General features: G+C 42.1%; 104 protein-coding genes, 1 tRNA gene and 4 pseudogenes (1 of these 109 running past the window's edge). 55 read left to right on the forward strand and 54 right to left on the reverse strand.

Translation table 11 applies throughout. The annotated features are described in order from the left end of the window. Nucleotides 1-532 (forward strand): annotated as a pseudogene (locus CSQ79_RS27630) (G5 domain-containing protein); the annotation flags it as partial. Between the two features lie 114 nt (nt 533-646). On the opposite strand, the gene CSQ79_RS27635 reads toward CSQ79_RS27630, so the two are convergent. Together CSQ79_RS27635 and CSQ79_RS27640 are read right to left on the reverse strand one after the other, a co-directional pair. After that, nucleotides 647-2191 (reverse strand): protein kinase domain-containing protein, encoded by a 1545-nt coding sequence (locus CSQ79_RS27635; RefSeq protein WP_289501054.1) that lies wholly within the window; start codon nt 2189-2191, stop codon nt 647-649. Beyond that, nucleotides 2170-3048, reverse strand: a complete 879-nt coding sequence (locus CSQ79_RS27640) for a CHASE2 domain-containing protein (RefSeq protein WP_289501002.1) — start codon at nt 3046-3048, stop codon at nt 2170-2172. Before CSQ79_RS27640 ends, CSQ79_RS27635 begins: the two co-directional genes overlap by 22 nt. 959 nt (nt 3049-4007) lie before the next feature. On the opposite strand from CSQ79_RS27640, the gene labA reads away from it, so the two are divergent. From labA to CSQ79_RS09940, 3 genes are all read left to right on the forward strand, one after another. Continuing rightward, a complete protein-coding gene (gene labA, locus CSQ79_RS09930; protein ID WP_015187313.1) occupies nt 4008-4529 on the forward strand; it encodes a low amplitude/bright protein LabA in 522 nt (173 codons plus the stop codon). Between the two features lie 156 nt (nt 4530-4685). Further along, nucleotides 4686-6275, forward strand: a complete 1590-nt coding sequence (locus CSQ79_RS09935; RefSeq protein WP_099701034.1) for a 2-isopropylmalate synthase — start codon at nt 4686-4688, stop codon at nt 6273-6275. Between the two features lie 51 nt (nt 6276-6326). Then, nucleotides 6327-7127, forward strand: coding sequence for a class I SAM-dependent methyltransferase (locus CSQ79_RS09940; protein ID WP_099701035.1), 801 nt, complete (start codon nt 6327-6329; stop codon nt 7125-7127). Between the two features lie 105 nt (nt 7128-7232). Here CSQ79_RS09940 and CSQ79_RS09945 read toward each other — a convergent pair whose 3' ends face one another. Continuing rightward, nucleotides 7233-8678 (reverse strand): cation:proton antiporter, encoded by a 1446-nt coding sequence (locus tag CSQ79_RS09945; protein WP_289501003.1) that lies wholly within the window; start codon nt 8676-8678, stop codon nt 7233-7235. A gap of 315 nt (nt 8679-8993) precedes the next feature. On the opposite strand from CSQ79_RS09945, the gene CSQ79_RS09950 reads away from it, so the two are divergent. Continuing rightward, entirely contained in the window at nt 8994-9710 is a 717-nt protein-coding gene (locus CSQ79_RS09950; protein WP_099701341.1) for an SIMPL domain-containing protein, read from the forward strand. 156 nt (nt 9711-9866) lie between these two features. On the opposite strand, the gene CSQ79_RS09955 is transcribed toward CSQ79_RS09950, so the two are convergent. After that, complete coding sequence (locus CSQ79_RS09955; RefSeq protein WP_099701036.1) at nt 9867-10226, reverse strand: single-stranded DNA-binding protein; 360 nt, start codon at nt 10224-10226, stop codon at nt 9867-9869. A 210-nt stretch (nt 10227-10436) separates the two neighbouring features. Here CSQ79_RS09955 and ldpA point away from each other — a divergent pair, with 210 nt between their 5' ends. The 5 genes from ldpA (at nt 10437) to CSQ79_RS09980 (ending at nt 15237) form a co-directional block, all read left to right on the forward strand. Next, on the forward strand, nt 10437-11615 hold the full coding sequence (gene ldpA, locus CSQ79_RS09960; protein ID WP_099701037.1) for a circadian clock protein LdpA: 1179 nt from the start codon (nt 10437-10439) through the stop codon (nt 11613-11615). Between the two features lie 58 nt (nt 11616-11673). Then, nucleotides 11674-13416 (forward strand): R3H domain-containing nucleic acid-binding protein, encoded by a 1743-nt coding sequence (locus CSQ79_RS09965; protein ID WP_099701038.1) that lies wholly within the window; start codon nt 11674-11676, stop codon nt 13414-13416. A 183-nt stretch (nt 13417-13599) separates the two neighbouring features. Continuing rightward, nucleotides 13600-13671, forward strand: a tRNA-Gln gene (locus tag CSQ79_RS09970). 182 nt (nt 13672-13853) lie between these two features. Beyond that, nucleotides 13854-14636, forward strand: a complete 783-nt coding sequence (locus CSQ79_RS09975) for an HAD family hydrolase (protein WP_099701039.1) — start codon at nt 13854-13856, stop codon at nt 14634-14636. Between the two features lie 274 nt (nt 14637-14910). After that, a complete protein-coding gene (locus CSQ79_RS09980; RefSeq protein WP_099701040.1) occupies nt 14911-15237 on the forward strand; it encodes a hypothetical protein in 327 nt (108 codons plus the stop codon). 129 nt (nt 15238-15366) lie between these two features. Here CSQ79_RS09980 and CSQ79_RS09985 read toward each other — a convergent pair whose 3' ends face one another. Together CSQ79_RS09985 and CSQ79_RS09990 are read right to left on the reverse strand one after the other, a co-directional pair. Further along, entirely contained in the window at nt 15367-15834 is a 468-nt protein-coding gene (locus tag CSQ79_RS09985; protein WP_099701041.1) for an RES family NAD+ phosphorylase, read from the reverse strand. Further along, nucleotides 15834-16172, reverse strand: a pseudogene (locus tag CSQ79_RS09990) (Xre family toxin-antitoxin system antitoxin); the annotation flags it as partial. The pseudogene CSQ79_RS09990 and the gene CSQ79_RS09985, both read right to left, overlap by 1 nt. Nucleotides 16173-16408: 236 nt before the next feature. Here CSQ79_RS09990 and CSQ79_RS09995 point away from each other — a divergent pair. Continuing rightward, nucleotides 16409-17611: a DNA double-strand break repair nuclease NurA gene (locus CSQ79_RS09995; protein WP_099701043.1), complete on the forward strand. Its 1203-nt coding sequence runs from the start codon at nt 16409-16411 to the stop codon at nt 17609-17611. Between the two features lie 85 nt (nt 17612-17696). Here the strand turns inward: CSQ79_RS09995 and xseB are convergent, their stop codons facing one another. Together xseB and xseA are read right to left on the reverse strand one after the other, a co-directional pair. Continuing rightward, nucleotides 17697-17951: an exodeoxyribonuclease VII small subunit gene (gene xseB, locus CSQ79_RS10000; RefSeq protein ID WP_099701044.1), complete on the reverse strand. Its 255-nt coding sequence runs from the start codon at nt 17949-17951 to the stop codon at nt 17697-17699. Between the two features lie 96 nt (nt 17952-18047). Next, a complete protein-coding gene (xseA, locus tag CSQ79_RS10005; protein ID WP_099701045.1) occupies nt 18048-19277 on the reverse strand; it encodes an exodeoxyribonuclease VII large subunit in 1230 nt (409 codons plus the stop codon). 273 nt (nt 19278-19550) lie between these two features. Here xseA and recA point away from each other — a divergent pair, with 273 nt between their 5' ends. Beyond that, nucleotides 19551-20618: a recombinase RecA gene (gene recA, locus CSQ79_RS10010; RefSeq protein WP_099701046.1), complete on the forward strand. Its 1068-nt coding sequence runs from the start codon at nt 19551-19553 to the stop codon at nt 20616-20618. Between the two features lie 195 nt (nt 20619-20813). Here the strand turns inward: recA and CSQ79_RS10015 are convergent, their stop codons facing one another. From CSQ79_RS10015 to CSQ79_RS10030, 4 genes are all read right to left on the reverse strand, one after another. Continuing rightward, a complete protein-coding gene (locus tag CSQ79_RS10015) occupies nt 20814-21158 on the reverse strand; it encodes a DUF1815 family protein (RefSeq protein WP_099701047.1) in 345 nt (114 codons plus the stop codon). Nucleotides 21159-21500: 342 nt separating this feature from the next. Then, on the reverse strand, nt 21501-21713 hold the full coding sequence (locus CSQ79_RS10020; RefSeq protein WP_099701048.1) for a DUF2839 domain-containing protein: 213 nt from the start codon (nt 21711-21713) through the stop codon (nt 21501-21503). Between the two features lie 276 nt (nt 21714-21989). Next, nucleotides 21990-23561, reverse strand: coding sequence for a helicase C-terminal domain-containing protein (locus CSQ79_RS10025; RefSeq protein WP_099701049.1), 1572 nt, complete (start codon nt 23559-23561; stop codon nt 21990-21992). A gap of 297 nt (nt 23562-23858) precedes the next feature. Beyond that, the gene (locus CSQ79_RS10030; protein WP_099701050.1) at nt 23859-25208 is read right to left on the reverse strand and encodes a cytochrome P450; all 1350 of its coding nucleotides are present in this window, start codon (nt 25206-25208) and stop codon (nt 23859-23861) included. Nucleotides 25209-25636: 428 nt separating this feature from the next. Here CSQ79_RS10030 and lysS point away from each other — a divergent pair, with 428 nt between their 5' ends. Together lysS and CSQ79_RS10040 are read left to right on the forward strand one after the other, a co-directional pair. Further along, the gene (lysS, locus tag CSQ79_RS10035; protein WP_099701051.1) at nt 25637-27367 is read left to right on the forward strand and encodes a lysine--tRNA ligase; all 1731 of its coding nucleotides are present in this window, start codon (nt 25637-25639) and stop codon (nt 27365-27367) included. 121 nt (nt 27368-27488) lie between these two features. Further along, nucleotides 27489-27959, forward strand: a complete 471-nt coding sequence (locus CSQ79_RS10040) for a GNAT family N-acetyltransferase (protein ID WP_289501006.1) — start codon at nt 27489-27491, stop codon at nt 27957-27959. Nucleotides 27960-28051: 92 nt separating this feature from the next. Here the strand turns inward: CSQ79_RS10040 and CSQ79_RS10045 are convergent, their stop codons facing one another. The 6 genes from CSQ79_RS10045 to CSQ79_RS10070 all read right to left on the reverse strand — a co-directional run bounded on the left by CSQ79_RS10045 (nt 28052) and on the right by CSQ79_RS10070 (nt 33807). After that, the gene (locus tag CSQ79_RS10045; RefSeq protein WP_099701342.1) at nt 28052-28639 is read right to left on the reverse strand and encodes a glyoxalase-like domain protein; all 588 of its coding nucleotides are present in this window, start codon (nt 28637-28639) and stop codon (nt 28052-28054) included. Nucleotides 28640-28964: 325 nt separating this feature from the next. After that, nucleotides 28965-29609, reverse strand: a complete 645-nt coding sequence (locus CSQ79_RS10050) for a hypothetical protein (RefSeq protein WP_099701053.1) — start codon at nt 29607-29609, stop codon at nt 28965-28967. Between the two features lie 263 nt (nt 29610-29872). Further along, nucleotides 29873-30769 (reverse strand): DUF2267 domain-containing protein, encoded by an 897-nt coding sequence (locus CSQ79_RS10055; RefSeq protein ID WP_099701054.1) that lies wholly within the window; start codon nt 30767-30769, stop codon nt 29873-29875. Nucleotides 30770-31120: 351 nt separating this feature from the next. Further along, nucleotides 31121-32521 (reverse strand): sensor histidine kinase, encoded by a 1401-nt coding sequence (locus tag CSQ79_RS10060; protein ID WP_099701055.1) that lies wholly within the window; start codon nt 32519-32521, stop codon nt 31121-31123. A 140-nt stretch (nt 32522-32661) separates the two neighbouring features. Then, entirely contained in the window at nt 32662-33150 is a 489-nt protein-coding gene (locus tag CSQ79_RS10065) for an anthrone oxygenase family protein (RefSeq protein ID WP_099701056.1), read from the reverse strand. A gap of 27 nt (nt 33151-33177) precedes the next feature. Continuing rightward, nucleotides 33178-33807: an FMN-dependent NADH-azoreductase gene (locus CSQ79_RS10070; protein ID WP_099701057.1), complete on the reverse strand. Its 630-nt coding sequence runs from the start codon at nt 33805-33807 to the stop codon at nt 33178-33180. Between the two features lie 158 nt (nt 33808-33965). On the opposite strand from CSQ79_RS10070, the gene CSQ79_RS10075 reads away from it, so the two are divergent. Both CSQ79_RS10075 and CSQ79_RS10080 read left to right on the forward strand, forming a co-directional pair. Further along, complete coding sequence (locus CSQ79_RS10075; protein ID WP_099701058.1) at nt 33966-34838, forward strand: helix-turn-helix domain-containing protein; 873 nt, start codon at nt 33966-33968, stop codon at nt 34836-34838. Nucleotides 34839-34967: 129 nt separating this feature from the next. Next, the gene (locus CSQ79_RS10080) at nt 34968-35708 is read left to right on the forward strand and encodes a WecB/TagA/CpsF family glycosyltransferase (RefSeq protein ID WP_099701059.1); all 741 of its coding nucleotides are present in this window, start codon (nt 34968-34970) and stop codon (nt 35706-35708) included. A gap of 291 nt (nt 35709-35999) precedes the next feature. On the opposite strand, the gene CSQ79_RS10085 is transcribed toward CSQ79_RS10080, so the two are convergent. After that, on the reverse strand, nt 36000-36866 hold the full coding sequence (locus tag CSQ79_RS10085; RefSeq protein WP_099701060.1) for a phytanoyl-CoA dioxygenase family protein: 867 nt from the start codon (nt 36864-36866) through the stop codon (nt 36000-36002). 961 nt (nt 36867-37827) lie between these two features. On the opposite strand from CSQ79_RS10085, the gene dxs reads away from it, so the two are divergent. The 3 genes from dxs to CSQ79_RS10100 all read left to right on the forward strand — a co-directional run bounded on the left by dxs (nt 37828) and on the right by CSQ79_RS10100 (nt 41380). After that, complete coding sequence (gene dxs, locus CSQ79_RS10090) at nt 37828-39735, forward strand: 1-deoxy-D-xylulose-5-phosphate synthase (protein WP_099701061.1); 1908 nt, start codon at nt 37828-37830, stop codon at nt 39733-39735. Between the two features lie 92 nt (nt 39736-39827). Next, a complete protein-coding gene (gene mtnA, locus CSQ79_RS10095) occupies nt 39828-40892 on the forward strand; it encodes an S-methyl-5-thioribose-1-phosphate isomerase (RefSeq protein ID WP_099701062.1) in 1065 nt (354 codons plus the stop codon). Nucleotides 40893-40915: 23 nt separating this feature from the next. Further along, nucleotides 40916-41380, forward strand: coding sequence for a GNAT family N-acetyltransferase (locus tag CSQ79_RS10100; protein ID WP_099701063.1), 465 nt, complete (start codon nt 40916-40918; stop codon nt 41378-41380). Nucleotides 41381-41519: 139 nt separating this feature from the next. Here the strand turns inward: CSQ79_RS10100 and CSQ79_RS10105 are convergent, their stop codons facing one another. Beyond that, nucleotides 41520-42614: an ABC transporter ATP-binding protein gene (locus CSQ79_RS10105; protein WP_099701064.1), complete on the reverse strand. Its 1095-nt coding sequence runs from the start codon at nt 42612-42614 to the stop codon at nt 41520-41522. Nucleotides 42615-43502: 888 nt separating this feature from the next. Here CSQ79_RS10105 and hepA point away from each other — a divergent pair. The 6 genes from hepA (at nt 43503) to CSQ79_RS10135 (ending at nt 51013) form a co-directional block, all read left to right on the forward strand. Next, the gene (gene hepA, locus CSQ79_RS10110) at nt 43503-45353 is read left to right on the forward strand and encodes a heterocyst formation ABC transporter subunit HepA (protein WP_099701065.1); all 1851 of its coding nucleotides are present in this window, start codon (nt 43503-43505) and stop codon (nt 45351-45353) included. 79 nt (nt 45354-45432) lie between these two features. Next, nucleotides 45433-46515: a glycosyltransferase family 2 protein gene (locus CSQ79_RS10115; protein WP_099701066.1), complete on the forward strand. Its 1083-nt coding sequence runs from the start codon at nt 45433-45435 to the stop codon at nt 46513-46515. A 227-nt stretch (nt 46516-46742) separates the two neighbouring features. Continuing rightward, nucleotides 46743-47957 (forward strand): glycosyltransferase family 4 protein, encoded by a 1215-nt coding sequence (locus CSQ79_RS10120; protein WP_099701067.1) that lies wholly within the window; start codon nt 46743-46745, stop codon nt 47955-47957. Beyond that, entirely contained in the window at nt 47954-49183 is a 1230-nt protein-coding gene (locus CSQ79_RS10125) for a glycosyltransferase family 4 protein (protein ID WP_099701068.1), read from the forward strand. Before CSQ79_RS10120 ends, CSQ79_RS10125 begins: the two co-directional genes overlap by 4 nt. A gap of 15 nt (nt 49184-49198) precedes the next feature. Then, on the forward strand, nt 49199-50113 hold the full coding sequence (locus CSQ79_RS10130) for a sulfotransferase domain-containing protein (RefSeq protein ID WP_099701069.1): 915 nt from the start codon (nt 49199-49201) through the stop codon (nt 50111-50113). Between the two features lie 327 nt (nt 50114-50440). Continuing rightward, on the forward strand, nt 50441-51013 hold the full coding sequence (locus CSQ79_RS10135; protein ID WP_099701070.1) for a hypothetical protein: 573 nt from the start codon (nt 50441-50443) through the stop codon (nt 51011-51013). Between the two features lie 23 nt (nt 51014-51036). Here CSQ79_RS10135 and cobO read toward each other — a convergent pair whose 3' ends face one another. Continuing rightward, nucleotides 51037-51714, reverse strand: coding sequence for a cob(I)yrinic acid a,c-diamide adenosyltransferase (cobO, locus tag CSQ79_RS10140; protein WP_099701071.1), 678 nt, complete (start codon nt 51712-51714; stop codon nt 51037-51039). A 120-nt stretch (nt 51715-51834) separates the two neighbouring features. Between cobO and CSQ79_RS28860 the strand changes: the two are divergent. The 3 genes and pseudogenes from CSQ79_RS28860 to CSQ79_RS10150 all read left to right on the forward strand — a co-directional run. Then, a pseudogene (locus CSQ79_RS28860) lies at nt 51835-52203 on the forward strand (DUF6508 domain-containing protein); the annotation flags it as partial. 6 nt (nt 52204-52209) lie between these two features. Then, nucleotides 52210-52758 carry an O-acetyl-ADP-ribose deacetylase gene (locus CSQ79_RS28865; protein ID WP_502693923.1) on the forward strand — a complete coding sequence of 183 codons (549 nt, stop codon included), beginning with the start codon at nt 52210-52212 and terminating at the stop codon, nt 52756-52758. 40 nt (nt 52759-52798) lie between these two features. Continuing rightward, entirely contained in the window at nt 52799-53908 is a 1110-nt protein-coding gene (locus CSQ79_RS10150) for a homospermidine biosynthesis protein (RefSeq protein ID WP_099701072.1), read from the forward strand. A gap of 169 nt (nt 53909-54077) precedes the next feature. Here the strand turns inward: CSQ79_RS10150 and ruvA are convergent, their stop codons facing one another. Next, the gene (gene ruvA / locus CSQ79_RS10155) at nt 54078-54704 is read right to left on the reverse strand and encodes a Holliday junction branch migration protein RuvA (protein ID WP_099701073.1); all 627 of its coding nucleotides are present in this window, start codon (nt 54702-54704) and stop codon (nt 54078-54080) included. Then, a complete protein-coding gene (locus CSQ79_RS10160) occupies nt 54701-55450 on the reverse strand; it encodes a sucrose-phosphate phosphatase (protein ID WP_099701344.1) in 750 nt (249 codons plus the stop codon). Before CSQ79_RS10160 ends, ruvA begins: the two co-directional genes overlap by 4 nt. A 48-nt stretch (nt 55451-55498) precedes the next feature. Here CSQ79_RS10160 and CSQ79_RS28870 point away from each other — a divergent pair. Together CSQ79_RS28870 and CSQ79_RS10170 are read left to right on the forward strand one after the other, a co-directional pair. Continuing rightward, a pseudogene (locus CSQ79_RS28870) lies at nt 55499-55827 on the forward strand (hypothetical protein); the annotation flags it as partial. A 243-nt stretch (nt 55828-56070) separates the two neighbouring features. Next, nucleotides 56071-57342: an MDR family MFS transporter gene (locus CSQ79_RS10170; RefSeq protein ID WP_099701074.1), complete on the forward strand. Its 1272-nt coding sequence runs from the start codon at nt 56071-56073 to the stop codon at nt 57340-57342. Between the two features lie 148 nt (nt 57343-57490). Here CSQ79_RS10170 and hisIE read toward each other — a convergent pair whose 3' ends face one another. Together hisIE and CSQ79_RS10180 are read right to left on the reverse strand one after the other, a co-directional pair. Continuing rightward, nucleotides 57491-58138, reverse strand: a complete 648-nt coding sequence (gene hisIE / locus CSQ79_RS10175) for a bifunctional phosphoribosyl-AMP cyclohydrolase/phosphoribosyl-ATP diphosphatase HisIE (RefSeq protein ID WP_099701075.1) — start codon at nt 58136-58138, stop codon at nt 57491-57493. Between the two features lie 124 nt (nt 58139-58262). After that, nucleotides 58263-58451 (reverse strand): ChaB family protein, encoded by a 189-nt coding sequence (locus CSQ79_RS10180; protein WP_099701076.1) that lies wholly within the window; start codon nt 58449-58451, stop codon nt 58263-58265. Between the two features lie 111 nt (nt 58452-58562). Here CSQ79_RS10180 and hemL point away from each other — a divergent pair, with 111 nt between their 5' ends. Further along, complete coding sequence (gene hemL, locus CSQ79_RS10185; RefSeq protein WP_099701077.1) at nt 58563-59861, forward strand: glutamate-1-semialdehyde 2,1-aminomutase; 1299 nt, start codon at nt 58563-58565, stop codon at nt 59859-59861. A 71-nt stretch (nt 59862-59932) separates the two neighbouring features. Here the strand turns inward: hemL and CSQ79_RS10190 are convergent, their stop codons facing one another. The 3 genes from CSQ79_RS10190 to CSQ79_RS10200 all read right to left on the reverse strand — a co-directional run bounded on the left by CSQ79_RS10190 (nt 59933) and on the right by CSQ79_RS10200 (nt 62545). Next, the gene (locus CSQ79_RS10190) at nt 59933-60904 is read right to left on the reverse strand and encodes a DUF1517 domain-containing protein (RefSeq protein ID WP_099701078.1); all 972 of its coding nucleotides are present in this window, start codon (nt 60902-60904) and stop codon (nt 59933-59935) included. A 296-nt stretch (nt 60905-61200) separates the two neighbouring features. After that, nucleotides 61201-61422 carry a sulfur carrier protein ThiS gene (gene thiS / locus CSQ79_RS10195; protein ID WP_099701079.1) on the reverse strand — a complete coding sequence of 74 codons (222 nt, stop codon included), beginning with the start codon at nt 61420-61422 and terminating at the stop codon, nt 61201-61203. Next, a complete protein-coding gene (locus CSQ79_RS10200) occupies nt 61415-62545 on the reverse strand; it encodes a thiamine phosphate synthase (RefSeq protein ID WP_099701080.1) in 1131 nt (376 codons plus the stop codon). Before CSQ79_RS10200 ends, thiS begins: the two co-directional genes overlap by 8 nt. A 165-nt stretch (nt 62546-62710) precedes the next feature. Between CSQ79_RS10200 and CSQ79_RS10205 the strand changes: the two genes are divergently transcribed. Next, on the forward strand, nt 62711-64432 hold the full coding sequence (locus CSQ79_RS10205) for a DUF1565 domain-containing protein (protein ID WP_099701081.1): 1722 nt from the start codon (nt 62711-62713) through the stop codon (nt 64430-64432). A 205-nt stretch (nt 64433-64637) separates the two neighbouring features. On the opposite strand, the gene CSQ79_RS10210 is transcribed toward CSQ79_RS10205, so the two are convergent. From CSQ79_RS10210 to CSQ79_RS10240, 7 genes are all read right to left on the reverse strand, one after another. Then, the gene (locus CSQ79_RS10210) at nt 64638-65303 is read right to left on the reverse strand and encodes a response regulator transcription factor (RefSeq protein ID WP_099701082.1); all 666 of its coding nucleotides are present in this window, start codon (nt 65301-65303) and stop codon (nt 64638-64640) included. 12 nt (nt 65304-65315) lie between these two features. Continuing rightward, entirely contained in the window at nt 65316-66605 is a 1290-nt protein-coding gene (locus CSQ79_RS10215; RefSeq protein WP_143755449.1) for a PAS domain-containing sensor histidine kinase, read from the reverse strand. A 42-nt stretch (nt 66606-66647) separates the two neighbouring features. Continuing rightward, the gene (locus tag CSQ79_RS10220) at nt 66648-67502 is read right to left on the reverse strand and encodes a GAF domain-containing protein (protein ID WP_099701083.1); all 855 of its coding nucleotides are present in this window, start codon (nt 67500-67502) and stop codon (nt 66648-66650) included. Nucleotides 67503-67956: 454 nt separating this feature from the next. Further along, nucleotides 67957-69531 carry a photosynthetic/respiratory NAD(P)H-quinone oxidoreductase subunit D1 gene (gene ndhD1 / locus CSQ79_RS10225; protein WP_099701084.1) on the reverse strand — a complete coding sequence of 525 codons (1575 nt, stop codon included), beginning with the start codon at nt 69529-69531 and terminating at the stop codon, nt 67957-67959. A gap of 94 nt (nt 69532-69625) precedes the next feature. Then, complete coding sequence (locus CSQ79_RS10230) at nt 69626-71710, reverse strand: NAD(P)H-quinone oxidoreductase subunit 5 (RefSeq protein WP_099701085.1); 2085 nt, start codon at nt 71708-71710, stop codon at nt 69626-69628. Nucleotides 71711-71986: 276 nt separating this feature from the next. Beyond that, the gene (locus CSQ79_RS10235) at nt 71987-72382 is read right to left on the reverse strand and encodes a thioredoxin family protein (RefSeq protein ID WP_099701086.1); all 396 of its coding nucleotides are present in this window, start codon (nt 72380-72382) and stop codon (nt 71987-71989) included. 326 nt (nt 72383-72708) lie between these two features. Then, nucleotides 72709-73422: an NnrU family protein gene (locus CSQ79_RS10240; protein ID WP_099701087.1), complete on the reverse strand. Its 714-nt coding sequence runs from the start codon at nt 73420-73422 to the stop codon at nt 72709-72711. Nucleotides 73423-73626: 204 nt separating this feature from the next. On the opposite strand from CSQ79_RS10240, the gene CSQ79_RS10245 reads away from it, so the two are divergent. The 3 genes from CSQ79_RS10245 to CSQ79_RS10255 all read left to right on the forward strand — a co-directional run bounded on the left by CSQ79_RS10245 (nt 73627) and on the right by CSQ79_RS10255 (nt 77335). Beyond that, nucleotides 73627-74637 carry a LysR family transcriptional regulator gene (locus CSQ79_RS10245; protein ID WP_099701346.1) on the forward strand — a complete coding sequence of 337 codons (1011 nt, stop codon included), beginning with the start codon at nt 73627-73629 and terminating at the stop codon, nt 74635-74637. Between the two features lie 52 nt (nt 74638-74689). Continuing rightward, nucleotides 74690-76072, forward strand: a complete 1383-nt coding sequence (locus CSQ79_RS10250; RefSeq protein ID WP_099701088.1) for a serine/threonine-protein kinase — start codon at nt 74690-74692, stop codon at nt 76070-76072. A gap of 216 nt (nt 76073-76288) precedes the next feature. Further along, nucleotides 76289-77335 (forward strand): PstS family phosphate ABC transporter substrate-binding protein, encoded by a 1047-nt coding sequence (locus CSQ79_RS10255; RefSeq protein WP_099701089.1) that lies wholly within the window; start codon nt 76289-76291, stop codon nt 77333-77335. A gap of 38 nt (nt 77336-77373) precedes the next feature. On the opposite strand, the gene CSQ79_RS10260 is transcribed toward CSQ79_RS10255, so the two are convergent. After that, complete coding sequence (locus CSQ79_RS10260) at nt 77374-78093, reverse strand: Crp/Fnr family transcriptional regulator (protein ID WP_099701090.1); 720 nt, start codon at nt 78091-78093, stop codon at nt 77374-77376. Nucleotides 78094-78644: 551 nt separating this feature from the next. Here CSQ79_RS10260 and CSQ79_RS10265 point away from each other — a divergent pair. After that, nucleotides 78645-79535, forward strand: coding sequence for a DALR anticodon-binding domain-containing protein (locus CSQ79_RS10265; RefSeq protein ID WP_099701091.1), 891 nt, complete (start codon nt 78645-78647; stop codon nt 79533-79535). A gap of 261 nt (nt 79536-79796) precedes the next feature. Here CSQ79_RS10265 and CSQ79_RS10270 read toward each other — a convergent pair whose 3' ends face one another. Beyond that, nucleotides 79797-80663 (reverse strand): Cof-type HAD-IIB family hydrolase, encoded by an 867-nt coding sequence (locus CSQ79_RS10270; RefSeq protein WP_099701092.1) that lies wholly within the window; start codon nt 80661-80663, stop codon nt 79797-79799. Nucleotides 80664-80960: 297 nt separating this feature from the next. Between CSQ79_RS10270 and CSQ79_RS10275 the strand changes: the two genes are divergently transcribed. Then, the gene (locus tag CSQ79_RS10275; protein ID WP_099701093.1) at nt 80961-82250 is read left to right on the forward strand and encodes a glycosyltransferase family 2 protein; all 1290 of its coding nucleotides are present in this window, start codon (nt 80961-80963) and stop codon (nt 82248-82250) included. Here the strand turns inward: CSQ79_RS10275 and CSQ79_RS10280 are convergent. The 4 genes from CSQ79_RS10280 to CSQ79_RS10295 all read right to left on the reverse strand — a co-directional run bounded on the left by CSQ79_RS10280 (nt 82173) and on the right by CSQ79_RS10295 (nt 85598). After that, the gene (locus CSQ79_RS10280) at nt 82173-82769 is read right to left on the reverse strand and encodes a class I SAM-dependent DNA methyltransferase (RefSeq protein ID WP_099701094.1); all 597 of its coding nucleotides are present in this window, start codon (nt 82767-82769) and stop codon (nt 82173-82175) included. The genes CSQ79_RS10275 and CSQ79_RS10280 overlap by 78 nt on opposite strands. Then, entirely contained in the window at nt 82766-83518 is a 753-nt protein-coding gene (locus tag CSQ79_RS10285; protein WP_099701095.1) for a PIG-L deacetylase family protein, read from the reverse strand. Before CSQ79_RS10285 ends, CSQ79_RS10280 begins: the two co-directional genes overlap by 4 nt. Further along, complete coding sequence (locus CSQ79_RS10290; RefSeq protein ID WP_099701096.1) at nt 83515-84732, reverse strand: acyl-CoA dehydrogenase family protein; 1218 nt, start codon at nt 84730-84732, stop codon at nt 83515-83517. The genes CSQ79_RS10285 and CSQ79_RS10290 overlap by 4 nt, the downstream gene beginning before the upstream one ends. Before the next feature lie 263 nt (nt 84733-84995). Continuing rightward, complete coding sequence (locus tag CSQ79_RS10295) at nt 84996-85598, reverse strand: hypothetical protein (protein WP_099701097.1); 603 nt, start codon at nt 85596-85598, stop codon at nt 84996-84998. A 174-nt stretch (nt 85599-85772) separates the two neighbouring features. On the opposite strand from CSQ79_RS10295, the gene rpsD reads away from it, so the two are divergent. Continuing rightward, a complete protein-coding gene (rpsD, locus tag CSQ79_RS10300; protein ID WP_099701098.1) occupies nt 85773-86381 on the forward strand; it encodes a 30S ribosomal protein S4 in 609 nt (202 codons plus the stop codon). A gap of 157 nt (nt 86382-86538) precedes the next feature. Here the strand turns inward: rpsD and moaA are convergent, their stop codons facing one another. Then, nucleotides 86539-87525, reverse strand: coding sequence for a GTP 3',8-cyclase MoaA (gene moaA / locus CSQ79_RS10305; protein ID WP_099701099.1), 987 nt, complete (start codon nt 87523-87525; stop codon nt 86539-86541). 239 nt (nt 87526-87764) lie between these two features. After that, nucleotides 87765-89228 (reverse strand): MFS transporter, encoded by a 1464-nt coding sequence (locus CSQ79_RS10310; protein ID WP_099701100.1) that lies wholly within the window; start codon nt 89226-89228, stop codon nt 87765-87767. Nucleotides 89229-89469: 241 nt separating this feature from the next. On the opposite strand from CSQ79_RS10310, the gene cbiD reads away from it, so the two are divergent. From cbiD to CSQ79_RS10350, 8 genes are all read left to right on the forward strand, one after another. Then, nucleotides 89470-90567 carry a cobalt-precorrin-5B (C(1))-methyltransferase CbiD gene (cbiD, locus tag CSQ79_RS10315; protein ID WP_099701101.1) on the forward strand — a complete coding sequence of 366 codons (1098 nt, stop codon included), beginning with the start codon at nt 89470-89472 and terminating at the stop codon, nt 90565-90567. A gap of 140 nt (nt 90568-90707) precedes the next feature. Further along, a complete protein-coding gene (gene guaA, locus CSQ79_RS10320; RefSeq protein WP_099701102.1) occupies nt 90708-92312 on the forward strand; it encodes a glutamine-hydrolyzing GMP synthase in 1605 nt (534 codons plus the stop codon). 46 nt (nt 92313-92358) lie between these two features. Then, nucleotides 92359-93108, forward strand: a complete 750-nt coding sequence (locus CSQ79_RS10325) for a class I SAM-dependent methyltransferase (protein ID WP_099701103.1) — start codon at nt 92359-92361, stop codon at nt 93106-93108. Between the two features lie 455 nt (nt 93109-93563). Further along, a complete protein-coding gene (locus CSQ79_RS10330; RefSeq protein ID WP_289501008.1) occupies nt 93564-93875 on the forward strand; it encodes a DUF3303 domain-containing protein in 312 nt (103 codons plus the stop codon). A gap of 72 nt (nt 93876-93947) precedes the next feature. Beyond that, the gene (locus tag CSQ79_RS10335) at nt 93948-94172 is read left to right on the forward strand and encodes a DUF433 domain-containing protein (RefSeq protein WP_099701104.1); all 225 of its coding nucleotides are present in this window, start codon (nt 93948-93950) and stop codon (nt 94170-94172) included. Further along, nucleotides 94169-94501, forward strand: coding sequence for a DUF5615 family PIN-like protein (locus CSQ79_RS10340; protein WP_099701105.1), 333 nt, complete (start codon nt 94169-94171; stop codon nt 94499-94501). Before CSQ79_RS10335 ends, CSQ79_RS10340 begins: the two co-directional genes overlap by 4 nt. Nucleotides 94502-94735: 234 nt before the next feature. Next, nucleotides 94736-95314 carry a Crp/Fnr family transcriptional regulator gene (locus tag CSQ79_RS10345; protein ID WP_099701106.1) on the forward strand — a complete coding sequence of 193 codons (579 nt, stop codon included), beginning with the start codon at nt 94736-94738 and terminating at the stop codon, nt 95312-95314. 44 nt (nt 95315-95358) lie between these two features. Beyond that, nucleotides 95359-95814 carry an ester cyclase gene (locus CSQ79_RS10350; RefSeq protein ID WP_289501009.1) on the forward strand — a complete coding sequence of 152 codons (456 nt, stop codon included), beginning with the start codon at nt 95359-95361 and terminating at the stop codon, nt 95812-95814. 71 nt (nt 95815-95885) lie between these two features. On the opposite strand, the gene cdf31 is transcribed toward CSQ79_RS10350, so the two are convergent. Next, the gene (cdf31, locus tag CSQ79_RS10355) at nt 95886-96806 is read right to left on the reverse strand and encodes a CDF family zinc efflux transporter Cdf31 (protein ID WP_099701107.1); all 921 of its coding nucleotides are present in this window, start codon (nt 96804-96806) and stop codon (nt 95886-95888) included. Nucleotides 96807-97011: 205 nt separating this feature from the next. On the opposite strand from cdf31, the gene CSQ79_RS10360 reads away from it, so the two are divergent. Then, complete coding sequence (locus CSQ79_RS10360; RefSeq protein ID WP_099701108.1) at nt 97012-97359, forward strand: hypothetical protein; 348 nt, start codon at nt 97012-97014, stop codon at nt 97357-97359. Between the two features lie 327 nt (nt 97360-97686). On the opposite strand, the gene CSQ79_RS10365 is transcribed toward CSQ79_RS10360, so the two are convergent. The 4 genes from CSQ79_RS10365 to CSQ79_RS10380 all read right to left on the reverse strand — a co-directional run bounded on the left by CSQ79_RS10365 (nt 97687) and on the right by CSQ79_RS10380 (nt 100516). Next, a complete protein-coding gene (locus CSQ79_RS10365) occupies nt 97687-97920 on the reverse strand; it encodes a DUF4327 family protein (protein WP_015187198.1) in 234 nt (77 codons plus the stop codon). Nucleotides 97921-98240: 320 nt separating this feature from the next. Continuing rightward, complete coding sequence (locus tag CSQ79_RS10370; protein ID WP_099701109.1) at nt 98241-99797, reverse strand: glycoside hydrolase family 3 protein; 1557 nt, start codon at nt 99795-99797, stop codon at nt 98241-98243. 34 nt (nt 99798-99831) lie between these two features. Next, nucleotides 99832-100254, reverse strand: a complete 423-nt coding sequence (rbfA, locus tag CSQ79_RS10375; protein ID WP_099701110.1) for a 30S ribosome-binding factor RbfA — start codon at nt 100252-100254, stop codon at nt 99832-99834. 55 nt (nt 100255-100309) lie between these two features. Further along, on the reverse strand, nt 100310-100516 hold the full coding sequence (locus tag CSQ79_RS10380; RefSeq protein ID WP_099701111.1) for a DUF751 family protein: 207 nt from the start codon (nt 100514-100516) through the stop codon (nt 100310-100312). A 246-nt stretch (nt 100517-100762) separates the two neighbouring features. Here CSQ79_RS10380 and CSQ79_RS10385 point away from each other — a divergent pair, with 246 nt between their 5' ends. Then, on the forward strand, nt 100763-101593 hold the full coding sequence (locus CSQ79_RS10385; protein WP_099701112.1) for a DNA adenine methylase: 831 nt from the start codon (nt 100763-100765) through the stop codon (nt 101591-101593). Between the two features lie 32 nt (nt 101594-101625). On the opposite strand, the gene CSQ79_RS10390 is transcribed toward CSQ79_RS10385, so the two are convergent. Next, on the reverse strand, nt 101626-102528 hold the full coding sequence (locus CSQ79_RS10390; protein WP_099701113.1) for a metallophosphoesterase: 903 nt from the start codon (nt 102526-102528) through the stop codon (nt 101626-101628). A 110-nt stretch (nt 102529-102638) separates the two neighbouring features. Here CSQ79_RS10390 and CSQ79_RS10395 point away from each other — a divergent pair, with 110 nt between their 5' ends. Continuing rightward, nucleotides 102639-103553 (forward strand): hypothetical protein, encoded by a 915-nt coding sequence (locus tag CSQ79_RS10395; RefSeq protein ID WP_099701114.1) that lies wholly within the window; start codon nt 102639-102641, stop codon nt 103551-103553. An 86-nt stretch (nt 103554-103639) separates the two neighbouring features. Here CSQ79_RS10395 and CSQ79_RS10400 read toward each other — a convergent pair whose 3' ends face one another. Next, complete coding sequence (locus CSQ79_RS10400) at nt 103640-104329, reverse strand: N-acetylmannosamine-6-phosphate 2-epimerase (RefSeq protein WP_099701115.1); 690 nt, start codon at nt 104327-104329, stop codon at nt 103640-103642. 32 nt (nt 104330-104361) lie between these two features. Continuing rightward, the gene (locus tag CSQ79_RS10405) at nt 104362-106329 is read right to left on the reverse strand and encodes a sensor histidine kinase (RefSeq protein WP_099701116.1); all 1968 of its coding nucleotides are present in this window, start codon (nt 106327-106329) and stop codon (nt 104362-104364) included. A 215-nt stretch (nt 106330-106544) separates the two neighbouring features. Here CSQ79_RS10405 and cobN point away from each other — a divergent pair, with 215 nt between their 5' ends. After that, nucleotides 106545-110294 (forward strand): cobaltochelatase subunit CobN, encoded by a 3750-nt coding sequence (gene cobN, locus CSQ79_RS10410; RefSeq protein WP_099701117.1) that lies wholly within the window; start codon nt 106545-106547, stop codon nt 110292-110294. Here the strand turns inward: cobN and CSQ79_RS10415 are convergent. After that, nucleotides 110286-110852 carry a Uma2 family endonuclease gene (locus tag CSQ79_RS10415; protein ID WP_099701118.1) on the reverse strand — a complete coding sequence of 189 codons (567 nt, stop codon included), beginning with the start codon at nt 110850-110852 and terminating at the stop codon, nt 110286-110288. The genes cobN and CSQ79_RS10415 overlap by 9 nt on opposite strands. Nucleotides 110853-110953: 101 nt before the next feature. Next, a complete protein-coding gene (locus CSQ79_RS10420) occupies nt 110954-111484 on the reverse strand; it encodes a GrpB family protein (protein ID WP_099701119.1) in 531 nt (176 codons plus the stop codon). A gap of 181 nt (nt 111485-111665) precedes the next feature. Between CSQ79_RS10420 and CSQ79_RS10425 the strand changes: the two genes are divergently transcribed. The 5 genes from CSQ79_RS10425 (at nt 111666) to CSQ79_RS10445 (ending at nt 114370) form a co-directional block, all read left to right on the forward strand. Beyond that, complete coding sequence (locus CSQ79_RS10425; RefSeq protein ID WP_099701120.1) at nt 111666-112181, forward strand: photosystem I assembly protein Ycf3; 516 nt, start codon at nt 111666-111668, stop codon at nt 112179-112181. A gap of 148 nt (nt 112182-112329) precedes the next feature. Next, the gene (gene gatC / locus CSQ79_RS10430; RefSeq protein ID WP_099701121.1) at nt 112330-112623 is read left to right on the forward strand and encodes an Asp-tRNA(Asn)/Glu-tRNA(Gln) amidotransferase subunit GatC; all 294 of its coding nucleotides are present in this window, start codon (nt 112330-112332) and stop codon (nt 112621-112623) included. 106 nt (nt 112624-112729) lie between these two features. Beyond that, nucleotides 112730-113713 carry a glutathione S-transferase family protein gene (locus CSQ79_RS10435; RefSeq protein ID WP_099701122.1) on the forward strand — a complete coding sequence of 328 codons (984 nt, stop codon included), beginning with the start codon at nt 112730-112732 and terminating at the stop codon, nt 113711-113713. 215 nt (nt 113714-113928) lie between these two features. Beyond that, nucleotides 113929-114174: an AbrB/MazE/SpoVT family DNA-binding domain-containing protein gene (locus CSQ79_RS10440; RefSeq protein ID WP_099701123.1), complete on the forward strand. Its 246-nt coding sequence runs from the start codon at nt 113929-113931 to the stop codon at nt 114172-114174. Continuing rightward, on the forward strand, nt 114161-114370 hold the full coding sequence (locus tag CSQ79_RS10445; RefSeq protein WP_289501011.1) for a type II toxin-antitoxin system VapC family toxin: 210 nt from the start codon (nt 114161-114163) through the stop codon (nt 114368-114370). The genes CSQ79_RS10440 and CSQ79_RS10445 overlap by 14 nt, the downstream gene beginning before the upstream one ends. On the opposite strand, the gene aroA is transcribed toward CSQ79_RS10445, so the two are convergent. Further along, a protein-coding gene (gene aroA / locus CSQ79_RS10450) for a 3-phosphoshikimate 1-carboxyvinyltransferase (RefSeq protein WP_502693924.1) crosses the window boundary here: on the reverse strand, nt 114319-115343 show its 3' portion. It continues 331 nt past the right edge of the window; 1025 of the gene's 1356 nt are visible here — the last part of the coding sequence; its start codon lies off the right edge, out of view; the stop codon is at nt 114319-114321. The two genes, CSQ79_RS10445 and aroA, sit on opposite strands and share 52 nt — an antisense overlap.

Here is a 115343-nt window from a genome sequence, read left to right on the forward strand (position 1 = left end):
TACGCCAACTGAGCCTGTTGATAACACGCCAACTGAACCAACTGAGCCTGTTGATAATACGCCGATAGAACCACCAGTTGACAACACGCCAACTGAACCAACTGAGCCTGTTGACAATACGCCGATAGAACCACCAGTTGATAACACCCCAACTGAGCCTGTTGACAATACGCCGATAGAACCACCAGTTGATAACACCCCAACTGAGCCAACTGAGCCTATCGATAACACGCCAACTGAGCCTGTTGATAACACGCCAATAGAACCACCAGTTGACAATACGCCAACTGAGCCTATCGATAACACCCCAACTGAACCAACTGAGCCTATTGACAATACGCCGATAGAACCACCAGTTGATAACACCCCAACTGAGCCTATTGACAATACGCCGATAGAACCACCAGTTGATAACACCCCAACTGAGCCTATCGACAATACGCCAACTGAGCCTGTTGATAACACGCCAATAGAACCACCAGTTGACAATACGCCATCTCCGATTGAAGAGTCTACACCAGTGGAGCTATAACAAGAGCTATAAAATTGTAATTAGCTGTTTTTTCACATTGCTGGCAAAGCTTCCTACTGCGGTAGCACAACAAATACCGCCACAGATAAAGCAGTATATCTGTACTACAATTAACTACTGTGGCGGCAAAACAATAGTAGAATTTGGATCAGCAATTTCGGTAGTTGCAATACCCCAAGGTGTTGTAGGAGAATCGTAGTCATCTGTAGGTAAGTTATCGTCTATTTTTAAAGAGCTAGTATGCAAATTTACTAGTTGCTCAAAGTCAGATAAAGCTTCTAACGCAGATTGATAGCGCTTGGTAAAATCATGACGCACCATTTTACACAAAAATGTAGCAAACTCATGACTAACTTGAGCTTTGTCCATCCAGAGTGTTTCTCCCGTGTTTACATCTAGCTGCAACTCATGAGGAGATAATCCAGTTAAAGCTCTAATTCCTGTCATGCCCAATGCATAAATGTCACTACTATATCTAACACGACCTGCACATTGTTCACTGGGAGCATAGCCTTGAGTACCAATTCCGATAGTAAAGCTACTTTGCCCTTCTTGATCTAATAATTGGTTACTTACTTCTTTGACTGCACCAAAGTCAATTAGCACAAGCTTATTGTCGGAGTGTCGCCGAATGATATTACTCGGTTTGATGTCTCGATGAATGACTCCATGACTGTGAACAAATTCTAAAGTTTGTAGAAGCTCGTGTATTATTGTGACAACTGTAGATTCTGGCATTGGTCTACCTGGAGGAATTTCCTGACTGAGAGGATGACCAATAACCAACTCTTGCACAAGATAAAATTCTTCACCTTCATCAAAGTACGCCAGCAGTTGAGGAATTTGGTCATGGGTTCCCAACTTTTCTAGGGTTTCTGCCTCTAATTGAAACAAACGTCTAGCAAGTTGGAAGTGTTTGGGATTGTTACTCGCAAGTTTAAGTTGTTTAACAACACATAGTGGACTACCTGGGCGTTGTCTGTCCTCTGCTACATAGGTTTCACTAAAGCCACCAGCACCTAATACTCTGACAATTTTATAACGCCCGCCAAGGAGCTTTCCAATCGTTGCTAGCTCACGTTGCTCAAGTAGGTATTGTAGGTCATCTTGTTGACTAATAATTTCTTGCACAATTGGAGACGATGCATAGCGTTCTAAGCTACGGTGTAAACTCCTTTTTCTCAATCTTTCACTTGCTACACCTGTACCCAAGTAGGAAAAGCTGGCAAGAGAGATCGCAACCAAAGGAACAGCAACAGGAAAATACAAACCACCATATATGAAACTGAAATAACTCAGACTGACCCAGAAAATCATAATTCCTGCGGTCGATGCACATTGAATAGCAGTGCGCTTAGATCTTCTAATTAAAAATGCACTTCCACCAACTAAAAGTAGTACAAACAAGCTACATGTATTGGTGTTAGGAATTCCTTGTGCGATCGCACGATTATTTAGTAAAGTTGCGATCGCATTCGCTTGAATTTCTACTCCTGACATTTGCTGTGGATACAACCAACTTCCAGCAAATGGCGCTCCATGAAAATCTTGTAGTGAAGCTGCTGTTGCCCCGACTATAACAATTTTATCTTTGAAATACCTTCCTTGCTGTAAATAGCTATTCCAGTTTTCAGGATCTAATACATGCCAAAAAGAAATCTGCTCAAATGTCCAGCTGGACCATAAAAATTAATATACTCTGCTTGAGGTCTGACAAACGCAGGGTTAGCGGCTTTAGCCACTGCCTCTTCAAATGAAGGGAAATCTTTCAATTCTTCCAGTGTATCTTTTGGGTATTCTTCTTGTTGCGACAATAACTCTGGGAAAGTACTTGCAAACCGATGAACTTTCCCATCAGCTTCTAGCGGAAAATTAATTGTGCCAATTGAATGCGGTTTTGTCCAAAATAAGCGTTCGGGCTGGATTAATTGAATTAATCTACCTTGATAAATTTCTGCTTCTGCATACTCGGCAGCCAATGCTACTTTACCTGGATAGCGCTGCAATACTTGAGCTAATTGTTGATCGTCAGCGGAACCGTAGCTACTAGGGTTGGTAAATAAAATATCTAAAGCAACGACTTTTGCACCTGCTGCCATCAACTGATCGATTACTTGTGCATACGCAGCACGTTGCCATGCCCAAGCTTTCAGTGGTTCCAAATAAGCATATTTTTGTGGATCTGCTTCCAACAATTGCTTGGGTATTGATAATGATGGCTCATCAATCGCCAAAATGACAATATCTTCTGGTGGCGCTACTGGACCACGGAGTTCAAAAAACATTGTCTGGACATGAGATTCCCACAGCTGAACTAATCGCCAATTTCCGCCTATTGCGATCGCAGCTGCGATTGCCCAAGCTATTGTAAGAATGTGTCCGATCCAGGCAAGACGTAACGATTGACGTACCGTCAATATTGCAGTGATTTTTGTCGTTGCTTTATGCACTTTAAGCGATCGCTTACCAGCTGAGTCTTTTTTCTGGAGCTTGGATGCTGTATCGTCTTGTGTCATATCTTGCCTGGAAGCTTGTTTTCCCTACAACAACCTGATTTTGTCTTTTCTAAGTTAATCTCTCAAAACTTCAATATCAACCGAATTTAGCTATGATATGCATATATTACTCGCAATAGCATTTATACTTAGGCAGTAAAAATCTCTGGTACTATGTACCCTATCAACAATTTTATTCGACAATGGAAAATCTCCAAAATTAAAGAGTTGTCTCGTGCTGTCTATTTTAAGCAAAACTACTTGCTGTCATCGGCACTAGTAGGTGCCTAAGAAGTAGCGTTAGCATTAATACTATAGACTGTGCCTGTGATTATAAATTTCTCAGAGTGTAGAGACTGTTATAATTCAGCCGACAAGCGTAAAACGACAACTCAGATTTATATTTGTGACTAAACTTATTATGTCTTATTATCAGTTTACACGCTATTTAGGAGGTATTACAAAGCTACATTAAAGCCTAAAATTAGTGACAGTAGCAGTAATTTAAACAATTTTAGCCAAATATACTGTGTGTTTTAGTAAGTACTGAAAGCAACAAGCTAGGAAAAAATTGGTAGGAGTTATTGCAAAAAAAGCATTAAACCTCAAAAAATGTTTAGATGCTCTAGGTGACAGTAGGGTAGAAACAAAAGACAATTGTGTATTATCTGAAATAGTAAACTGAACAAAGGATTTTCTAAAAAATGCGGCATATTTTGCGGCTTCGGAAAAATATATTTTATTCAATTATTTTAAGTAATATAGTACTTTTAAATGATTTGTGAATTTGATAACGTACTAGAAGAGTGGCTAATGGCTAATGAAAGAGAAGCTAGTATGCTGCTCAAACAGTAAAAAAGTGACTCTTGAATAATTAGCAGCCCCAAGGAGATGTTCATAAATCAAATAGAAACGCTATATAAGTTGCAATACAAATTAAAGGAAAACTAACTATTTCTAAGCTTTTAGGTTTAACTTTTATGGCATGCTTAATAAACCGCACGTCTATTTTTGTAGACGGCAATAATATGTTCTATGCGCAACAAAAAAATGGTTGGTTTTTCGATCCAAGAAGAGTATTGGAATACTTTAAAACAGAGCAACCAGAGACGATATTAATCAATGCCTTTTGGTATACCGGCTTAAAAGATCCACAAGATCAGCGTGGTTTTAGAGATGCATTGATCAGCTTAGGATATACAGTACGGCATAAAATTCTTAAAGAATATTACGACGATACCTCTGGACGTTATTCGCAAAAAGCGAACCTAGACATTGAAATTGTCGTAGATATGTTTAATACTGTAGAGCAATATAATCATGTTATTTTATTTAGTGGAGATGGAGATTTTGAACGAGCAATTGAGCTATTGCGCTCAAAAGATACTCACATTACTGTAGTGTCCACAGAAGGAATGATTGCACGAGAATTACGGAATGCTACTGATAGATATATTGATTTAAATGATATTAGAGAATACATAGAGAAAGTAGATTATTAATAATTTAGTTGAAATATAGTTGATATTTTAGACTTAAATACAAAGAACAAACGGCACATACAAAGCAATAGCATGAACGTGTTTACATATAATTTACGATCGCTGTAGTAGAAATCAAGAATAAGTTGACATAAACAACATCAAATAAGGAGTACTATGCACGCACAACAAGATCGCATCATTATCTTTGATACAACATTGCGGGATGGAGAACAATGTCCTGGTGCCACATTAAATGTAGAAGAGAAGGTGATGATTGCTCGCCAACTGTCACGGTTGGGTGTAGATATCATCGAAGCTGGATTTGCATTTGCCAGTCCAGGAGACTTTAATGCAGTACAGCAAATTGCCGAAACTGTAGGTACTGAAGACGGTCCTGTAATTTGTAGTTTGGCAAGAGCAATCAAGGATGATATTAAAGCAGCAGCAGAGGCATTAAAGCCAGCTGCTAAAGCAAGAATTCATACATTTATTTCCACGTCAGATATTCATCTAGAGTACCAGTTGAAAAAATCCCGTTCTGAGGTGTTAGCGATCGCTGAAGAAATGGTCGCCTATGCTAAATCTTTCATGGATGATGTGGAATTTTCTCCTATGGATGCGGTACGCACTGATCCAGAATACTTGTATCAAGTGCTAGAACGCGCGATCGCTGCTGGCGCAAAAACAATCAATATTCCTGATACCGTAGGTTACACTACTCCTAGTGAATTTGGAGCGCTGATTCGCGGTATAAAAGAGAATGTTTCAAATATTGACCAAGCAATTATTTCGGTTCACGGTCACAATGATTTGGGTTTAGCTGTTGCTAACTTCTTAGAAGCTGTCAAAAATGGAGCGCGACAACTCGAATGTACGATTAACGGTATTGGGGAACGCGCTGGCAATGCGGCACTAGAAGAATTAGTCATGGCGCTACACGTCAGACGGCAATACTATAACCCTTATTTAGGTCGCCCAGTTGATTCTGAAGCACCTTTGACAAATATTGATACGCATCAAATTTATAAAACTTCCCGACTCGTTTCTAATTTAACAGGGATGCTGGTGCAGCCGAATAAGGCGATTGTTGGTGCAAATGCTTTTGCCCACGAATCTGGAATTCACCAAGATGGCGTGTTGAAAAATAAGCTGACCTATGAAATTATGGATGCCCAATCCATCGGCTTAACTGATAATCAAATCGTCTTGGGCAAACATTCGGGACGCAATGCCTTCCGCACTCGTTTAAAGGAATTGGGATTTGAACTGTCGGAAACAGATTTAAATAAAGCATTTTTGCGGTTTAAAGACTTAGCAGATAAGAAAAAAGAGATTTCTGATTGGGATTTAGAAGCAATCGTCAACGATGAAATTCAACAAACACCAGAACTATTTCGTTTAGAGTTTGTGCAGGTTTCCTGCGGCGATCGCGCGTGTCCCACTGCTACTGTGTCGATTCGTACTCCTGAAGGTGAAGAATTAACCGATGCGGCAATTGGTACCGGACCCGTTGATGCTGTCTATAAAGCCATTAACCGCGTGGTGAATGTCCCCAATCAACTGATTGAGTTTTCTGTTCAGTCAGTGACTGCGGGGATTGATGCGATCGGTGAAGTCACAATTCGCCTACGTTATGAAGACCGCGTGTATTCTGGTCATGCAGCTAACACAGATATTATCGTTGCCTCAGCCCAAGCGTACGTTAACGCCCTGAATCGTTTGTATGCCGCCATCCAGAATAAGCAGCAACAATTAACAGTGTAAAACATGATAGGGTGGGCAATGCCCACCTTTTTTATTTGCAGCCAGGTCATCATGCGCGATGATGTATTTGCCAAAGAACAACGATTCCATGATGAATGGGCTTCTACAATTGACGTCGAAGGAATTCAAGTCCGAGATTACTTTGAAGCTTGTACTGCCCCCGAAAATCGCTTCATTCTGAATCATTTAGGAGATCTTAGAGGCAAGTTGTTATTAGATTTAGGTTGTGGCGCGGGTGAAAACAGCGTCTACTTTGCGAAAAAAGGGGCAAGATGTGTTGCAGCAGATTATTCGCCAGGAATGGTGGAGGTTGCATTGAAACTTGCTGAGGCAAATGGGGTAAAAGTTCAAGGACGCACAATGAATGCGATCGCACTTGATTGTCCTGATAACACCTTTGATATAGTTTATGCCTCAAATCTTTTGCATCACATTCCCAACCCCCGCGCCGCAATTCGCGAAATGCATCGCGTTCTTAAGCCTGGTGGAAAAGCTTGTTTTTGGGACCCTTTACGGCATAATCCTGTGATTAATGTGTATCGACGCATTGCCACAAAGGTACGAACCGAAGACGAAATGCCATTGGATATCAATATTGTTGATTTTGTGCGATCGCACTTCTCAAAAACAACTTACGATACCTTTTGGCTAGCGACTTTATGGATTTTCCTACGCTTTTATTTAATTGAAAAAGTAGATCCAAACAAAGAAAGATACTGGAAGAAAATCATCCTTGAACACTCCCGACTAGCACCCACATATCAAAACTTAGAAAAGTTTGATGTCCTTCTCAAAAAACTACCTCTAATGAAACGCTTCGCCTGGAATATCGCCGTTGTCGCCACAAAATAAGTAACAGGGAGAGGAAGAAGTGGTTAGTGACTAGTTTTGAATTATGAATTAACTCCATTCATAATTCACCTTCACCCCTCGCCCCTCACTCCTCACCCCTCTCTTCTACGGTTGCCGATTTGCTGCCCGATCTAATTCAGGAACTGCTTCCGCAGATTCAACTGCTGGTTCTGAATCAGGAAATACAAACCGCAATAAAGGTGGTGCTAAAAAGGTTGTCAAAATGACCATCATAATAATCGCTGCTTCTAACGGTTTAGAAAGCGCACCACTTGCCGAACCAACTCCAGCAAAGACAAGTCCGACTTCACCACGAGGAATCATCCCCACACCGATCGCCAAACGATTGATTCCAGGTTGACCAAATACAGCTAAACCTGTGACGACTTTACCAATGATCGCGATCGCAATTAAAAAACTTGCAATCAACAAACCTTCGCGATTTGTAGGATTGGCTGGGTTCAACACTCCCAAGTCAGTTTTTGCACCTACAGTCACAAAGAAAATTGGTACTAGGATGTCAGCGATCGGAATGACTTGACGTTGCAATTCTTTGCGTTTATCGGTTTCATCTAACACTAGACCAGCTGCAAAAGCTCCTAAAATTGCCTCCAAGTGAATCACAGCTGCCAAGTATGCCATAGCGTAAGCAAAAATGATTGCCGGTATGACAATGCCGCCGCGAGTCTTAAACAGATCCACTACTGAGACAAACGTTTTATTGAATACTTTACCCAGAAGAATAGCACCAATTAAGAAACCACTCGCACTAAGAATCAAGTAAACAACGTTGGTGACATCAATCTCACCAGTTTTTGCCAAGCTAGCAACGACCGCTAAGACAATAATGCCTAATACGTCGTCAATAACCGCAGCACCTAAAATAATTTGACCTTCTTTAGAATTGAGTCGCCCCAATTCAGACAAAACCTTCGACGTAATACCGATACTCGTTGCAGTTAAAGCTGCACCCGCAAAAATTGCTGGAACAGCCGAAATCCCAAAGAAAACCATCAATCCCGCAGTACCAGCCGCAAAAGGGACAGCAACTCCCACTATTGCAACTAATGTTGCTTGAATGCCAACTTCAAGTAATTCCTTGAGATTTGACTCTAAACCAATCTCAAACAGCAGAATCACAACACCAATTTCTGCCAAGACACTGATGACATCATTTTGGTCGCGAAACACAGCGCCTGCTAGATCGGGAGTAAGACCTCCAGTAGATTCTAGAAATCTAATAATCAAAGAACTAGAAGGTTCTACTCCAGCTTCTGGAAATGCCAAAAGATGCAAGGCAGAAACCCCAACTAACACCCCACCAACCAATTCTCCCAAAACAGGTGGTAAACCAACGCGGTTTGAGAATTCTCCACCTACTTTACTTGCCAGATAAATGACAACCAAACTCAGCAGTACTGCTGTTAGCAACAGTGTTCCATATTCTGCTTCAGAGGAAGCTTCCGCCGCAGTTTCTGTCGCACTTGCCAGCACATACGTATTTCCCCATCCTGGGAGTTGCATCAACCAGGTTAAAATTGGCAATTGCATTTACCTTCCAATATGTGTACAAACATTCTTTTTACTGTACAAGTTTGCTAACTAAATTAGGAGTGGTTATTAGTAATGGTGTAAATAGGGTTTCTTTATACTTCTATTAAAATTAAACTACTCACCTGATTTCTAACTAATTTTAAGTTACAAAAACTGTAACAATTGCAACATTGTTTTTTGTTTAATGCCAGATTAGATAGCACGTCATACATGACGTCAAAATTTAATTAGCCTCTAAGTGTGAGGACAGCAAAATCAATGAATCCCTCTTCTGTAGCTGAAAGTCGCCAACATAAATATTTTTCCAATTTGATGAAGCCGTTACGCGGAGTATTTGTAACAACTAGCGTATTATGTTTAGCATTCGCCGCTCCTGTTATGGCACAACAACCGCAAGTTCCAATTTCTATGCGTACTATTACTGTAAGCGGTCGCGGTACGGAGTCAATTCCCACAACATTGACTTTAGTGCGTTTAGGAGTTGAAGTCCAAGGCAAAACTGCCGCTGAAGTTCAACAAGAGGCTGCCCGACGCTCATCAGCAGTTGTTGCTTTACTGAAAACACGTAATGTAGAAAGACTCGAAACTACTGGTATCACACTTAACCCAGTCTATAGCTATACTGATAATACACAGCGGTTGACTGGATATTCGGCAACAAATATTGTCAGTTTTCGGATTGCGACTGAAAGAATAGGAAATTTATTAGATGAAGCAGTAAAAGCTGGGGCAACAAGAATTGATAGTGTGAGTTTTATTGCGACAGATAGCGCGATCGCCCAAGCCCAACAGCAAGCTTTACGCGAAGCAACGCAAGATGCCCAACAACAAGCTAATGCTGTATTAAATGTCTTGAATCTCTCACCTAGTGAAGTCGTTAGTATCCAAATTAATAATGCTGGTACGACTCCGCCGCCACCTATTCCTTTAGCGCGTCAAGCAGCTGTAGCAGATAGCGTTGAGACTACACCAGTTGTGGGTGGCGAACAGCAAGTTGAAGCGACAGTAACGTTGCAAATTCGGTACTAGAAAGAACGCCCTTCGACTGAAGTCGGGGCTACAGAAACAAAGTGTGCCTCCGCACACTAAGATAAAAACTTTATTAGCGAGTCCACGAAGGTGGACTTTGTTTGTCTAGTAGCGAATTTATTCGCACTCGCATTCTTGCAAATGTCACATTTTCTACTAAAAATTGTCATCGCCACTCGAAAAATTGGAGTTGGTATCTTGTTTGGAACCCAACAAATCTAATTTATCTACCAGGATAATGGGTGACGTGCGCGTTGCGCCTGTGTTGCGATCGCTCCAAGTATCAAACTTTAAAGATCCTTTGACTCCGATTAAACTTCCTTTGTGGACATAATTACCCGCAATTTCTGCTGTTTTGCCCCACAACTCCAGCGTAAACCAATCAGGTTCATCACTGTTACGTGACTGACGTCTCACCGCCAACGTCAACCGACACTTGACACTGCCAGATTCAAAATACTTGATATCTGGTTCGCCACCAACACGACCTACTAAAGTTACAACATTAAGACTCATCGCTTTTTCCAGTACAAATGTACTCTATTATAGAGTAATCGCGAATATCCTCACTCTTACCAAACTTGGTGAGAAACAATTATGTTCCACTTTTTTAGCATATGAATTGTCACGTAGGCATTTTGCCTGCATCGAGTTACCCATCAAAAGTTTTAGATTAAATTTGACTCCCAAGCTGCTATTTTTGACGTCACACATTAGCATAGAAGTGTGACTGATTTGTATAAACCTTTATGCTCCTTAAAAGAAGGTCACTGGTTTAAGTTGATCTGCGGAGCTAGCTTTCAACATCTACCTGCGGTTAGAAATTTAACATTAGCTTACGCGTTAGCTGGTGCTGACTGTATTGACGTGGCGGCTGATCCTGCGGTAATTGCAGCAGCGCAAGAAGCGTTGGAAGTGGCGAAGTTGCTGGCTGTTGATGCTCAGCAGCAGGGTTTTGCTTACCAGGGTAGCCCGTGGTTAATGGTGAGCTTAAATGATGGAGAAGACCCACATTTTCGCAAAGCAGAATTTAATCCAGAGGTATGTCCGGTAGAGTGTCCTCGACCATGTGAAAAGATTTGCCCAGCAAAAGCAATTGTATTTGACCGCAATCTCTTTTCTGGCGTAGTCCAAGATCTTTGTTATGGATGTGGGCGCTGTATACCAATTTGTCCTAACGATTTAATTTATACTCGCTCTTATGTTGCTACACCAGGAGCGATCGCACCGTTAGTTTTATCTACTGGAGTTGATGCACTTGAAATTCACACGCAAGTAGGGCGAATAACTGAATTTAAAAGATTGTGGCAGGGAATCAAACCTTGGGTTAACAGGTTAAAGTTAATAGCAATTAGCTGTCCTGACGGAGACGGCATGATTGATTACTTGTGGAACCTGCATAGTATCATTGCACCACTACCCTGCCCGTTGATTTGGCAAACCGACGGACGACCTATGAGCGGTGATATTGGTGATGGCACAACCCTAGCTGCCGTGAAGCTCAGTCAAAAGGTACTCGCAGCCGGATTACCTGGATATGTACAGTTAGCTGGAGGAACTAATGATTATACCGTTGCAAAGTTAAGAGCGATCGGACTGATGAAGAGGTCAGGGGATGCTGGCGCAGACCTTCGGTTTAGGGGTCAGAGGTCAGAGAAATCGAATAACTACAAACCAAAAGTAAAGTCTTGCCCCTCGCTCCACGCTCCTCGCCCCTCTATCTCCGGTATTGCTTACGGAAGTTACGCTCGCGCTTTACTTTTACCTATTTTAGAGCAATTAGATCAAATGCCCATAAATCAAGATACTGTGGTGCCCCCACTGCGCTTAGAAGATAACCAAAAATTACTCTGGCAAGCTGTGAAGCTAGCAAATTCTTTAGTTTCTCAGCTAAAGTCAGTGTAAAAATGCTGAAATCACACGCTCATCTTACTCTCTTGTTGATAACGCCACCCTAGGAAGAATGCCCAATACAGACGATCTGCAAAAATTGCTGGATATTTTGCCGTTAGAGATTCGACAAGCTTTAGAATATCACCCTTTGAGGGATAAATTGGTTGAAGTAGTGATGGACTTGGGGCGTCTTCCCGAAGCCCGCTTCCCCAATCAAGCCGAGTACCTTTCTGATACACCTATTTCGCAGGAACAACTCAACGAGTGCATCCAGCGTGTAGGGGAATTCGGAGGAGATAACCGAGCCGGAATTGAGAAAACTTTACACCGCATTAGTGCTATCCGTAACCGCACAGGTAAAATTATCGGCTTAACCTGTCGTGTTGGTCGCGCGGTTTACGGCACAATCGGTATGATTCGCGATTTAGTAGAAACTGGTCGCTCAATTTTAATGCTTGGTCGTCCAGGAGTCGGTAAAACAACAGCTTTACGCGAAATTGCACGGGTACTAGCAGATGAACTTAATAAACGAGTTGTCATTATTGATACATCAAACGAAATTGCGGGAGATGGAGACGTTGCACATCCAGCAATAGGTCGCGCCCGTCGCATGCAAGTTGCACGTCCTGAATTGCAGCATCAAGTGATGATTGAGGCAGTGGAAAACCATATGCCAGAAGTCATTGTCATTGATGAAATTGGTACTGAACTTGAAGCTATGGCAGCACGGACAATCGCTGAACGCGGTGTACAGTTAGTCGGAACAGCGCACGGTAATCAAATTGAAAACTTGATTAAAAACCCTACGCTATCAGACTTAGTTGGAGGAATTCAAGCTGTCACATTAGGCGATGACGAAGCCCGAAGGCGACGCAGCCAGAAAACTGTTTTAGAACGTAAAGCGCCACCTACGTTTGAAATTGCGGTGGAAATGCTTGAACGCCAGCGTTGGGTAGTTCATGAAAGTGTAGCAGATACTGTAGATAGTCTCTTACGCGGACATCAACCAAGCCCTCAAATGCGTACTGTAGATGATGCGGGTAAAGTGACCGTAACTCGTCAGCAACCTGTCTCAATTCGAGGCGTTACCGACGAGAAACAAGACCTCAGAATGCCTGGAAACGCATCAGCTACGCCAGTACTACAACCAAATGGATGGCGGGCATCAGGACAAATGTCACCATTGCCTCGCTACTCCAAAGAGCCAGAATCAGGAATAAGTGAATTCGAGCGATTACTCGACCAATCGCTCGATCAGAGCGATCTCTTTGGCTATGGTGCGCAAACTGCAGGGCCAAATGGAGAAGATTTACCTCTACACATCTATCCCTATGGTGTGAGTCGTCACCAGTTAGAGCAAGTGATTCAGGTGTTGAATTTACCTGTAGTCTTGACAAAAGACATTGATAGTGCAGATGCAATTTTGGCATTGCGATCGCACGTCAAAAATCACTCAAAGTTGCGTCACATCGCAAAAGTGCGTCAAGTTCCGATCCACATGATTAAAGCCAGCACTATTCCCCAAATTACGCGGACGCTGCGCCGGATGTTGGACATGGACGAGCCACTGACAACTGATGAACGCGAACTGAGCTTATTTACTCAAGGGGGAAGTGAAGACGAAATCGATGCCTTAGAAGAGGCGCGCCTAGCAGTAGAGCAAATTGTAATTCCCAAAGGACAACCTGTGGAGTTATTACCGCGATCGCCTAAAGTCCGCAAAATGCAACACGAACTTGTAGAACACTATCGTCTAAAATCTAATAGCTTTGGCGAAGAACCCAACCGTCGCTTGCGGATTTACCCAGCTTGAGTGACGTAAGAAGGGGCAGAGGGTAGGCGAGTAGCGGGTAGGCGGGTAGTAGGGAAAAATAGCATTTTCGTCTCACACACTCCTACTCTTGCACTAATCACTTTTTCACTCGCTCCTAACCCCTCTTAAAAAGACTTGACATTTTTTCTAGATTTGCTGCTAATATAGTTAAGGTTGACCCATTGGGGCGTAGCCAAGTGGTAAGGCAGCGGGTTTTGGTCCCGCCATTCCTAGGTTCGAATCCTAGCGCCCCAGTTTGATAAAACTAGTAAACATTTTTAAAGCTTCTACAGCATGGTAAGAGGTAACGGGTAACTGGTAATTGGAGGTTTCGTTCTAACAGCCTTTTACTACTTAAACAAATCGACTTGAAAAATGCGGCTAAAGCAATCTTAATGGTGTAGTAAACCGTAGCTAAAAAGATTGCGTAAGCAGGCATGACAGCACAACCAACGATTCTCGCACTTGATTTTGATGGCGTCATTTGCGACGGGCTGAAAGAATATTTTGAGACAGCTTGGCGTAGCTACTGTAATATTTGGCTACAAACAGACGAAACGCCACCAGATAATTTAGCCGAAAAGTTTTATCGGTTACGACCAGTCATTGAAACAGGTTGGGAAATGCCAGTATTAATTGCCGCTTTGCTAGCAGGAGTCGCAGAAGAGCAAATTTTGCAAGATTGGAATGCGATCGCCCCCGCGATCGTGCAGGAAACTCACCTTCAATCTGCTGCTATTGCCCAGAAACTCGACTTTTTACGCGACAAATGGATTACAGATGATTTAGCAAGTTGGCTTGGTTTACACCGCTTTTATCCTGGCGTTATCGAAAAACTCAACTCCTTAATGAATAGCCCCATCCAGGTATTTATTGTGACTACTAAAGAAGGGCGGTTTGTGCAGCAACTACTGGCACAACAAGGAATTCATTTACCAGCAAAATCAGTATTTGGCAAAGAAAATAAACGTCCCAAATATAAAATTCTACACGAGTTAATCACTGCCGCAGAAACATTACCTGCTAGTTTATGGTTTGTCGAAGACCGCATGAAAACGCTAGAACTCGTTGCTCAACAGTCAAATCTTGACACTGTAAAACTATATTTAGCCGATTGGGGCTATAACACAAGCGATGAACAACAAGCTGCCCAAAATCACGATCGCATCCAGCTGCTATCACTTTCTCAGTTTGCTGATGATTTTTCAACTTGGGGTTAAATCGTCATGGTTAATGGATATCCTTGTCAATTATCAGTTACCAGCCTTTAAGTTATAGCAATGGTCAATTATAGTTAGGAAATTGTAGAAGCTCAGAACTGTTGTCTTGTAAAGTTTGCTCAACGGAACGCTAGTTCCTACAAAACTGACCTCTGCTATACCTTTATTTCTACTCACTTACTATACTTTGATTGAGAAATGCTTACTATTAAGCACCCTCAATAGTCTTGACTTTGATATTAAGGCAAGATCTTCCTGCTGCAAGATAACCTCCGTGACGCTATTTCTCTGTGTTCCGGAGTTTATCAACCAGTGTTCTCAATATCAAGAGAAGTACCCCATTCAGAAAGTATGGACGATTCCGTTGCACGAGCCTAAACGCCAAAGCAGTGAATATCGCCAGTGGTTTGACCTTCGTCCAGGGTTGTGGTTGCTAATTGATGACTACACGCTGCATGACGATCTCATTATGGAAACAGGAACGGGTGAACCCTTTGAGCCTTGGCTATGCTTTGAACTGAGTTTTATGCTTTCAGGCAACAATCGGACGGAAGAAGTGCGATCGCATGAAAATTTTTTGTCAGCTGTAATTGGACTGTAGTGTATCGTTAAAGTTGGGGATCGATTTAGGTGGAGTACGAGTGCGATCGCCTCACGATGCTTGTAACGACTATCCCAATTATTGAGTCGTGCCTCTAGTTAAGCTAAGTTCTGGATATTAATGTCCTAACTATATTGACCATTGCGATACTTTCCACATTCGTTGGTCAAACCTAAACTGCAATGGTGGTTCAAGTGAAAGTTGCAAGTCTGGATGTTGAGGATTGAGCAGGTAGTTGAATTCAACAGGAATAATTGCCGAAGGAACTTTAAGCACAGGTGTTTGCCGCTCTTGGAGCCACCGCTTACCGATATTTTGTAACACTAGATAAGCTGCTGGTTGTTGCCAATCTTGGGGTAGGCTACTGACATCTACTTCGCCGATCGCAATATCTTCTGGTAAAAAGGCGCGAATAGCAACGAGGGGGATGCGATCGCTCTCGGTGTGGACAAAAACTTCTAAACTTGCAAGAGCTAGATCGGCAGTGTAGACAACTAAAAAGCCTTGAGGAGTCCAACGTCCTGGTGCATAAAGTCCACCTGTACCAGAAAAAGCACTGTCTTGATGCTTGGTTTTACAAATTCTCCAGACTTGCACTAGCCGAATATGCCGTATTCAGCACGGTAGAGGATTTGTTCAACAAGTTTGGCTCCAGCATCAGTAGCCAATGCTTTCAAAGGAGAATTTCCTTCTAGTGCGGCTTTCGGTGTAGATAGCCAGCGCTGGGTTTCTTTCTCATCCTCAAATAGCTCCAAAGCTTGGTTGTAAATTCGACTAAAGCGCTCTAAACGGTCGGCGATCGCCGGCTTAAGAACTGAATTTTGCTTCTCGTAGCGAAACTGAGTACTCTCAGAAATCCCAAATAGCTGCTTGACATCATTTTTGTCTAGGGAAAAACGGTTAGCTATATTTTTAATCGCTTCGTACCTCAAGCCTTTTAGCTGAGTGCTTGTAGCAGTCTGGTTTTTTACCTGATCTGAACGTACTTATTTTACAGATTGAGCCATATCGGTGTTTCAAATGACATTAAAATTATATCAATTGAAATAATAGCTGTTATTTAATCTTATTGCTGCACCCTCCACTCAAATTGTTTCTTAGGAGAGGGATATCTTAATCGCTAAAAAAGAATATAAGCTAGAAGCTAATAGCTAAAAGCCCATAGCTAATCATGCTCGATTTAACAAAACTCGCAAAAGCGATGCAAGGCATTAGCCAGCATCTCACCTTAGAAGCTGCTGCCAGTCGTCAGCGCGTAGAATTAGCCCAAGAGTTATTTGCGGACGCATGCACGCGACAAGCCGAATTAGTGGAGAAACAGCAGCAATGGCGCGATCGCATTCTGTTCAGCATCGCTACACCTGTTGAACCTCTTGATACTGCGGTTGACATTCCTATTCCCCCAGCAGTTCACACCGTCATTGCCACTGATGGCTCGCAGATTGCCCCAAATCAGCACGAAATTGCTTACTGCTACCTCCTCAATATCGGGCGCGTTGTCTTACACTACGGGCAAAATCGGCAACCATTATTAGATAGCTTACCCGAAGTGTTTTATCTCCCTGAAGACTTGTATGTTTCACGTCAGTGGGGAATTCGTACGGAAGAATGGATGGGATATTGCCGTACTGCGTCAGAAGCCACTGTTTTGGCGGAATTAGCAATTGTAGGGGCGAGGGGCGTGGAGCGTGGGGCGAGGGGTGAAGTACCACTATTGGCAATGGTGGATGGTTCGCTGATTTATTGGTTTTTAGAGCAATTACCTTTAGAAGCCCGCGATCGCATTTTACCGCCGATTTTAGATGCTTGGGATCAACTTAAAGATGCCGGAATTCCCATGATGGGATACCTCAGTGCTTCGCGTAGTGGAGAAGCTATTAACTTTTTACGCTTACAAGCGTGTCCGCACGAAAATCCTGATTGCGTGACATATTGTCCTAATCTTGTTGTCGAAAAAGCGCCGTGTCAAATGCTCGATCCCCTGCGAGATATTGCACTATGGACGTCTAGCCTCAAGCCAGGACAACGCAGTACTCTATGGCGCAGTTCGCACCGCATTCTTGACTTGTACGGTTGCCATACTGTTTATTTTTGCTACGTTCATGTAGGAACAGAAATCGCCCGCATAGAAGTCCCAGCCTGGGTAGCAGAAAACCAAGCGTTACTCGATCAATCCCTCAGCTTAATGTTGGCACAGGTACAAAAAGGATATGGTTATCCTGTAGCGCTTGCAGAAGCACACAATCAAGCCGTGGTTCGTGGTGGCGATCGCGCGCGTTTCTTCACCCTCCTCGAACAACAAATGATTAAAGCTGGTTTACGCAATGTCGGAATTTCCTACAAGGAAGCCCGCAAACGCGGCAGTATTGCCTAAAAGGGATTAGTTTTGAGTTTTGAGTGATGAGTTTTGAATAGATAGAAAAGAGTATTCTCCTCTGCTTTTTCAATTCCCTGACTTCTCATTCGGGTTCATCACTCAAAGTTTCAATTAATAAATCTACTTGCTGCTGTCTTTGCTGGAGAAAAGTTTCGCATTGACGTAAATATTCAACAGCTGCTGTAAATTTCTCAAAGACCTCTTCTAATTCCAACTCCCCAGCTTCAATTTGCGCAATAATTCTTTCTACTTCGGCAACCTTAGCTTCATAATTCCAGTCGGGTTTGAGTGTTGCATCTACTGCGTCAGAATTGACTACCTTACTTCGTCTAGCCATAAATACCCGTTACTAAGTGCTTTTGATTTGATAAGTAGCCTACTTGGACAGCAAAAGACGGCTATCTCACATTAAATCAAGTTCAATGACTTACTTTCAATTCATGATTTCTGTCACTTCGACTTTAACTTGACCTTCACTCAACTGAATTGATAGTTTTTGTCCTATTGTTAAGTCACTAGCACTACGCGCGATCGCTCCCTGCTCTTGTCTAACTACAGCGTAACCTCGCTTTAGCACTGCTTTAGGATCGAGACTCGCTAACTTCTGCTCTAAAAACTGGCAGCGTAAAGTTGCTTGCTGTAACTGCTGCTTTGTTCTGGTGACAAGTTGATGACGCTGCGATGCTAATAACTGTCTTTCTTGGGGAATTTTTTGATCTAAACGTAAACGTCGCAAACGAATTTTAAATTCCTGTAACTGATTTTCTGTGTTCTTTAGCTGCTGATACATGACTGCATGCAAAGTTGTTACTCTTTGCTGATGTTCAAAATAAAGTTCTTGTAATTCAGGGACAACCTGTACTGCTGCTGCTGTGGGAGTATGGACGCAAACATCGGCAACTAAGTCAGCTAAAGATTCATCGCGTTGATGACCAATACCCGTAATCACGGGAATCGAGCATTGGGCGATCGCTCTCACTACGCGTTCATCATTAAAGCAAGCTAATTCTTCAACCGCACCACCACCCCGCGCCAAAATTAAGACTTCTGCTCTACCATCTTGTTCCACTCGTGCAATTGCCTTTGCGATTGAGCTTGGTGCTTGCTCACCTTGAACTAAAGCTGAAGAGAACAATATGCGCACTCCTGGATAACGACTGCGGAGTGTTTTTTGAATATCACCCCATGCAGCACCCGCAGGAGAAGAGACAACTGCAATTGTCTGAGGATGGATCGGGAGCGATCGCTTGCGTTCAACGGCAAATAACCCTTCGGCTTCTAAGCGGTTACGTAGCTGGCGATAACGTAATGCTTGTAAGCCATCGCCTGCTGGCAAAGCTTGCCATACAGTTAACTGATACTGTCCTCTTTGAGGATATAGCCGTAAACTTCCCAAAACAATTAACTGTTCTCCGCGTTGAGGTATTTGTGTCAGTTTTTCTATTTGACTGTGCCACACCACACAGTTGATCGCGGCTTTGCCTTCGGTATCTTGTAGTGTAAAAAACAGCCCCTTAGAGTGCCCATTAGTGCTAGAAACTTCACCAATGACCCAAATGTGGTGTAACTGGGCATTTTCCTCTAACAGCGCCTGAATGTAAGCGGTTAACCCAGCTACAGAAATTGCAGTATCCGTCACTAAATCTGCTTGATAAAAAGTCATTACAAAACTAAAAGAACAGTTAGTTGTCAGTGGTAAGCTTAAAACTATTATCTCTTATGTATAAGCCAAAATTTTTGGTTAAAAATCTTACTAAATTACTACGTAGGATAAACGTAGATTCATGGTTCAGCCGTTTATTGAGGGTGACTTGTTTTACCATTAAAACTCGGCTCGAAGTTTCATGCAAAAGTTGAGAAAATCTAGCTAAAATAGTATATCTGCACTAGTCATAACTCCCAGAATAATTTTAAACCTCCCTACTTAGAGGCAATAATGGCTATTGATACAACTGATACATCCGGAAAACAAAAAGCCCTGAATTTGGTGCTAAACCAAATTGAACGCAGCTTCGGTAAAGGAGCAATTATGCGTCTTGGTGATGCCACTCGAATGCGGGTGGAAACAATTTCCACGGGCGCGTTAACTCTAGATTTAGCTTTGGGCGGTGGTTTACCCAAAGGGCGAGTCATCGAAGTTTATGGTCCAGAAAGTTCTGGTAAAACGACAGTAGCACTGCACGCAGTTGCAGAAGTTCAGAAAAATGGTGGTGTTGCTGCATTTGTTGATGCGGAACACGCCCTCGATCCTACCTATGCTGCTGCACTGGGAGTTGATATTGCCAATTTACTGGTTTCTCAACCCGATACAGGGGAAGCGGCTTTAGAAATTGTGGATCAGCTCGTCCGCTCGGCAGCTGTAGACATTGTCGTAGTAGACTCAGTAGCTGCACTTGTTCCCCGTGCTGAAATTGAAGGCGAAATGGGTGATACGCACGTTGGTCTTCAAGCTCGTTTAATGAGCCAAGCGTTAAGGAAAATCACAGGTAATATTGGTAAATCTGGCTGTACTGTCATATTTCTCAACCAGTTGCGCCAAAAGATCGGTGTGACTTACGGCAACCCAGAAACAACTACTGGTGGTAACGCTCTCAAGTTTTATGCTTCAGTTCGACTCGACATTCGCCGGATTCAAACCTTGAAAAAAGGTACCGAAGAGTTTGGTAATCGTGTCAAAGTTAAAGTTGCTAAAAACAAAGTGGCACCACCTTTTCGAGTGGCAGAATTTGATATTGTTTTTGGCAAAGGTGTTTCAACTCTAGGCTGTATTGTTGACCTAGCAGAAGAAACTGGCGTTGTTGTCCGTAAGGGAGCTTGGTACAGCTACAACGGCGATAATATTGCTCAAGGTCGTGATAATGCCATCAAATATTTAGAAGAAAATCTTGAACTAGCGCAGCAAATTCAGCAGATAGTTCGAGAAAAGCTGGAAATGGGAGCAGTTGTTTCTGCTAATTCAGTTGGAGAAACTGAAGACGATGCAGAATTAGATGCTGACGAATAATTACAATTATTAGGAGTGGTAAGACAAGTTAAGTCTATTTCACTTCTAGTACTTTGTTAAGTTAAAATCCCTAGCTGTGCTGTACGAGCTAGGGATTTTATTTGGATCTGATCTTTGCGCAGTTGCGTCCTATAAACCTAAGTAGCGATCGCTTTGCCACCTGCTGAGACTAATAGATTTAGAGTGCCACAATATCTAAACCTTTTTGCTCAGCAATATTGGTGATTCATTAGGGGAAACAGAATGTTTGACTAAATTAGCAAGTTCTTGTAACTGACTAATTGCTTCAGCGCCCTCTAACTTCATAAGTTCGCGATCGTCACGCATCTCAGTCCAAGTGATGCCATAATCGGACACGAGAAACCGAATCAAATGGTTGTCTCCCAAGCTAACCATAAATGAGGCGCTGCTCATTTGCCCGCCACAGGTATAACATGATGCCAAATAACCACGTCGCTCTAACACGGTTGCCAGAGCTTGCAGGTTCATCACGAGATCCTGGACATATTGTCGGTGTTGTTCTGCTAATCTGAGAAACACGGTCGTCCTCCAAACACCACACTTAATTGTAAACCTATTTTTAGATTTTCTTTATATTTACCTAAAAATATATTTATTTCAGAGGTAAATATTCTATCTAAATTCAGATAAACATTTACATAGATACAAGCTAACTGATTATTTGCTAATTGACTGTATGCAAAAAGTCATATTTCTTGCTTAAATCTACAGACTGTCACTCTCACAGAGTGTTCCTGTCGTTAGCAGTGGCTAGAAATAACGCAAAAGTCAAGTCTGGCTCACCTAATACTCTGCTATTTAAGAGTGACAATAGCAAACGTAAATTTTTATGACATTTATGAAAAATCAATTTAGTCAGAACTAGGTCACTTGCCACCAGCCAAAAGCTGGACCAATAAACCGAACAGTGATCCACCAAATAACTAGAAAGCCAATACCAAACCAAGCACCGCGATTGCTCCATTTACTAAATTGTTGGGCTTGACTTTTGGTGATAGGAAGCCAAGAAAGGATTTGAGCTTCTTTACCGTAGTTCTCCCCTAGTGCTGCTTTACGACGCTTTGCTTCGCCCATAGTCCTATTCCATTCTGAATTTTGAGATTGTAGATTGAAAAAACTGAATAAATACTCAGTAATCAGTCTCGTAGTCAATGTCAAACATCTGCTGTGCCTTGATAATAGCGCTCCTACCAGCACGACAGCAATGGGCAAGAGGTAGGCGGGTAGTAGGGTAGTAGGGTATGAGGGAAATTGACAATTATCTTTTACACTCCCACACTCCCACACTCTTACTAATCATTAGCCAAAGCGCCACTCATCACTCATCACTAATCGCTCGCTCCTAGTCCCTTAATTGGCTGGAGAGAGGAAACTGGAATCTAAATAATCAATTCTAGCCATAGGACTAAGAGCAGCTAGAATTTGAGAGCCATAACTACGGTGTAAGACTCTGCTGTCGAGCAAAGCAACTACACCTTGGCGATCGCGAACTGGGGCGATCGCGCGGGCTAATTCATTCAAAGCAGCTGGCAAGAGGTAAAAACGAAACCAATCTTGATGCTTGTGCTTGTAGTAAGCAACTCGCCCCGCTACCAGGGGATTTTCTAAAGAAGGGAGAGGTAACGTGGCAATAATCAATAATTGTGGAGTTGGGAATTCACTTTGATGCTGTCGCCAAAAGTCCCAACCAGTTACTAAGATCCCGCGATTGTCTAAAGTCGTTTTCTCAACTTGTACCCGCGAACCAAATTCTGCAGCTAAAGTTGCACCAACTTGTGCCTTGAGAGGTACATCTCCTACCAAAATGACAGTTGCTCCAGGAGATGCCACAGTTAAGCTCAGGAGCGAAAGTACTTTCTCAATAAATGCAGTTTGAAATTCTGGTGTATTTGGTAAAGGTAAGCGATCTGGCAAATAAAGTTGAATAAGATTCTCACGGCGATCGTCAGAAAACTTTAGACAAGTTAATTCGCCCAAACCCAAGTTTCTACGATAGATGGGAGCTTCAGCCTCTTGATCCAAAGCACTTCCAATTAAAACAACCGGTTGTCTAGACCAAATTGGGGCAAGTGCAGATGCAACTTCCACAGGCGTAGAGTGGACGGAAAATAAGCCTTGAGAGCGCGAAATTGTTGCCCAAAGTAGTTGATTGTCGCGCGGGTGTTGCCAAAATTTACGCCAAGCATCTGGCATCCAGAGGTCATGTGAGGATGTAGCGAGTTGCTCAGTATCATCGCTGTGTCGCGCTTGATCTTTTGTGCAACTTATTTTTAGGCTTTGATAAAGACTAGCGAGAATGTCTTGTTCTTGGTGCGAGCATAGATAGCACTCGTAAGGATTAATTGGATGTTGAAAAACAGCTTTTGTCAGTTGTACTCGTGCATTGCGAATAACTTCTACCTGTTGGGGAAAAGCGAGCATCAATTCATCCCAATCACCAGTTTGAATACTTGCCGTAAGTTGAGTTCGAGTCCACATTTCCAGATCATCTACGCCATCAAGAATTGTAGGAATACTCGTAGGAAATCCTTTTCCTGCCAACTGCGCTGCTAACCAAGCTGTAGGAGAGACGATCAATAACCCTTGAAAATTATCGTAAGCCCAAGAATCACCTGTGAGAATTTTTTTATCAGTTTGCAACCACTGCTGGAGTGGCGGAATTTCAACACGCAATAATCGCTGCTGCACTTCCTCAGGAGCAACAATAATCACAGGTTCTTGCCACATTAATGCGGGAGCAAGATAACTCAGGCGATATCGTCCTTGATAGCCACTACCAGCCCCGACTTGAATTAAAGCACTACGCTTGAGCCGCAATCCTCGTGCTACCAACCGTGCCATCGTTAAATGATGATGCCAGGAAGCTTCGCCCTGCGATCGCAGGAAGTTATGCAGTGAGTAGTGGACTTCTGCTTCAATCACGTAGTTTTACTCGTACTATCAACTTAGTTTGCTCACACCTGTTTTATTATGAATGCAAACACAAGGCGACTGGAAGTAGGGTTGTGTAAACACAATAAAGTCTTCCTTGGTAACTGTTACAACCACTGAGAAGCATAGGTATAAAACCGAAATACTCACTCATCGATATCGCAGTGTAGGGAGGCTTTATGCAGTGTAGCTAAATTTAATGCGATCGCGCTTCCCTGAAGTTAAGAAGTACATGTTTGGATACTTACATACTAGAAAACAGACATTGTAACTCTTGACAAAAGCAGACTATTTCCCTGAAGCATTCAGTTCCAAAACCACTTTGATACCATGCTCTGGTCGCAGAGTAATTGAAGGCTGCGGCACAATCGGAACAGGCAAAAGATTGAGATGAAACTTCTGAGCAACTGTTGCGAGTAATAAAATAGCTTCCATGAGTGCAAAACCTTTGCCAATACAAATGCGTGGTCCATCACCAAAAGGAATATAAACGCCTCTGGGCAGTTGTTTTTCTAAATCGTCTGCCCAGCGTTCTGGCTTAAAAATTTCGGGATCAGCAAAATACCGAGGATTACGATGCATTACCCACTGGCTAATCATAATCGTACAGCCTTTGGGTACGTTGTAGTCACCAATTTGACAATCCACTGCAGCTTCGCGCCCAAAAATTGCAACTGGTGGATAGAGTCGCATCGATTCTTTTACAATCATATCGGTATAACGCAATTGCGGAATATCAGCGACAGTAGGAGAACGTCCATTAAGTACTTCTTGCAACTCAGTTTGGAGTTTAGCTAATACTTGAGGATGTTGAGCAAGTAGCATCCATGTCCAGGTCAACGCGTTTGCTGTTGTTTCATGCCCTGCTAACATCAAAGTTGCCACCTCATCGCGTAATTGGCGATCGCTCATTCCAGTACCATCGTCCTCATCACGCGCCTGCATAAGCATTGAGAGTAAATCTCTAGGATCTTCACCGCTAGTGCGTCGTTGCTCAATAATGCTGTAAATCGTCGTGTCCATTTGACTAATAGCATTGCGATAGCGAATATTTTCTGGTCGAGGAAACCATTCCCAAATCAAAAAATTCTGCTGGCGCTTACTTTCAAACCAATTCATTGCGACATCCAACGCATGAGCGATCGCTTGTGCGTTTCCTTCATCAATGTCTTGATTAAATAGACATTTCATCACAATATTGAGAGTAAGACGCATCATATCGGCATGAATATTCCGCGTTTCTCCATCCTGCCAGGTAGTCAGCATTCGTTCGGCATATTCGACCATTACCGTGGCATAACTAGCAATGAGCTTTTGGTGAAACACAGGCTGCACAAGGCGGCGCTGGCGAAACCACGATTCACCCTCGCTTGTTAATAATCCTTCACCCAATAAAGTACGCAATGCCCGAAAACCACGACTTTTAATAAAAGAGTCCCTGTCTTTGAGGATTTCCTCAATTAAATCAGGATGCGTGACTAGACATGTCGGAGTTAATCCCAAGCGCATTGGCACAATATCACCATACTCCCGCGCACAATGCGTTAAAAAACCTAACGGATCTTGGCTCAAGTCGAGTAGATTCCCAACTAAAGCCTTGCCTTCTGGTCCTGGTAATTCAAAAATATCTTGTACCATGATGTCCCTGATGATTTCTACTACGATGCGACCCATACCCCCAATTTATCGAGGCTAACAAAAAGTGACGGGCTGATCGTTAATAGCTTTAGTTCCGCTGTGAGTGCAAAGATGTTAGCTCAAAGACAATCTTGGTTTCAGTTTTAAAGCTATGTCGTCATAGAGCAGTAGCACTGGGTTTACAATTATGGGCAAGAGTCTTTGTAAAGTAAATAGGATGTTTTGCTGCACCAGTGCACAAAGGGCATCACTAGAACGTCTTTGTGCTGAACCTGAGTCAGAATGTTTAACCAAAAAATTGCTTAGGAATTAATCCTGATGAAGCTATAAGTTGAGATAACTACACTGCGACAGGAATTGCAACGCAAGTTTATAATCGAAAGCATTGCCAGTCTGTATAGTTCCTCAGTGGCTCTTAAATAATTACCATGTCTGCCGATCACTCTTCAAATTCTCAAAGTACCTCAAGTCTAGAAGAAATCCGTGCTGCGCGTTTAGAAAAAGTTGCTCAACTTAAGCAACTAGGGATGAATCCTTACGCTTATCGCTGGGAAGTTACGCACCATACAGCACAACTCCAAGAAAAATTTGCCGATTTACCAAACGGTGAAGAGGTTGATGTCGAAGTTGCGATCGCCGGTCGTATCCTCGCACGTCGCGTTTTTGGTAAACTTGCTTTTTTCAGCTTGCAAGACGAAACTGGCACAATTCAACTATACCTGGATAAAAAAAGAATCCAGCAAGGCATGGCAAGTACCGATCCCGATGCTTTTAATCACTTGAAGCAGCTAACGGATGTGGGAGACATTCTAGGAGCCAAAGGTACCATCAAGAAGACAGAAAAAGGTGAGTTATCGGTTAATGTCAGCGAGTACGTGATTCTGACTAAATCTTTGTTGCCTTTACCAGATAAATGGCATGGTCTCACAGACACCGAAAAGCGATATCGTCAGCGGTATGTTGATTTAATTGTGAATCCAGAAGTACAGCAAACTTTTCGCCGCCGCGCTCGAATTACTGCTGGAATTCGTCGTTATTTAGAAACACAGGGCTTTATTGAAATTGAAACTCCTGTCCTACAAGCAGAGGCTGGAGGCGCAGATGCGCGTCCGTTTATCACCTACCACAATACGCTGGAAATGGAGTTGTATCTGCGAATTGCGACAGAACTACACCTCAAGCGGATGATTGTGGGTGGATTTGAAAAAGTATTTGAGTTAGGGCGCATTTTTCGTAATGAAGGCGTTTCGACACGCCACAACCCAGAATTTACATCAGTAGAAGTTTACCAAGCTTACGGCGACTACAATGACATGATGGCGCTGACGGAGGATTTGATTGTTACTGTGGCGCAAGAGGTATTGGGTAAGCTGCAAATTACGTACCAAGGTGAGGCCATTGATTTAACTCCTCCTTGGCGGCGCGTAACAATGCATGATTTAGTCAAGGAAGTTACAGGACTTGATTTCACAGCATTTTCTACACTTGAAGAAGCAAAAATCGCGGCAGCGAATGCAGGGATTAATGTTGAGGAATGTGATTCGATTGGTAAAGTTCTCAATGAAGCATTTGAACAAAAAGCCGAATCTCAACTCATTCAGCCAACTTTTGTTCTCGACTATCCTGTAGAAATTTCACCTTTGGCTAAGCCGCATCGTTCCAAGCCTGGTTTGGTTGAGCGATTTGAATTGTTTATTGTGGGTAGAGAGACAGCAAATGGTTTTTCTGAGTTAACTGATCCGATCGATCAACGTCAGCGACTTGAAGCCCAAGCAGCGCGTAAAGCAGCCGGAGACCTCGAAGCACAGGGCGTTGATGAAGATTTTATCACTGCCTTAGAGTATGGAATGCCACCAACTGTAGGTTTAGGTATTGGAATTGACCGCTTGGTGATGCTATTAACAAATTGTGCGAGTATTCGCGATGCGATCGCTTTTCCATTACTCAAATCCGCTAGCAGCTTGATCAAAAAATACGATTACGATCCCGCTCGGAAACTTCTCCAAATTGAATTCAAAAATGGCAGTATCTACAACTACCAAGATGTTCCCGCTGATATTGCGCAAGGCTTAGAACAGGAGACTTCTCAAGGACATTATTTCAACGAATACATTCGCGGTAAATTTGCATACGACCAAGTGCGGTTGAAAAGTGATTGATATAAGGGATCAGAGGTTAGGGAAGAACAGTAATAATATTTACCTAAAACCTAATCACTATTTCTTGGCTTCTCGTTTCTAGTTAACAATCCTTTAGCCTACTTCTACAAGAAATCTAACGATGCGATCGCAACCTCTTATGGAGATGCGGAGATTACAGGAGAACGATTGTCAGCTTTTAGCTTCCGCCATTTGGTTGTTGATCCCAGAGTCAGATCGAGGCGGCAATATCGCTAGCCATGCTTATCTAAAGCAAGCCTTGGCTGATAAGAATTGCTATTTCATTTTGTGTGTAGTTGATTCAACTCCCATTGGTTATTTGAGTGCTTTTCGTTTTCCCGCTGTAGAGAGTACCAGCTTCCAAGTGTACTTGTACGATATTGTCGTTGATGAAAAGTTTAGGAGAAAAGGGATAGGAACTCGAATGATTGAAGAGCTTAAGAGGTGTTGTATAGAAGATCAAATTAGCCGCATTTGGGTCGGAACATCTTTGGATAATGAAGCTGCAAAGAGGACTTTTGAGATCACAGGTGCGCGGAAAGTTGGAGAGACATATGTTGAATACATTTACTATCTTGACGAGGGTGCATAAGGCAAAAGAAATGTACACACCGCATAACAACCGCGTGCAGCCAACCCGCCTCATCGCGTTGCTCTCAAGAAGCGCCCCCTCACTCCTCGCTCCTAGTTAGAAACTTCTGCTAACTCGATGACACGTCCTTCGAGATCTTTGACTAAAAAGGTTAACGGTTTTTGACTGAGAATTTTGTGCTTTAACCCGCGAACTTCCACACGCATTAAGATTTGTTCTAAACAGTCGCGGTCAAAGCAAACATGACGTTGCTGGTTCTTTCTACCCAAACCAGCACCAGAAACTACATGCAATTGAGTATTTTTCTTGAGTTGATACCACAGCCCATCAGGAGCATTCAAACTACGAGTTGTACCAATTCCTGGACTAGCAGACATATATAATGGGTCAATTCCTGCTGCACCAATGGTTTGCTCATAGTTGTAGTAATAGTGTAATGGCACATCAGCAGCGGGTAAATCAAGCAGTCCTTCATACAACTGTCTAGCTATTTCCATATCTGACACCATAACGGTGTGTACTTTAGGCGCGCTGGTCAGAAATAGCCACATAGCACCTGCATAGGCGGCTAGTAGCATAACCATAATTCCTTGCGTGGAAAACAAGGTGTCGAGTCCTGGGAAAAAAGCACCTACAGTTAAAGGCGAAAGGAGAGACATATTACCAAAAACTAAAAACATTAATTTACAAGGGTTTGAGCGATAATTTGTATTAAAAACGGCAACTGCTGTCTTGCTTGAGAGTGCGATTAATTCACTTTGAGCAATCAAGTGTTGCTGAGCTAAATATTTTTATGTATACATTTCTAGTTTATCAATGACAAAAAATCTAACTTTTATATTATGCGTTAAGCATTTATACTGGAGCAAACGAGCGAGAAGTTCCTCACTTAAGTTTTACGTAAATTTAGTAAGCGATCGCTATTTTGATAAAACAGCAAAAAAGTGAGGATAACCACTCCTCACTTTTCGGATGAAGTTTTTGAGAGTAGATGGAGGCAACTCACTAATTAACTAAGACAGCACCATCTTGTTGTACTCGAATTGTTGTTCGATCCTCTGCTAAATCAGTTGTGGCGTCTAATGTAACTTCCAACAATCCCATTGAAGTTGCACTCATAGTTGGTCTAAGTAATCCTCGATCTTGTCGGGAAAATGTTAATGATACAGGTGCAGGTAGATCGCGTAGTGTCACTTCTGACTTTCCTGCAAGGCTGCGTTGTTCAGTATTACCAATGACTTGATAGAAAATCACAGCATTGGTTGTATTAGTCAATCTAATATTCACTCTCCCATCAACAGGCATTACTCTTGCAATAGGAGCTTGTTGTTGTTCTGGTAGCGGAGGCTGAGTTACAGAACTAGGTGCTGGAGTTGAACTGGGAGGAGTACCAGGTAGAGGTGTTGGTGGTGTAGTCGCGCTAGGTGCTGTAGGTGGACAAGGTGAGGGAGGCGTTGTTCCTGGAGTTGTAGGTGATACTGGGATATCAGGACTTGGAGATACTGGAGTTTGGGTACGGTTATAGGGCGCTTCGTTGAAAATGCTTGGTTTAGGGTTAAGCGATGGACTACCAGGACTCGGTTGTAATTGAGAATATAACTGACTTTCTCTGGGGACGGCAAATGCTGCGCTTCCAGATATTATTGGCATTATTATTACCGTACTGAATACAGTTAGAAATTGGATTTTTTTTAAATTATGTGGAGTAACGTTAAACATTTTTACCTCTTGGGCAAACATTCAACTTTGTTTAGTTTGATCGACTTATTTAAAAGTACTTTTTTCATCAAAAGCTATAAAATAGCTGCCTTCATCCTTTCTCTCGACTGGATTATATGCTAAAAAAAATTAAGTTATGAGTTAATTAAAGCATTGAACTCATAACTTAACTATACTCAACTATTTACTATGAATTAAGCTTCTTCCCAGAGTTGTCGAACTTTTCCAGGTAGATATTGAGCAATTTCCTGACTTCGTTCTTCCGATAATTCCTCTTTAGTTGCAGCAAACACAGCTTTGACGGCTTGGTCGCGGTCTATATCGTAACCTGTTGCTGCCATTGGTGATTCATTTTTAACGCGCGTTAAAAAGCGTTCGTCATTAACATTGGAAATATCAGTAGGATTGTGACGATTTGAATGATCAAAAGGCGCGCGAATCCTGCTTAAGAAGCCAACAATAGGATTAGTATCGCGCCAAAGGTCTGCGATTTCCATTTGTAGCGCTTTATCCTCTGTGGGCAACACTTCTTTGTGTAACTCTTTTTCTACTTGGTCAGAGGTTTCTGTGGGCATCAAATCGCGCATGGCACGGTAAATTACCTCAGTGACATCCCTAGCATCAAAAATATCCTCAAATCCCCCTTTGATCATTACCTTTTCTAGAAAAGGCATATCTTTTGTGGCAATCGGAACTGATACCCCTTCTTTGAGAGATTTAGGAGGAGTCTCCTCCATTTTTTGGAGCATTCGCTTACCTTTTTCGGTGAGTTCTGCTGATTCAAAGGTAATTAAATGCGGTAAGGGACCATCTTCTGCACCAAAAGTATTAGCAACTCTAAAATCAACTTCTTTAGATTCAACTGCACTAGGAACGTCTTCTTGGTTGGCATAGGCATTTCCTGAAAATTCTGCCTTGATATATTGTGTTTGATTGAGATAATCGAGATGACCTAATAATTCAGCTCTTGTTATCTGTATGCCTGGGAAGAAGTCACTTTCCTCAAAGTTAACTTCGTGCATTCCTTGACCACTATCATTAATTTTATTGAGGATGATGTAGACAATATCTTCTCTAATGGGAATGGGCATTGCACTTTTCCTAATTCTAAATTGTTAACAGTAGTAGCACTATGAGTACAGGTATTTGATTTTCCAGTTGTGACCCTATTTTCTTACAGGAGCGGAACTGAGTAAACTGACGAGGGATCAATTGCGGCAAAGCACTACAACTGATATCAAAAAAGCAATTAGCTTTTAGTTGAAATAAACGGATAAATCCGATAGTTTGAAACCAAGATATTATCCATTGATTAAGGGAATTAGCTAATTGCTAACCACTAGTCGCCAATTGTCATGTCACTGTAAATTATTAGGAATAATTACTTCATTGCATCTGTCACAGGAAGCATTTTGATAATTTTTTATTTTTAAGGATGAGTATTAAGACTCAGTATTTAGCGGTAAAGTAACAGTAAAAGTTGTGCCTTGATGTAAGAGACTTTCTACTTGAATTTGACCGTGGTGATTCTCGGCGATCGCGTTGGCGATCGCTAAACCAAGACCTGAACCTGTGGGAATAGCAACCGGAGTTGTTGCAGTATGAGTGCGCGCAGGGTCTACGCGATAAAAACGATCAAACAATCGTGGTAAGGCTGTTTCAGGAATACCAATACCTGTATCACTCACCTTAACTTGCAGCAAAGCTATACGAGTCGCCAGCGGTGAAGCGATTCTCGTCAACTCAACATTGACTTTACCACCGTGTGGTGTGTAATGTACTGCGTTAACGATTAAGTTGGTAAACAAACGCACGAGTTGATTCCAATCACCTTGAAGTGTAAACCAATCCTCAATCAGTTGCGGGTTATGCGATTCAGGCGCTTCAATTAAATGTAGCGACAGCGTAATATTCTTTTCAGTTGCGGGTAGTTGTTGTTCTTCCACCACTTCCATCAGCAAAGCATCCAAAGGACACGCAGCAAAACAGGGCTTCACAATGCCGCTATCTTGGCGTGCGAGAAAGAGTAGATCGTCTACTAAACGACCTAATCGTTGAGTCAGCCTTTCAATGACGGTTAACTGTTGGTAGTATTTAGCACCAGCACCTGAAGCTTCTAAAAGTTCAGGATCAGTCAGTGCTACTTGGACATTAGTTTGAATGAGGGCAATTGGACTTCTCAGTTCGTGGGAAGCATCAGCAGTGAATTGTTTGAGGCGTTGATAAGATTCGCGTACGGGTTCCATTGCTTTTCCCGAAAGAAACCAACCACAAAAGGCAACAGAAAGCACCATTAACCCTGTGCCAAGACTTAAGTCAAAAATTAATTGGCGGATTGGTTTTGTGACTTCAAACCACGGATGGCTAACGCGCAAATACCCTAACACTTGTCGTCCAACTTCAACTCTTTCGGTCACTTGTCGCAGTAAGAGTGGAGTGTAATCTTCCTGTCCTGCGACTGCATCTTGATCTCGAATAACCTTGACAGTTTCACCAGTGCGATTTGGATGAACTAGAAGACCTAATGGTTCAGATAAAGTTGACCATAGAAGTTCGCCGGTGGGGCTAAACCACTCCAAATCAATATGGTCGTCCTCGACAGCATCTGCATTATCTCGAAAAGTCGCTTCGATGTTGATGCGAAATTGGTCAGCATTCGTTGTGGTAGATTCAATCACAAGCGATCGCTCGACAACCTCGACAACGTGATTGAGAGTATCGTCAATTCGCTCGATTAATGTACTGCGAACATACAAATAAACTCCACTAGCAAACACTAATAGTAGTACAGCCGTAACTGCTGTATACCACAAAGCCAAACGGCGACGAGTAGCTTGAAACATTTTGAATTTTTGAGCTTAAGACTACGGTAGTACATCCGCTTCGCTCGTTGCTAGTAGTACGTGGTTAGTCCTAAACACAAGCTAATTGAACTATTGATGCCGCTATTTTAAGCGTATACAGTATCATTTTATTGCTTTGCTCAAGTTCCAAGTGCCAAGGTAAATGCAGCTGCTGCCAAAAATGCTGCTATTGCCCGAATATGGTTCCAAAACGTCCAGTTGGTTAGGTAACTAGCCCACAAGTTCGCACCCTCAATGGTGTCTGGCTTGACTGTCGCTAGCGCTTCATTGAGTGGCACATTAAACACGATTGTTACTAGCACTGTACCGACAAGATAGAGGAGGCTACCAATAAGCAAGTAAGCAGCGCCAGGTTGATGCCACTTTGATAGCGAAAAAATAGCTAAAAGAAGGCAAGATAGAGATGTTCCAAATAAGGCAGCCATGAACAAGGGATTAATTGCTGTGATATTGATCGATTGCATGGCAATGATACCTTGCGTTGATGGAAGTCGGGCAAGTGCGCTCATTACGAAAGTCGAGAAGGCAAAGAAAACTCCGGCTACCAACCCGCAGCCTAACGCTGCAAAAAGCTGCAAAACAACAGGTAAGTGGTTAACAGTTATCATAAAGCCTCCTAATGTTGTTGCAACGCTTTACGCCACTAATTGAGCAACTTGGATACGCGCAGCTGCGATTGATCGCGCTAAACTTGTGCCACCGAACTCATCATTTTCAATATGAATAAATGTGATATCGGTGATGCCAATAAATCCAAAGATTGCTCTTAAATATGGATCTTGATAATTGAGCTTCTCGTTATGCTCACCAGGTGCAAAACCAGAACTACCTCGCGCTGTAATCACAAACATTTTCTTACCCAACACGAGTGGTTTGTAAGGATTTGCAGTATTTTCTGGTTCAAACGCGAAGGTTCGCCCCACACGCACAATCTGGTCAATATAAGCCTTAAATGTACTGGGTACGCTGAAATTGTACATGGGTATGCCGATAACGTAGAGATCAGCTGCTAAAAACTCATCTATGAGGCGATCGCTAATAGAAATTGCCTTTGATAGTTCAGGTGTGCGTTGCTCTAGCGGTGTATAAGCTGCGGCAATCCACAGTTCATCGACATGGGGAACAGGATTACGACCAATATCCCGATAGGTGACAAGATCAGAGGGATGAGTTTGCCTCCTCGCCTCAATGAATTCTCTTGTCATGCGACGCGAGTGCGATCTTTCTCCTCTAGGACTAGAATCAAGGTGTAGAATGCGAGCCATATTTCCTCCTGATCTCTCACCATTTCAGCTTAGGCAAACGATTTAGACTCAGCTATCTGATTTTTGTGTAATTATCAAAATCTTGCGGTCTGTTTTCAGGCTACTTGGTAGAAATCACCCAAACGTGAAGACAATTGAGGACGAAGTGGGTTTGGAGCATGAAGACAACAGTCCCGTATCAACAAGCAACAACCTGTGTGCCCGTTTTGTCTAGTCAAAATCAAGATTGGGAAAATATTCTGGTTGAGCAATTTCAACATCCTGCAGGTGAGGGCTGGTGTCATTACAGCGAGGAACACGCAATTAGTTTATCACTGGCATCCCGTCCAGTTCGCTTGCTGCAAACGAGGGAAGGTAAAACCTATGTGGGGCTATACGGGAAAGGCGACATTTCTCTAACGCCTGCAAAAACCCCGTTTTTTGCCCGCTGGGATAGTGATGACCACTACTTGCAGATTCGCATTGCGGCACGTTTCCTTCAGCGCGTTGCTAGCGAAACGATTAACATCAATTCCGATCGCCTTGAATTACTTCCCGAATTTCGGACACGCGATCCGCAAATTGAGGCGATCGCTATGCTGCTGCTTGCTGAACTCAAACAAAAACATCTAGGAGGAAGGCTCTATACTGAATCACTGGCAAATGTGTTAGCAGTGCATTTGCTCAGACAATACTCTGCGTCTGCACCTCACTTGGCAATTTATGAAGGCGGTTTAACCCAGCGCCAACTTGTGCAAGTTTTGGAATACATTAACGAACATTTGAGTCAAGACATTAAGCTTGCAGACTTAGCTCGGTTACTGGGCATGAGTCAATTTCACTTTAGCCATTTGTTCAAGCAATCACTAGGGATAGCTCCTTATCAATACCTACTTCAGCAACGCGTAGAACGGGCAAAGCAGTTGTTGAAACAAACCGATCAATCAATTATAGATATTGCCTTCTTGTGTGGATTCAACAGTCACAGTCATTTAAGCAAACAATTTCGGCAGTTGACAGGTATGACACCCACAGCCTACAGAGCGCATTAAATAACCGTAACTCAACAAACATGCCACTGGATTGCATTCCCTAATGACGAAGAGTACGATAAAATTTTGGCGTCTAGACAAGCCAGCCTTTTACACAATAAGCTTTAGACGTAGTGAGGAATGTAAATAATGTCTGAGGCAGCACTGTTAGATTCTGTACTCGGTTTGCCAGTTCATCTCATGGATGACTATACTAGTTGGTTGCGATCGCGCCTCAAACAAGAAATTGGCACTCATGTGATCACGCTAAATGCAGAAATGACGATGCAAGCAGAGCAGCATAATGCTTTAGCTCAAGCAATTCGACAAGCCGAGTTAGTTATTCCTGATGGTGCTGGAATTGTCTTATATATGTTACTTCGTGGCAAACGCATCCAGCGGTGTCCAGGCATTGAGCTTGCAGAGCTACTGTTAGATAGTATCGGACAAACACCAACGTCTTATCCGGTGTTTTTCTATGGAGGTTCTCCAGGAGTAGCTGTCCAAGCCGCAGAAAATTGGCAACAGCGATCGCCACATCTGCAGATAGTTGGTACAGAGCATGGCTATTTATCAGCAACTGAAGTTGAAAAATTAAAGCAAACGTTGCAGGAAATTCAACCCAAACTGATTTTGGTAGGGCTTGGAGTGCCGCGTCAAGAATTATGGATTGCCCAAAATCGTCATTTATGTCCTCAAGCAACTTGGATTGGTGTGGGAGGTAGCTTTGACATTTGGGCGGGGGTGAAGTCTAGAGCGCCAGCTTGGTTAGGAAATAATCATTTGGAGTGGCTGTATCGCTTGTATCAGGAACCTTGGCGTTGGCGGCGGATGTCGGCTTTGCCTAAGTTTGCTGGCAAGGCTTTAGTTAGCCGATTAACACAGGTTTAGTATTGCACGCTCTCAAGTGAGTAGTAATAAACTATCATCTTCAGTTGAATAATCAGGCTGTGCTTGAGTTGCTAGTTACTAGTGACTGGACGCTAATCGCAATAACATCAAGTTTGGTTGATTCGTGGACATCCTGCGTAAATGCGCTAGCGAATGAATTTGCTATTTCTTGATAAGCAAAGTCCACCTCTGTGGACTTAATGCTAAAAGGTAGTTTTGAGTGTACGAAGGTACACTTTGCTTGGATAGCCTCAACTTCAGTCGTAGGCTATCTGTGATTCATGCTCACTACTAACCGCTAACAACCTCCACACTTTTTTGTAATGCACTTCTACCAAAAGAAAAACGCTGACCCTGATAGTCTTTTGCAGGGATGACATAGCAAACTAAGGCATATCTTTTACCCTTGTCTTGCTGATGCCATCCTTTATGTACTAACTGTTGATTGGATATAACCATCGTTCCTGCTTTACCAAACAGCGGAACAGCTTGTTTATCGTTATATAAAAGTTGAATATCTTCTTTATAATTGCGGCTATTTTTGGATGCATATAGTACTTGCTTGAGCCAACCATAGCAATAATTAATGAGTCTTCTGTAGGTATGGCGATGAGAGCCAGGAATCACAGTGTATGGTCCATCGCCATATTCGTTAACATCAGTGAGATAAATAAAGACTTTGTAAACTGTCTTAGTTACGCAATCAGTATGATAGCCCCGCTTTGAGATGGTATCGGGATTGTCAATCTTGATTGAGATATTTCGCAGCAAAACAGGTTCGCCAATGCGCGCTTCAAAGATATCTTCAATGACGTGTGAACTGAACAGTTGTGCAAGTTTATCGTCAATTTCTTGAGCATTCATGATCTGTTGAACGTCCAAATCTACATCATGAATATCTTTGCGACAAAGTAAATAGCAGTCTCCAGCAATAAGATAGCTGTGATTATTGATATAAGAATCTGCAACCTTGATTAAGCGATCGCACTCTTGTTTATCCAAAAACTCAGGAATAACTTCATAGCCTTGCTGGGTGAAATGATTCTGTGGTTGACATATATACTCTTGACGATCATTAATCATTCCAGTTATCTCTGGCTGAATGACCGACAATTCTCGCTGAAGACGTTGACTAAACTTCTTAAGGCGTCTGAGCATTGGACAAAGAGTTGGTTATTTTTTGTAACAGTATGCTAAATTTTATACTTATTATAAGTCTTTTTGCAATTGTAAACTCAGTATTATTGCTGAACCTAAGTCTGATGAAAAGCAGGAGGTTACTACTAGTATATCTTTTAAAGATTTAAAATATCAAAATTAGAAGTAACAGTTTCATTAGCTTTGTTTATTTATTTTACCGAATTACAGTTATCGGTACGCGCAAAGTTTTGCTTTGTTAAGAAATCTTGCACTAGCGAGTTATTTTTATCAGATATGTTGATTTAGTAAATTCCTAGTAACTAGGAAAGAAAATTCTTGTGCTGCGCTGTTATCAAGAGCTAGCAGGTGTTGAATAATACATTAATAGTTTGACTAGAAAGGCAGAATTTTCTTTGTAAGTGGTAGATTACAGCAAAAAGACAAAGTTCGCTGCAACAGCACGAAGTATTATAAAATTCATTAATTTACTTAGTTAAAGACAAGCCAATTATGACTTTAATGTCAGTTTGATGAAAAAGAGCTTAGTGGTTGAAATATACGCCAGTGTCTACTGGTTGGCAAGCAGCCAAGCTGTTGCTCGAATTCACGTTAATTGAATTGAATTATCAAAATAAGGTCAGAAATTTAGAGCAAAACTCTGAAAAAGTTTTACGAGTAGAGCAATACATAGTTACGTTGTTGCGGATAAGATACCCGTTGTAACAAATGGCGTCAAACCGCCGTGGAGCAGGACAAAGGAAAATGATGATTTGTTGTAATGACGATCTCAAATGGTATGTGTATACCGTTTAAGGAATAAAAATAAATAATTTGAAACGGCGATCGCAGGCAATAGTATCATATGTGGCGTTTTCTCTTCCTAGACAGCTCACCTTCAGCGGTACCAGATTTCAGTAAGTTTGGGTAGGATTTTTAATGGGACAATCATTAAAGATTAAAGCCAGAGAGTACCCCGAATATGCACCTGAGTGAAATCACCCATCCTAACCAGTTGCACGGCTTATCGATTCGCCAACTGCAGCAGATCGCCCGTCAAATTCGGGATAAGCATTTGCAAACCGTGGCGGCGAGTGGCGGACACCTGGGACCAGGGTTAGGTGTAGTGGAGTTAACATTAGCGCTTTACCAAACCTTAGACCTCGACCACGATAAAGTTATTTGGGATGTAGGGCACCAAGCCTATCCTCATAAACTGATTACTGGTCGCTATAGTCGCTTTCATACATTGCGGCAAAAAGACGGTGTAGCGGGCTATTTAAAGCGCTGTGAGAACAAGTTCGACCATTTTGGCGCGGGTCATGCTTCCACAAGTATATCTGCTGCCTTGGGCATGGCACTCGCGCGAGATTTAAAAGGCGAAAAATTTAAAGTTGTGGCAGTCATCGGTGACGGTGCCTTGACTGGTGGTATGGCGTTAGAAGCGATTAACCATGCCGGACACTTGCCGAAAACAAACCTACTTGTGGTGTTAAACGACAATGAAATGTCGATTTCTCCCAATGTAGGTGCAATTTCGCGCCATTTAAACAAAATGCGTTTAAGTCCGCCAGTACAGTTTTTGTCTGATAATTTAGAAGAACAAGTCAAACAAATTCCTTTTGTTGGTGATTCTTTAGAAACCGAACTTGAACGGTTTAAAGAGGGCATGAAGCGGTTAGCAGTACCAAAAGTAGGAGCTGTCTTTGAAGAATTAGGCATTACCTACATGGGACCTGTAGATGGGCACAACTTGGAAGAACTGATTGCGACCTTCAAGCAAGCCCATAAAATTGCAGGACCAGTACTCGTACACGTTGCTACTGTTAAAGGTAAAGGATATGCGATCGCCGAACAAGACCAAGTAGGCTATCACGCGCAGTCACCTTTTAACCTGACAACAGGTAAGGCAATTCCTTCGAGTAAACCTAAGCCTCCTGGATATTCCAAAGTTTTTGCCCACGCTTTGGTAAAACTCGCCGAAAACAATCCCAAAATTGTCGGCATTACAGCAGCAATGGCAACAGGTACAGGGCTAGACAAACTACAAGCAAAACTGCCCCACCAGTATATTGATGTTGGGATTGCAGAACAACACGCTGTGACTTTAGCCGCAGGCTTAGCTTGTGAGGGAATGCGTCCCGTTGTCGCGATCTACTCAACTTTCTTGCAACGTGGCTACGACCAAATTGTTCACGATGTGTGCATCCAAAACCTACCTGTATTTTTCTGCATGGATCGGGCGGGAATTGTTGGTGCAGATGGTCCAACCCATCAAGGAATGTATGATGTTGCTTATTTGCGTTGCTTACCCAATATGGTGTTGATGGCACCGAAAGACGAAGCCGAGTTGCAGCGGATGGTTGTCACAGGAGTGAACCACACCGATGGTCCAATTGCGATGCGTTATCCTCGCGGGAACGGCTATGGTGTTCCTTTGATGGAAGAAGGGTGGGAACCAGTCGAGATCGGCAAAGGCGAAACTCTACGTCATGGTGACGATGTGCTGCTGCTAGGATTTGGTTCAACGGTTTACCCAGCCATGCAAATCGCTGAAATTCTCAGCGAACATGGAATTCAAGCGACAGTCGTCAACGCTCGATTTGCCAAGCCGCTTGACACCGAATTGATTCTACCATTGGCACAACGCATTGGACGTGTTGTCACTTTAGAAGAAGGCTGTCTCATGGGTGGCTTTGGTTCGGCTGTAGCGGAGGCATTACTTGATGCCGATGTTGTTGTACCTGTCAAGCGTTTTGGCGTGCCAGATGTCTTGGTAGACCATGCTTCTCCGGAACAATCCAAAGCAGAATTGGGTTTAACCAGTCCCCAAATAGCACAAGAAGTGTTAAAAGCCTTTTTTAACAAAACACTTTCATCTGTAAGCTAAATCAGGTTTATGGGCGTACACTTGTGCGCCCGTACCCAAACTTCAAACGATCGCTTTCCATTCTTTCCCCTTGCCCCTGCGAGCCTCTAACTATGTCCCCTTGCCTCTCTCAGGTTTTTCCCGTTGTTTGGTATGAAAACTCAGTGTTGCTAATCGATCAAACTCGGCTACCTCACGAGTATGCATTCGTCGAGATTCACCGCTGCGAAGATATGGTACAGGCAATTAAAACCATGATTGTACGGGGTGCACCCGCAATTGGTGTTGCTGCTGCTTATGGCATGTATCTTGGGGCGCGTGAGATTTCAACTCAAAATCGCGAAGAATTTATACATCAGCTTGAGGAAGTTGCTGTGATGCTCCGCGCGACACGCCCTACAGCTGTTAACTTGTTTTGGGCGATCGCACGGATGTTAAAAACGGCATATGAAATGCTGGGATCAGTTGAACAAATTAAACAAGCTTTACTCCATACTGCGCAAACGATCAATGCTGAAGACTTGCAAACTTGTCAAGCAATTGGCGATCGCGGTTTAGAAGTTTTACCTTCGACTCCAGAAAAACTCAATCTTCTGACACACTGCAACGCGGGTGCTTTAGCAACAGCAGGCTATGGTACAGCTTTAGGGATAGTACGTTGTGCTTGGGCAAAAGGTAGACTAGCCAGAGTTTATGCTGATGAAACCCGTCCCCGTTTACAAGGCGCAAAATTAACTGCCTGGGAATGCGTTCAAGAAGGAATTCCTGTCACCTTAATTACTGATAGTATGGCAGCACACTGTATGCAACACGGCTTAATTCATGCGGTTGTTGTCGGTGCAGATCGCATTGCGGCAAATGGAGACACTGCCAATAAAATTGGTACATACAGTTTAGCCATTGTTGCTCAAGCGCATAATGTTCCTTTCTTTGTTGCGGCTCCCCTCTCAACGATTGATTTTTCCTTGACAAGTGGCAGTGAAATTCCGATTGAAGAACGCCACGCCAGTGAAGTTTATGCAATTGGTGAGACTATAATTACTCCCGAAGGAGTTGAGTTTTACAATCCTGCTTTTGATGTCACTCCCGCAGATTTAATCACTGCAATTATTACTGAACACGGTGCATTTGCGCCAAATCAGTTACAGGAGAAGTTGAAAGAAAAAAATCTAGTTTGAAGAATATGTAAGAGGCGATCGCCATGCCTGCAAATTCCTTAGATTCACAACTTACTATTACTTCTTGCAATCCACAACTACATAGCGCGTTTATCCGGTCATTAACTAGAGACAATTTTTATCTAACGATAAGTCGTACCATCGGCTGGGATGAGGAACTTCACCAACAAGAACCGCGTCCAGAAAGATACACAATGGTGTATTGTAACCATGACCTCATTGGTTTTTTCGCGATTCGAGAGGTAAGCGATTACCTATATATCCAAACTATTCAGCTTGTAGCATCATTTCGTGGTAGAGGATACGGCACAACCTTGCTACAACACATAGAAAACATCGCTAGGATGAAGAATCTACAACGCATCTACTTGAGCGTATTCAAAGACAATCCTGCTCAAAGACTATATCAAAGACTTGGTTACAAGCCAATAGCACAGGATGAATACCTCATCCGTATGGGAAAAATTATATCAAATCCGGTTGATTAGTGTTAATAAAAATGGTCAGTAAAGGTGAAGGGTTGTTGGTAACTAGCCACAACTAGCCACTAGCCACTAGCCACTAATAACAGCGTAACGATACCGATATTCTGGTTATTTAACCGGAGATGATATTACTAGAAGTAAACTAACACGGATATAAGCGATCGCCTGTATTTGAATCAAAGACGAATAGCTGTTCTAAATCAAGCCCTAGTGAAATGCGATCACCCAACTGCAAACGGATAACACCTGCCTGTTGAATATTGACTTGCACGCTCGAACTCGGTAAACCAGCACGAATTAAAGTTTCTCTGCCCAAAGGTTCTACAAGTTTGACTTCAACTGTTAAGGCTGCAATTTCTTTGTTTTGCGATTCATCAATAAACAAATCTTCTGGGCGAATCCCTAAATCAACAATTTGTCCTTCAGCTAAATGTAATGCGTCTCTTACACGCGCCGGACAAGGAATAATCTGACTCTCTACCAAAAAGTTGCCATTTTTGTACTTTGCAGGCAAAATATTCATTGGCGGATTGCCTAAGAAAGTTGCCACCATCCGGTTAGCAGGTTTGGCGTAAACGCTTTGTGGCTCTCCAATTTGTTGAATTCTTCCCTGATTAAGGATAACGATACGATCTGCTAAAGTCATCGCTTCAACTTGATCGTGAGTGACATAAATTGTCGTAATGCCTAAATTGTGATGCAACTGTTTTAACTCCGCACGAGTATCGTCACGTAGCTGCGCGTCTAAGTTTGATAAAGGTTCATCTAATAAAAATACTTGTGCTTCGCGGGCGATCGCTCTTCCCAATGCGACGCGTTGTTGCTGTCCCCCAGATAATTGCTTGGGTTTGCGTTCTAAAAGATGTTCGAGTGATAGCGATCGCGCAACTGTTTCTACTCTTTGTTGAATCACTTTTGAGTCAACTTTTCGCATCTGTAACCCAAACGCAATGTTTTCGGCAACACTCATGTGTGGATAAAGTGCATAATTTTGAAAAACCATCGCAACATCCCGCTGTCGCGCTGGAATGTTATTCACAAGAAGATCCCCGATGTATAGGTTTCCACTTGTTGCTGTTTCTAACCCTGCGATCGTTCTCAGAATTGTTGATTTACCACAACCTGATGGTCCAACAAGAACCCAAAATTGTCCATCAGGAATTTCAAAAGTAATATTTTCTACCGCAGTTACATTGTTGAACTTGCGTTTAATATTCTCTAGACGAACTTTAGCCATTGCACGATTCCTGGCATCTTTGATTTAAGAATGAAACAACATAACCTGCTGATAATCAGGGAACTTTACAAAAAGTCTGATATTCTACATACAAAATACTTCTTTTGTTGTTTCCAATACATTACTTTGGTGACTAAACTACTAGAAATATCATTATGTTAAACTCCTACTTGTCAGAATCATAGCCGCAAATCAGTTCTTATTAGTAAATTCAATTTTTAGAAATGCTTCCCCTGAAATCGGCTATTGATGTATTTGAACCACCATCTAGCTTTTGGCAGCATTCTCATTTAATGAAATATTTTTTATCGGAAAAAGTCATACTTTTTCTAGCTGTCACTCTAAAAACAGCCAAATAATTTTTGGTAAAAACATATGCAAGAGATAGATTTTGATCGTACTTTCGACGTCTCAGTTGGTTTTAGTTTGTGTATGTACTTGCTGATGTTTACTGTGGCGTATTACTCCTGGTTAGTCTAGAGATACTGATACACTTTGGCACTCAATTTTTAAGCTGCACAGTATATCCCATAGTAACTTTGCCAGCACAACTTCCAGCAATGCTATTTATAATACTTTGCTTTAAATATTTGTATATTATAATACGTTGCAGCTCATATTAAACGATGATATATTGTCTGTAATTAAAAAAATGTTAAAAATAGCTATGAATAGGGTGTTTCAAGAAGTTGTTATGCCTTAGCCTCCAACCAAAGCTGCATGATGTTAACGAAAGTATTTGCTTAATTTTTTATGTAACTGCGACTTATAACAGAGAATGTAGTGTCAACAAAAAATGTTATTGTAGTGCTCACTTCTACTTACCTAGTCTGAATGGCGACTATATCTGCCATACACTTACTCATACTGCTGCAGATCTTATAAGTAATGAACTCTAAAATTTCGCTATCATTCCGCAATTTGTTAAGTGCTACAAAAATTTGGCAAGAGAACTACTTTCTAATTAGAGAATTTCGTAATTTTCGGGGTATTGCAATTCTAGCTATTGTCTTTACTATAATTGCTGCCATATTTGAAGGTATTGGAGTAGGATTTATTCTTTCATTTCTCCAAAATTTAACAAATCCAGATGCCCAACCAATTCGTACTGGAATCGAGTGGTTTGACATTTGGGTTTTGGGAGTGAATGCTCCAGCATCTGAACGAATTTATCGAGTATGTACCTTAATATTATTAACAACTTTAGTGCGATCGCTCTTTACTTATTTAGGTCGCCTTTACACGCAAATTACACAATTTAAATTAGTTTATTTTCTACGAAAGCGAGTATTTGAATTATTTCAATCGTTAAGCTTGCGGTACTTTGCTAAGACAAGAGCAGGAGGATTAGTACACAGCATTACCACTGAGATCATGCAGATCATGCAGGCGTTTAATTTTGTCTCAGTCATTCTGACAAAATTTACTATATTATTCGTCTACATTATTTCTATGCTCTTGTTGTCTTGGCAACTGACAATTGTTTCTATCTTGCTCTTTAGTTTAATATCAGTAGGAATTTCATCGCTCTTAGGGCGCGTACGAGAAGCAAGTTTTGAAAAAACAAGAGCCGCAAAGTGGTATACGACAATTTCACTTGAATATATTCATGGAGTTCGTACTGTTCAAGCTTTCGCAGCATACAACTTTGAAAGAAAAAGATTTGACGAGGCTAATTCTAACTTTCTCAAAGCCACTACTAAAGCTGTCTCAATCTCATCACTCATTGAACCACTTTCAGAAGGAGTGGCAACAGCAATTTTAGTGGGAATGCTGCTGCTAGCATTTACAGTTTTAATTCCTAACGGACAATTACAAGTCTCCTCACTACTAACCTTTCTGTTTGTTTTACTCCGAATTATGCCTTTGCGGCGCCAAATTGATGGTGCAAGAGTACAGTTAAGCAATTGTCAAGGCTCATTCAGCAATATTCAAGAATTACTTCGCGTAGATAATAAGCCCTTATTTTATAACGGCAACAAAAAATTTATTGGCTTGAAGCAAAAAATTGAGTTTGTTGGAGTAAATTTTGGTTATGACTCAGAGGAAATTGTCTTACACAACATTAATTTAACGATTGAAAAAGGCAAGATGACAGCATTAGTAGGAGCATCAGGTGCTGGCAAAAGTACTTTAGCCGATCTGATTCCTCGATTTTACGATCCTACTCGCGGTAAGGTGTTAATTGATGGTGTCGATCTACGCGAATTTAATATTTACTCATTTCGTAATAAACTAGCTGTTGTCAGTCAAGACACTTATATCTTTAATACTTCTGTGCGGGACAATATTGCTTATGCATTAGAAGATGTAGATGATGCAGTAGTTATTGAAGCAGCAAAACTTGCGAATGCGTTGGAGTTTATTCAGGATCTACCACAAGGATTTGATACGCAGTTAGGCGATCGCGGAGTCCGTTTATCAGGAGGACAACGTCAGCGAATTGCGATCGCCCGTGCCCTGCTGCGGAACCCAGAAATTTTAATCCTCGATGAAGCAACAAGTGCCTTAGACTCGGTATCAGAGCGCTTAATTCAACAGTCGTTAGAGAAGTTAGCTGTGGGCAGAACAGTAATTGCGATCGCACATCGCCTATCAACAATTGTTCGTGCTGACAAAGTTGTTGTTCTACAGCAAGGTCGCATCATTGAACAGGGAGGATATCAAGAATTACTCGAGCAACGTGGCGAACTTTGGAAGTATCATCAAATGCAGCATGAATACAGTCAAGCAGGATAACATCATCCTCGCTGCTTAACCTATCAGCACTACTATTTAGGCTCCTATCACTATTCACGACAAAAGAGCAACGAATCCAATGAGTCTTCATGGGAACCATCCAATAGAACATAATCTCGGTTCATCCAAAGTTTCTATTGTCATCCCTACAAAAAATCGCTACTTACTATTATTAGAAACAATCAAATCTGTTCGCGAACAAACCTACGAAAACTGGGAAGTTCTTGTCGTTGACGATGGCTCAACAGACGAGACAGAAACAAAAATGTTGGCATTGTCACAAGCAGATCCGCGTATTCGTTTCATCAAACGTACTCAAGGTAATGCTGGTGCTCCTGCGTCTCGTAATCAAGGAGTTGCTCAGGCGAGTGGTAACTATATCATTTTTCTTGATTCAGATGATTGTTTAGCACCACACTGTTTAGAAAAACGTGTTGCAACTATGCGCGATCGCCCTGATTTAGACTTTGGGGTTTTTCCTTGTCAAGTGTTCTGCGAACTACCAGGAGATGAAGCGTTGCTTTGGAATCGCGAAACCCAAGAGCAAGAAAACGATCTCGATCGATTTTTATCCTTGGATGTTCCTTGGCAAACAACTAGTCCTATTTGGAGAAAAGCGGCACTGCAAAGATTAGGATCGTGGGATGAAAGTTTGATTATTTGGCAAGACTGGGAATTTCATGTCCGAGCATTAATCAAAGGATTAAAGTATGAAAGGTTTTCTCAACCTGATTGCTTTTGGCGAATGCCTGTAAAACATAGAGATTCTATTGGTAAAAAAGGAATTACAGCCGAATATCTGCTTTCTAACGAACAACTCATTGCAGACGTCTATACCATGCTTGCTAAAGCACAATTGCTCAATGAGCATCGCCGCTATCTAATCGCAGGACTTTATTTCTGGTTGGCAACGCAATGGTCAACATATGTCAAATCTACTGATGAAGCTGTCAGAATTTGGTCAATTTGTCGAGACAAAAATTTAGTCAATACGATGGAATACTGGGAAGGTCTAATCTATTTTAAAGTTAGAAGAACTCGTTATATCAGACGCTTAGCAAGAGAATATCTTAGTATTCGTTGGTCTACAGAATTAATGCGGCAAAGGCATTCTATTACATTACAAAATACACCTATGTCTACTCAATTAGCCCAATCTTGAGTAAAAGCTGATTTCTATTGCCTAATTACCAAATTCTACTACGTTTCACAATCAATTTAAACTGAAGAACTTTAAATATTCAAGTTTATTCTACTTTTTGACTTAGTAATATAGCAATGGTCAATTAGGTTGAAACATTATAGAAGATCAAAAGCATTAATCCAACTCAATTTAATTCTGAACCGTAAGTCTGCAAAGCATCCTCTAAATTCTAAATCTTGCTAAATATGAAAATTCTGATTACCATTTCCCACTTAATGACCGGAGGTGCGCAAACTTTTGTTATTAGGTTGGCAAGTGCTTTAGCAAAGCATCATACTGTATATGTTTATAACTGTAATTTTTTTCCAATTGCTGACAATACTTTAGTTGATAGATTTCCTGATAATGTCAGAGTAATATCTTTCTTTCCTCCTTCCTCACCGAATTTACTAAATCAAGCTTTGACAAAATTAGAGCGTTTAACAGCGAAAGTAGGTAAAAAAGTAAAAATTAGAGAAGAATTAAGAAAGCTGTATTTTCAATTTATTCTTAAACAAATAAAAGTAGATTTAATCAATAGTCATTTATATCATGCAGATAAGTTTGTTGTAGAGAATATACAAGTATCAACTCCAGTTGTTGTGACAGATCACGGTGACTATAAATACGTGATCGAGCAACAACTCAGCGATCGCAGTAGTACTCAAAAAATCTTCAATAGAATTAATGGAATTGTTGTTCTATCGGAAGATAATGCTACAGCAATAGCACCATATGTGACGAGTAATCTGCCTATAAAAAAGATTTATAACGGTGTGGCGATACCTCAACCACAAAATACGATCTCTGGGCGAGAGAAACTAAAGATACCAAAAGATGCTCTCGTATTTGGTATGGTTGCTAGAGGAATTCAGGAAAAAGGTTGGGCAGAGTTAATTCAAGCATTTCAGCAGGTGCTACACGCACCTCAACGAGAAGCTCATTTAATTTTGGTTGGTGATAGCGAATATCTCAGAAATCTCAAAGCATCGCTTAATGACATGGCTGATAAAATACACTTTGTTGGCTACTCTGCTGATCCTAATTACTGGATAGAATGTTTTGATGTTGGAGTTTTGCCGACATATTTTGACGGTGAAAGTCTTCCTTATTCGATTATTGAGTATTTATCTTTCGGCAAACCAGCGATCGCAACTGAGATTGGAGGAATCCCTGAAATGATGACACATAACGCTCAAACTGCGGGTTTTACTATTAAAACTCAAGCAGGTAAAGCAGATGTGTCTTCCATCGCTCATGCCATGCTGCAATATATAAACAATCCCGCTCTACTCAATCAGCATTCTCAAATTGCACAACAAGCTTTTGAGAAGTTTAATATAGAAAATTGTGTTAAAAGTTATGAATTATTTTTTCAACAAGTATTAGTTCATCATAAGACTTCACCTGATCAAAAATGAATGTATTACATATTAATCAATCTGATCTTAGTGGGGGAGCCGCAATTGCAGGCTACAGACTGCACCAAGGTTTACTTGCTCAAGGAGTAGATTCACACCTGTTAGTGGGGAATGCTCAAAGTAACAGCGATCGCGTAACGACAACTCCGGCTAAAAAGACATATATCGAAAGGCAGTTATATCTTCGTTTAACTAAGCCTTTGGGACTAAATTACTTGCATTTTTTGAATACATTTAATATTCCTAAAAAGAGTGTATACAAAAATGCTGATATTCTTAACTTCCATAACTTGCATACAGGATATTTTAACTACTTAGCAGTATCATCTTTAACAAAGGATAAACCTGCTGTGTTTACACTCCATGATATGTGGAGTTTTACAGGACATTGTACATATAGTTACGACTGCGATCGCTGGAAAACTGGCTGCGGAAAATGCCCTTATCCTGATGTTTATCCACAAATTGAAAAAGATAACACTCGCTTAGAATGGAGATTAAAAAATTGGATTTATAGTCAGTCAAATTTAACTGTAGCTACTCCTAGCCGATGGCTATACGAGCAAGCTAAGCAAAGTATCCTCAATCGCTTTCCAATTCACCATATCCCTTATGGCATTGATACCCAAGCTTATCAACCTCTCGATCCAGAACAGTGCAGAGCGCACTTAGGTATACCAAGAGGTAAAAAAGTCCTCATGTTTGGTGCTGATAGCCTTACAGAACGTCGTAAGGGAGGAGATTTACTAGCACAAGCATTACAAAACTTACCGAGTGGATTGAAAGCAGAAACTATGCTGTTAATCTTTGGTAATAGTGGTGCAGCAATTGCTCAAACTGTAGGAATGACAACAATCGATTTGGGTTATCTTACCAGTGACGAATCAAAAACAATCGCTTATTCTGCTGCTGATTTGTTTGTTTTTCCTACACGAGCAGATAATTTACCCCTAACGTTACAAGAGAGTATCGCTTGTGGTACGCCGATGATTTCTTGCAAAATTGGTGGTGTTCCTGACTTGGTACGCCCAGGTATAACAGGTTACTTAGCCAAGCCAGAGAATGCCCAAGATCTCTGTGATGGTATTGTATACCTGCTAGAGGAGCAAAATCTGCGCGAACAAATGCGGCATAATTGTCGGGCGATCGCACTTTCTGAATACCCTCTAGAATTACAAGCAAAACGCTATCTTGAACTTTATAATCAATTGGTTAAAAATACATAAATTTTATTCATAGAAATGTTAAAAAACAGTCGTGGAAAAAAACTTTTTTTAGAGCTAAATTCAGATTACAGACAAGCAATTTTTCTAGCAGGAACTGGTAGAAGTGGCACAACCTGGGTTTCTTCTATTATCAACTATAATAATGATTATCGAGATATATTTGAGCCTTTTCATCCCTACAAAGTAGAGCTAGTTGAGCATTTTAGATATCGACAATATTTAAGAATAGATAACCAACACCAAGAGTTTCTTCAACCGACAAAAGCTATATTATCTGGAAAAATAAAAAATCAGTGGACGGATCAGTTTAATAAAAAAGTGTTTTGTCAAAAACGAATGATTAAAGATATTAGAGCAAATTTTTTATTGAAATGGCTAAACCACAATTTTCCAGAGGTTCCCATCATCTTATTGTTTAGGCATCCATGTGCTGTTGTCAACTCTAAACTTCACCTGGGCTGGGGTAATCATTTAGATGAACTGTTAGCACAACCAGAATTAGTCGAAGACTTTTTACAGCCATTTAAACAAGAGATTATAGCAGCTAAAACCGATTTTGAAAAGCAGATATTTCTCTGGTGCTTAGAAAATTATGTTCCTTTAAAACAGTTTGCTCCACAAGAGATTCATCTAGCTTTTTACGAAAATTTTTGTAAAGAGCCTAAAGCAGAAATTGAACGTTTATTTACATTTTTAGGCAAAAAATTTGATGACACAGTCTTTGCAATTCTTAATAAGCCTTCTGCGACAAGCCGGCAAGAAAGTGCGATTATTACTACAGGTAATGTAGTTGATAGTTGGAAAAAACACATTACACATGAGCAACTAGAAAGGGCAATAGAGATTCTGAGTCTCTTTGGACTGGACACACTATATTCGCAAGATCCTCTGCCAAATATCAGTGGTGCATATACTTTAATGAAAAACTAAGAAAGTCGGATTGCAAGTAAATAATATTTAGCCCTACCCGTCATTCAAAATCCTGAAATTACACAACGAGGAAGGCTAGACTTAATATCATGCACTAATAACTGAATTTAGCAGTAGGATAATGTTTTTCCGGAAAAGCGCTAATAACTTCTGTAGAAATAACAAGTAACTTATTGCATCGGCTTTTGTCTACCTACTACAAGAAGATTATCTTCGTTTCATGATTAAGTTCTGTTAAAAAGAAAGTCCAACTTGCGAAGGAATAATTGTATATAACTAATCAGCTATGCTTTAAGTAACGCTGGATAATGCCCCCACTTCAATCTAATGATTAATAAATTATCATCATTATGTAGTTTGTTATTACAAGTTCCACTGGCTAGTTTCCTCCTAGGAATGGGCATTTTTACGAGTGAAGTTATGCCAGGGTTAATGCCTTCTGCGATCGCCGCCTCACCAGGCAGAAATAACATCAATATTTCTGGTAAAGATACGTTTCCAGCCTTACGAGGAAAACTACCACAGCAAGACGGCGTATACTTATACGGCAGAGCACCACAACCGCAGCAAATTGGGCAAGAATACATGGTGTTTGAATTGCATCAAGGTAAAGTAATTGGGGCATTTTACTTACCTTATTCAGAGTTTAGTTGTTTTTCTGGCAATATCAGCTCAGGTGAACTCGCTTTAATGGTTGCTAATGCGCCCTCTGCTGGCGAAGATACAGAAGCGCAACCGCAGCAAATTGCTACTGCGGGTGATAAACCAAGAATTGGAGAAGAATTTAATGCGATCGCTTATCCTTACGCTGTTGCCTTGCAAGAATATTATCAACTGCCTGAAGTGAGTACTGGCGATCTCCAGATCCTCCAAACTTGTCAACATCAATATTCCGAATAACTATCACAAATACAAAGCTAATATTAAAACTCAATACCTGGTTGGGCTTTGACTCCTTGTTCGCGAAAAGGATGCTTGACTAGTGTCATTTCAGTTACCAAGTCAGCACGTTCTATTAATGCTGTAGGTGCGCCTCTCCCTGTCAAAATTATGTGGGAATCACTTGGCTTTTGCTCTAGCCCTGCTAGCACTGTATCAACACTCAAAAAACCTAATTTGAGGGCAACATTCACTTCATCTAACAGTACTAACCTAAACTCAGGATTACAAATGCAGTTTAATGCAGTTTCCCATGCTTCATTAGCTTTTTGGATATCACGTTCGCGGTTTTGAGTTTCCCAAGTAAAGCCTTCACCCATCGCATAAAATTTTAGCTGATTTGCCCACTGACTGAGAACTGCTTTCTCTGCAGGTTCCCACGCTCCTTTAATAAATTGGATAATTGCTACTTTATAGCCATGACCAAGCGATCGCAACACCATTCCTAGTGCTGCTGTTGTTTTTCCTTTACCGTTACCAGTATTAACAATAATTAAGCCTTTTTCCTGTGATGCTTGGGCTACCCGTTTTTCTTGCACTTCTTTACGCCGCTGCATCTTACGCTGATATTGTTCTTCCGTTAGTGATGAAGCCGTTGCTTCTTGATTCAAGCGTTCCGCTTCTATGTCTGGGTTTGAGCTTTTAGACGTATTATGTATCATCTACTTTTTCTAGTATGGGTTGTATTATCTAATCAGATTATTTATGTTGAGAGTTTTAGTTAAATCGCTAACTAACCATAACAGCATAAAAAGCAAACACCAAAAAATTAAAAATAAATTATGGTAAGTGTAGTAACATCTAAAAATATTAGCAATATCTTACTTTTTTTACCTTTATTTAAGGATATTAACAATAAACTATATCAACTAAATATCGATCAAAGTCTACTAGATCCTTATGAATACTCTAGCGATTTTGAAAGATTTGTTGCAACCTTATATGAAGAAAATTTTATTGTTACTTTTGATTGGGCAGCTTGGCAAGATGAAGCCAATAGTTATATTGATAGTTCTAAATTAATAAACTCTGCTTCAATTGTGACTTTGCAGAAATTACTAACAACTCATGTGCGCAAGAAGCGTTTTTGGAGCGGTCACTTAGCAGGGCTAATTAGGAATGGATATTTTTTAGTAATATTAGAAAGGCTGAAAAATATGGAAACGCAGAACAAAACATTAAACATAAGTCAGCGCATCAGCGTCATTATCGGAGATATTACGCAACAAAATGTCGATGCAATTGTGAACGCTGCTAACAACTCGCTGTTGGGTGGAGGTGGTGTGGATGGAGCAATTCATCGTGCAGCAGGAACTCGGTTACTAGAGGAATGTCGCCAACTCAAAGGTTGTGCTACTGGAGAAGCAAAAATCACGGAAGGCTACAATCTTCCAGCCAAGTGGGTTATTCATACTGTAGGTCCAGTATGGCATGGTGGTCGTCAAGGCGAAGATGAGCTACTCGCTCGATGTTACCGTAGCAGTTTGGCGCTAGTAGAACAATATCAAATTCAGACAATTGCTTTTCCAGCAATTAGTACTGGTGCTTATGGATTTCCTATTGATAGAGCAGCACAAATAGCTGTGACTGAAATTCAGCATTTTCTCAACGAGAATAATACTATCGAACACGTGATTTTGCTTTGCTTTAGTCAAAGTGCAGGCGATCGCTACCTCAGAGCATTAAAACAAATTGCCAAAACCTAGCTACATTAGATCGGGGCGATCTATCAATGGGAGTGAAATCATGGCAATACCTAGCAAAAAAATTGCACCAGTACCCATACCATCAGATATTGGTGTCGTGGACTTAATTGATAACTACTTTACTGCATACAACTCAGCACGGCTACGAGAAATTTGTCAACTACTTAGCCGCGAAGTGCTACAAGAAGGCGTGACAGTAGGCTTAAGTGTATCTGGCGCGATGACTCCAGCGGGATTTGGAGTTTCTGCGCTTGCACCATTAATGCGTCATGGCTTTGTAGATTGGATTATTAGTACTGGCGCTAATCTCTACCACGATCTGCACTACGGCTTAGGAATGAAGTTGTATAGTAGCAGCCCCTTCTTAGATGATGTCAAACTCCGCGAACAAGGCACAATCCGGATTTATGACATTATTTTTGATTATGACGTGCTGTTAGGAACAGACGATTTCATCCGTAAAATTATTCAAGCCGAACCGTTTCAGAAACGCATGGGAACGGCTGAGTTTCATAACTTGCTAGGTAAGTACGTCCGAGAAGTTGAAAAACAAGTTGGTGTCGAGCATTCTTGCTTGCTAGCAACAGCCTATGAATGCGGTGTTCCTATTTATACTTCCTCTCCTGGCGACAGTTCGATTGGCATGAACGTAGCAGCAATGTCTTTGTCGGGGTCAAATATGATTATCGATCCTGCAATTGATGTCAATGAAACTGCGGCGATCGCCTACTGTGCCCGTGAGTCTGGAGATGCTGGTGTCGAAGGGAAAAGTGCTGCGGTCATTATTGGTGGTGGTAGCCCAAAAAACTTTTTATTGCAAACACAACCGCAACTGCACGAAGTTTTAGGCTTAGAAGAACGCGGTCACGACTACTTTGTGCAAGTTACCGACGCGCGACCTGATACTGGCGGGCTTTCTGGCGCAACTCCGAGTGAAGCTGTCAGCTGGGGTAAAGTAGACCCTGAAGAGTTACCCAGTACAGTTGTTTGCTATACCGACAGTACGATCGCATTACCCATCATCACAGCTTATGTCATTAACCAGTGTAAACCTCGTTCATTAAAACGCTTATACGACCGCCGCGAGGAAATGTATAGTAAGTTGCAGCAAGACTATAGCAGAGGTCAGAAGTCAGGGATTTTAGGGTAGAGGGTAGAGGGTAGACTCAGAGAGTTATGAGTGTTGAGTTATGAGTTATGAGTTAAGAAAACTCAAAGTTCAAATTTCTTTTTTTAATTCAAAACTCAACACTCAAAATTCAAAACTCTATTACCCACACCCTTCACGACATCATAACTTGCTCCTCACTTGTGCCTGATTAACCGCTTAAATGCGCGATCGCCTGGCGAATCCATTCCTCAGCATTAGCGTTTTGCTGTAGAATCGCACTGTCACTCACCGCAGTAATTGCTTGAGAAACTTCACTAGCACTGTAACCCAACGCGAGGAGAGTCATTTGCACATCTTCAAAAATTGCAGGTGGAGGTCCTCCAGAAGTCGCATTAGCAAAACCTGCACTCGTGCGCCAATCAGCTAGCTTCTTTTTTAACTCCAAAGAAATGCGTTCTGCTGTTCTACCTCCGACACCTGGCGCTTGAATCAGTAACTGCGTGTTGCCACTCACAATAGCTTGCACTAAGTCAGGTAGATCTAATGTATCTAGTAGCGCGATCGCAAGTTGGGCGCCAATACCACTGACACTAATTAGCTGACGAAACAAATCGCGCTGCGTGGCTGAACCAAAACCATACAGTAAAGGCTGTTCTTCTCGCATTTGCAGATGCGTAAAAACTTGTACTGTTTCCCCAATAGCAGGTAATTCCTCGACAAAACGCGCCGGAATTTGCAAGTCATAACCTACCTGATTCACATCTAAAGTGAGAATGACACGATTGCTATTGCTTTTGTCTACACCAGCGATGACACCTTTGAGATAACTAATCATCCCAAGAACCCAAAATACTGTAAGCCTTCTAAAATACCACCCGCACACGCTGCTTGCGCTAGATAGCGATAGTCAACCGGATTAGCATTATGCCACTCTAAAAGTTCTGCACTCGCGTTTCCTACAATGACTCCGCGTTCTTGTCCACTAGAAAATAAAGCAATATCATTGCCAGAGTCACCACACACAACAGTTTGTTCGGGGCACATTTCCCATTGTTGACGCAGAAATTGCACTGCTAGCCCTTTATCGCTGTTGCGCGGCAAAATATCTAAATCTTGACCTGTGCTGTAGATCAGCTTGACATCTAACCCTCGGTTTTGCAACAAAGTTTCTAGTTGGGGAATCACTTCACCAGAAACGGATTGAGTTAAGAAAAAGCTGACTTTAAACGGACGCTGTTCTGAATCAGGTTGCGGAACTAAATCAGCAAAATGCGCACTAGCCGCTACAATCGAATCACGATTCCAGCCTTGAGCAATTTTTGTACTCCATCCAGACTCAGGAGTGTCGCTACCGTTGAGGTATATTTCAGTTCCCACTGAAGTAATCAAAGCATCAGGTTCAAGAAGAGTCTTTTCGCTTGTCAGTAGGCGGTATAGTTCTGGCGATCGCCCTGTAGCATAAACGATCTTTGTTCCGTATTCTTGGCGATGCTGACTCAATTTATCATTAAGTGTGGATAGGGCTTCGTCATCGCCTACGAGGGTGTTATCTAAGTCGGTTACGAATAAAAATGGTGACACAGCTTCTAGTTTCAAAATAAAGGTACATCGCGATGGGCTTACGACAATATTTGCAAATATCTAGCTGAACTTTATCCCCAAAGTTTGTAAGTTGGCTATTTTCATCTCAAGAAACTGATATCCAGGTACTCAAAACAAAATTAAGTTTAGAACCAATTCGTGCCGATTCGGTGACGTTATTGCAAACCTCCAACCACATCCTACATCTAGAATTTCAAACTTTACCCGAATCAGAGCCACCATCACCACTACAAATGCTTGATTATTAGGTGCGGCTACATCGTCAGCTTGAATGCGGGAGAAAACCTCCCGCAACGCTGCTATGTCAATACCGTTGTCCTATCCACCAAGTCATGATTTTTCTAAAGTACACCAGTATCTTTTATGACTGTGGATGAGTTAGTTCAGTGGTTACAACGACAGTTAAATAGTAACGAAAGTATCGGGGAGTAGAAAACTATTGCTAAATTCCCGAATGAGCTTGGATTTAGATGAAGGCTGAGATTTTTATATCCTTAGAGTATCCTAGGAGGGATATACAGTTTATGCAACTAGGATAATATAAGCGATCGCACATGATGTCATCATCCTATTTTCTGCTAGCCCCTCGCTCCTAGTTAATGAAGTTTTTTCAGCAACAGTTATCTTCGTGGTTGCCACAACTCGATCCTCAAGTTTGGATTCTTGGTTTTGGTCGTTTTTTATCGGAAATTGGTACAGGGTTTACACTGTTTTATGCCCCCATCTTTTTTGTGAATCAGGTGGGCTTTTCGGCTACTGCGGTAGGTTTTGCTCTAGGTAGTGCTTCGATTTCTGGTATTTTTGGGCGAATTTTGGGTGGTTCCTTGTCTGATTCTCCCAAGTGGGGACGCCGTCGCACTTTACTCCTTTCTGCGGCTGTTGCGGCGATCGCTTCTTTGGTCTTGGCAACAACGGTCACTTTCCCAGTTTTAATTCTTGGTAACTTGCTTTCTGGACTTGGACAAGGATTATATTGGCCTGCAACCGAGGCGGTTGTTGCTGATTTAACAACACCTGCAAACCGACGCGAAGCTTATGCACTGACCCGACTCGCAGACAATCTTGGGTTAGGTACAGGAATTATCCTTGGTGGTGCGCTAGTGAGTACCACTGGAGCATACCGCGCGTTATTTTTGCTCGACGCAACTTCGTTTATGGTGTTCTTTGTCGTTATTTATTTGGCCATCAAAGAAACTTATCAACCTCTAGCGAATACATCTGATTTATCTGCGAAAAGTAACTGGGCTATAGCACTTAGCGATCGCCGCCTTTTGGTTTATGTTCTGGTAAATATTATTTTCACGACTTATACGTCGCAACTCCACAGCACGTTACCGCTGTATTTGCGAAATTTCGTATCTTCTAACTCAACTCAAGGATTCACCGAATCGACCCTCAGTGCTTTATTCGCTTGCCACATGGCAGTTGCCATCCTGTTTCAATTACCCATCGCGCGTGTTTTAAAACGCTTTACCCATCCTTATGCGCTCATTGTTTCTGCTTTGATCTGGGCAGTGGCTTTTAGCTGTGTTTGGTTTACTGGCATCACTCCTGTAAATCAACTATTCTGGGCGATCGTTGCAATGGGTATCTTTGGTCTAGCGATCGTTTCTTATACTCCCTCTGCCGCTGCTTTGGTGACAGAACTCGCGCCTGAATCTCAACGCGGAGTTTACTTTTCTATGAGTTCTCTCTGCTGGGCTGTTGGCTATTTCATCGGTCCACCATTAGGCGGCTGGGCTTTAGATCAATCGCGTGTTTTTGTCTACAGCTATTGGCTCGGTTTGGCTGCTAGTGTTTTCCTTACAATCGCCATCCTGCACTATCTCAACCAACTTGTGTATAAAAGCTCTAAGAAAAAATTATTTTAGAGGTCTAGCTAGACGTTAATCAATCTCTCTGATATAATTTTCTTTATAATGAAATTCTGTTATAAAATTTTGAAAAAACTCAGATTTCTATTATTCAGCAAATAAATTATAGCACATACTCAAGAACTCTTACACCCATACCATGAAATTAACGACGGCGTTCTTGCAGCTTGCGATAAACGTCTTTGAGTTCAACTTTGTGATGCGCTAAAGCGACAAGCGCGTGATAAAACAAATCAGCGACTTCAGCCGCGATCGCCTCAGGGTCGTCATCTTTACAAGCCATGACAACTTCAGCGGTTTCCTCACCTAGCTTTTTCAAGATCTTGTTATCTCCGTTAGCTAAAAGCTTACAAGTATAAGAATCTTCCGTGGGATAATCGCGGCGATCGCAAATTACAGCAAAAAGCTGCGACAAAGTATCTGCAGGAGGAGCCACAACCTGCCCATCGATACGGTGGAAACAACTGCGTTCTCCAGTGTGACAAGCAACATCGCCGATTTGTTCAACGCTAACGAGCAAGGCATCGCTATCACAGTCATAACGCAGCGATCGCACTTTTTGAATATGACCTGAAGTTGCTCCTTTGTGCCACAGTTGACCACGAGAACGACTCCAAAACCAGGTTTCTCCAGTTTCCATCGTTCTATGTAGCGACTCGCGATTCATCCAAGCCATCATCAATATAGTGCCATCCAAATAATCTTGGACAATTGCAGGCACTAAACCTCGGTCATCGTAGCGAATTTTTTCTACAGGTATAGCTTCATTTAATATTTCTTTATCAACAGACATAAAAACTATCTTGTACAGGCAATATCTACCCGTTCAAGATATCATTTAATGTATGGGACAGGTCGGTAACATTGAATCATTAATTGCTTTCGCTAAAGCAAATAGCTTAGCCAGAAGAGGAAGCTTAAACAAGTACGCTCATAGTTCTAGCCGAGTGCATTCTCACAGCACTTAAAGCAACCTTATGGGCTTTTACACTATCACCATACCAATGAATCGCACAGTTATATGCAGCGCGATACAAGTCCTGAGTAGTTTCAGAAAAACCCCTACGGATTTCTAAAGGTAAGTCTTGATTTGTTTGATATAACATAATTTTATTTTCCGATATTCCGGATGGGAATACTTGATAACATAGGACTTTCAAATAACACGTACCACCGTCCAAAGATAGACGTTTAGACATCTCACTAAGGAGAGAATCTTGGTCAAGACCACGATTAAAACAACCAAATCAGAAGAAATTTTTGCAGCAGCGCAGAACTTAATGCCTGGGGGTGTCAGTTCACCAGTTCGAGCCTTTAAATCTGTTGGAGGGCAGCCGATAGTATTTGAACGGGTTAAAGGAGCTTACATTTGGGATGTTGATGGCAACCAGTATATCGATTATGTAGGCACTTGGGGACCTGCCATCTGCGGTCATGCCCATCCAGATGTGTTAGCAGCGTTACACGATGTATTAGAAAAAGGCACCAGTTTCGGAGCGCCCTGTGCGCTGGAAAATGTACTTGCCGAAATGGTCATTGATGCAGTTCCCAGCATTGAAATGGTAAGATTTGTTAACTCTGGCACTGAAGCCTGCATGGCAGTGCTGCGGTTAATGCGGGCTTTTACCGGACGTGACAAAGTTATCAAGTTTGAAGGCTGTTATCACGGTCACGCTGATATGTTTCTGGTCAAAGCTGGGTCTGGGGTTGCTACCTTAGGTTTACCTGATTCTCCAGGAGTGCCTAAATCAACGACTAGCAATACTTTAACAGCTCCTTACAATGACCTAGAAGCTGTCAAAGCCTTATTTGCCGAAAACCCTGATGACATTGCTGGCATTATTTTAGAGCCTGTTGTCGGCAATGCTGGTTTTATTACCCCAGATGCAGGTTTTCTGGAGGGTTTACGCGAACTAACTCAAGAGTACGGCGCATTACTTGTATTTGATGAGGTCATGACTGGCTTTCGGATTGCCTATGGTGGTGCCCAAGAAAGATTTAATGTGACTCCTGACTTGACGACTTTAGGTAAAATTATCGGTGGTGGTTTACCGGTAGGAGCATACGGCGGTCGTCGAGAGATTATGTCAATGATTGCGCCAGCAGGACCTGTATATCAAGCTGGAACGCTATCAGGAAATCCCCTGGCGATGACGGCAGGAATTAAAACTCTCGAACTGTTGCAAAAACCAGGAACATATCAGTACCTAGACCAAATCACCAAAAAACTAAGTGATGGCTTACTAGAAATTGCCAAAAAAACAGGTCATGCAGCCTGTGGCGGTCAAATTAGTGGGATGTTTGGCTTGTTCTTTACTGCTGGACCTGTTCATGATTATGAAGATGCCAAGCATTCAGATCTAGATAAGTTCAGCCGTTTTCACCGAGGAATGCTCGAACATGGTATTTATTTAGCACCATCTCAATTTGAGGCAGGATTTACTTCTGTCGCCCACACTGAAGAGGATATCAACAAGACATTGGCTGCTGCTGAAGAAGTGATGTCGAGTCTCTAAATACCAATAAAAAGGGGACTAATATTAGTCCCCTGATAAATCTATCTACTAAAGGATTGTTGCTACACAATCTAAACCATTTTCAAGTCAGCATATTTTGCTAATAGGTCGTCAGAGCTTAAGGTATCACCGGCTGCTTGGGGAGTCCACAAAACTTCAATTGCCAACAAGCGATCGCTAGGAACAGCACCAAGAACTCGTAATGCTTGACGCAGATCCTCTGCACTATTAATTTGCGGCATTTGGAAGTTACCTAAAGTTGCTGCTAGTAGCGTAACAACAATATATTCTCCAGGACCTTCGGTCATTAGACGAGTAGGGTTATCTTGATCAGCACCTGGTAAAACTCCTCTGGAATCTGTACCTCTAAGCTGATTGTTGACGTTAGAAAGTGTTTCTTCGCTAAACTTGCTTCGTTCGGCAAGAGATAGGCGATTAAATTCAGCTTCAGCTGCATTTAACCGTGCTTGACCATTTCTACTACCAGCGTACGCCCAGTATTCGGGATGGCGTAGTAATGCCAGGCTTGCTTCTTGTAATACTGCGGCGCGACCTGCGGGAGAATTTGTATCAGCAGTTTCTGCAATGCGGTTGAGATCTTCTTGCAACCCGCGTGCTTGGGCTAACAAGCCTACTTGTAACTCGGCAATCGAGACATTAGGATTGCTGTTGTATCCAGTATCATATCCTGACTCGCCACCACTACTAGCACGACGGAACGATTGCAGCAGGAAGTTAGCGATCGCAAAAAATATCAAGATTGAAAATATACTGCCGAAGCCGCCGATTCCAAAGAAAGGAAGTAAGAAGGGAAAACCAAATCCACCTCCTGGGTAAGGAGCATAGTATCCTCCACCACCTCCACCAGGGGGACTGTAAGGACGGCTAGGCGCTGGTCGATTGAATGAACCGCCGCCGATGCGACCTCCACTTCGTGCTGCCAAGGCTGCATCAGAGTGACCCAACGCTAAGGCTGCAACAAGCCCAAAGAGAAAAAGGGGTTTTACAAGCGGTTTCATGGCTGAAAGCAGTTTCTTGAGCATAGTATGTGCCTAAAAGACAATATCGGCTTTGCTATATCCTATAAAGATATTTTATGTTTATTCATAACACCAGCCGATAGCCTGAGACATAATCTGCAAAGTAGAGCAATGTATTCCTTCTTTGCTAAATTTATCTACACAAGCTACTCCCTTAATGTATCGCTTCTTTCATGCCTCTAGCAGCAACCTGAGGGTGGATTACCGGATATGAATACCGTACCTGCTCAAAGCAGAGGACGCAGAGGAGCAGAAGAAGAATACTGTTTTCTATATAACTCAAAACTCAAAACTCATCACTAGTCACTCCCCCCGCCACCCACAATTGTGACGACTTCTAGGCGATCGCCTCCTTTAACTTGAGTTTCTGACCAATACTGACGGTGGAGAATTTCACCATTGTACTCTACTGCAACTAAGCGAGGGTTATAGCCTAGTTGGTGCAGGACGTCTGGAAGTTGAGAATCAGCCGCACAGGTACGCGTTTCGCCGTTGACTTCCAATGTGATGCGATCAGACATACGACTGACTCAATTCTGGTTTATTGTTGCGAATATGGACACGAGTAAGTTGAGATATAAAATATTGAGTAACCAAGGTGGGTTGTTCAGCTTCCACGATCGCTCTCACGACTGCCACACGTTCAGCACCGGCGGAGATGACATCATTAATATTATTTACATCGATACCGCCAATGGCGAACCAAGGAACGGAGCTATGCTGGGCTGCGTAGCGTACATACTCTAATCCGGCGGCTGGCTTATCTGCTTTGGTTGGTGTTTCATAAACAGGACCTACACCAATATAATCAGCGCCGCCTTGAATTGCGCGTTGCATTTCTTCTGCATTTGTGGTAGAGCAACCGATGATTTTATGCGGTCCTAATAGCTGTCGCGCTACTTTGATAGGCAAATCTTGCTGTCCGAGATGGACGCCATCAGCTTCCACTGCTAAGGCAAGGTCTATGCGATCGTTGACCAGAAATAACGCACCATATTTGTGACACAATTGACATAGTTGCTGAGCATGTGCCAGGCGATCGCCATCTTTAGCATTTTTGTCTCGATATTGTACTAAAGTCAGTCCTCCCGCTAGGGCAGCTTCTACAACTGACAACAAGTCGTTTGCTGGAGAGGTGACGAGATACAACTGCGATCGCAAAAGTTGTTGATGACGTTCGTAACCGAGAAACTGGCTTTCTAGTATATAAACACGATACCGCATGTGCTTAAATACACTACCCATCTGCGGATGATAAAGCTTGCCATATTCTTCTAAAACTCGCAAAGCTTCTTCCACACGACAAAAGTTTGCTTGAAGCAAAGATTTTAAATCAGTGCGTTGTTGTTCTTGTGGATGTGTCAGTTGCGTGCCAGGATCGCTAGGTGTATCTCGCGCCGCACGTAATTCTGAGTTATGCCAAGTTGCGAGTTCTTGCCGTAGTTGTTTGCATTCACCGCTCAACTGGGCATTATTCAAACCAAAGCGACACCATTCTTCAATTATGCGCAATCCTTCACGGGCGCGGTCTAAATTTGCGTCCAAGATACGGCAAACGGCTGGTTGCACTTGTCCTCTTTGGTTATGTGATTCGACCATTGGAACAAACCCATTATTGTTTTCATCGTACCAGCCAGCATTCATATTTCAGCAATTTGAGTGTGATTTAACTTTATTGCAAAAAGAAGTGTTTAATGCCATTGATTTTCTGCGACATCGGCTGTATAAGAAGCAGCATAGATTAACGTCGAAGTCGCCGTTGTCATCACCCTTGACTTTGATATTCCCAAAGTGATGCGGAGGAGTGCCGTGAATTTAACCCACCTTGATACCTACCTTGAATTTGCTCCTTGTAGCAGTGTCAATACACTTATTTTGAGCATAGCTAATATTTCTTACCTCAGTTCCAATACAATTGCAGTTGGTTTAGCAAGTATCACTTTACTTGTTGCCAGTGATGTTGGTTTATCGTCAGAATTGCCACTATTACACTTAGCATCGCGTCCCAATCAGACATCGCCAGCGAAAGTGATATATGTCAACCCTAATATAGAAAATACTGCTCAAGCCGATGGTAGCGATCGCGCCCCATTTAAAACGATTACTCAAGCACTAAAGTTAGCTCCGCCGAACAGCGTTATTATGCTAGCAAGCGGTAAATACAGCGCCGAAACTGGAGAAACTTTTCCACTCCAGCTTAAATCAGGTGTAATGATTCAAGGCGATCCGCAAACTCGTGGCAGTAATATTATTATCCAAGGTGGCGGTGTGTTCCTCAGTCCTACGTTTGCACGGCAAAATGTGACGATTATAGGAGCAAACCAAGCTACGCTGACAGGTGTCACCATCACTAATTCTCATCCACGGGGTTATGGTTTGTGGATCGAGTCGAGTCATCCCACGATTATCAACAATACATTTACTCGTAGTACCCATGACGGTATTTCGGTAACGGGTAATAGTACACCCCTCATTCGCAGCAATTACTTTCATCAAAATGGGGCAAACGGTATTACTATCTATGGCATCTCTCGACCAGAAATCCGCGAGAATATCTTTGAAAAAACTGGATTTGGTATCAATGTTTCACAGAAAGCCGCGCCATTATTAGTTGGTAATCGCATTACACAAAATCGTGCGGGAGTAGTGGTACAAGCTCAAGCTCAACCAATCCTCAGAAATAATACAATTGAGAGCAACATTGAAGATGGTGTTGTAGCGATCGCTTCTAGTCAACCTGATTTGGGCACTGCTAGGCAACCAGGAGGCAACATATTTCGCCAAAATGGCGGTTACGATATTAATAGCAAGGCGGCGCGTCAGACAATTCCAGCGTTCGGTAATACTTTAGCTGCTAACGCTCGTACAGTTGGTAATCTTGATTTATCAGGTAAAGTTGATTTAGCGGCAATCCCTCAGACGCCACCGCGAGTAGTACAACTGAATACAACTGCGACAACAATTGCACCAGTAGTCACAACAACTCCGACAAATTCAATCGCGATTCCTGTACCACCAGCGAATACAAACAATCGCGCCAATCCTCCACAATTACCTCCAGCGTTAGGTTCGGATACTGCGATCGCCATTACTGTACCGCCACCGACAACTTCCGCAACTATCCTCCCGCCACCAGCAAATCCTAATCCTGGCACCATAAATGTCCCAGTGTTACAGTCTGCCCAAATTACCGAAGCAGATTTACTTCCTGTTCCTAGTGGCAACATTCCGATCGGAAACCCGCGTAATTTACCAAAAATAACATTACCAAGAACAGCGCCTGCGCCTGGTACTCCACCACTTCCACCTACTCGCGAATCAGCTTTGGGTTTGCGTTATCGAGTGATTGTAGAAGCTGAAAATAAGAGTAAGCAAGACTTGGTGCGATCGCTTGTTCCTGGAGCTTTTCGGATGTTTGCGAATGGTAAAGTTTTTATGCAGGTAGGAGCTTTTGGCGATCGCGCAAATGCTAACGAAGTTTTGCAGTTACTCAATAGTCGTGGTTTAAAAGGGACAGTAGAACAAATTTAGGGAGTTCTAAAAACTGGAAGTGTTTAGTGGCTAGTGACTAGTGGTTAGTTACTAGTCATTAAGCAAAAAGGCTTTGGTGATTGCATCTAAGTCTTGTTTAAGCTAAATAATTAGAAATACAAAAAGGCACTAGATCTTAAGAAGACATAATGCCAATAACCTGAAGCAAAACTATTAAGCTTTATTGTTTTAAGATATCAAGATTCTACTGCTTAAAAACAAAATTGAATTGGCGGAGAAAATCGATATTCTCAGGAGATAAAAGTTTTTGCATAGAAGGAGTATTGTTGAGGATGCTAATTTCTTCTTCACAGACTTGACGCAGAATTTGTAAACAGCGATCGCGTTGAGAACCTGGAGGTAAGTTTTTAACTAGAGACATTGCCATATTAAGTTTTGGAACAACGCTAGCTTTGGAATTAGCATACTTTTCTAATTCTTGAACTTCTTGTTTCAAAGAATCAGCCCGTTGGCGCTCGTTATAATACTGCTGCATCACAATTTCCTGCTTGGCAAATCGCGAAGCGATCGTATTTAATAATTCTGTCCGAGTAAAAGGCTTAGTTAAATAATCATCTGCTCCTAAATCCATTCCCCGCCGCATATCAGCGCGATCTGCATTTGCTGTTAGAAAAATGAAGGGAATTGTAGCTGTTATAGAATCTTGGCGTAATGCTGTCAGAACATCATATCCGTTAAGTTCTGGCATTCTTACATCACAAATAATTAAGTCAGGTAAATATTCCTGTGCCCACATTGCACCAAAAAAACCATTTTCTGCACCAACAACATGAAAATCTTCTGCTTCGAGCAACTCAATGATATTAGCTCTAACATCTGGCTCATCTTCAATAACTAAAATCTTTTTCATTTAACTTAATTCCTAAGAATTTAATGGTAGTGTTACCGTAAAGGTTGTTCCTCTATTTACTTCACTATCAACAGTAATTTGACCTCCATGTAAATCAACAGACTTTTTCACAATTGCTAAACCTAGACCAGTACCCGAAATGACACCTACATTACTAGCTCGATGAAAAGAATTAAATAGTTGCTCTTGGTCTAGTTTAGGAATTCCAATACCTTCATCTTGAATAACAAAAACTAGCTCGTCTTTTTGACAAATCAAGTCAAAACGAACAACACCTCCTTGTGGAGAATATTTAATAGCATTTGATAATAAATTTGTTAAGATGTGTCTTAATAACTTTTCATCCAAGTAAACTATTAAATTTTGATATTGAGCTTGAAAAATAATCTGATGTTCTGTAGTACTAATTTGCAATTCTTCTACTAAGCTGGAGCAAAACTGAATTATATCTAATGATTGTGGATTAAACTCTAATTTCCCTGCTTCAGCTTTGCCAATTAATAAAACATCATTCAACAAACTAGTCATGTGGTTAACAGCAGACTGAATTTTATGAATATGACTAAGCTTTTTATCCTCACTCCATTTATGACTGTAATATTCTAATAATTCTGCTGAAGAGAGAATTGTTGCTAATGGAGTACGAAATTCATGAGACGTCATGGTGACAAAGCGTGATTTGAGTTCGCTTAGTTCTCTCTCTTTTTTCAAAGCATTGAATGTGTCGCGCTCGATTCTTTTACGTTCTGTAATATCGTAAGCAATGCCAGTTGTGCCGATAATTTCGTTATTTTCGTTATGAATTGGTGTTTTGATAGTTTCAAACCAAATCTCACTACCATCTGGATTAACTGAAAATTCTTCAAAATATTTTCTTTTGCCAGTCGCTAAAACTTCGCGATCGTCATCAATACATTTTTGAGCCAAATCAGGGGGAAACAAGTCGTAATCTGTCTTACCAACAACCTCTTCTAATTTTTTATTAAATAACTTCAGTAAGGGTTCATTAACAGCAATATATCTACTTTCGTTATCTTTAAGCCAGGCACTACCAGGAATATTATTTAAAATTGCTTTTAGCTGGCGTTCTTGTTGCTGTAATAAATCTAAAAATAGCTTAGTTTCAGTAATATCACGAACAATCACCATTACTTCATTTTCTGCACTAACTACGATTCTAAATTCGTAGTACCGCAAAAGATTATCTACAAATGTTTGTGATTCAAAAACTTGAAGTTCTCCTGTTGCTAAAGCTTTTTCGATACATGCTATTGCGGGTAAAGCAATTTCTGCAGAAAGCACTTCACATAAATGCTTGCCAACAAAATTATTTTCAGGTATAACTCAACTTTCATTTTTTGCTGCTTTAAAGTTAACAAAGTATCCTTCCTTGTTGATCCGCAGTAGTAGATCTGGTAAGGCATTGATTAAGGCTCGGTTTGTTGCCACACTAGAACGTAAAGCTTCTTCTGCTTGTTTGCGTTGAATCAAAGAGCCTAATTGAATAGCTACTGTTGAGATGATTTCAACAAGTCGTTGATCCTCCTCATAAGCCTCAAACATGAAAAAGACGAGGATTGCTAATACTTCATTGCGGTTAATAATTGGAATACCTACTCCTGCTTTGAATCCAACTTCTCTAACAAGTTGACAGCGTTGACAAATTGTATCAGATACATTGGAAACATCCTGAATCCACTCTGGATGCCTTGATTCCCAGACACGCCCTGGAATACCGACTCCTAATGAAAAAGTAAATGTTTGACTTAACGTTCTAAATTTTTCTAATTCTGGGCTAACACCATACCAAGCAGGGCTATACTCTAAGACATGAGAATTTGTCTTAGGAATCCACGCCTCACCAAATTTCCAACTTGTGAAGTCGCACACCTTTTGTAAAGCAATTCCTAATGCTGAATGAAAGTCTGTAGCTTCACTAATTGCTTGTGTCATCCTTTGTAAAAAAAGGACTTCTTCTTCTGCACGCCGTAAATCTATGTTTTCTATTTTTAATTGCTGACTAGCTTGTTCAAGTTCAAGAATGCGTTCTTCTAGTGTTTGCTTGCCAATGTAATTGTTTTTATGTGTAGAGTCTAGCAAGTGAGAGTCATCGGGATAAATATGAGATGGGTGAGTTAAACTATCTTGTACTGCTAGTATATGCTCATCTAGCGACTGTTTATCTCTACCTACAACCATTGTGCTACCTCTGATTATGCCTTATGCTGCTTTGAAGCAAGGTGAACAAATATCTTAAAAAATTGATATCATCCGCTCAATCGTATTCTGTAAATGGGCTGGCTGTAATCCGAGAAAACTAGGAGATAAATTTCTTCTGGTTCAGAGAAATTGCTGATACTTGTTAAAAATGACAGCAGAAGAGCGATTAGTCATTAAAATGCGAGTGCGAATGAATTCACTACCAAATAAATTAAAGTCCACCAATTTAGAGTGTTGAGTTATGAGTTAAGAAAATTCAAAATGATTGCCTCCGGCACGCTTAGGCGAACAAAACTTAAAACTCAAAACTATGCTTGAGTAGCCCTGACTTCAGTTGAATGGTATCTATGATTCATACAGGAGGTCTACAAAAAAAGACAGGTTTTGACAACCTGCCTGAGCAATCGTATTTTAGTTTTTGAAACCTTGTTTGTTACTTATTACTCATAGCTGGTGCACGGAATGACAAAGTAGGAGCTTCTTGAGAAACAAGAGTAGGCACAGAATCACGCAACCTTTCAGTTAACTGAATTGTTGTAGCGTCGTAGACTTGAGTCAGGATCTTAGGATATAAACCAATTCCAATAATTGGCACTAACAAACAAGCAATGATAAACACTTCTCGTGGTTCTGCATCGATCAATGCTTCATGAGAAACCAACTCCTTATTTTCTGGTCCGTAGAAGATCTCGCGGAGCATTGATAGTAAGTAAATTGGCGTTAAAATTACACCAACTGCCATGAGAAAGACGATGATGATTTTAAACGTCGGGCTGTAGGCATCGCTATTAGCAAAGCCGACGAATACCATCAACTCTGCAACAAAACCACTCATTCCAGGTAAAGCTAAGGAAGCCATTGCACAAGTTGTCCACATAGCGAACATCTTCCGCATTTTCTGTCCAACACCACCCATCTCATCTAACATCAGAGTATGAGTGCGATCGTAGGTTGCTCCAACCAAGAAGAATAGACTTGCACCAATCATGCCGTGAGAAATCATTTGTAAGATTGCACCATTCAAGCCCAAGTCAGTAAATGAGGCAATACCAATGACAACAAATCCCATGTGGGAAATTGAAGAGTAAGCAATTTTCCGCTTGAGGTTACGCTGGGCAAAAGATGTTAGTGCAGCGTAGATAATGTTGACAACTCCCAGAATAACTAACACTGGAGCAAAATAAGCATGAGCATCGGGTAGCATTCCGGCATTCATCCGAATTAAAGCATAGCCGCCCATTTTCAGAAGAATTCCTGCCAGTAACATATGTACTGGCGCAGTTGCTTCACCGTGGGCATCTGGTAGCCAAGTGTGTAGCGGAAAAATGGGGAGTTTTACTGCGTAGGCAATCAAGAAAGCTGCATACACCCATAATTGAAAATTCAAGGCATAGTCTTTAGCAGCGATCGCCCGCATATCAAACGTCACAGTATTGCCATAGAATGCCATTGTCAGGGCAGCAACCAAAATAAACAGTGAACCACCCGCCGTGTACAAAATGAATTTTGTGGCTGCGTACTGCCGCTTTTTACCGCCCCAAATTGCCAGCAATAGATATACAGGGATCAGTTCGAGTTCCCATACCAGGAAAAACAGCAGCAAGTCCTGAACAGCAAATACTGCAATTTGACCGCCGTACATTGCCAACATCAAAAAGTAAAACAAGCGCGGCTTGAGAGTAACAGGCCAAGCCGCCAACATTGCGAGCGTTGTAATAAACCCAGTTAGAATGACTAAAGGCATTGACAAGCCGTCTACGCCTACAGACCAATTTAAATCTAGCTGCGGCACCCAGGGGTAACTTTCCACTAGCTGTAAATTGGGGTTAGTAAAATCGTACTGAGAATAAAACGTCCAAACAATCAGTGCAAAATCGATCAATCCCACGACTAGGGAGTACCAGCGTACTGTTTTACCATCTTTGTCTGGTAGGAAGGGAATCAACAGTGACGCGGCGATCGGCAACAAAATTATCGTCGTCAGCCAGGGAAAATTAGCGGTATTCATAGTTAACTAGGGAGTAGGGAGTAGGGAGTAGGAAGTAGGGAACTTAGGGTTTTAACTCTTTACTCGCCCCTCGCCCCTCACCCCTCACTCCTCATTACGTCACACCAAAAACAATCACCAAGCCTAACACAGCCCCAAATACAATCAGGGCATAGAATTGAGCGCGACCATTTTCTAGGTATTTCAATCCTTCACCGCTAATGAGTGTGAAGAAGCCTGTTAAGTTAACTGCACCATCTACAACACGGTAGTCAACTTCCATGACTTGTCGCGCTAAGCGGCGACTACCTAAAACAAAGAAGCGGTGGTAAATGTCATCAAAGTACCACTTGTTGAGGGAAAGTTCATAAAGTGGCTTGATTGAAGAAGCGATCGCAGCTGGATCAATCCTACCGAACAAATACATTAGGGACGCTAGGGTAATTCCAATCAAGGAAATGCCTACCGAACTGCCTGCCATGATGAAAAACTCTGTTTGATCGAACTCGGCAACTTTTTCCATCACTTCTGCTAGGGTTTCACTCGGAGGATAGATAAACTCCTCAAAGTAGTTAGCATAAGGCGTTCCCACTAAACCAATCAGGATAGAAGGAATTGCTAGAGCAATCAGTGGTAGCGTCATCGTCCACGGTGATTCGTGGGGATGTTCGTTATGTCCATGACCGTGAGAATCGTCAGATAAAGCTGCTAGTTCTCTTGTATCCATAGCCCCAGGACCAAAGTTAGGCGCAAGGGGAGAAGGACTCATTAATGTATTAGCTGCGGCAGATTTCAATTTCTGGCGAATTTCAGCTTGATGACCACGGAATTTGCCTTCAAACGTGGAAAAATACATCCGAAACATATAGAAAGCTGTGATTCCAGCAGTTGCCCAACCAACAAACCATAGCAAGGGATTTGCTGCAAAGGCAGAACCTAGGATTTCATCTTTAGACCAAAAACCGGCAAATGGTGGAATACCACTGATGGCTAACGTACCAATCAAGAAGGTAATTGCGGTAATTGGCATAAATTTCCGCAGTCCTCCCATCATCCGCATATCTTGTGCCAAGGCTGGATCGTGTCCTACGACTCCTTCCATGCCGTGAATGACAGAACCTGAACCAAGAAACAGCATTGCTTTGAAATAGGCGTGAGTCATGAGGTGGAATAACCCTGCGCTGTATGCACCAACACCCATTGCCATCACCATATATCCCAATTGGGAAATCGTGGAGTAGGCTAAGCCTTTTTTAATGTCGTTTTGTGTAATAGCGATCGTTGCCCCTAAAAACGCTGTAAAAGCGCCTGTGAAAGCAATGACATTCATCGCTGCGGGTATACCTTCAAAAACTGGGTACATCCGCGCAATTAAAAAGACTCCAGCTGCAACCATTGTGGCGGCGTGGATTAGTGCCGAGATTGGAGTTGGACCTTCCATTGCATCCGGCAGCCAAACGTGCAGTGGAAATTGAGCCGATTTAGCAACAGGACCTAAGAAAACCAAAATTGCGAATAATCCGGCAAGCAGACTACTCAGTGAACCTGTTTCTACTAGTATTTGCAGGCGATCGCCGATTGCCTCAAATTCAAAGCTACCAGTTGCCCAGTACAGCCCTAAAATGCCCAGTAATAAACCAAAGTCACCGACGCGGTTAGTGACAAAGGCTTTCTGACACGCATCTGCTGCTGCTTGGCGATCGTACCAAAAGCCTACAAGTAGGTACGAACACATACCTACCAGTTCCCAAAAAATGTAAATCTGCACAATGTTTGGGCTAACAACCAAGCCCAACATCGATGAGCTAAATAGACTCAGATATGCGTAAAAGCGTACATATCCTGGATCGTGAGCCATGTAGCCGTCGGTGTATACCATCACCAAAAAAGCCACTGTGGTGACAATCACCAACATCAGGGCTGTGAGGTGGTCAATGGTATAGCCCATTGTCAGGTGAAAGTTTCCTGCGGCTGCCCACTCTAGCGTGCGGATATAAGGCGCGTGTCCTTGAAATTGACTGACAAGCAATGCCACTGATAGAAACATTGCGGCACCTAGCAAGGAGACGACAAACACCGCATTTAATTGCCGCGCGCGGTTCGTCACCTGATTGAACGAGATTAACCCAAGACCGACCAGCATTGCCCCGACCAAAGGTAACACCGGAACGAGCCAGGCATACTGATAGATTGCTTCCATCACTGACGCCTATATAATTCTTTTCTATTGTGACCAAACTGTTAACAATTGTGACATAAGGGTTTTATCATAAAATAGCCCACTTGACTGAAATATCCGTGGGATTCTAAAAATAGCTATCAGTTTTGAGCAAAGCGACTGATGAGTGGTTGGTGAGTAGTAGTTAGTGAATAGTTATGAGTTTTGACTTCTGAATTGAGGAATTTTCTTAACTCTCTACTGTTTTATGCTTAACACTGATTCCGAGTAACTCCTAGTTTCCCCAGATCTTTTTGCTTAAGCTAAACGACACTCCCACTCAGAAGTAAAAGATGAGCTTGCGCCTGCAAGAGAACAAAGTTTATTTTCGTAGAGAAGTTGAATTTTCTCTAGTTCTGCACGCAGTTCTTCCCGCCCGCGTAAAGTGTCCCATCGTCGCTGAGGATGACCATCTTCGAGCAGGATTAAGGTTGGTAGTGTGGTGAGACGAAAGGAGTTAGCAAGTTTGAAGTTTTCGTCAGCGTTGATGCCAACAACTTTGATTCGATGACCACACTGAGATTGAAACTGTGATAGTAAAGGTTCGATGTTGCGGCACAGACCACACCAAGGTGCCCAAAAATGCACAAGAACAGGAATAGGAGATGCTAAAACTTCTTGAGTAAATGTCTGCTCATTAACCGACAACACCATAATTCCTCTAAGTAAATTTATCGAATTTTATTATTAAATTAGCTACTTGACCTGAGCAGTCGAAAAAGTATGTATTAAAAATTTGACAATAGTTGTCAAAGACAACTGACTAACTGCTAGTTTTTAGTAGCCGATTTGAACCATGCTACATCAATTTGGGATCAATTGGTAAGCTAAAATTTTCGATTTACACTTTATAGGTAGAATAGTGGGATCAATTGTTGCAAGGGTTTTGACAAATTCGCGCTCAAGCAAATAGCATTCTAAAATGCGCATGTTTAGCGATCGCTAGTAGTAAGCAAGATTCCTCATTAAGAAAGCTTACCTTACCAATTGACTTGACCAGTTGCTTGAATTAAAAGTGGATGAGACAACCACAGTAAGATGACAAAAACGGTAACACCTAGGTAAGCAGGTCGGAAAAATTCTTGAAGTTTAAGCGTTTGTTTGCCTTGGACAATCGCCAGAAAAGGAATTATGGATGTCCGATCTTTAACGCTAGTAAAAGCTTCTCCGTAACGATTTGTTAAGCGGCGATCGCCATGCCAGACTCCAAATAAATGATGCAAGACGAGTCCTACAGAAGTCACGAGTGTAAATGTTGTTCCCAACCACAAGGTATGGGCAACGCACCAAATAATTTGACCCACCATTTGCGGATGACGCGTAATCCGAATAATGCCAGTTTCATAAAGATGAACTTGGGGTTTCTGAATGGCGGCAATTTCTAGTAGATTGAACGTAGCTGGATAAAGGAATAAAAAAGAAATAGCTGACAACACCCAAACGACTGATTTTATCCCCAAAACCCCTTGGACTTGCCACAATTGCCAACCATCGTACCTGTGATTGATAAAGTAAATGATTAAGATAACCGCCAATGGCAAACTTACCAAAGCAAAGACAACGCGATAAAGTCGCGCACCAATGCGTTTTTCTGCCCAAGGTCGTAATGCAGCTAGACCACTGTGGGCGATCGCAAATCCGACTAAAAGACTCAGCATAATGAAATGACTGGGCGTCAACCAAGCGAAAATCATGTAAATAAAGTTGTGAGAAGAAAACTAGCGTGCAGTACAACCAATAGCACAAAGTATTCAACAGGATCGACTTAATCAGAATGAGTTGTGATAGTGTCAAATTCTAGATTAAGTCACCTTAACAAGCAGGCTATGAACCATCTAGGTATGACCGCTCCAGATTGGTTGCCTGAAGTCTCCTTTCATCTTCGTGGGTTTAGCAGTATGTCTGACCTTCCGTTTACTTTAGATCAGTTACGCATTCTCAAAGCGATCGCTGCCGAAGGGAGCTTCAAGCGTGCCGCTGATAGTCTCTACGTCTCGCAGCCTGCTGTGAGTCTCCAAGTACAAAACTTAGAGCGACAGTTGGATGTTCCTTTGTTCGACAGAGGAGGACGCCGAGCACAACTGACAGAAGCAGGTTATCTCCTCCTTAGCTATGGTGAGAAAATTCTCACGCTTTGCCAGGAAACCTGCCGCGCTATTGAAGACCTCCAAAACCTCCAAGGCGGTACGTTAATTGTTGGTGCCTCGCAAACGACAGGAACTTACCTTTTGCCACGGATGATTGGTTTGTTCCGAAAACAGTATCCTGATGTAGCAGTTCAGTTGCACGTTCATTCCACAAGGCGTACAGCTTGGAGTGTAGCTAACGGGCAAGTCGATCTTGCTATTATTGGCGGCGAAGTACCCAGTGAATTGCAAGACTCGCTAGAAATTATTCCTTATGCGGAAGATGAGCTAGCATTGATTTTACCAATGTCTCATCCCTTTGCGAAGCTAGACACAATCTACAAAGACGATCTTTACAAGCTACAATTTATTGCCCTTGACTCACAATCAACAATTCGTAAGGTAATAGACCAAGTACTAACGCGCTGTGATATTGATACGCGTCGTCTCAAAATTGAAATGGAACTCAATTCAATCGAAGCGATCAAAAATGCCGTGCAATCAGGGCTGGGTGCTGCCTTTGTTTCGATTACTGCGATCGCTAAAGAATTGCAAATGGGAGGGTTGCACTGTGCCAATATTGAAGGCGTTGTAGTCAAGCGGACATTGTCGGTTATTGTTAACCCAAACCGTTACCGCTCCAAAGCCGCAGAAGCCTTCATTAACGAAATCTTACCGCAATTTGCTAAGCCAGGCTGGAATAAGGATGTGTTGAAATCGCAACGACCAATCGTACCTGAGTTTGATGAAGAAGAAGTCACGCCAAGCTCAGCTGGAGGATAGTTGCATGATGGGGATTTGGCGTTAAAACAATTTTTAGCCCCAACTTGGATTCATGGAAGTCTTCTGCACCCGTTCTGGTTGTCCTCGTCCCCAAAATTTTTTTGCGGATTTAGACGATAGCGCCACGCTCAAAACGATTCAACAAAAATACTGCACAGCTTGCGGGATGCCGTTGATCTTAGTCGGACGCTATCTACCGTTAAAACTGGTTGGCAAAGGAGGTTTTGGCGCAGCATTTTTAGCTCGCGATCGCTATACTCCAGGAATGCGCCGCTGTGTTGTTAAGCAATTTCAGCCTTCTGGCAACTTAACTCAAACTCAGCTACAAATTGCCCATAAATTGTTTGAACGGGAAGCTGAAGTTCTAGAAGAATTGGGACAACACGACCAAATTCCTGATTTGTATGCTTTTTTTGAACTAACAGTTCCCAGTTTACAAGCAAACTCGCAAGACAAGTTTTTCTATTTGGTACAGGAATACATTGATGGCAAAAATTTAGAAGAGGAATTACAAGAAAAAGGCAAGTTTTCTACTAGCGAAGTGGTGGAATTATTGCAGGGAATTCTCCCTGTGTTGCAGTTTATTCACGAACGCGGTTCGATTCATCGCGACATCAAACCGTCTAATATCATGCGCCATCGCAATGGGCGGCTTTATTTGCTCGATTTTGGTGCGGTTAAACAAGTCACAACTGCAGTTCCCATCAAAGGCTCAACAGGAATTTATTCCCAAGGTTACGCGCCACCCGAACAAATGTCTGGCGGGGACGTTTACCCATCAACTGATTTGTATGCCTTAGCAGTGACTGCTGTCATGTTACTGACAGGTAAAGAACCGGCTGAATTGTTTGATGCTTACAACAATCGCTGGAACTGGCGATCGCACGTTAGTGTTCCATCAGCGATCGCTGACATTCTCGATCGAATGCTGTCAGTGACACCTAATCAACGCTTTCAGTTTGCCCAAGACGTATTAGCTGCGATCGCCTCAGCGACGGCACCACCTGTATCTCCGCCACCAGTTACGCCGCCTGCTAGTACCGCTAAGGCAGTATCTCAGTCAAATCAACCACTATCACGCCAAAGCGTATTTTCGACATTAGAGTTGCTCTCAGGTGCAGGATTTAGTGGATTTGAGGGGGGTTTAATTGGAATTGCTATCTACAACTTACTCAATTCGCTACCCATCACATTAGCTGTAACTACATTCATTTTGGGGATACTCATTTTTGCCCAGACGCGACGCTGGGTTAATGTTAAAGATTTATTAATTTTAATCGGTATTACGCTGGCAATCATTTTGTTTATTCCAGCATTGCAAGGTGGACAGACAGTTTCAAATATATTGCTTGTCGCCTTAGTCACAGGCGCAGCAGCGATCGCTTTTGCAGCAATATTTCGTTTAATATACAAACTGCTTTCTTTAATTTTTTAATCTGAGATGCCCTCCGACTAAAGTCAGGGCTACTCAAGCAAAGTGTACCTTCGTACACTAAGATATAAGACTTTTAACAATGAGTTCACCTCTGTAGACTTTGTCTATGCAGCAGCGAATTCATTGGCTAAGCTTTGAGCAATGCTGATGCCATTTTGAATTTTAGAGCTTAAATTTTGAATTAAGTTCAATTTGAGGATCGCCTGATCAAATCTTATGTCTCAAAAAAATGAAACCGCTGTTTTAGTGTTGGCTCTCTTCATTACACTTGCAGTAATAGGTGGTAGTTTGTGGTGGTTTGCCAATCGATCAGGTATTGATATTGACTTCAGTAGAATCACAACACCATCAGAAGATGATAATTCGCCGCCTATTGTATCTGACAGTACAAATTTTGCCTCAGTACAAAATGTTCCCAACGGATTGTTTAACTATGGTGGTAGTACAACTTGGGCACCGATTCGCTTAGCCGTTGACTCTGCAATTCAAGCAGCACGACCAGAATTTCGCTTGCGTTATGTTAACCCAACAAGCGATACACCAGGTTCAGCAAGTGGCATTCGGATGCTTATTGACGGTACAATTGCCTTCTCACAGTCTTCTAGACCACTGCTCGATCAAGAAATTGCACGTGCCCAACAACGCGGATTTGGTTTGCAACAAATTCCAGTGGCAATTGATGGATTAGCGATCGCTGTTAACCCTAATTTGGATATTCCAGGACTCACTATCGAACAACTTCGCGCAATCTACAGTGGCAAAGTTGCCAATTGGAATCAAGTAGGCGGTCCTAATTTACCAATAGTACCTTTTTCGCGGCAGGTCAGCGATGGTGGCACTGTTGAATTTTTTGTTCAAGATATCTTGGCACAATCGTTTGGCTCAAATGTAGAATTTGTTCCTGACACGACTCAAGCATTACGCAGATTAGCGGTGACTCCTGGTGGTATTTATTATGCCTCTGCACCAGAAGTTGTCCCGCAGTGTACTATCAAATCTCTACCTATAGGGCGTGGGTCAGGTGAATTTATTCCACCCTACCAAGAACCCTTTGTTCCTTTATCTCAGTGCCCAAAGTCACGTAATAGCCTCAATCTTGAAGCTTTTCAAACTGGTCAGTATCCAATCACGCGTAACTTGTTTGTCATCATCAAGCAAAACGGTCAAAGTGACGAGCAAGCCGGAGATGCTTATGCTAATTTTCTTTTAACAACGCAAGGACAAGAACTCATCGAGCAAACTGGTTTTGTCAGAATTCGCTGACATAGAGGCTATGTAGGACGTTTATCCACAGAGGCATGTTACCTCTTAGCGATATTGACTGAATCTGCTGGTAAACAAATCAAATTATCTCCCTGAGTAATTAACAAACCTCGCTGACGTAATTTACCCATCAGGCGAGTCACAGTGACTCGTGTAGAACCAATTGCACTGCCAATTTGAGCATGGGTAAGCGGAAATGGTAAGCAATAACCACGAAGTAATTCGGGATCTTCTGGGCTGAAGGAAGGTTCACCATACTCTTCAACTAACAGTGTAAGAAATCCGAGCAAGCGATCAATTGTTCGCCTTTGCCCCAAAGCACTCAGCCACAATAATTTTCGTTGATGTTGGTAACGAAAGGCATCGAGAACTTCACGCCGGAAATGTGGCCAATTATCTAAATCGTGCCAATACATCCAAACTACAGAAGTTTGATCGACATGAGCGTATGCTTGAAGTGTAAACGGCGATTGAGCAACAATTTCAAAGGGCTGTCCAGCACCAACAAAGCCTAAGAAAGCTTCTTCGGGGGTGCGGTTAACTCTGCGGGAGGTAAGCTGACTGGCGGTGGCACTAACCTGGGCAGTACCCACAAGTCTAATCGCACCACGTTGTACTAAGTACAGTAGCCCTGGTCTTGCAGGAATTCGCTCATCTTTATTAAAAGAGCGAACTCGGTAGTGTTCTTGCGCCCAGTCAAGAATTCGTTGCCAAGTTAAAAACGGTCTTGGTGTTTCTGGAAATGTTGGGGACTGCATAGATGGAGAATGCATAAGTCGAAGCATTTGGCTTTTAGCCGAAAACGTTACAACAAGATGCAGCCGTTACTGATATGTTAACGCTCTCAAGAGCACCTAACAGACCAGTGTAATTATCGGCTACTAGTTAGCTTAACTCTACATTTGTTTTATAGGTCTTACAAAACAATCCTAGTATTAGATGTTACTTAATATTTACTAACTTTTGCAGTTTTTTTCTTTTGGCGATCGCGTAGTTCAATATTAAAACAACATAAAGTTTGGCAAAATTGAAACAATGTCAACACAAGAAATGTCAGCACATACAGTGATACACATTGCCAGGACTATCCACCCTCGATCCTTATTTCGTCAGTGATCTTCGTCACATTTTTAGGTCTTTTTTATCACATGACAATATCAGTAAAATTTTAGTATCGAATGAAACTGATTTGGATAGAAGTGATGGTTGAACAAAGCTGAATGTCTGCACTAGCGACGAGAAAAAATGTGTTTGAAATCATAAAATGATTGTGGTTGAATTTTGAACTAAAATTTACGCGTGGAATCAATTGTTATCTCCTAACTACTGCACAATTAAACACGTATTATTGCAGCAACTGCAAATAGCTCTCGATTTATACTTGCTGAATCAAAAGTTGTACGCAAAACCAAAAATTAATCTTTCCTGGAACTTAAAAAATAATCAAATTACTTATATCTGGGCGATCGCGTTGCAGTTAAGCGCAGTACAAAAGCTTCCGGCAATGCAAATTGCGACGACTATGATGCACTTGATCGACACTACAGCAATTTCTCAGACCATACCACCAACAAAGTTATCTACAGAAAATGCTGTTAGCTCAACCTCGATCGTAACTCATGTAGCACCACCAGGTTTAATTTATTTAGAATTAACAGATCTCACTGTTGGCAGTTGGCTACAGTACTTCACTATTAACCCTCCAAGAATAGAACAATATTGCTCGCAAAAAGGCAGTGGTGCTTCGCTGTCATTTACTCTTCAGTATACCCATGCTCGTTGTTGCTCAGTTCTACAGCTAGCTGCACAAGAGGGATTAATTACACTCCGATCGCAAGTAGAGTCTGCCGAAAATATTTTTCCTGTTGTTTCAGAACAGACACCAATTTCTTTTCTTGATTCTCAACAACGCCTTCTTTGTTGTCACTCAACTGAGCAAGCTTTAATCAAGCAATTACTAGTACTATTTGATAACTTATACTATCCCCGCACCGAGTCAAAAGCACAGTGGGAAAAAATAACACTAAATTTGTGTCAATCTTGGCAAAACTTCTATACTCACTGTCGGATCTGGGGTGAAGTCAAACAAAATAATCTACTTCTAGCACGGGCGCGATTGGGTTTAACGTCATTAACTCAAAGTCTTCTAGCTGTATTCCTAAACGATAAGTTAGGTGTTTACGCACCAACCGAACTATAAGGCAGAATTCGTAGGGATCAGAACATATTGCCAGAGACTGGAAATCTTAAACGCTAATTACATAAACTTTCTCTTCTTCTGGTATGACATTGGTAACTTCTACCTTTAGATAGAAAATTTTGCGCAAAGCAGTGACAAATAGATAGAGTTCATATAATATTGCAAGTGTGTGAGGAGCGAACCAGTCAGGGTACCGAGACGAAACACGGCCAGTCGTCGGTACTCTTTCTGTGTTTGAGGGTGAGACGTAGATAAAAGGTTTTACTTAAGCAAAATAAATTCTTCAATTGCTGCTGCTGCACCATCTTCTTCAACACTCGGCGCTACCCAGTGGGCAATATTTTTAACTGCTGTCGGTGCATTACCCATTGCAACGCCAACACCAGCGTATGCAAGCATCTCTACATCATTGAAATTATCACCAATTGTCATGACATTTGCAGCTTGGATACCTAAGCATTCTTCTGCTAAGTAACGTACGGCTGCTGCTTTGTTTACTAGAGGATTGGTTGCTTCAAAAAAAGTCGCAACGGATTTTGTCATGTACAGTTCAGCAGGCGTGTAGCGCTGCCGCAAGCTTCCTAAAAGACGATCGATCAAGACAACATCATCACTGAGTGCAAGCACTTTTGTTGGTTCATCTGCAAGAACTTGACGCAAGTCACCAACAGCGATTGGTTCAATCCCAGAACGTTCTGAGTAGAGTTGAGTTTCTGATGTGAGTTCGCGCACATAGAGGCGATCGTTGATATAAAAGTGAACTGATAATAGCGATCGCAGTTGGGGTTGTTCAAAGTAATCTAACAACTGGTACGCTGTTGCTTTCGCTACAGGTAAATGACGGTGAATTTTTTGCGTGTGGGGATCTTGAATCCAGGCTCCTTGGTAAGCTAGTAATGGCATTGTCGAGCCAATATCTTGATGAAAGCGTAAAGCAGAGCAATACATTCGACCTGTAGCTAGTGCAACTTCAATGCCCTGGACTTTTGCTGCTTGGATCGCCTGACGTACAGCAGGGCGAATTGTGTTTGATTCTCCGGCGATCGTGCCATCAATATCGAGTACAAGTAGTTTAATTGAAGTCTTAAAGAGTTTTGAGTTTTGAGTTTTGAGTTTTGAATTAGTCATTGGTAATGGGGTTGGAATAAAGTATAAATAAACTTCACTTATGCTTGATACGTCTGGCAATACGTATTTTGGCAAAATACGATTTATCTTGTTATGCAAACGGTTAATAAACAATTATTCTGACATTTTTTACGCCCAAATTTTAAACCAATAAGGCAAAAATGTGTGGATTAGTTGTAGTAGGAAATACTTAATGTTGGCGTTTTCAATATCACAAAATCAGCTTAAAAGTAGATTCAAAAAATAGTAGAGATAGATACACTGAAGCAATTGCTTTTGGTATAGGAATAAATTAATATGCTGGGGATTGAGCGTTTTGGGATGCAAACAGCAGCCCACGCAGATTCAGCGTTTCAGGGAGTATCAGTTGAGCCTTTAGTAACAACGCCTCCTGCTGCAGAATGTGAAATATGTGTTGTTGTACCAGTACGAGATGAAGCTGAACACTTAGTAGCTACACTCAATGCCTTAGCACATCAAATCGATCTACAAGGAAAACCACTACACTACAGCCGTTACGAGATTATTCTGCTTGCAAATAACTGCTGTGATGACTCTGCAGCGATCGCTCGCAAATTTGCCCAGCAACATTCATCGTTAGCACTGCACGTAGTAGAAATGACCTTATCCAAGCCCGAAGCTTATATTGGTAAAGTACGACGTATATTGATGCACGAAGCATATCGTCGCTTGATGGGTATCGGACGCAAGCGCGGTATCATTGCTTCAACCGATGGCGATACTCGCGTAGCACCGACTTGGATTGCTGCAACTATACAAGAAATAACTCATGGTGCGGATGCAGTCGGTGGGAGAATTATCACAGACCGTGCAGAACGCAGTCATTTAGAACCCTATGCGCGATTGTGTCACTTGCGTGAGGTAGGCTATCGCTATTTACTAAGCGAACTCGAAACATATCTCGATCCTGAACCGTGCGAATGTTGGCCTCGGCATTATCAGCACTATGGTGCAAGTTTAGCCGTTACAGCGCAAATGTATGCTCGTGTAGGCGGTATGCCTGCGGTACGTACGCCGGAAGATGTCGCTTTTTATCAAGCACTGGTACGTGTAGATGCGAGGTTTCGTCATAGTCCAGCTGTGAAAGTGATTACCTCAGCACGACAAACAGGACGCGCCAACAATGGCTTAGCAAATCAGTTGCGTGAATGGGCAGTGATGGGACACCAGCATCAGCCGTTTATTGTAGAATCGGCAGCAATCAGCGAGCAACGGTTGCAAGCACGTCGTAAGTTACGGATGCTATGGATGCGATCGCGTATTCATCAACAATTAAACAACTATGAAATTGCACAATGTGCGCATGAATGGAAAGTTTCCCTTTCTTGGTTAACCGAAGAACTATCCCAGTCACCTACTTTTGGTTTATTGCTAGAACGAACCAAAGAAAAAACAGTTGAATTAGAAAGAGATGCTTACCAAGAAATTTCTCAGGCGATCGCCGATCTCCGATTGCGTTTAAGCAGTTTACGTCAAGCAGCAACTCATTTAAATTCGCTCGAACAAGTCAAGCCGATATTGATCTTCCCGCCGTCCTCGCAAATGCCGCAAGTGCGAATCAGTTAGTTCCATAAACGAGTCATGAACTTCATCGCCCCATAAAGGGTAATCTTCTGCATATAGTGTCCAATGGACGAGAAGCAGATGCCCTCCTGATTCTAGATGCTCTAGGAGCAATTTTTGCGTTTTTCTTAAATCCTCCCAAGATAAGTAATAACCAACTTCAGAAACTAAGGTCAAATCGAAATTCTGCGGCGGATAATCGCCAGGAACCTGCATTAATTGAAACTCAACGTGGGATAAGTGCTGACAGCGTTTAATCGCTCGATTCAAGGCAATTTCCGATGCATCAATTGATAAGAGGGAATCGCAGCGTTCGGCTAAACGCGAGGTGAGGACACCAATTGAACAACCAATTTCGAGTGCACAGCGATAGCGTTGTCTAGGTAGTACAGCTAAGGTATTTGCATACTTATGCGCTTCGTACTCACTTGTTTCAAATTGCCACGGATCTTCATCAGCAGTGTAGAGATCGTTAAAGTATTGAGGTTGCAGTGAGTTCATGTGTGGCTTTGGTTGATTCATTGCGTCTGCTCCAAGTAAAGCTCCCAAGAATGGGCAAAGTGGGCTAGCATTTGAGGTGTCAAACGAAAACCTTCAGGGTCGTCGTCAATTAAATCTGTTGTTTGCGAACGATATGCTGCGATCGCCTGTTGTTTTAAATCGATAACTGTACTAATATCCAACCGCCACAGCTCAACATTTACAAGTAGTGTTGCATCTTTGCGTTGCAAGGGGTCCCAATCCCAAATCAAATATTCAATTTGGCGCACAGACAAATTTGCAGTATGAATTGCGGCTGTCAGTAGTTCCCAAGTCGCACGGTGATCGGGGTGTGGATCGTACCGCCAAGGTAAAAAGAGCGCTCGGAAATTACGGCTTGATAAATAGTCGCGTAAGCAAGCCACAGCCGGCTCAAAATCTGAGGTATTTTTATGAGGAACAGCGCCATCTTGGAGGCGGAAAAATGTGACTGCATTAACACCAAGTATCGAAAGTGCTGTGCGAGTTTCACTTTCACGTAAGTCTCTTAAAGCTGGTGCTGGGTAGCGACGTGAGTTGGGATGCGATTGAGTCCCATCACTGATTACAAGTACCTCTACGGGGATACTAAGCTGCTGTAATAAAGCGATCGCACCACCACAACCGAGCGATTCATCATCAGGGTGCGGCGCGACAATGAGTGTAGAACCAAAATCAGCGATCGCCTTTGCTGGACGTAGTGGTATTTGTTCTGGGTTCGCTAATAATAGTTGCGGCACGATTGAAGTCATAGCGTCCATAGCGAACTTGCGGTTTCACTAGATAGCGCATATTGCCCGATATTAGCGATCGCTGCATCAAACGCAGGTTGGCGCAGGTACAAAGTCAAGTCACGGATGACGCGTTCTATTGGTTGTGGTGGCAGTAATCCGCGAGTACCAACACAGCGTTCGCATAGTTGAATGACATTCATACAGATTTGCTCAATCGCAGTGCGTACCATATTGCCATAGGCAACAATTGTGCTTGCTTGGGGATGCTCATCAGCAGCATAACCACCAAAGACAGGTGCGTATTCATCCATTAAAGTTGCAGCACCGCGTAACCAAAGATGACCACTTTCGATAGCGATCGCCATTTGTCCTAGGCGTTCTTCTTGGTAAGGATCTTGAGTCCGATTGAGTGAGTGTAGGTATTCCCGCGTCAAATTAAATAAAGCTTCAGCACCACCAAGTTGCACCGCAGCAAAACGAATCACACCTCCTGTTAACCACGGTTGACGGAAGTAATCGCCAGGATTGCCAATGACGTAGAGTGGATCGAGTTCCACACCTGTAAAATCTACTTTATAACTAGCCGATGCGCGCATTCCTGAAGGTTGCCACCAAGAAGGATCGACAATTGTCTGAACTTCATCCATTGGCACAATACACATTTGCCAACTACCATCTGGTAGTACTCCATTCACAAACGGACGTTCGACAAAACCACAACCCGAAGCAAAGGTTTTAGAACCTTCCAACCGACAATTGCCATTGTCTAAAGGAATGACTTTGACACCATCAGCGGCTTCAGCATTCCAAACACCAAAGATTTTATGGCGATCGCGTGCGGCTACAGCAAAGCTTTCAATTTGTTTTGGAGTTCCAAATGTGTTAATCAGTTGTAGTGCATTAACGTGACCTTCATAAACGCGACCAACAGATAAATTACCACGACCTAGTTGTTTAAGTAGCAGCAACAATGGTAACGTTCCACCCGCTTGTGTACCTAAGCCTAATCCGCCCAATTCGCGAGGTAGCGGCGCGGTTAATAACCCCGCTTGCGCAATCAGTTCAAATTCTTTCGCGGGGAAGGCTCCGTGACAATCTACCGCAGCAGCATTACTGAACGCAAAATCAGCAATATCTACAACCCGCGATAATATTTCTGTAATTGCTGGTTCGTGCCAACTATCAGGAATAACGCTGGGTGAAAGTTGTGTAATAATATTGTCCTCCTTCAAGTCTTCTGTGTAAACCCACCTACGATTGCACAACCAAAGGCTTTTTGGTATTTATTATCACTGTCTCACTACAACTTATGTTCATTCCTGGGGTAGAGCTTGTATGAAGAGGGGTGAGCTGGGCGAATAAATTCGCTGGCTAAATAAACAAAGTCCACGAAGGTGGACTTACTAGTAAAAGTCTCATTTCAGTGTACGAAGGTACACTTTGCTTGAGTAGCCCTGACTTTAGTTGGAGGGCATCTGTGATTCATGCAGGAGGTTTACGGAGTTACTGGTGTAGTTGGTGGAGAAGGTTGTGCTGGTGGTACTGGAGTAACGGGTTCTGGAGACGTTTGAATCGCAGGCGTTTGGCTTTCTGGGATGAATGTTGGGGAAAGGTTTCCTAAAGGATCGCTAGCATCGATACAACTATCCATTGCTTGAACAGGCGTAAAATTAATTTCACTGCGTAAACCAACAACACACTCAGCAAAACGTACTGGTAACAAGCTGCGACCGCAATAGTCTAAAACATTAGCAGGTTGTTCTTGACTAGTCTGACTAATTCCGACAACACAGGTGGCTAACTCATCTTGACTTCGTACCTGTCTACACGTCGCCAAAGCATCAGCTGCAGCAATTTCTGTGCGTTGATCAATGCTTACAACACAGCTAGATAGCTCCCGAGGATTGAGTGCTGTGGCACAAGCATTAGCTGCTGCGACATCGGTAATACCAACACTTAGGAGGCGGGCAGTACAAACGCGAAAACTATTGCGGTAAGAAGTCGTAATTGTTGCAGCAACACTAGGAACACTAGTCAGTGCGAGTACTGCGATCGCGAGTGGGGTAGTAGCGATTTGGATGTGCTTTCTTCTTGCCATATCACCTTTACTTAATTCAGTATTCTACAGCGATAAAACTTTATTTTCCGCTATGTTACAGTCTGCAGCGGCATTTGATCGAGTTGAATTTACTCCAAACTTTGCCAATATGATTATTACAGATTTATAATGGTCAATTTGGGAGAAGTTTGACAAGGTAGTAAAGAGGAACCCATGTCCCGATACAGAGGACCACGATTAAGAGTTGTACGTCGTTTAGGAGAGTTACCAGGATTAACTCGTAAAAGCGCCCGTCGTTCATATCCACCAGGACAGCATGGACAGAATCGCAAGAAACGTTCTGAATATGCTGTTCGTCTAGAAGAGAAGCAGAAGCTTCGTTTTAATTACGGTTTAACAGAAAAACAGTTGCTACGCTACGTCCGCCGCGCCAGAAGAGTGACTGGTTCAACCGGACAAGTGCTTTTACAACTATTAGAAATGCGGCTTGATAACACTATTTTCCGCATGGGAATGGCTCCTACAATTCCTGCTGCGAGACAACTGGTGAATCACGGTCATATTACAGTCAAGGGTCGAGTTGTCGATATTGCAAGCTATCAATGTCGTCCAGGCGACGAGATTAAAGTTAGAGATCGCGAAGCTTCACGTAAGTTAGTAGAAGCTAACCTACAATATCCAGGACTAGCAAACCTTCCTAGCCATTTGGAGTTTGACAAAAATAAACTCGAAGGTAAAGTTAACAGCTTAGTTGAGCGTGAGTGGGTGGCGTTACAAGTTAACGAACTGTTGGTCGTTGAGTACTACTCACGTCAAGCATAAAAATTTTGGATTTTGGATTTTGGATTATCAACCTAGCGACTAAAGTCGCGGCTTAAAAGCAAAGTCCACCTTCGTGGACTTAAAGGTAGGTTTTGTCTGATTAGCTGCGGTTTCAACCGCTGAGATAATCCCAGCAAATCCAAAATCTGAAATTGAGTTAACCTCCAATTTGAGACATTGTACGGCTGTAAGTGCCAGTCGTTCCTGATTCACGTTGCTTGAAGTTAATTTCTGGTTTAATCGCTAAAAGTTGGCGTACTTCTTTGCGCAACTGTGCTATTTCTGTGCCAGTGCGTAGGGGTGTTTTAAGGTCGATTTGATTGCCTTCGTTGAGCAAGCAGGGACGTAACCAACCATCAGCAGAAAGCCGCATCCGGTTGCAGCGATCGCAAAAACATTCTGACATCTGACTAATAAATCCTAATGTTCCTTTAGCGCCAGGAATCTGAAAAACGTCTGCTGGACCATTACCACGCACTTGTGATTCCGTCAAGCCAAAAGAATCGCGAATTTGTTGGCGGAGTTCTTCAGAAGCAATCCAACCGCGATCGCCAAAAAGTTGAGAATTGCCAATTGGCATAAATTCAATGAAGCGGACGTGCCATTGACGGTCAATAGTCAAAGCAGCCAGATCGAGAACTTCGCGATCGTTGACACCAGGAATGACAACGACATTCAGCTTTAAAGGATTAAAACCAACTTGATACGCACTTTGAATACCTTGCCAGACTTGTTGCCAGCGCGAACGACCGCGATTGCCAATAATTTGGTCGAAAGTGTCGGGATCGAGGGAATCTAAACTAATATTAATCCGCCGCAGTCCAGCATCGTAGAGAGCTTGTGCCATGCTTGCGAGTAAAAACCCGTTAGTTGTCATAGCAAGGTCTTGGGTTTGAGGAAAAGCAGCGATCGCGCGGACAATTTCGATCACACCTGGGCGTAGTAACGGTTCTCCACCTGTTAATCGAAACCGCGTAAATCCGACGGGAATAAATACTTCTTGAATCAAAGTAAGTAGTTCCTCGTCAGTTAAGAGCTGTTGCCGCAAAACATAATCTAATTCAGCACCCTCCGGCATACAGTATTGACACCGGAAGTTACAGCGGTCGATTAAGCTGATCCGGAGGTAGTCTACTGCATTCATAGTGGTTAGTGGCTAGTTGATAGTGGGAGTGTGAAAGAGTTGTCGAGTAGGAGTGTGGGAGTGTAGGTAATAGAGTTTTGAATTTTGAGTTTTGAATTTTGAGTTTTCTTAACTCATAACTCAACACTCAACATTCATAACTCTCTTAGTCTTCCCGCCTACTCTACTACCCAACTACCCTCTGCATCGCTGTTCTCTCCATCAGTTTCCTCAGATCTTATCCGCCTGACTCCTAATTCTTATTCTGAACGATCTCCAATTTCTATGGCAGGTACAGGTGTCAATTGTGGTTTAGAGGGAAGAAAATTGCGGAGAATTTTGAAAACTGATTGACTGCGGGGTTCGTGGACAAAAACGAGCGGAAATAGTGCGAGTAAGCGGACTAAAACTGAAAGTGCAAATAACCCAGGTAAGCCACCAATGACAGACAACTGCGCCAGAAAGCCACCAGTGGTTGTGCCAAAAGCACCACAAACTCCAGATATTGCTGCTGCGATCGCAAAATATTTAGAAGGATGTTCAACAGGGGCAACTTCCATCTGAATATTGTTGCTACACAAATCAATTGCTGCCCAAGTTCCACCGCTGAATATATGAATTAAGGGCAACCACAGCCAGCGCGAAAGCGAGTCAGCACTAGCCCCTAGCCAGAATATTGGTGTAATTGCAGCTAAAATTCCTACCAGAAGTAACAGTGGACGATTGCCTACGCGATCCGCCATCTTGCCCCACAATAGCAGCATGACAAGATTCGCTCCAGCCGTCAAACTTGTGTAGGTTGTTACCCAACTTAAATTGAGATGTAAATTATCTAACAGATACAAATTAAAAAATGGTGCGCTTAAGTTAACTGCAAATGTCCATAAGCCAAAGTAAAGTAAAAACTTTAAAAAGTTAGTGTCCTGAAAAATACTAGGCTGTAAACGGGCACTCTCATCAACGACATTCAAAGTTTCTGCAGTTCTTGCCTTAGCTCGATAAGAAGCAGCGTCTCTAGGCTGTAACGGGTTTACATCTGCCATAAAAAACTGGCATCCCAAACTAATTAACCCAGCAACAACACCTAGCAACAGTACGACACCGTATCCTTGAATACTACTATTAGGCCATGCTGAAACTGCGAAACCAAAGATTGGTATACTCAACAAAGTTGTGAGGCTGCTGGCACTATTGCGTAAGCCAAAATAGCGCCCTCGGAGGCGATGGGGAACTAATGCTGCCATCCAACTTACCCAGCAAGAACTACCAAGAGCATTGAGGATGTGCGTCACTAAGATCATCCCCAGTGTCCAACTCACAAGTTGATGTAAATTACTTCCTGACCAGCAGACCCAACCAATCCCTACCACTAAAATCAACCAAAGTAGCCGAGATACGCCAAAAATAGCCAAGCAATAGTTGTGGCGACTCGTAGTTCTGTCTGCAAAGTAAGCGCCTAGAGGCTGTAGTAAATTCACTACCATGGGAATTGATGAAAGCATCCCAATCTCTACAGAACTTGCTCCGAGTTGTAATAAAAAATTGGTGAGCAAGACGCCACTAGTAATACTAGAGAAAATCGCTGCAAAGATACCATCAATTGTTGATGCTCTGAGACTGGTACGAATTTCTTGCGGCGAAATTTTAGGCGGTAGTTCGCTTGGTAGTACCGTTAATGAGTGATGGTGTTCTCTATCTATGGTGGGAGGAGAGATGATTTCCACTAGGCATTATCCAAGTTTGAGTTCAACTTTGGGGTTAGCTAACTATGCAACGAAGGCAGTGTAGCAAGATACGTTTCTCAATCTATTGAAACAAAAAATAAAGATAATATTCTCTCTGTCGCTGGTTACAATTCTAAATTTGAGGAGTGATGAGTGGCGCTTTGACTAGAGAAAAACAAGCTTTCAGGGGTTAACACACCTTAAAATTACCTCTAATCTACTTAGTCTTTCTTAACCAAAAATGCTCTTTCGTTCCGGATATACTTTGCCAGTTTTTGCTTGTGCGGCGGCGATCGCCGCTTTGCATTGGCTACACAAAAAGCAAGTCATGAGGTCGGTTGACGTTAATCTTATTTATCCCGCAGAAATTGTAGAAATTCCGATTGAGCAAGTTTCAGGTGTCTATCAAGGTGCATTGGCAATCACTCGCAGCGATCCTGGTGATAACCTCGATTTAACTCGGAATACCCCGATTTGGGCACTGGTAGAACAACGTGCGGAAGGGCAAGCGATCGCTATCCAAGGCGGTGAAGGAATTGGCAAGCTGGATGCAACAAGAGAAGCGGCGATTTATAGTTATGCACAGCAATTATTTCAAGAAAATTTAGCGCAGTTACTACAACCAGATGAAAAAATCACCGTCACGATTATTCTCCCCGAAGGAAGACAATTAGCTGAAAGAACGTCGAATGCTGCGTTTGGTGTTGTCGAAGGACTCTCTTTACTTGGAACGACTGGAATTTCCCAACCATTGAGTGCTCCTGGACAACTAGAAGCCTTTCGCGAGGAATTACAGGCAAAACGTCATTTTGATTGTTTGGTGTTTTGTATCGGTGAAAATGGCTTGGATTTAGCAACTCAGTTGGGAATTGATCCTGATCGATTAGTGAAAACTGCGAATTGGCTTGGGCCTTTACTTGTGGAAGCTGCTGTACAACAAATAAAAGCAATTTTACTATTTGGTTATCACGGAAAGTTAATGAAACTTGCAGGGGGAATTTTTCATACACATCACCACCTTGCTGATGGACGTCGCGAAATTATGACTGCGTATGCTGCAAACGCAGGTGCACCAACACCAGTGCTGCAAACTTTGTTTGCAAGTTCCACAGCAGAAGCTGCACTGAAGTATTTACGAGATGTAGATGCACAAGCAGGTAGCGACTGGGTAAATATCGTGTATAGTGCGATCGCTCACAGCGTTGATCGACGCGCTCAAGAGTACATTTTTAAACAAAGTACTCGCCAACTTCAGGTTGGTTCAGTGTTGTTTGACCGCGATCGCCAAATTATCGTCAAAAGTGAAATCGGTAGCACTTTATTAACATATTTGTGTTAACTTAAGAAAAATATATACTTTAGTATTCATTAATAGCTTTTTAGGGATCTATCGTCTGGTAGATGTTTAATAGTACGTACTACCAAGATAGAAATTTTTAACCTTCGCCGCTGCAAACCTTCTCCATCGGGAATCCATCTGTGACTATCCAGACACAAACACCGCCTCAAACGACATCAAAGCAGCTGGATCGCCAAATGATTATCATCTTGGACTTCGGCTCTCAATACTCTGAACTGATTGCCCGTCGCATTCGGGAAACTCAAGTTTATTCAGAGGTGATTTCCTACCGCACCACTGCTGAGCAATTACAGCAACTTAACCCCAAAGGAATTATTCTTTCTGGTGGTCCTAATTCAGTTTACGACGTCGGCGCTCCGCAATGCGATCCCCAAATTTGGGAGTTGGGTATTCCCATTCTTGGTGTCTGCTACGGAATGCAGTTGATGGTGAATCAACTCGGTGGAAATGTCGTTCGTGCTGAACGGGGTGAGTATGGTAAAGCATCACTCTTAATTGACGATCCGACAGACTTACTGACAAACGTCGAAGACGGCACAATTATGTGGATGAGTCACGGCGACTCGTGTACCGCATTGCCAGAAGGGTTTGAAGTTTTAGCACACACAGAAAATACTTCTTGTGCAGTGATCGCCCACCATGAAAAAAAGTTTTATGGTGTACAATTTCATCCAGAAGTCGTCCATTCACTAGGCGGAATGGCGTTGATTCGTAACTTTGTGTATCACATTTGCGACTGCGAACCGACATGGACAACGGAAGCTTTCGTCGATGAAGCAATTCGCGAAATTCGTGCCAAAGTTGGTGATAAGCGGGTATTGCTAGCGCTTTCTGGTGGGGTGGATTCCTCGACGTTAGCGTTTTTACTTCACAAAGCAATCGGCGATCAGTTGACGTGTGTCTTTATTGACCAAGGCTTTATGCGGAAGCTAGAGCCAGAGCGGTTAGTCAAGTTATTTCAAGAACAGTTTCATATTCCGGTAGAGCATGTTAAGGCACGCGATCGCTTTTTAGCGGCAATTTCCGGTGTCACCGATCCTGAAGAAAAACGCCGCCGCATTGGACACGAATTTATTAAAGCCTTTGAAGATGCTTCCAAGCGCTTAGGACCTTTTGATTATTTAGCACAAGGAACTTTGTATCCTGATGTGATTGAATCGGCAGATACCAATGTCGATCCCAAAACAGGGGAACGTGTCGCAGTCAAAATTAAGAGTCATCACAATGTTGGTGGCTTACCCAAAGACTTAAGATTTAAGCTTGTCGAACCACTGCGCAAGTTATTTAAAGATGAAGTGCGTAAAGTTGGGCGATCGGTTGGTTTACCTGATGAAATTGTGCAACGACAGCCATTTCCAGGTCCAGGTTTAGCCATTCGGATTTTAGGCGAAGTAACAGAAGATCGCTTAGAAATTTTACGCGACGCCGATTTAATTGTCCGCCAAGAAATTAACCGCAACAATATATACAATCAACTCTGGCAAGCGTTTGCAGTCTTGTTACCAATTCGTAGCGTTGGCGTGATGGGCGATCAGCGTACTTATGCGTATCCGATTGTTTTACGTTTGGTTTCCAGCGAAGATGGGATGACTGCGGATTGGGCGCGAGTTCCTTATGACTTGCTAGAGACAATTTCTAACCGCATTGTGAACGAAGTTCGCGGCGTGAATCGCGTCGTTTACGACATTACTTCCAAGCCACCTGGAACGATTGAGTGGGAGTAATCAATATTGTTTTACGGTTCCCAACCTACTCGTAGTCAAGATTGATATGTACGACGATATTGCTAGTCTTTATCACCTTGTTTACCCCAACTGGAACGAAGCGATCGCAAAGCAGGGAACTGCACTCAACGGTGTAATTAGCAATTTCGTGGGGGCAGCCCCACAATCGATTCTTGATGTTTCCTGTGGTATCGGAACTCAAGCACTAGGACTCGCCACTTTAGGACATAACGTTACAGCATCTGATTTATCAGCAGCAGCCGTTGCACGGGCGCGCAAAGAAGCGTTGTCACGCGGACTCGAAATGACCTTCAAAGTAGCAGATATGCGTCAGTGCGCCCAAACGCATGGTTCTGGATTTGATGTCGTATTAAGCGCCGATAACTCCTTACCACACCTTTCTGGGGAAGATGAGATTCGCGTTGCACTTCAGGGTTTCTATCAGTGTTTGCGGCAAGATGGAGTGGCGATCGTGAGCCTGCGCGAGTATCTTGAGGATGAAGATAGATCCTCCCCACAGATGTGGTCGTATGGGTTCCGTTATGAGGGAAGCGATCGCTACTTTGTATTTCAAACTCGTGATTGGAATGGCAATACTTACGACGTGGCGATGTATTTTGTGCGTGAGGTAAAGCAAGGTAGTCCTGCTAGCGTTACTGCTGGCTTATCTCGTTATTATGCAATTACAGTAGATCAGTTAATGTTTCTCCTTAGAGAAGTAGGCTTTACCAATGTCCAACGTTTAGACGGAATACTGCATCAACCAATCATCGTGGGTCGCCGTATTGATGCATAACTAAGGTGTTATCCAAAAGAATTCCATTTAATACTATAAATGAGGATGTTATACAGAACAATTCTTGATAGCACCAAGGAATACACGGAAGGATTCTATGTAATGTTCCTTCATGAAAGGATGATGCAGAAAAAATCTGGATAATATCCAAATAGCGGCGTAAAAAATAAACTTTCTGTATATTCTGACAGCACAGGGCTGTAATGCTTACATATCTCTATTTAGAAAAAGATTATACAGAAGCTTTCCGTCTAATAAATAGTTAGCCTGCTCAAGCTATTGATAAGGACGATAGTCCGAGGACGTTGGTAGGAAGTTTGAGGCTGAATTGCCGCTAGCATGTGAGTGATCGCTAAGATTAGAAGCAATAATTGAACTGTCAAGCTGTATAGTTCAAGAGCAATATTTATGAGCAATATTGTGCGTGATTATTATGATCGAAATTCACAGCGTGAATGGGAAAGAGTAACGAAGTAGTTGCTGAAGTTGAAATCAATGCTTTACATGGTCATCGAATATTCAATGCAGGCGCGGCTGTTGATATTTATCGTCGTGCCCACGATTATGGTCGTCAATTACCACCGGGTTTGGAGTATGTGGACAGTTGGGTAGATTTAGACTATTTCCGATGCTTCCAACTCATGCGAACGGATGACCGAGCCTTGTTTGATGTTTGGATTAAAGCTTGGAGCGATCTCGGTCATTTTGAAATCATCTCGGTAAGGACTTCAGCAGAAGCTGCTCAACATATTGCAGATAAGCTCTAGCAGTATTCTCTGCCTGTGGTAGCAAGAGATCCCGATATAATGTAGACAGATATTCTCCCACATACCGCTTTTATGGACTACCAACACATCATCACAATTGAGCCTGGAAAGCGCAGTGGCAAGCCATGTATTCGGGGAATGCGAATCACCGTGTATGACATCTTAGAATATTTGGCAGGTGGGATGACCGAGGCGGAAATTCTGGAAGATTTTTCTGAACTCACTTCGGAAGACATCAAAGCTTGTCTTACTTTTGCAGCTGATCGTGAGAAAAAGTTATTTGTAGCATCGCTGTGAAATTGCTTTTAGATGAAAACCTGTCAGACCGAATTATTCACCGGGTTATTGATTTGTATCCTGATTCTGAGCATGTCAAGATCCTAGGATTGATAAACACGGATGATGCAGTGATTTGGGAATATGCGAAAACGAAGGGCTTTGTAATTGTTTCCAAAGATTCTGATTTTCACCAGCGCAGTTTACTTTATGGTCATCCACCCAAGTTTGTTTATCTTCGGATCGGCAATTGCCCAACATCAAAGATTATTCAAATTTTGAGAGATAATGTGGACACGAGCATTCAGTTTGAAAGTAGTCAAACAGAAAGCCTTCTAGTATTGACGTAGTATAGAGCCACTGCATAACAACCTACTGGCACACCGACCGTATTGAGTTGGCTGGTTGAGAACCAAAGGCTACTAGCGGTGGGTGAAGCAGAACGTTAGAAGTATTCTAAATTCTCTTCTGAGTGGAGTGTGAAGACACTTTTCCATTAAAAACTCATATTTCTAGAGTATTGATGAAAACTTTGTAGATATGCTGATAGTAAGAAGTTTATAATTATCAGTAACAAAGGCTCGATGCATGAACCGTTTTATGAATTTATTCGACAGCTTTCGCCTGACTTTAAAGTAAATGTTGTGCGTATTGAACCACTGCTAAAGTCAAAAATAATTTATAAGGGTGAATTTCTCTTTCGGGAAAATGATATTTGTGAATTTGTCGGTTTCACGCTCAAAGGTTGTCTGAGAACGTTTTTTATAAAAGATGGAAAAGAGTTTACTCTGTTTTTTCATCCCGAACACCGACCAGTGGGTGATTATGAAAGTTTTCGCAAACAAAAACCTGCGTGTTTCTCATGTCAGGCTATTGAAGATTCTGAAGTTTTGATTGTCAACAATCAAGTATTTAATGCTTTTGAAGAATTACCAGGTAGTCAAAAATTCTTGAGACTTCATGCAGAGAATCTTGCGTTTATGCTGCGAGATAAATTGCTTTCTCTTTTTAGAGATTCGCCAGAACAGCGTTATCTTGACCTGATTCAAACCGAACCTGAATTGCAGCGCATACCTCAATATCATTTAGCATCATATCTCGGTATAGAGCCAGAATCACTCAGTCGATTGAAGCGGAGAATTTACCAAAAAAGAATTTCTTAACCCAAGTCAATGCAGTCACGGGCTTTGCACAGTAAATTCGCAACATGATACTTCAAAAAGAACCTGCGATGTCGTTAGAACAAAATAAATCTATCGTCCTGCAAGCCTACGATGCTTTTGATCGAGGAGATATTGAGCAAGGTAAAGCATTAATTGCTTCAGATCTCACTGGCTGTGTGATGGGGAGTCACAAACTTAAAGGGGCTGATGCTTTCTTTGAGTATGCGCTAAAAATTCGTGATGCTTTTCCTGATGGTCGCCACACGTTTGAAGATGTGATTGCCGAAGATGATAAAGTCGTTACGCGTGGAGTGTTCTGTGGAACTCATTTGGCAGAAATTATGGGTATTCCCCCGACAGGAAAACAGGTAACATTTTCAGTTGTTCATATTGATCGTGTTGTCAACAGTAAAGTGGTGGAACATTGGGGGCAAGCTGACATAATGGCTTTAATGCAACAATTAGGTTTGGTAAACTTTCCAGCACTACATGCAAGTTAATTCTTAAGCAGCGATTGCGCGGAGCGCAGCGCCAAAGGCGATCGCACTCTAGCAACTTAATAACTCAAAGCTTATAACTTAGCTTCATAACTGATGCGATCGCTTTGATATTCCGGCGGTTCAATATGAATAGAAATACGTACAGGGCTAAATTTTTCTATCAGCTTCGCTTCGACTTGTTCAGTTATTTTATGGGCTGTTTCGACGTCTATGGCCTCGACAATTAAGTGCATTTCAATAAATACTTGCCGCCCGACAACACCTCTAGAAGCAATATCGTGACAGTTAACTACACTAGGAACTTGCATAACAAGATCATAAATTGCTTCAGGTGCGATCGCCATTTCATCGACGAGCCAAGGTAGGTTTTCTTTTAGTACTGACCAACCACTTTTAAATACTAATAACGCTACCGGAAAAGCGAAAGCAACGTCTAACCATTGCAGTTGTGGCAAATTTAAAATATTTCCTTGCCATATCCCAACTAATCCAGCAATCACCGTAATTGTTACCCAAACATCGCTCATTGTATGTTTAGCATCAGCAATCAAAATTGGACTACCTACCCGTTGACCGACAGTACGTTCATAGAAGGCAACAAAGATATTAATTCCGAGTACAATTAACAGTAACCATAACTCTGATGAAGATATCTGCACAGATTCTCCACCATTGAGAATTCGCTCAACCGCACTTTGAAGAATTTCAAAGCAAGCAATACCTAAAAATGCAGCAATTCCCAACGCACCTACAGCTTCAAACTTGAGATGTCCATAGGGGTGATCGCGATCGGGTTGTGGAGAAGAAAAGCGACTGGCAATTAAACCTAGGATGTTATTAGCACCATCTGTTACGCTATGTAATGCATCAGCCTGTAAGCTCAAAGAACCAGTCCACGAACCTACTATGGCTTTTAATGACATCACCCCTATATTGAGTATCAGCGTGATGAATAACACCTTCCGCACAGTTGCGCGGTTATCTCTGACCATAGAATACTAATATCGTAATTCCGTAATTGTTTATCTTATATATGTCGAATTTAGAGAATTGGTTCGGTTTTACTATTTTGTTGTAGTTAAAAATTGCCTGATTAATACATATATATTAGAATTTTTGGTGGAAAGTAGCCTGTGTATTTAAGAAACTGCGCTGTAACAGGTAATATAAAGTAGCAGGTTTGGATAAATTACGCTTATGTCCCCAAAGCTAACTTTAAACTTGGTTGAGGGTTCTGTCTCTTTTAGTTTCTCACCACAAGCTGCACGCGAGTTACAAAGTGCGATCGCGCAATTGATGCAAAGTCTTAAAATTGTTAGTACTAAGGCTACTCCTGGCACTAAAGCTACTCCGCAACAGCCTTTAGAATATCGTTACACTGGCGAAGTCTTTCTAGAGATTTTTTGTAATCCTAATATCTGGGCTACACCTTTCGCTGCTAAAGTGTTGATTACCCTACGCGATCCTCATATTCGTCTTACTACTGAAGCAGAATTAACTCGAATTACTGAAGATCTCAATTTTTATTTAGAACAGGTAAGTTGACTTATAGCTATAGTTTTTCTGTTTAAGTTCTAAACATCCAATTGAGGCTGCTGATAGTTAATGATTAATTTTTGATGGAGTTCTTGCGTCCACAAATCATTTAGAAGGGCTATAGTGAGGCAAGCTGTTGCAACGTTACAACGTTGTTGCAGTCTACCTAGTTTTATCAAAACTCCTCAAATAAAAAATTGTTCTGCCTAACTACTTTTTGGCAAAACAATTAAAGAATGTAGAAAAATTTTCTGTATTTATTGTGGTCTTTATCTGAAGTTGATATATAGAGCGATCGCAACGTTCTATATTTAGTTTTCTAACAGCTTAAGCGATTTAATCGTTATCCCATTCCTCATGTCCCAAGAGATCGCCAATGCGATCGCGCAGCAGGAAGTCACACTTTTCTAGTTCTCCTTCCAAACAAACCCATTCCCGTGGGGGAATAAACTGGCACAACGTGTAGATTGGTTGTTGGCGGCTGATTACTCCTTTTTGCACCAAACGCCGCACCTCGTCTTGAATCACATCTAACGAGTACCGAACAGGTGGCAATGTATTCACACTCATGATTTTTAACCCAGGAAAAATTAGGGATATAGTATTCAACTCTCTATTTCGATCTTGATAATCTTGGCAGTAAATTTAGTTTTTGTATTTTACTATACTGATACTTTTTCTATTTTCCTTTCTTCTTTCCTATTATAATATTAATAAATGTTGCAAGAGTCAAGAAAACGTGACAATTTCATTTATAAAGTTTTTAAGACAAACCATAGTAAACGTAAAACTACGCTAATCTAGTCTAGCGTTAAATAGAGTATCATCCTGAAATACTACCTTTAGATAGAAGTGTACGCTAAAAAAAATCTATCTATTGATAGAAAGCGTTATAAATTGAATAACGTATTCATGATTGCTAACTGAGCAACAGGTATTTGCCCATAGGAGAATAAGCAAGGCGTCGTTTTAGGCAACGCTGGTAAAAACTCCTGCACTACATAGGGACTACCGTAAACGATTAAAGCTTGTAAATTGTCCGATTGTAATAATCTCTTAAATAAGTCCTGGGCTAATTGAGTTAAACCAGCACTACCTCGAAATGGATTACCACGAATGAATAGTTGTAACACAGTAGGTTGACTGCTCCCAAGAGCTGTAGCTGGAGTATGACAATCGATCAGTTCAGTTGTATAGCCTAATTGTTTCGGAATCGCGATCGCTGGGCTAACCTCACTTAAAAAAGTGCAGTTGAGGAGATTATCGACAACCACTAAGTTGCGTAAAACGCCAGAAGTCACATCCACATTGATAGGGACAGAACCATAAATAACCTGTGCTGCTTGCAAAATGTTGTTAACTATCCCAAATGCTGCGGGTTGAGCTAATTCTTGTAGTGTAGGCATAGGGTACTCAACCTGCTGTTTAGCCTGCCAGATGCGTTCTACTGAAGTACGAATTCGATCTAAAGAAATGCGATCGCTCTTGACTGCGTGACAAACAGCTTGGATTGCGGCTTCGGGTTCAAGTGGCATTAATAAAATATCTGCTCCTGCTTCTACAGCTAAAACTGCCGCTTCTTCAGTTCCGTAGCGGTTAGCTATTGCTCCCATCACTAAAGCATCAGTCACGACTAATCCCTCAAATCCCAACTCCTGACGCAATTGTTGAGTTAATATCTTTGGCGATAGTGTTGCTGGATATTCGCTATCCCAAGCGGGAATGAGCAAATGGGCACTCATGACAGCATCAACCCCAGCCGCGATCGCGGCTCGAAATGGTGGTAATTCGATTTTTGCTAATCTTTCAAGTGAGTGTGGAACAACAGGTAATTCAAGATGAGAATCTGTTGCCGTGTCACCATGTCCTGGAAAATGCTTTGCTGCGGTAAGTACAGGGGATTTTTTAGCGCCTTGAATAAAAGCTGTTGTTAATTGACTGACAATTTCTGGAGTTTCGCCAAAGGCGCGAACGTTAATGACAGGGTTTGCCGGATTGTTATTGACATCTACTACTGGTGCTAATACCCAGTTGATGCCAATTGCTAACGCTTCTTGCGCAGTCACAGCCCCCATTTGCGATGCATATTGTATGGCAGTATTGAGATCTCGCTGTGCGATCGCACTCAGTGCCATTGGTGGAGGAAACTCTGTAGCACCGGAAAAACGTTGTCCGACGCCTTCTTCAATATCTGCGGCAATGAGTAAAGGAAATTTTGCCCAATTTTGGAGTTGTTGCGATCGCAGCGCAATTTCTCCCGCACTACCTCCCAACAAAATGACACCACCAACACCCATTTCTAGCCAATACTGCAACTTAGCTGCGGGAGGTTCCCACTGTGGGTACTGAATTTGATGATCGAATAAATAGCCAGAGGCGCGAACGACAATCATTTGGGCGACTTGTTCGGCTAGCGAAAGACTATTGATATCGGGAAGCGATCGCATTACGGTAAATTATTGATAAAGTGTGTGCTGCAGCTTAAATATCGTCTTCATTGCTATCAAACTCATCAAACTCCTCTTGGGTTGCTACTGCGTTATCAATTTGACGATTTTGATTAAGTTGGTTAATCAGCGATAAAACTCTATTACCGCGCTCGATTGAACGATCTTCTTGGAAGACAATTTCTGGCGTTCGCCGTAAGCGGACTCTTTGCCCTAATTCACTACGGACGTATCCAGTTGCAGATTTTAAGCCAGCCATAGTTTCTGCTCGTGCTTCATCAGTACCATAAATACTGACAAAAATTTTGGCGTGTTGGAGATCGCCCGAAACATCGACATCTGTCACACTCACCATTCCTGCACCCACGCGATCGTCTTTGATATCGTGGAGTAGCATTTGGCTGACTTCGCGTTTAATTAATTCGGCAACGCGAGAAACGCGACGACTAGTAGCCATTACTGTTCTACTTCCTCACTATATGTTGTCTTTACTTATTCTTTCTCGCTCTGGCTTAAATCGGATCTATCCCTAGCATGGCTCGCAGCGTAAATGTAACAAAAACGATCGTCCCAATAAATACACCAATGAGTGCGATCGCTGTAACTGGACGCTTGAACAGTGGAGCAAGTGGTGCAAATGCGTTTAAAAAGACACCCAGGATAATCGTAATGAAATAGCGGGGGTAGCGCGAGATGTTTTGCCAAAATCCATCAAACATCTTGTGTTATTGAAATATTTTTTGGAGTTTTCTTATTTGCTTAATATTATATAGCAGTCATATTTAGTTATGAAATATTATTTTTAAACGCAGACGTGGAGCGGCATGCCGCAGGCTACCACTCCAGACACAGAGTTCACAGAGAATGAATGAAGAGATAATTTGATACTTTCTTATTATCGCTTCAATTCCTAAAATATTTTGTAAAATTGACTTAAACTTGATGTTTCAGTTGCGTTTTTATTAATGTTCAATCAAGAACCTAGCTATCCAAAACCATTTTTGAAATGGGCAGGTGGAAAAAATAAGTTAATTCAGCAATATGTTTCTTTGTTTCCACAGGAAATTCTTCACTACTATGAGCCTTTTTTAGGAGGTGGGGCAGTATTTTTCTACTTATATAATAATTATTCGGTTAGTTATGCAGACCTCTCAGATATTAATCCTGAGTTAATTAATACATACTTATGTATAAAACACGATGTTGAAGCCGTTATTTCTTTATTAGAACAGCATCAAAAAAAACATAATAAGGAATATTACTACTATATGCGCTCTTATAATACAGACAATTCTGTGGAACGAGCTGCACGGTTAATTTATTTAAATAAAACTTGCTTCAATGGTTTATATCGGGAAAATTCTAAGGGTGATTTTAATGTACCGATGGGAAAATATAAAAATCCACAAATTTGTAATCCTGAATTACTGCGTGCTGTAGCGCAAGCACTCCAAATAACTTCAATAGAAGTAAAGCCGTTTGAGGCAGTTTTGAACTATGCTGAAAGTCATAAAGATTTTGTGTACTTCGATCCTCCTTATTATCCTCTAAGTGAAACTAGCAACTTTACTGCTTACAGTCGTGATGCTTTTAATAAAGACGATCAGATTAAATTGAAAGATGTATGTGTAGAGTTAGCTCGAAGAGGAGTAAAAGTGATGCAATCTAACTCGGATTGTCCTTTTATAAGGGAACTTTACAAAGATTTCAAAATTTATGAAATCAAAGCTCCTAGAGCAATTAACTCGAACGCCAGCAAACGAGGTAAAATTTCAGAAGTATTAATTACTACCTAATAGATATTGTTAGTAGTAAAATACTCTTATATTTATAAGTGAACTATACCTCGATCAAAAACTTGATTTTTAGTATCAATGGCTTGAATTTCGATGCGATCGCTGTATACTTCATAAGCAGCAAAACTTAATTTTTCGGCAGAATGTCCTGTCCATTCTGAACGTCCGACTGGGCGAACTCCAGCACCAGCGCCACAAGTTAAATAGGTTGTACCATTAATTGTGCGAGTACGTTCGTAATTGTGGTCATGTCCATTAATGTATAACTTTACATTGTATTTTTGAAATAGTGGAGTTAAGTCTTTGATTAACTCTTGATTTTTGCCGTAATGACCAGAAGAATAAATTTGGTGATGTCCAAAGACAACTTTCCAAGGTGCATCACTGCGGCTCAGTTCAGTTTCTAGCCAAGGTAATTGCAATTTCCAATCAGCATTATTATTAGTATCTAAAGCAAAGAATTGCACAGCATCACGCTGGAAAGTATAGTAGCGTCCTTGCATATTAAACCCTGGATACTTAACTTGAGGATCGCCATTTGCTGTGCGAATATCGTGATTACCCAGACAAGCACGGAATTTAACGCCTTGTTTTAATAAGGGTTCATATGGGCGTTCAAAAACTGCACCTATTTTTTCGATTTCTCCCTCGTTGTAAATATTGTCTCCAGCTAAAATAGCTAAGTCAAAAGCGTTTTGCTTGTGATGTTTTGTCATTGCTTGCGCTACAGCATATTGCCCTTTGGCACCAGTTCCCGTGTCGGCTAATGAAACAAATCGTAAAATTGGGTCGGAGGTGAGTGGTTGAGCTTGAGATACTAAGTTGAGATCAGAAGTGTATTCGCCGCTGTGACTTTGAAGTTTTTTACCTAGCAAAGCCAAACCAAAACTACCAATACCACTGAGAAATACAAACTGACGACGTTTGAGAGGCATAATTACACCTTTGGGGAATCAAACCTCACAATGATAGATTAAGGCTGAGTAGGCAGCAACGTCAGAATGAAACTTAATTGATGTGTAATTTACTGCCTTAGTAGCAAGTGATGTCACAACCACCCAATCCACAACCGCCATCGTCTCAACCGCAAGAACAAGTCACTTCCGATTTAGGGTTTGTGAAAAAGCAGAGTGTGAGAGTGCTGCGTGGGACAATTAATGTCTTAGAAAAATTAGCAACAAAACTTGAAACTGAACCAACAATACCCACCACACCATTCTGGAAGCAACTGCAACGCGGATGGAGTAGATTTTTAGCCAGAATTCGTCATTTTTTGCCTGGAAATACTTCACTATCAGATACAGCATTGACGGGTATCATTGCTGGAATTGTTGCCGTTGTGGTAGGAACAACAGTCTTTTTCTTATCACCAAAATCACCAGCGCCAGAAGTCGCCGAGGTACCACCAGTACTTATTCAAGAGGAACCAGAACCACCACAAGCAGAACTTGCGCCAACCATACCACCGGAAGCAGTTGCAGAAGCGCCACAACCAGTTACAGAACCTGCACAAGCAGAACCTGAATTCATACCTGCACCATCAGAATTAGTTGCACCAGAACCACCGCAAGCAGTTGCAGAAATTCCTTCACCTGTTCCCTCAGAAATAGCACCTTCTGAACCAATTATTGAACCTGTGCTACCTGTTATCGAACCCACACCCGAACAGAATTTAATTGCAGCAATCGAAAAGCAAGTTGCAGAAGTTAGCGATCGCTATGGTGACGGTATCATTCAATCACTTCAAGTCAATTTTCCGGCAAATAGTCTCACTGTGAAATTAAAGACTGATTGGTACAATTTGGAACCATCACAACAAGATAAACTAGCGGCACAAATGTTTCAGCGAGCCAAGGAGCTTGATTTTATTTACTTAGAAGTTGTTGATTCTCAAGGAAATTTACTCGCTCGTAGCCCAGTTGTTGGGGAAAATATGGTGATTTTGAAACGACAAGCATGAAATAAGTGTAGAGGCGAGTAGTAGGGTATGAGGGTATGAGGGTATGAGGGAAATTGACAATTATCTTTTACACGCCCACACTCCCACTAACTAATCGCGGCTCGATATGCCTTCACTAAAGAATCGATTCCAGTAATGGCTGTACCGACAACGACGGCGTATGCTCCTAAATCGAGTGCTTGACGTGCCATTTGAGGAGAAGAAATACCGCCTTCACATATTACTGGAACTGAAAGTTTTTCTACCATTTGTGTCAGGAGTTCAAAGCCAGGAGGAGATAAATGTGTAGTTTCACTTGTGTAGCCGTAGAGAGTTGTTCCGACAAGATCTGCACCCGCAGCGACAGAGGCGATCGCTGCTTCCATCGTATCGACATCTGCCATCACAGGTTTGCCAAGTTTTTGATGAATTCGTTCAATTAAGGAAGTCAGAGTTTCTTTCTCTGGGCGCTGGCGTTGCGTAGCATCAATGGCGATAATATCTGCTCCCGCTTGAGCGATCGCCGCTGCATGGTGAAACTGCGGCGTAATATACACGTCGTAGCCTGGTATTTGTTGTTTCCACAGCCCAATAATTGGTACTGTACAGCGCTGTCTGACTGCACTAATGTGTTCAGGTGTATCAATTCTGACGCCTACGGCTCCTTGATTCGTAGCCGCTTGCGCGATCGCTGCAATAACCATCGGCTCATGCAACGGCGAGTCAACTGGTGCTTGACACGAAACAATTAAACCTTGCTTCAGCTTTACTACTACACTATTAAACTCATCTGCCATATATTTAAGTGTTACTTGCTATCTAATTACGCTTACCCTTGCCCCTCTACTCCTGGCAACCAAACTGTGAAAACTGAACCATTACCGACAACTGATTCGACTTCAATGCGTCCTTGATGCAGTTCTACTAAGTGTTTGGTAAGGGCTAAACCAAGCCCTGTTCCTTCATATTGGCGACAGTAGGGTGTGTCTAGCTGCTGAAATTTTTCAAAGAGTAATGATAACTGATCTTCTGGAATACCAATGCCTGTGTCTTCAACTTGAAATACTGCCGTGTTTTGCTCTAGCCAAGCCCGTAATGTGACTTGTCCTCCAGCTGGGGTAAATTTTACCGCATTACTTAAGAGATTCCAGAGAATTTGTTGTACGCGTTTAAGATCTGCGGTGATGCGATCGCATGATGCATCAATTCTTAAATCTAAATCAAGGTTAACAGCTTGCTGTGCAGCAACACTAATGAAAGATTGCAAGCTAGTTTCAGCAATTGATCTCAAGGAAAACTCGCTTCTATCTAAAATTGCCTTACCAGCTTCAACCTCTGATAATGTCAAAATATCATTGATCAGAACTAGTAAATGTTCGCCACTATTGTGGATAGTTTGTAAATATTGACTCTGACGCTCAGTTAATTTACCCAATGGCCAGCGTAATAGTGTCGCGGATAATCCGATAATACTTGTCAGTGGCGATCGCAATTCGTGACTCATCGTCGCCAGAAATTCGCTTTTCGCACGATTTGCAGCCTGCGCGGCGATTAAAGCATCTTGGAGGGCTTGGGTACGTTCTGAGACTCGTTGTTCGAGTAGTTGCTTTTCTTGTGTTAAAGATTGCATTAACTCGGCTTGGTGAATGGCGATCGCCAGTTGTTCGGCAATTCGTTGTAATAAATTTTTTTCACTGTCGCGCCAGTTGCGATCGCTACATTGATGCGCGATGAGTAAACCCCACAGCTTCTCTTGAAAGACTATTGGTGCTGCTAGCTTTGCCCTTACTTGGCTCTCGCGCAAGAACTCTAAAAGACACTGTGACAAAACGTATGTCTTTTCTATATCGTCTACGGCAAGGGTAAAGCCTTTGCGATACTTATCCCAACATTGCGAACTTGGTACAAAACAACCTGCTTCACGGTAATTCAACATAGAGGGAATTGATTCTGCTGCACGGGCTTCGTACACCACACACCCAGAATGTTGCCAGGTATTGCTATGGTGCAGCGCCTGTGATGAGGCAGTTCCTCCCTGATGGCTATCTGAGTCGCGAGCGCTATTTTGTTCAAACTGATAAATTATTAAGCGATCTAATTGTAGAAAATCACGGACATGATTAACTGCTGTAGAAAGAATAACTGATAAATCTAAACTTTGACGAATTTGATTTGTGAGTTGGTTTAACAGCCGTTCGTGAGAAATCTGCTCTTTGAGAGCATCTTCTACAGGTTGACAAACAGACACGTAAGGATATTCAGTTTGCGCTGCGATCGCCTTCTCTTTAGTAAAGATAGATAATAGTAAAAGTGAAAAGTAACTTTGCAACTTAGCATCATTTGGCTGTAAGCTTTGACAGTACTGAGCCAGAGTTTGGTAAGCTTGAGAATCGTGCTGAAGAGTATTGCCCAGTTTTTGCAAAAAACGAGCGATCGCATCTTGATCAAATGTTAAAGTAGCATCAATTGAAGTCTCTTGCTGAGCAGATATTAAAAATTCGCTAGGTAGTGATGAATCTCCAGCATCGTTAAAGTCTTCCATCTTGACTGAATTCTGAAGGTTTAGTTTTTCAGGTTCCTCTTGAGATCCTAAAAGCAGCGCACTAAACCCTTGGGATATGATGACAATAAATTGTTGCTTCTTCTGAGGAACAGGAATTGATAAGAGAATGTCTTGTGTCAACACCACAGCTTCTGTTTCTGCGACTTGAGCCATCTGATGCAACAACTGCCTAAGTTGCTCAAAAATTGTCAAAGGCAAAGTGCCATGAAAGCTCAAATCTTCAGGATGGAACATGCTCTGATGTCTAATTAAATTAAATCTTGGCTAAATTGCTTTGCACTGCGGGTTTTCTTTCTGTTGCAAGTTATTGAGCGTCAATACGGTTAAGACATTGTAAAGGCTCAAAATTATTACTCAAACTAAGGGCAAGGCAATGCTTAGCCCATGTTTTAACCCTGACCTCTGAACTTTGATATAAATCTACATTATGCATTATATAAAACAACGTTATGCATCGTATTAATGCCACACCAGGAGGTTGGAATCCTCAATCAGAAGGCGTAATTTTTTTAGAGCAGACTCCAGCACCAATTGTATTTTTGACTGCTGCTGATACTGATATTCAAGCCATAGCAGCCGCGATCTCTAAATTACCAGTGGGGTTTCCTGCACTGCGGGTTGCTAATTTATTACAGCTGCAGCAACAACTGACAATTGATACCTACGCAGAGGAAGTATTAGAAAAAGCTCAAATTATTATTTTACGGCTACTTGGGGGACAATCTTACTGGTCTTACGGCTTAGAAGTGGTGCAGGAAACCGTACAGCGTACAGGTGCAGCACTGATTGTCATTCCTGGAGATGATGTTCTTGATCCTAATCTAATTGAACATTCTACAGTTTCTTTAACCGCTGTTAACCAAATCTGGCGCTACTTTAGTGAAGGTGGTGTAGAAAACATTGTCAATGGCTTGCAATTTGTCTGCAATGCGTGTTTGAAAACTAGCTATGTTCCGCTGCAGCCTCAAGTTATACCGCGTGTGGGTTTTTATGAGGGGTCGGGGATCAGAGGTCGGGGATCAGGGAGAAAGCCTAAAGTTGGGATTTTGTTTTATCGCGCTCATTATTTGGCAGGTAACTTGAGTGTAGTTGATGCTTTTTGTCAAGAGCTTGGACAAAGAAATTTAGAGGCTGTGCCGATTTTTGTGTCTTCGTTACGCGATCGCGATGTACAAGACGAGCTAGTATCCTATTTTCAACCAAAAGATGAACCACAAATTCAACTGTTACTGAATACGACAAGTTTCTCGCTAGCGCGGTTGGAAGCAACGCTGCAATTAGATTTTTGGGAAAAACTAGATGTCCCCGTATTGCAGGCAATTTTGAGTAGTGGTGCTGTGGATGTTTGGGAAACTCAATTTCAAGGGCTTTCACCGCGTGATATGGCAATGAATGTTGCACTACCAGAGGTAGATGGGCGGATTATTACCCGTGCAGTTTCGTTTAAAGCTGTGCAAACATGGAATGCTGAATTAGAAACGGATGTTGTGGTATATGAACCACAATGCGATCGCATTGCTTTTGTTGCAGATTTAGCTGCAAGTTGGGCGCGGTTGCGGTTGACTCCACCACACGAACGACGAATTGCACTGATTTTGGCAAATTACCCGAACCGTGATGGACGTCTGGCAAATGGCGTAGGGTTGGATACTCCAGCAAGTTGTGTGGAAATTTTGCAGGCTTTGCAAGATGCTGGGTATCAGGTAGAAAATTTACCTCAAAGTGGGGAAGAGTTGATACAGCGTTTGACAAGTGGGGTAACGAATGATCCTGAGGGTAGGGAGTTACGTTCGGTGTTGCAAAGCGTGAGTTGGCAGGAGTATGGCGAGTATTTTGCAAGTTTGCCGTTGGAGGTGCAACAGGGGATTGCTGGGCGGTGGGGGGAACCGAACTACAGAGATACAGAGGAAGCGATCGCGGTTTCTGGGATTAGTTTGGGGAATGTGTTTTTGGGGATTCAACCAAGCAGAGGGTATGATGTTGACCCAGCTTTGAATTATCATGCTCCTGATTTGGAGCCTACTCATGCTTATTTGGCGTTTTATTATTGGGTGCGGGAATGTTTTGCGGCTGATGCTGTGGTTCATGTGGGGAAGCATGGCAATTTGGAGTGGCTACCAGGAAAAAGTGTGGCTTTGTCGGAGAGTTGTTATCCTGAGGTAGCATTCGGTGCTTTACCACATTTATACCCGTTTATTGTGAACGATCCTGGTGAGGGTTCGCAGGCTAAACGTCGCGCTCAAGCTGTGATTTTAGACCATCTGACACCACCGTTGACTCGTGCCCAATTGTATGGTCCTTTGCAGCAGTTAGAGGGATTGGTAGATGAGTATTATGAGGCACAAAGTTTAGATCCGGCGCGGTTAACACTGATTCGCGATCGCATTCTCAATCTAGTTCTGCAAGAAAATCTCCACCGCGATCTTGGTGTAACAACTGACAACGAACAATTAAGTATTAGCAATATCGATGGCTATCTCTGTGAACTGAAAGAAGCCCAAATTCGCGATGGTTTACACATTTTTGGTCAGTGTCCGCAAGGAAGACAACTGTGCGATTTGATTGTAGCGATCGCCCGTATGCCAAGTAGCGATCGTATAGGACTCACTCGTGCAATAGCCCAATCCTGGGGACTAGATTTCAATCCTCTCACCGCAGATCTTAGCCAAAAGCTCTCATTAACTGAAATTGAGTTACTCTCCACAAAAACACAACAACCCTGTCACACCATCGGCGACGCTGTGGAAGCCTTAGAACACTACGCCACCACCTTAGTAGAACAAATACTACAAAACCCTGTCTCTTCTCTAACCACTAACCACTCTTCCCTAACCACTAATCTTGCTTGGATACGCGATCGCCTCCTACCTTCTTTGCAACAAACACAACAAGAAATTACAAATTTATTACGCGGTTTAGATGGGCGGTATGTTCCGAGTGGGGCTTCTGGTGCGCCGACTCGCGGTCGTCCGGAAGTACTACCAACTGGTCGCAATTTTTACTCGGTTGATATTCGGGCAATTCCTACACAAACGGCTTGGGATATTGGGCGCAAAGCTGCTGAGGCTTTAATTGAACGTTACACACAAGACAATGGCGAGTATCCTAAAACTTTGGGTTTGTCGATTTGGGGAACTTCGACAATGCGGACTGGTGGTGATGATATTGCCGAAGCATTGGCGTTGTTAGGAGTACAACCTGTATGGGATGGTTTTTCGCGACGAGTTGTTGATTTGGAAGTTTTACCGCTTTCAGTATTAGGACGTCCGCGCGTGGATGTGACTTTGAGAATTTCAGGGTTTTTCCGCGATGCTTTTGCAAACTTAATTGATTTATTTGATACTGCTGTTGCTGCTGTTGCTGCACTTGATGAACCACCTGAACAAAACCCAATAGCTGCGCAAGTTGCTCAAGAAACACAATTATGGCAAGCAGAGGGGTTAGGTTTAGAACAAGCTGAGGTGCGATCGCGTTATCGCATTTTTGGCTCGAAACCTGGTGCGTATGGTGCAGGACTCCAAGGCTTAATCGAAGCACAAAACTGGCACGATGATGCAGATTTAGCGCGTGCTTATATTAATTGGAGTAGCTACGCTTACTCGCGTTCGGCTGAAGGATGTGCAGTTCCCGAAGCGTTTGCCCAGCGCCTAAAGCAAATGCAAATTGTTTTACACAATCAAGACAACCGCGAACACGATTTACTCGATTCGGATGATTATTATCAGTTTCAGGGCGGTTTAACCGCAGCAGTCCGTTCTCTACAAGGAAAAAACCCGCAAACTTATTTTGGTGACAATTCAATTCCAGCAAACCCTCGCGTTCGTCAACTCAAAGAAGAAATTGCCCGCGTCTATCGTTCTCGCGTTATTAACCCCAAATGGATTGCGGGAGTTATGCGCCACGGTTATAAAGGTGCATTTGAAATGGCGGCGACAGTGGATTATTTATTTGCCTACGACGCGACGGCTAATTGTGTTGAAGATCATATGTATCAAGGAGTTGCAACCGCGTACTTGTTTGATCCTGATGTTCAGCAGTTTATCCAACAAAAGAATCCTTGGGCGTTGCGCGATATGGCAGAAAGACTATTAGAAGCGCATCAACGCGGTTTGTGGTGCGATGTCGATCGCGAGATGTTGGAGAATTTGCGATCGCTTGTTCATCATGCTGAAGCTAGTATTGAACAAACATTAAAGTGATTTTGCCATTTTCAGCCAATCAAAAACCTCTGCTGTAGTTAACTCTAGAGGAATTTCTGCTAGCACTGGTAGGCGATCGCTATCTTGTCTCAGTTCCGGTTGCTGACCTGGCAGGAAAACTAATACACTGCGATCGTCTGGATCAATAAACCAACCTAAGCGACTACCATATTGTAAACAGTGAAGAATGTTGCCAATGACTTTATTTGGCTGTTGATTTGGAGAAAGAATTTCTACTACCCAATCTGGAGGTAATTCAAAGTTATCAGGGACTTCCCCATCAGTATTAAAAGGAATTCGTTGCCACTGGAAGACAGCAACATCTGGAACAATTGAGCGATCGCCAAAGCTACAACGTAGTTCAGGAAAAGCATAGGCAATCTGTTGTTCTTCTGTAATCTCATTAATTGCAGCACACAGCTTACTTTGCAAGCGACTGTGTCTCCCTTTGGGCATCGGTTTTTGAACGATCTCGCCATTGATGTATTCACTTGCTGGTTTCGTCTCAGGAAGCTTGAGAAACTCTGCTAAAGTGATTTTAGATGTTGTAGAGGTCACTGTCTCACCTCTATGTTTTCATTAGTTGTTCAATATTAACGTCAGTTCGATGGAAAAGTGCTGAGCGGTTGAAACCTATAACAGCATTGAGCGATTGACAATTAGCTAGTTTTCTGTAACTCACGCCACTTTGCTGCTTTTTCATTCATCTGTTGGATAAATCCATGCTTTCCATCTATGTAACTATCTATGTCGTATGGATACTTTCTGGCTAACTCGCGTTTCAACTCACTATATTTTTGTGCGTCTTCCAAATGGGCAATCATGTAGTCTCTGAATACTAGATGTTTCTCCACTTCTGGTTCGCCAACTTCAAATGTATGCACATGATGTGTTCTGACACCTACTGCATCGTTTTTGCGAAAGAAACGGCGACCTGGAATACCAAACTCACCCATCGCTTCATAGCCTAAACCTGCCATTGATAAATTGCATTGATCGGTTTTTGCGATCGCTTTTACCTCCACTAACAAATCAATAATCGGTTTGGCGTAGATACTAGGTATTGCAGTACTACCAATATGGTGAATTGCCACTACGTTGTCACCAAAGGCTTGCAAAATGTGCTGTTTTTCTTCTGCAAAGGCGTCTCGCCACTGGGGATTATGGGGAACAACTTCTACTTTTCTCATAGGGATGACTGATTTGATGCTGAGTGCCAACACAAAACTTATCAACTAATCTCTCTCCAGTATTCTGAAGCTGGATCAAGACTGAATTCGAGTGCGATCGCCTAATCTCTATCCTGCTCTCAATTACAATATCTTTGTAAGCCATTCATAGCAGACACTTTTTAATAATCTAGAAGCAGATATGCCAAGAACTCAACGTAACGACAACTTTATCGATAAATCTTTTACCGTTATGGCAGATATTATCTTAAAGATTCTGCCTACAAATAAAAAAGCTAAAGAAGCCTTCGTCTACTACCGTGATGGGATGGCAGCCCAAGCCGATGGAGACTATGCTGAAGCTTTAGATAACTACAACGAAGCTTTAGAATTAGAAGAAGACCCCTACGATCGCAGTTACATCTTCTACAACATTGCCTTAATTCACGCAAGTAATGGCGAACACAATAAGGCGCTAAATTACTATCACGAGGCACTAGAAACAAATCCGCGCCTGATTCAAGCGCTCAATAATATCGCGGTAATTTACCACTACCAAGGCGAAAGAGCTAAAGAAGTAGGTGACAACGACGGTGCAGAAGCTTTATTCGATCAAGCTGCTGATTATTGGAGAAGAGCCATTAGCATCGCCCCCAATAACTACCTAGAAGCGCAAAACTGGCTGAAAACAACTGGTAGAATGCACGAAAACTTTTAGTGAGAGAGTGGCTAGTTGAAGAGTTTTGAGTTTTGAATTATGAGTTTTGAATTGGCTAGTTGAAGAGTGAAAGAGTGACTAGTGAGTAGAAAGCTCAGTGTGATTCCATTACCAATTACCAATTACCAATTACCAATTACCTCCTACCATGATCGATCGCGAACAAGTCCGAAAAGTGGCGCTTTTAGCTCGATTAGAGTTGACTCCACAAGAGGAAGAGCAATTTACTACACAATTGAGTAGTATTCTAGATTACTTTGAACAACTTAGTGAACTAGATGTCACTGACGTACCACCAACAGCAAGAGCAATTGAGGTAAAAAATGTAACACGTCCTGATGAACTACAACCTTATCAGGAACGCGCTGCGATTCTCAGTAGTGCCCCAGAACAAGAGGGCGAATACTTCAAAGTGCCACAAATTTTGAATGTTGAAGAGTAATTACTGGAATTTTTAAGATAGGAAGGTGGGGAGTAGAAATTTGTGTCGTTTATTTAAGTGATAACTGCTGTAAATTAACAGCAAGCTATAAAAGGAGATTCTAACAATGGGTTTGGGTGTTCTCATTGATGGCAAGTGGGTGCCAGAACGCGAACAAGAGGATGAAGGAGGACGGTTTGTGCGTCCTTCAACTACCTTCCGTGACACCATTACTGCTGACGGTTCAAGTGGTTTTAAAGCTGAACCAGGACGTTACCATCTTTATATCTCCTGGGCTTGCCCTTGGGCGCATCGTACTGCGATTATGCGACGATTGAAAGGGTTAGAAGATGTTATTGGTCTTTCGATTGTTGCACCGGTTATCGATCAAAATAGCTGGGAATTCTCTGAAGATGAACCAGGGAGTATTCCGGATACAGTCAACAATACAAATTACTTGTGGGAAGTCTACCTAAAAGCTGAGCCTGACTACAGTGGGAGAGTGACTGTACCTGTCTTGTGGGATAAGAAAACTGACAGTATTGTCAATAATGAATCCCGCGAAATTATCCGGATGTTGGATACTGAGTTTGAAGCTTACGCTAAACAAGATATTCATTTCTATCCGCAAGACTTACAGGAAAAAATTGACGAAACGATTGATGCAATTTATCAACCTGTGAATAATGGAGTTTATCGTGCAGGTTTTGCGACGACTCAATCTGCTTATGAAGAAGCTGTCACAGAATTGTTTCAAGCATTAGATTACTGGGAAAAAGTTTTATCTGACCAGCGTTATTTATGTGGCGATCGCTTAACTGAAGCCGATTGGTGTATGTTCACAACACTACTGCGCTTTGATCCTGTTTACTACGTTCATTTCAAGTGCAACTTGCGGCGAATTGCAGATTATCCTAATCTTTGGAATTACCTAAAAGACCTTTACCAACAAAAGGGTGTCAAAGAAACGTGCAACTTTGACCATATTAAACAGCACTACTACATGAGTCACCCAAAAGTTAACCCGACGCGCATTGTACCAAAAGGACCAGTTCTTGATTTAGATGCACCACATAATCGCTATCGGTTAGGCGCTACTCTGCAAGTGTAAAAACAAAAAACAAATTATCAAGCATTTACGTAGGTACTAATAGCGACCTACGTTGTTTTTTTCAATCAAAATATTCATTGGTTTCCAAATGCAAGAATAATAGATGATGGAGCTAGTGATTAGTAACTCGTGGCTTCAGGCAATAAGTGCTAACTATATACGGGCTAATTCTTAGTTTTACAATGAGGTAAGGCGCTATTGTAAGGAATACCATGATGGCGATCGCAAAAATCACAACGAAAGGACAAATCACAATTCCGAAAGAAATTCGAGATCATCTAGGGCTAGAGGTTGGTAGCTTGGTAGAATTTGTTATTGATGAAACTGGAAAGGTCAAACTCATTCCACTAAACATTCCCGTCGAAGCATTGTCAGGAATTTTGCATCAGCCTGGGGTGAAAGCTGCAACTCAAGAAGAAATAGAAACAGCGATCGCAGAGGGAGCCTGTGATTGGGATTGATACGAATATTCTGATTCGCTACTTCACGAAAGATGACCTAGAGCAATGGGAACTTGCAGTTCAAATCATTCAGAACAACCAACCCTGTTTTGTGAGCAACATTGTTCTGTGTGAAATAGTGTGGGTACTTAAAAGGCAACCATATCAATTTAATAAATGGCAAACTTGTTCGAGTGTGGGTACAAAATCTGGATAGGAAATAGCTGCAGCTTCTGCACGATTAATTGTGGTAGTCCCCGCACTGTTTAGCGCAGCGATCGCTAAACTCATGGCAATGCGATGATCAGTATGACTATCGACATCCGTACCTGTCAGCGGAGTTCCCCCAACAATTTCTAAACCATCAGGAAGTTCAGTCACATTAGCTCCCATGCGTTGCAGTTGATTTGCCATCACCGCAATGCGATCGCTTTCTTTAACACGCAACTCAGCCGCATCGCGAATGACTGTTGTTCCCTGGGCAAAAACTGCAGCTACTGCAAGAATTGGAATTTCATCAATTAATCGCGGGATCAAATCGCCAGCGATTGTGCAACTTTTGAGTTTACTCGAACGGACGCGTAAATCTGCCACAGGTTCGCCCGCAACTAACCGTTGATTTTCTAAGTGAATATCCGCGTTCATCATCGATAAGGCTTCTAAAATACCTGTGCGCGTAGGATTTACCCCCACATTTTCAATAATTAATTCTGAATCAGGAACGATCGCTGCTGCAACTAACCAAAAAGCCGCAGAACTAATATCACCAGGAACGATTACAGTTTGTCCCTGCAATTGCGCAGGTCCTGTTACAGTAACGCTATGTGTTTCAGAATCGATACTGAGTTGTGCGCCAAAAGCTTGTAGCATTCTTTCGCTATGATCGCGTGACAAGGCTGGTTCTGTGACGGTTGTTTCGCCTTCAATCATCAATCCTGCTAGGAGAATACACGATTTAACTTGTGCAGAAGCAATTGGAGAATTGTAGTGAATGGGTTGTAGCGTTTGTCCTTGAATTGCTAACGGGGCTAAAGAATTCTCTTTACGTCCCCAAATTTGCGCCCCCATTTGTTGCAAAGGTTTTACGACGCGGGACATCGGGCGCGATCGCAACGAATGATCGCCCGTAACGGCAAAAAACCGCCCAGGATGTGAAGCTAAGATTCCCAGCATTAACCGTAGTGTTGTTC

This window comes from Gloeocapsopsis sp. IPPAS B-1203 (assembly GCF_002749975.1).
In the GTDB taxonomy this organism is placed as follows: Bacteria; Cyanobacteriota; Cyanobacteriia; order Cyanobacteriales; family Chroococcidiopsidaceae; genus Gloeocapsopsis.

Bases quoted from the DNA above. Each gene is read 5' to 3' on its own strand.
- CSQ79_RS27640 (WP_289501002.1), bottom strand. From the start codon at position 3,048: ATGACACAAGACGATACAGCATCCAAGCTCCAGAAAAAAGACTCAGCT.
- labA (WP_015187313.1), top strand. From the start codon at position 4,008: ATGGCATGCTTAATAAACCGCACGTCTATTTTTGTAGACGGCAATAAT.
- CSQ79_RS09935 (WP_099701034.1), top strand. From the start codon at position 4,686: ATGCACGCACAACAAGATCGCATCATTATCTTTGATACAACATTGCGG.
- CSQ79_RS09940 (WP_099701035.1), top strand. From the start codon at position 6,327: ATGCGCGATGATGTATTTGCCAAAGAACAACGATTCCATGATGAATGG.
- CSQ79_RS09945 (WP_289501003.1), bottom strand. From the start codon at position 8,678: ATGCAATTGCCAATTTTAACCTGGTTGATGCAACTCCCAGGATGGGGA.
- CSQ79_RS09950 (WP_099701341.1), top strand. From the start codon at position 8,994: ATGAAGCCGTTACGCGGAGTATTTGTAACAACTAGCGTATTATGTTTA.
- CSQ79_RS09955 (WP_099701036.1), bottom strand. From the start codon at position 10,226: ATGAGTCTTAATGTTGTAACTTTAGTAGGTCGTGTTGGTGGCGAACCA.
- CSQ79_RS09965 (WP_099701038.1), top strand. From the start codon at position 11,674: ATGCCCAATACAGACGATCTGCAAAAATTGCTGGATATTTTGCCGTTA.
- CSQ79_RS09975 (WP_099701039.1), top strand. From the start codon at position 13,854: ATGACAGCACAACCAACGATTCTCGCACTTGATTTTGATGGCGTCATT.
- CSQ79_RS09995 (WP_099701043.1), top strand. From the start codon at position 16,409: ATGCTCGATTTAACAAAACTCGCAAAAGCGATGCAAGGCATTAGCCAG.
- xseB (WP_099701044.1), bottom strand. From the start codon at position 17,951: ATGGCTAGACGAAGTAAGGTAGTCAATTCTGACGCAGTAGATGCAACA.
- xseA (WP_099701045.1), bottom strand. From the start codon at position 19,277: ATGACTTTTTATCAAGCAGATTTAGTGACGGATACTGCAATTTCTGTA.
- recA (WP_099701046.1), top strand. From the start codon at position 19,551: ATGGCTATTGATACAACTGATACATCCGGAAAACAAAAAGCCCTGAAT.
- CSQ79_RS10020 (WP_099701048.1), bottom strand. From the start codon at position 21,713: ATGGGCGAAGCAAAGCGTCGTAAAGCAGCACTAGGGGAGAACTACGGT.
- CSQ79_RS10030 (WP_099701050.1), bottom strand. From the start codon at position 25,208: ATGGTACAAGATATTTTTGAATTACCAGGACCAGAAGGCAAGGCTTTA.
- lysS (WP_099701051.1), top strand. From the start codon at position 25,637: ATGTCTGCCGATCACTCTTCAAATTCTCAAAGTACCTCAAGTCTAGAA.
- CSQ79_RS10040 (WP_289501006.1), top strand. From the start codon at position 27,489: ATGCGATCGCAACCTCTTATGGAGATGCGGAGATTACAGGAGAACGAT.
- CSQ79_RS10045 (WP_099701342.1), bottom strand. From the start codon at position 28,639: ATGTTTTTAGTTTTTGGTAATATGTCTCTCCTTTCGCCTTTAACTGTA.
- CSQ79_RS10050 (WP_099701053.1), bottom strand. From the start codon at position 29,609: ATGCCAATAATATCTGGAAGCGCAGCATTTGCCGTCCCCAGAGAAAGT.
- CSQ79_RS10055 (WP_099701054.1), bottom strand. From the start codon at position 30,769: ATGCCCATTCCCATTAGAGAAGATATTGTCTACATCATCCTCAATAAA.
- CSQ79_RS10060 (WP_099701055.1), bottom strand. From the start codon at position 32,521: ATGTTTCAAGCTACTCGTCGCCGTTTGGCTTTGTGGTATACAGCAGTT.
- CSQ79_RS10065 (WP_099701056.1), bottom strand. From the start codon at position 33,150: ATGATAACTGTTAACCACTTACCTGTTGTTTTGCAGCTTTTTGCAGCG.
- CSQ79_RS10070 (WP_099701057.1), bottom strand. From the start codon at position 33,807: ATGGCTCGCATTCTACACCTTGATTCTAGTCCTAGAGGAGAAAGATCG.
- CSQ79_RS10075 (WP_099701058.1), top strand. From the start codon at position 33,966: ATGAAGACAACAGTCCCGTATCAACAAGCAACAACCTGTGTGCCCGTT.
- CSQ79_RS10080 (WP_099701059.1), top strand. From the start codon at position 34,968: ATGTCTGAGGCAGCACTGTTAGATTCTGTACTCGGTTTGCCAGTTCAT.
- CSQ79_RS10085 (WP_099701060.1), bottom strand. From the start codon at position 36,866: ATGCTCAGACGCCTTAAGAAGTTTAGTCAACGTCTTCAGCGAGAATTG.
- dxs (WP_099701061.1), top strand. From the start codon at position 37,828: ATGCACCTGAGTGAAATCACCCATCCTAACCAGTTGCACGGCTTATCG.
- mtnA (WP_099701062.1), top strand. From the start codon at position 39,828: ATGTCCCCTTGCCTCTCTCAGGTTTTTCCCGTTGTTTGGTATGAAAAC.
- CSQ79_RS10100 (WP_099701063.1), top strand. From the start codon at position 40,916: ATGCCTGCAAATTCCTTAGATTCACAACTTACTATTACTTCTTGCAAT.
- CSQ79_RS10105 (WP_099701064.1), bottom strand. From the start codon at position 42,614: ATGGCTAAAGTTCGTCTAGAGAATATTAAACGCAAGTTCAACAATGTA.
- hepA (WP_099701065.1), top strand. From the start codon at position 43,503: ATGAACTCTAAAATTTCGCTATCATTCCGCAATTTGTTAAGTGCTACA.
- CSQ79_RS10115 (WP_099701066.1), top strand. From the start codon at position 45,433: ATGAGTCTTCATGGGAACCATCCAATAGAACATAATCTCGGTTCATCC.
- CSQ79_RS10120 (WP_099701067.1), top strand. From the start codon at position 46,743: ATGAAAATTCTGATTACCATTTCCCACTTAATGACCGGAGGTGCGCAA.
- CSQ79_RS10125 (WP_099701068.1), top strand. From the start codon at position 47,954: ATGAATGTATTACATATTAATCAATCTGATCTTAGTGGGGGAGCCGCA.
- CSQ79_RS10130 (WP_099701069.1), top strand. From the start codon at position 49,199: ATGTTAAAAAACAGTCGTGGAAAAAAACTTTTTTTAGAGCTAAATTCA.
- CSQ79_RS10135 (WP_099701070.1), top strand. From the start codon at position 50,441: ATGATTAATAAATTATCATCATTATGTAGTTTGTTATTACAAGTTCCA.
- cobO (WP_099701071.1), bottom strand. From the start codon at position 51,714: ATGATACATAATACGTCTAAAAGCTCAAACCCAGACATAGAAGCGGAA.
- CSQ79_RS28865 (WP_502693923.1), top strand. From the start codon at position 52,210: ATGGAAACGCAGAACAAAACATTAAACATAAGTCAGCGCATCAGCGTC.
- CSQ79_RS10150 (WP_099701072.1), top strand. From the start codon at position 52,799: ATGGCAATACCTAGCAAAAAAATTGCACCAGTACCCATACCATCAGAT.
- ruvA (WP_099701073.1), bottom strand. From the start codon at position 54,704: ATGATTAGTTATCTCAAAGGTGTCATCGCTGGTGTAGACAAAAGCAAT.
- CSQ79_RS10170 (WP_099701074.1), top strand. From the start codon at position 56,071: ATGAAGTTTTTTCAGCAACAGTTATCTTCGTGGTTGCCACAACTCGAT.
- hisIE (WP_099701075.1), bottom strand. From the start codon at position 58,138: ATGTCTGTTGATAAAGAAATATTAAATGAAGCTATACCTGTAGAAAAA.
- CSQ79_RS10180 (WP_099701076.1), bottom strand. From the start codon at position 58,451: ATGTTATATCAAACAAATCAAGACTTACCTTTAGAAATCCGTAGGGGT.
- CSQ79_RS10190 (WP_099701078.1), bottom strand. From the start codon at position 60,904: ATGCTCAAGAAACTGCTTTCAGCCATGAAACCGCTTGTAAAACCCCTT.
- thiS (WP_099701079.1), bottom strand. From the start codon at position 61,422: ATGTCTGATCGCATCACATTGGAAGTCAACGGCGAAACGCGTACCTGT.
- CSQ79_RS10200 (WP_099701080.1), bottom strand. From the start codon at position 62,545: ATGAATGCTGGCTGGTACGATGAAAACAATAATGGGTTTGTTCCAATG.
- CSQ79_RS10210 (WP_099701082.1), bottom strand. From the start codon at position 65,303: ATGAAAAAGATTTTAGTTATTGAAGATGAGCCAGATGTTAGAGCTAAT.
- CSQ79_RS10220 (WP_099701083.1), bottom strand. From the start codon at position 67,502: ATGGTTGTAGGTAGAGATAAACAGTCGCTAGATGAGCATATACTAGCA.
- ndhD1 (WP_099701084.1), bottom strand. From the start codon at position 69,531: ATGAATACCGCTAATTTTCCCTGGCTGACGACGATAATTTTGTTGCCG.
- CSQ79_RS10230 (WP_099701085.1), bottom strand. From the start codon at position 71,710: ATGGAAGCAATCTATCAGTATGCCTGGCTCGTTCCGGTGTTACCTTTG.
- CSQ79_RS10235 (WP_099701086.1), bottom strand. From the start codon at position 72,382: ATGGTGTTGTCGGTTAATGAGCAGACATTTACTCAAGAAGTTTTAGCA.
- CSQ79_RS10240 (WP_099701087.1), bottom strand. From the start codon at position 73,422: ATGATTTTCGCTTGGTTGACGCCCAGTCATTTCATTATGCTGAGTCTT.
- CSQ79_RS10245 (WP_099701346.1), top strand. From the start codon at position 73,627: ATGTCTGACCTTCCGTTTACTTTAGATCAGTTACGCATTCTCAAAGCG.
- CSQ79_RS10250 (WP_099701088.1), top strand. From the start codon at position 74,690: ATGGAAGTCTTCTGCACCCGTTCTGGTTGTCCTCGTCCCCAAAATTTT.
- CSQ79_RS10255 (WP_099701089.1), top strand. From the start codon at position 76,289: ATGTCTCAAAAAAATGAAACCGCTGTTTTAGTGTTGGCTCTCTTCATT.
- CSQ79_RS10260 (WP_099701090.1), bottom strand. From the start codon at position 78,093: ATGCAGTCCCCAACATTTCCAGAAACACCAAGACCGTTTTTAACTTGG.
- CSQ79_RS10270 (WP_099701092.1), bottom strand. From the start codon at position 80,663: ATGACTAATTCAAAACTCAAAACTCAAAACTCAAAACTCTTTAAGACT.
- CSQ79_RS10275 (WP_099701093.1), top strand. From the start codon at position 80,961: ATGCTGGGGATTGAGCGTTTTGGGATGCAAACAGCAGCCCACGCAGAT.
- CSQ79_RS10280 (WP_099701094.1), bottom strand. From the start codon at position 82,769: ATGAATCAACCAAAGCCACACATGAACTCACTGCAACCTCAATACTTT.
- CSQ79_RS10285 (WP_099701095.1), bottom strand. From the start codon at position 83,518: ATGACTTCAATCGTGCCGCAACTATTATTAGCGAACCCAGAACAAATA.
- CSQ79_RS10295 (WP_099701097.1), bottom strand. From the start codon at position 85,598: ATGGCAAGAAGAAAGCACATCCAAATCGCTACTACCCCACTCGCGATC.
- rpsD (WP_099701098.1), top strand. From the start codon at position 85,773: ATGTCCCGATACAGAGGACCACGATTAAGAGTTGTACGTCGTTTAGGA.
- moaA (WP_099701099.1), bottom strand. From the start codon at position 87,525: ATGAATGCAGTAGACTACCTCCGGATCAGCTTAATCGACCGCTGTAAC.
- cbiD (WP_099701101.1), top strand. From the start codon at position 89,470: ATGCTCTTTCGTTCCGGATATACTTTGCCAGTTTTTGCTTGTGCGGCG.
- CSQ79_RS10325 (WP_099701103.1), top strand. From the start codon at position 92,359: ATGTACGACGATATTGCTAGTCTTTATCACCTTGTTTACCCCAACTGG.
- CSQ79_RS10330 (WP_289501008.1), top strand. From the start codon at position 93,564: ATGGGAAAGAGTAACGAAGTAGTTGCTGAAGTTGAAATCAATGCTTTA.
- CSQ79_RS10335 (WP_099701104.1), top strand. From the start codon at position 93,948: ATGGACTACCAACACATCATCACAATTGAGCCTGGAAAGCGCAGTGGC.
- CSQ79_RS10345 (WP_099701106.1), top strand. From the start codon at position 94,736: ATGCATGAACCGTTTTATGAATTTATTCGACAGCTTTCGCCTGACTTT.
- CSQ79_RS10350 (WP_289501009.1), top strand. From the start codon at position 95,359: ATGATACTTCAAAAAGAACCTGCGATGTCGTTAGAACAAAATAAATCT.
- cdf31 (WP_099701107.1), bottom strand. From the start codon at position 96,806: ATGGTCAGAGATAACCGCGCAACTGTGCGGAAGGTGTTATTCATCACG.
- CSQ79_RS10360 (WP_099701108.1), top strand. From the start codon at position 97,012: ATGTCCCCAAAGCTAACTTTAAACTTGGTTGAGGGTTCTGTCTCTTTT.
- CSQ79_RS10365 (WP_015187198.1), bottom strand. From the start codon at position 97,920: ATGAGTGTGAATACATTGCCACCTGTTCGGTACTCGTTAGATGTGATT.
- CSQ79_RS10370 (WP_099701109.1), bottom strand. From the start codon at position 99,797: ATGCGATCGCTTCCCGATATCAATAGTCTTTCGCTAGCCGAACAAGTC.
- rbfA (WP_099701110.1), bottom strand. From the start codon at position 100,254: ATGGCTACTAGTCGTCGCGTTTCTCGCGTTGCCGAATTAATTAAACGC.
- CSQ79_RS10380 (WP_099701111.1), bottom strand. From the start codon at position 100,516: ATGTTTGATGGATTTTGGCAAAACATCTCGCGCTACCCCCGCTATTTC.
- CSQ79_RS10385 (WP_099701112.1), top strand. From the start codon at position 100,763: ATGTTCAATCAAGAACCTAGCTATCCAAAACCATTTTTGAAATGGGCA.
- CSQ79_RS10390 (WP_099701113.1), bottom strand. From the start codon at position 102,528: ATGCCTCTCAAACGTCGTCAGTTTGTATTTCTCAGTGGTATTGGTAGT.
- CSQ79_RS10395 (WP_099701114.1), top strand. From the start codon at position 102,639: ATGTCACAACCACCCAATCCACAACCGCCATCGTCTCAACCGCAAGAA.
- CSQ79_RS10400 (WP_099701115.1), bottom strand. From the start codon at position 104,329: ATGGCAGATGAGTTTAATAGTGTAGTAGTAAAGCTGAAGCAAGGTTTA.
- CSQ79_RS10405 (WP_099701116.1), bottom strand. From the start codon at position 106,329: ATGTTCCATCCTGAAGATTTGAGCTTTCATGGCACTTTGCCTTTGACA.
- cobN (WP_099701117.1), top strand. From the start codon at position 106,545: ATGCATCGTATTAATGCCACACCAGGAGGTTGGAATCCTCAATCAGAA.
- CSQ79_RS10420 (WP_099701119.1), bottom strand. From the start codon at position 111,484: ATGAGAAAAGTAGAAGTTGTTCCCCATAATCCCCAGTGGCGAGACGCC.
- CSQ79_RS10425 (WP_099701120.1), top strand. From the start codon at position 111,666: ATGCCAAGAACTCAACGTAACGACAACTTTATCGATAAATCTTTTACC.
- gatC (WP_099701121.1), top strand. From the start codon at position 112,330: ATGATCGATCGCGAACAAGTCCGAAAAGTGGCGCTTTTAGCTCGATTA.
- CSQ79_RS10435 (WP_099701122.1), top strand. From the start codon at position 112,730: ATGGGTTTGGGTGTTCTCATTGATGGCAAGTGGGTGCCAGAACGCGAA.
- CSQ79_RS10440 (WP_099701123.1), top strand. From the start codon at position 113,929: ATGGCGATCGCAAAAATCACAACGAAAGGACAAATCACAATTCCGAAA.